The sequence below is a fragment of the Saccharothrix deserti genome (assembly GCF_009769385.1).
In the GTDB taxonomy this organism is placed as follows: Bacteria; Actinomycetota; Actinomycetes; order Mycobacteriales; family Pseudonocardiaceae; genus Actinosynnema; species Actinosynnema deserti.
Genome location: NZ_VKAB01000030.1, coordinates 1 through 115,343, shown reverse-complemented (window position 1 = coordinate 115,343; position 115,343 = coordinate 1). Strand labels below are relative to the sequence as shown.

The window sequence follows — 115,343 nt, the reverse complement described above, 5'->3', positions numbered from 1 at the left end:
CCGGATGTGCCCACCCGCGCCCTTCACCACCCGGGCGAGCGATTCCACCAGCCGCACCGGGTCGACGACGCCCTCACCGCGCACCAGGTACGCCGCCTGGACCGACGGGGACAGCGCCGGGTCGAGCTGGTGCGCGTCCGGTCCGACCGTCACCTGCGAAGGCAGGTCGTAGTGCCCGTCGGCCATCTCACGCTGGACGTCCAGGTGGTGGCGGGCCTCGGTGGCGGACAGGAACGCGTGCACCAGGCCTGGACGCCGCAACGTGGTGTCGACCCCCGCGTCGGTCAGCCCCTCGAACAGGTCGAACGTCGGCTCGTTCAGCGCGGTCACCGCCGCATAACCGCGCCGGAACGCCGACTCGCCGCTGCTGCGCCACAAGCGCCACAACCACACCAGGAACCGGGGGTCGAGGGACGGCCGGAGGTACAGCGGCGACTCCGGCCTGCCCAGTGACCGCAGCGCGTAGTGGGCGACCCCCGGCGCGGGCACGGGCGCGGAATGGCTCAGGCAGACCCAGCCCGCGTTGCCCCACGACGCGCCGGAACCCAACGACGCCCGCTCGATCACCTCCACCGCGACACCGGCGGAGGTGAGGTAGTGGGCGATGCACAGGCCGACCACGCCGCCGCCGACCACGACCACCGGGGCGTCTGCTGTTGACGGCATCGTCACTCTTTCGATTGGTGCGACTGGGAGAAGTGGGTGAGGAACTCACGGGTGCGCGGCTCTCGCGGGTTGCCGAGCACCTGGCCGGGCTCGCCCTCCTCGACGATCCGCCCGCCGTCGACGAACACCACCCGGTCGGCCACGTCCCTGGCGAAGGACAGCTCGTGGGTGACCAGGACCATCGTCATGCCGTCGCCGGCCAGCTCGCGCATCACCCGCAGCACCTCGCCGGTCGACTCCGGGTCCAAAGAGGATGTCGGCTCGTCGAACAGCAGCACGGACGGGCGCAGCGCCAGCGCCCGTGCGATGGCCACCCGCTGCTGCTCCCCGCCGGACATCTGCTCCGGGTACGCCGTGGCCCGGTGCGTCAGCCGCACCCGGCGCAGCAGCCCGACCGCCCGTTCGACGGCTTCCCGCTCCGGAACACCGGCGTCGAGCGGCGCGAGAATCACGTTCTCCACGGCCGTCAGGTGCGGGAAGAGGTTGAACCGCTGGAACACCATGCCCACCGAACGACGCAGCTCAGGCAGGTCGCGGCACACCACCCGCCGGTCGAAGATCGGCTCGCCGTCGACCGCGATGAGGCCGCGGTCGGGTCGTTCGAGCAGGTTCAGGCAGCGCAACAACGTGGTCTTGCCCCCGCCGCTCTGCCCGATGATCGCGGTGATCGTGCTGCGGTGGACCGACAGCGACACGTCGTCGAGCACGAGCCTGCCGCCGAACGACTTGCTCAGCCCGGCGATCGTGAGCACGTCGGTGGCCGTCCGGTTCTCCGTCACCTCGGTCATGCCCGCACCTCCGGCGTAGTGATCTCCTGTGCCGACATCTCCTGGGTAGACATCTCCTGGGCGGACATCTTCCGGTCGAGCAGCGCCTTCGCCGCACGAAGCCTCCGCCGCCGCCCGACCGACAGCGGCGTGCCCGCCTGGATCCGCCGCTCGAACCACAGCAACCCCTGCGACAGCGGGTAGCACAGGACGAAGTAGACGGCCGCGATCACGAGGTAGACCTCCAGGGCGCGGAACGTCGCCGAAGTGATCAACCTGCCCTGCGACATCAACTCGGCTGCCGAGATCGTCACCAGCAGCGACGTGGACTTCAGCAGGTCCACCAGCATGGTGTTCGTGCCCGGCAGGGCCAGCCGCAGCGCCTGCGGGAACACCACCTTGCCGAACGTGCTGATCCGCCGCATGCCCAGCGCCTCGGCCGCCTCCTGCTGACCGCCGTGCACGCCGTTGATGGCCGACCGGAAGATCTCCGACAGGTACGCGGCGTAGAAGATCACCAGGCTGAGCGTCCCGGCCTGGAACGCGTCGAGCTTCAGCCCGATCGAGCCGAGCCCGAAGTAGGTCAGGAAGATGACCGCGAGCAGCGGGACGTTCTTGAACACCTCGGTGTAGAGGACCGCTGGGATCCGCAACGGGCGTGCCGGGCTCAGCCGCATGAGCGCGACCGCGAGCCCCAGCAGTGCCGCACCGACGAAGCCGACCGCGGTGTAGGAGAGGGTCTTCAGCAGACCCTCCCACAGGTCGACGGAGTACTCCGACCACGGAACCTGGAACACGCCTCACTCCTCAGATCGACTCAGATCGACGGTGGGGTCCAGTCGGACGGCCGGTCCACGTCCCGGCGCAGCGGCGCGATGTGCGGCGCGGGCTTGAGGAACTGCTCCGGGTCGCCGCCGTACTTCTCGACCAGCTCCGTCAGCTCGCCGTTGCCGTACATCGCCCGGATCTCCCTGGAGATCGCCTGCTCCAGCGCGGTCGACTCCTTGGGCAGGTAGAAGCTGGTCATGTACGAGCGGAAGTACTCGTACGCCGGTTTCTGCTGCACGTCGGCGTCACTGGGTGGGGTCAGGTACTGGGTCTTGATGCCCAGCTCGGGCCGTGCCTTCTGCGCGGCGATGATGATCAGCGGGTCGAGGAAGCCGACGTCCGCCCGTTCGGCGCCGAGGTCGTCGATCACCCCGTTGCCGTCCGGGTACGCCAGCAGCTGGGCGCCGGGCACGGCCTGGATCGACTTGACCCAGACGTAGCCCTCCACCGTGGCCAGGCGCAGGTTCTCCAGGTCGGAGATCGTCTTGTACTCCTTGCCGGACTTCACCGCCATCGCGGGCGGCGAGTAGTACGGCGGGTCGGTGAACAGGCCCTGCTTCTGCCGGTCCGCCGACCAGGCGACGCCGCCGACGGTGATGTCGACGCGTCGGGACTGGACACCGGCGAGCATGCCCGCGAAGTCGGTGACCTCGGGTTCGACCTTCAGGTTCAGCTTCGCGGCGACCGCGTTGAGGATGTCGCTGTCCAGCCCGCTCAGCTGCCCGCCCTGGTAGTCGGTGTACGGCGCGTACGGTTGGATCGCGACCTTGAGCACGCCGGGCTCGATGGTGCCGAGGTCGCCGGCGCCCCGGTCGGCCGCGTCACCGGACGAACAGGCGGTCAACGCGGCGATCAGCAGGCCGCTCACGGCGAGCGATGCGGTTCTCGACATTGGCGCACGTCCTAACTGGCGATGAGGTTGGGCACACGCTAGGCGTCCGAATGCCGCAGGTCACTGGTTACTCTGACCAGAAGTGCTGGTCCGATCGGCGTGGCCCGCCATACGTTCCGTACAAGAGGTGAGAGTGGTGCTCGCGTCCTCGATCGCCAACGAGATCGCGGTCGACACCAGCGCGATCATCGGCTTCAACGTCCTGATCACCGACCGGGACGGCATCGTGATCGGCAGTGGCGACCCGGAGCGGGTCGGTAGCTTCCACGAGGCCTCGGTCGAGGTGGTGCGCCGACGGCGCGCGATGAGCCACGACCCGGAGGCGGCCCGTCGGCTCAGCGGCGTGGAACCGGGCATCACGCTGCCGCTCGTGCTCAACGGCGAGGCGGTCGGCACGGTGGGCATCACCGGCTCGCCGGGCCAGGTCGAGCGGTTCGGCCGGCTGGTGCGCAACCAGACGGAGCTGCTGCTCCGCGAGTCGGTGCTGCTGTCCTCGCGGCTGTTCCGGGAGAAGGCCGTCGAGGACCTGCTGCGCGACGTGGCGCACTACGACCGGCAGACGGCGGAGCCCGAGCCGCTGACCCTCCGCGCCCACGAACTCGGGTACGACCTGCGGCAACGCCGGGTGGCCGTCGTGGTGGACGTGGAGGCGCCCGCTGAGCCCACGAAGGTCAACCGCGCGCTGCGCCGGGTGTTCGACGATCCGCAGGACATCGTCGGCAGCACGAGTTCCGGCCGGTTCGTCGTGCTGCACCTGGAGAAGACCTCGCTGCCGGACCGGTGCCTCCGGCTGTCGGGCGAGATCGGAACGGACTGCACGGTCGGGATCGGCGGCCGGGCCACGTCGGTCCCCGAACTGCACGACTCGTACCAGGACGCGTCGACCGCGCTCTACCTGGCGGCACGGCTGGGCCGGTCGGCCGGGGTCGTCCACATCGACGACCTGCGCGTGCAGGAACTCGTCGCGTCCAGCGGCCGGCACCTGCGCACCAGGTTCGCGCGGGCACTCCTGGGCGAGCTGCGGGGCCAGACCGACTGGCCGATCCTGCGCCAGACGATCACGGCTTGGTGCGAGTGCGGCTTCAACCTCGTCCGCGCCGCCGCCGAGCTGCGGATCCACCGCAACACGCTGGTCTACCGGCTGAACAAGATCGAGGAGCTGACCGGCCGCAGCACCCGCGACGCCCGTTTCGTGCTCAAGCTCTACCTGGCCTGCGTCGCGGACCACCTGGACTCGCGCGAGCGGACGGTTCCCCGATGAGGGTTGTTTCCACCACGATCGAGTGAAGACATCACCCGCCGCAATTGTGCGGATGCGGGGGAGTCGGGGCGATTCGCATCAGTGGGGCCGGCGCTTGATATACCGTTGCTGATCACTGGCACTGCGACCTGAAGCGGAGATCACGGATGGGCGACCTGACACTCACGGTGGACGCGAGCGCCGCCGACGAGCGTGAACTGCATCGCCTGACCGCGTCCCTGCTCAACGACATCCGCGCGCTCGGCCTGGTCAACGTGGCGAGGTCGGAGGGCGAGGCGCCCGCCGGCAGCAAGTCGGGCTGGTCGCCCCAGCTCACGGAACTCGTCATCACCGGCGTGTTGTCCACCTCGACGATCGCCACCGTGGGCAAGGTCGTGGTCGCATTCGTGAATCGGGCGAAGGACCGCAGCGTCAAGGTCACCCTCGGCGACAAGACGTGGTCGTTCAACGGCATCTCGAAAGCGGACCAGCACGAGCTGGCCCAGATGCTGGCGGCCGGCGAGGACGACCAGGCAGGGCAGTAACGACATGGGTAAGCGCGTTGCGCTGCTGATCGCCACATCGCGTTACCTCGACCCGAAGCTGACGTCGCTGGAATCGGTCGTCGAAGAGGCGAAACACCTCTCGCAACTGCTGCTCGACCCCGATATCGGCGATTTCGACTCCGCTCCGGTCCTGCTCGACCCGTCGAAGAGCGCGGCCGAACGCGCGGTCGAGGAATTCCTGCGTGACCGTGACGTCGATGACGAAGTACTGCTCTACCTGACCGGGCACGGCATCAAGAACGACTACGACCAGCTGTTCTTCGCCGCCAGCGACACCGACCGGAACCGGCCTTACGCCACCGCGGTGCCCGGCGTCGTCCTGCAGCACCTGCTGGAGGAGTGTCGGGCGCGATCGAAGCTGGTCCTGCTCGACTGCTGCTACAGCGGCACGTTCACCCAGCGCCCGACCCAGCGGTCGGGTGACTGGAGCGACGTCAAGCAGCACTTCGGTCAGGGCACGTTCGTCCTCACCGCGTCGAACGAACTCGAATTCGCCTACGAACAGGACAAGCTGTTCTACGACGAACGCCGGCAGCGGGTCTCCGCGTTCACCGACGCGGTGATCAAGGGGATCGGCACCGGCGCCGCCGCCCGGGTGGGTGCGGACTCGATCAACGTCGAAGACCTCTACTCGTTCGTCCGCGACGAGGTGAAGCAGACCGGTCTGAAGCAGACGCCGACGATGAGCAACAAGTCGGAAGGCACCTTCCGCGTGGCCAAGGTGCGGTCACGGCGGATCGTCGTGGACGGCGACTCCGAATCGCCGAGGCTCACCGATCTGCTGCCCCCGGAGCGGCCGGAGGACTACCTCGACCTGATTTCGCCCATCGGTCAGGCCCAGCACAACGGCGGGCGCGTGGACAACGTGCTCCGGATCGATTTCGCCGGCCAGGAGGGGCACCTCGCCGTCGTCGGGCGCATCTACTCCGGCAAGTCCACGCTCGTGCACACCCTGATGAGCGGACTGGCACACGGTCGCACCCCGGAACAGATCAGCTTCTACTGCCTGGACGGCGGCAGCAGCTTCCGAACGCTGGGTACGTTTCCGCACCTCAAAGCGGTGATCGCGCCGTCGAAGCGGCACGAGGTCGAACGGTTGCTCGACTGGCTGATCCAGACCCTGGACGAGCGCGACCGGATGTTCCGAGCCCTGGGCGTCACCAGGACCAACACCTACCGGGAACTCCGCAAGCGCGGCGCGCTGCCGCCGGGTGTGCACGGTGACCTGTTCCTGGTCATCGACGGGTGGGAGCAGTTCCACGACGCCGTGCCGCTGCTCGACGACGCGGTGCACCAGATCGCCAGCTCCGGGCTGCACTTCGGCGTCCACGTGCTCGTCACCGCCCGGCACTGGGCGGAACTCCCGCCCAAGATCACACCGCTGCTGCTCGGACGCGTCGAACTCCAGCTCGACGACCCGCGCGAGTCGAAGATCAGCCCCGAACTCGCGGCGACGCTGCCGGAGCAGCCCGGCTGGGGTCTTTACGCGGGGCGTCGGTTCCTGACCGCGATCACCTTCCACGACGACGACGAGGATCACGTCTCGGACGTGATCCGCAGGCTGAGCGACCCCTCGTTCCCCGGCTGGGACCTGGAGGACAACGAGCCGGAGCCCGAGGAAACGCCGGTCGACGTCCCGGCGCCCACCTTCTTGGAGATGCTGGGCTTCGATGGAGGCACCGAGTCGTTCGACGTGGAGCGAGCGTGGAGTCTTCGGCCTCTTCAAGATCGTTACCGCGTGCCGTTGGGGGTGGACGACCTCGGCAGGCCCGTGATGCTGGACGTCAAGGAAACGGCCATGCAGGGCATGGGCCCACACGGACTCCTCGTCGGCGCGACCGGTTCCGGCAAGTCGGAACTGCTGCGCACGCTGGTGCTGGGCATGTTGGCGACCCACTCGTCGACCTCGCTGAACATGATCCTGGTCGACTTCAAGGGTGGTGCGACGTTCCTGGGCCTGGACAAGGCGCCGCACGTCGCCGCGACGATCACCAACCTGGCGGGTGACCTGACCCTGGTCGACCGCATGAAGGACGCGATCGCCGGTGAGGTCGTCCGCCGGCAGGAAGTGCTGGCCAAGGGCAACTACAAGAACGTGTGGGACTACGAGAAGGCGAGGGAGAACGGCGCCGACCTCGACCCGCTGCCGCTGCTGTTCATCTGCGTGGACGAGTTCTCCGAGATGCTGACGGCGAAGCCGGACTTCATCGAGATCTTCATCCAGATCGGCCGCATCGGGCGCAGCCTGGGCATCCACATGCTGCTGGCCTCGCAGAGCCTGGAGGAGGGCAGGCTGCGCGGTCTGGACGGGTTCCTGTCCTACCGGCTGGGGCTGAAGACGTTCTCCGCCGCGGAGTCGCGTGCCGCGATCGGTGTGCCGGACGCCTACGACCTGCCGCTCATCCCCGGTTCGGGGTACCTGTCCGTGCAGGGCTCGCCGCTGGTCCGCTTCGACGCCGCGTACGTGTCGGAACCGGATGGTCCGGACGGTCGCTCACTGTTGGATGTCATCGTCGACCGTCTGGTCGGGCAGGGGCCGCCGGCGCACGAGGTGTGGCTGCCGCCGCTCAACGAGCCGCCGTCGCTGGACATCCTGCTGCCGCCGTTGCAGGCGACGGAGAATCGCGGTCTGACCGCGCCGGGGTTCTTCGGCAACGGCAGGCTGCAGGTGCCGTTGGGCGTGGTGGACAAGCCGTTCGAGCAGCGGCGCGACCTGCTGTGGGCGGACTTCTCGGGTGCGGCCGGTCACGGTGCGATCGTGGGTGGTCCGCAGTCGGGTAAGTCGACGCTGCTGCGGACGTTGATCACGTCGATGGCGTTGACGCACACGCCCGAGGAAGTGCAGTTCTACTGCCTCGACCTCGGTGGTGGCACGCTGGCCGCGCTGGAGAACCTGCCGCACGTGGGTGGTTTCGCCAGCCGGTTGGACGTGGACAAGGCGCGCCGGATGGTGGCCGAGCTGTCGGGCCTGATCTCCGAGCGCGAGCAGCGGTTCCGGGCGCAGGGCATCGACTCGATGGTCGAGTTCCGCAACCGGAAGCGGCGCGGTGAGATCCGGGACGACAACTTCGGTGACGCGTTCCTGGTCGTGGACGGCTGGATGAACTTCCGGCAGGAGTTCGAGGCGCTGGAGCCGATGGTCCAGGCGCTGGCGGCGCAGGGTCTGTCCTACGGCGTGCACGTGGTCGTGGCGGCGAACCGGTGGGCGGAGATCCGGCCCGCGATGAAGGACCATCTGGGCACGCGGTTCGAGCTGCGTCTCGGTGACCCGAGCGAGTCCGAGGTGGACCGGAGGGTCGCGGTGAACATCCCCGCGGGTCGTCCCGGTCGTGGTCTGTCGCCGCAGAAGCTGCACTTCCTGACCGCGCTGCCGCGCATCGACGCGTCGTCGGACGCGGAGAACGTGGCGGCGGGGGTGCAGGACATGATCGCCAAGGTCAACGTGGCGTGGCGTGGCAGGCGCGCGCCGCAGGTCCGCCTGCTGCCCGACCTGTTGGCGTACGGCGACTTCATGGGTCAGGTGCAGCAGGCCCGGCCGAACCGGGGTCACCTGGTGCCGATCGGTGTCAACGAGGACGAGTTGGCGCCGGTGTACCTGGACTTCGACGCCGACCCGCACTTCATGTGCCTGGCGGACGGCGAGTCGGGCAAGACCAACCTGCTGCGTACCATCGTGCGCGGCATCATGACCGGCTACACCTCGAACGAGGCGCTGATCATGCTGGTCGACTACCGGCGCACGATGCTCGGCTACATCGAGACCGACCACCTGCTGTCCTACGCGGTGTCGTCGGCACAGCTGACGGACATGGTCAAGGACGTGCGGGCTTCGATGCACAAGCGGTTGCCGGGGGTGGACGTCACGCAGGAGCAGTTGAAGAACCGCTCCTGGTGGAAGGGACCGGAGCTGTTCGTGGTGGTGGACGACTACGACCTGGTCGCACCGCAGGGCGGGCAGAACCCGTTGCAGCCGTTGATGGAGTTCATCCCGCAGGCGAAGGACGTCGGTCTGCACATCGTCGCGGTGCGTCGGATGGGTGGTGCGTCGCGGGCGATGTACGACCCGATCCTCGGCAAGCTGAAGGAGATCTCGGCACCGACTCTCGTGGGGTCGGGATCGAGGGAGGAGGGTGTGATCGTGGGCAACCTCAGGCCGTCGCCGCAGCCTCCCGGCCGGGGCACGCTGGTGTCCCGCAAGCTGGGTCAGCAGCGCATCCAGGTGGCGTGGATCCAGCCGGAATAGGCACTCGCCGTTGGCGGAAGCCGACGTTCGCGGCCTCGACGATCGCGCCGACCCACCGGTCGGCGCGCCGTCGGCGACCTGTTCGGACAACAGGGAACCGGTGCTAGCTGGCCGCCCAGCCGTTGTCCACCGGAACGATGGTGCCGTTGACGTTGCTCGCGGCGTCCGAGGCGAGGAACACGATCACGGCGGCCTGTTCGTCCGCGGTCGAGATGCGGCCGATGTTGTGCATGTGCGCGCCGACGACGGCCGGGCCGTGCGCCCTCGGGTCCGGGGTGACCACGAGGTTGGTCTGGGTCCCGCCGGGCGCGATGGCGTTGGCGCGGATACCGGAGTTGCGGTACATGACCGCGACGGACTTGGTGAGCCCGACGACGCCGTGCTTGGAGGCGGTGTAGGCGGTGCCGGCCGCGCTGCCGCGCAGGGCCGCTTCCGAGGCGGTGTTGACGATCGCGCCCTTGCCCTTGGCCAGCATGTGCGGCAGCGCGGCGCGGGTGAGCATGAACGGGGCGGTCAGGTTGACCCTGATGACCGATTCCCACTCCGCGTCCGTCACGTCGGCGGTCGCGGACATCCGGTCCATGATGCCCGCGTTGTTGACCAGCACGTCCACGCCGCCGAAGGTCTCCACGGCCGTCGAGACCACCTCGTCGACCACGGCCTGCTCACTCAGGTCGCCGACCACCGCCACGGCCGTGCCGCCCGCCGCCTGGATCTCCTCGACGACGGCCTTGGCGCCGTCGACGTTGAGATCGGCGACCACGACCTTGGCGCCTTCCTCGGCGAACCGCAGGGCGGCGGCCCGTCCGATGCCCGAACCCGCGCCGGTGACGATGACGCTGCTGTTCTCCAGCCCTGTGCTGCTCATGGTGCCGCTCCCTTGTGCTCCTGCTGAAAGGTCGTCCCAACGCGGTGTGGACGGCATGTCCGCGACTGCGAGGGCAACGTCACCGTAGCAGTTTATGTCGCGATGTGACAGAAAGGCGCAAAGTGACACCATGCTATGTTTCCGGTGGTAGACCGGTAGACAGGTAGGCGCGGGGAGGCGGGATGTCAGGTGGCCACACGACCCCGGTCGGCGGGGCGAACCCGCCGGAGGGTCGGACGGGACGCCCGCCGCTGACCGAGCGGCGCAAGGCGGCGACCCGGCTGGAGATCGCCCGCGAGGCCGTCAGGCTGTTCACCGCCAAAGGTGTCGCCGAGACGTCCGCCGAGGAGATCGCCGCCGCGGCCGGGCTCTCCGTCCGCACGCTGTGGCGGTACTTCCCGACCAAGGAGAGCTGCGTCTGGCCGCTGCTGACCGCCGGGATCGACAACATGGCGCGCGCGTTGCGCACCTGGCGGCCCGGACAGGACATCAGCGAGGTCCTGGACGAGATGGCGCGGACCGGCGACGACATCGTGCAGGACATGCCCACGCTGCTGGTCCTGGTCCGGATGACCCGGACCGAGCCGGGGCTGCGCGCGGTGTGGCTGCAGGCGCACGACGACGCCGAACCGGTGTTCGCCGACGTCTTCGCCGAGCGGGCCGGTGTGCCCGGTGACGACCTGGACACGAGGGTGCGGGCCGCCATGATCAACGGCGCGCTGCGGGCGGCGTTCGAGCACTACGCCTGGCGCGTGGCCGACGCCGGATCTGTGGACGAAGACGGCCTGGCCGAGACGATGCGAGCGGCGTTGCGTGCCGCCACCCGAGGAGTGTCCCACTGACGTGCCGGCTGACAGCGTGGACGCCTCGCCGGGGGTGAGCCCCGGCGAGGCGCCCGGCTGTTTCAGACGCCGGCCGTGACCGTCACGCCGGCGCCGACACGGCGCGGTGTCGCCACGTCGGTCACCAGGTTGCCGGTCGACGTGACCACCAGCCCGGCGCCGGGGCCCCGCTGGTAGTCCAGGCCCACGCCGGTCCCGTTGCCGCGCACCGTGTTGCCGGTGACGGCGAGGTTGCCGGTCCCGTAGTTCACCCGCGTCTCCAGGAACGTCCCCGTCCCGCCGGAGAAGTCGAACACGCGGTTGCCGGACACCGTGGAGGCCGCCTCGCCCTGGAGCGACAGCCGGATGCCGGACTCGCCGAAGTCCTCCAGGTAGTTGTCGGAGATCGAGGAGCCGAACATCCGGTCGGCCCACAGGGCGACGCGGCCCACCCCGTACACGTGGTTGCCGCGCACGAGCCAGCCGGCGGCGTTGTCCAGGCCGATGCCGTCGGTGCCGGAGTCGGCGATCCAGTTGTCCAGCAGCTGCCAGTCGGTGACCGAGTTGCCGGTGTCCTCCGCGTGCACGCCCCGCGCACCCGAGTTCTCCACGTGGTTGCCCGCGATCCGCCCGTTGACCTGGGTGTTCTGCAACGTGGTTCCGTTGGCCGACAGGTTGGTCACCCGGATGCCGTGCCGGGCGGCGTCCCGGACCACCACGTCCTCGACCACCGACTGCCACGAGCGCAGCACGAGCGCGTCGTGGGCGCCGGGGTTGGTGTCGCGTTCGGCCATCAGGGTCAGCGACCGCACCGTCACCGGGTCGCCGGTCCACGTCACGTCGTCCAGGTAGCTGTCGCTGGCGAGCATCGCGTCCAGGTTCGCCCCGGGCGCCTGCCGGATGACGGCACCGCTGCGCGACGCGCCCCGGAGCGTCCGGTCGCCCACGAGCCGGATCGTGCCGTTGATCAGGCACGTCCCCGTCAGCACCACTTCGCCACCGGCGGCGCTACCGCTGATCGCGGCGTTGATCCTCTCGTCGTCACCGGTGTCGTTCGAGCACAGCAACTCGATCCGGTCGTCGCCCCACGCCTGCCCACTCGCCAACAGGACACCCACCAACGCCACCGCCAGCGCGGACCGCAACACCGCGACGCGGTGCGCCGACCGTGGAAACCCCAGTCTGCCGCTCACGAAACCTCCTTTGGTCGCCGTGATGCGCAGTGTGATCGACAGGTGTTGAGGAAAAGTAGAGGAGCGGCGGTCGGCAATGCGGTGTTCCCAACCATCCGGCCCGGAACAGCAAGGGGCCCGGCCGGTTTCTCCGGCCGGGCCCCGTGGTGGTGCGAGGGCTCAGACCGCGCGCCGGAACTGCTGGTTGGTGCCGGAGCCGCAGGTGAACTGGACGAGCTTGGCGTTGTCGGCGGTCGAGGCGTCCTTGACGTCCAGGCACTTGCCGCTGAGGCGGGAGACCAGGCGCACGTAGCCGCTGCCCGCGTCCTGCAGCTGCCACTGCTGGTTGTTCCCGGACCCGCACGGCCACTGGATGATCGCGTTGCCGTCGGCGGTCGAGTTGTTCGCGACGTCGATGCACTTGCCGCTGTGCTTGGCGACGAGCTGGTGGTAGCCGTTGCCCAGGTCCTTGAACCACCACGCCTGGTTCAGGCCGCCGTTGCAGGTGAACTGGGCGAGCTGCACGCCGTTGTCCACGGACTTGCCGGGCACGTCGACGCACTTGCCGCTGTGGCGGGCGGTGACCGCCTCCCACGGTCCGCCGACGCCGGCGACCGTGCCGGTGGCGGTGTCGATGGTGATCTGCGGGAACCAGTCCATGGTCATGGTGGTGTTCGTCGGGAACCGCAGCGGCAGCCAGACGTACCGCGAGGCGTTGACGTTCTGGCCGAAGGAGTTGCCCCAGCGGTCACCCATGTAGAGGTACGAGGTGCCGGAGGTGCCCTGGACCGGCAGTACGTAGGTGGTTTGCGAGCCGTACGCGGTGGCGTCGCCGACGTCCTGCAGCGCGCTCCACGTCCCGGTGACGCTGGAGGCGGTGGCGTACTTCTGCTGGTTGGGGTTCCAGCCGGTGGCGCCCGAGGTGAGCAGGAAGTAGACGCCGTTGCGCTTGAACAGCGCGGGAGCCTCGCGGAGCTGGCCCGCCCACAGCAGCTGGACCCGGCTCTCGACGGTCAGGTAGTCGGCGGTGAGCCGGTACACGTGCAGGTCGCGGTTCTCGCGGGCGGCCGAGATCATGTAGCCGGTGCCGTCGTCGTCCTTGAACAGCGTGATGTCACGGGACATGTGGCCCAGCGGCCGGAAGCTGCCCTGCCAGGAGTAGTCGCCGTCCACGGTGTCGGACACGGCCACGGCGGCGCGGGCCTCGCTGTAGTCGGCGCCGTTCTCCTTGTGCATCCACATGACGTACTTGCCGGTGGTGCTGTTGAAGACCACCTTGGGCCGCTCGATGTTGGCCACGGCCAACTCGGGGTCGGTGGCCTGCGTCAGCACGTGACGCCGGAACTCCCAGTTCTTCAGGTCCGTGGAGCGGTAGGCCGACACGTACCGGAACGTGTTGTCCTCGTTCCGGTTCTCGCCGAACCAGTAGTAGTAGGTGCCGACCTTGATCACGCCGCCGCCGTGCGCGTGCACCACGGCGCCGGTGGTGTCGGTGAACTGGGTTCCGTTGGAGATCGTGACGGTCGCGGCCTGTGCGGTGCCGGTCAGGACTGTCTGCGGGAGCAGACTCATCACCAACGCGACTATCGGCAGCCAAGCACGACGCATGGGCGTTCCCTTCACTCCGGGCTGCCGGCCGCCACAGGCAGCTCAAAGCAGACCGCAACCGAGCAAAACCTGACGGAAACAAACGCTGGCGCACATAAAACGACGCGTGACGTCCCTGTGTCAAGGGTGTAAACAGCCAGATCTCGCCGTCAGTGCCGTGTTTGATTTTGTTCGATTTGCTCCGTCGAATCGGAATCCCGACATTCCACCTGCCCGGCTGGCGCGTTCCTGTCCCGGCGCAGGGCGAGTTCGGCGAGGACGGCGGCACCGTCGGACAGCACTGCGTCGTCGAACTGGGCGAGGGGGGAGTGGTTGTCGGTGGTGCCGTTGCCGGCGCCGAGCAGCACGAAGGCGCCGGGGACCTGCTGGAGGACGCGGGAGAAGTCCTCGCTTCCCGGCAGCGGGTTGGCCAGGGGGCGGAAGCGGTGTTCGCCGAGGACGTCGGTGATCGTGTCGCCGACGAAGGCCGTCTCCCGCGGGTCGTTGACGGTCATCGGGTAGCCGTCGGTGTAGGTCACCTCGGCGCGCAGGCCGTGGGCCTGGGCGATCGACCGGGCCAGGGTGATCGCGGCGTCCTTGGTCCTGGACTTGGCCTGCGCGGAGAACGTGCGCAGGGTGGCTTCGAACCGCGCGGTGTCGGGGATGACGTTGCGGCGGGTCCCGGCGTGGAACGAGCCCACGGTCAGGACCACGGGGTCGAAGATGTCGGACTGGCGCGTGACCAGGGTCTGCAGTGCCGTGACGATCTCGCACGCCACCGGGATCGGGTCCTTCGCGCGGTGCGGCCTGGCGCCGTGTCCGCCGGAGCCGACGACCGTGACCTCCAGCCCGTCGGAGGCGGCCATCGTCGTGCCGGGGCGGGCGGTGAACACCCCGTGCGGCACGGCTGCGCTGAACACGTGCAGCGCGTAGGCGGCGGCCGGTTTCGGGCCCGCGGCGTCCAGCACGCCCTCGGCGATCATCGCGGCCGAGCCGTCCCAGCCCTCCTCGCCCGGCTGGAACATGAAGATCACGTCACCGGCCAGCTCGTCCCGCCGAGCGGCGAGCAGGTGCGCGGCGCCGACCAGCATCGCGGTGTGCATGTCGTGCCCGCACGCGTGCATCGCACCGTCCACGCGGGACGCGAAGTCGAGCCCGGTGCGCTCCTGCACGGGCAGCGCGTCCATGTCGCCGCGCAGCAGGAGCGTCGGCCCCGGTCGGGCGCCGCGCAGCACGCCGGTCACGGAGGTCAGCGCGTCGCCGAGCGACAACTCCAGCGGCAGCCCGTCGAGTGCGGCGAGCACTTTCTCCTGCGTGCGCGGTAGGTCCAGGCCGATCTCGGGCTCGGCGTGCAGGCGGCGGCGCAACCGGACCAGGTCGTCCCGCAGTGCGGCGGCGTCCTCGTGTACTGGCATGGGTGATCTCTCCTCGGGTTCGGGTCGGGTACTTGCCGAGGATCACGTCGGGTGCCACTCTCAAGGCTCAAACTGCCGTAATCGCTCACCAGGACGGCGTTCTGTGCAGGATTCGCTCACGCCCGACGAGACGGACCTCAGGCTCGTCCACGCACTGCAGGCCGCACCCCGCGCGACGTGGCACGAGGTCGGACGGCTGCTCGACATCGACCCGGCCACCGCCGCACGGCGTTGGCAAGGGCTCACCGAAGCGGGGTTCGCGCGGGTCACCGCCTACCCCGACGTGCGGCTGTGGGCGAAGGACCACTGCAACGCGTTCATCGAGCTGGACATCGAACCGGGCGCCCGCGAACACGCCGTCGACGTGCTGTCGCGGCTGCCGCAGATCGCCTCGATCTCGATCATCAGCAGCGGGCGGGACCTGTTCCTGACCCTCCTGACCCCCGATCTCGCGACGCTGTCCCGCGTCGTGCTGCACCAGCTCCAACGGCTGCCGGGCGTGCGCAGGACGCGGACGCACACCGTCACCACCGTCTACGGCGAGGGCAACCACTGGCGGCTCGGCGCGCTGGAGCCCCAGCGTCGTGCGCAACTCGGCCCGCAACCTCCACAGAACGGGAGCGGCGTCGTCTGGAAGCAGCACCACCAGGAGGTGCTGCGCGCGCTGGACGACGGACGCAGACCGGCGGCCGAGATCGCGGCCCGCACGGGCAAGAGCGGGTCCACCGTCCGCCGTTGGCTCAACGAGATGGTCGACAGCAGGCTGCTGTCGCTGCGGTGCGAGGTCGCGCAGCCGATCACGGGGTGGCCGATCGCCGCCACGTTCTGGGCGCGGGTGCCACCCGACGAACTGGACCGCACCGCGACCGCGTTGACCGAACTCCCGGAAGTCCGGCTGTGCGCGGCCGTCACGGGAGCGGACAACCTGGTGATGACGCTGTGGCTGCGATCGCTCGGCGACATCCAGCGCCTGGAGGCGGAACTCGCCAGACGACTGCCCGCACTCACCCTCACCGACCGTGCCGTGACGCTGCGCGCCGTGAAACGGATGGGATGCCTGCTCGACGAGACCGGCCTCATCACCGACGTGGTGCCGATCGACCCGTGGGCGTCCTCGGCCTGACCATCGGGTACTTGGACGAGTCGTCGTGAAGTACATGATCATGCCGACGTGGTGGGCGTAGGTTCGTCGGCATGCGCGTACTGTTCGCCAGCCTTGCGTCGGTGGGGCACACCTACCCCCTGATCCCGCTCGCGATCGCCGCACGGGATGCCGGGCACGAGGTGCATTTCGCGGCCGGCGAGGGAGTGCACGCACCGCTGGCCGCGAACGGACTGCGGCCGTTCCGCCCGGCGGATTCGTTCTACGAGCTGTACGCCGAGGACCTCGAACCGGAACTGGCACGGCTGCGCCCCGACCTCGTGGTGCACGAATGGGGCCTGCCGGGAGCGGCCGTCGCCGCGCACCGGGCCGGGATTCCGGGCCTCTGGCACGGTTTCGGCCGCATGATCCCCGAAGGGATCGGTCTCGAACTGCCCACGAAGAACACCGAGGCTCCCGGACGGCCGCACATCGACATCTGCCCGCCGTCCCTGCAGGACGAGGATTTCCTCGCCACCCAAGACCGGATCGAACTGCGCCCCGTCCCGTATTCCGAACCGGGAGCACTGCCCACTCGGGAGGCTCGGAGCGCCTCGCAGCCGCTGGTCTACCTGACGCTCGGCACCGCGTTCGGGACCCCGGAACTGCTGGCCACGGCGATCAAGGGACTGGCGACGCTGGACGCACGCGTACTGGTCGCCACCGGCCGCGTGCGCCTGGACGAACTCGGCGACGTGCCGGACAACGTCACCGTCCGGACCTGGGTGCCGCAGGCCGACCTGATGCCGCACGTCGACGTGGTCGTGCACCACGGCGGCAGCGGCACCACCCTCGGCGCGCTCACCGTCGGCGCCCCGCAGTTGATCCTGCCCCAGGGCGCCGACCAGTTCGCCAACGCCGATGCCGTCACCGCCGCGGGCGCGGGCCTGCGCCTCCTGCCCGCTGAACTGGGCGCCGACGCCATCGCCGAACACGTCCGCGCGCTGTTGCCGCGTCCCGGGCGCTCCGACCACCGCGACGCGGCCCGCGCGATCGCCGACGAGATCGCCCGCATGCCCTCCCCGGACGAGGTCGCCCGCCGGCTGCCGGAGTACGCCGAGCGCGGCTGACCCGCCAGACCCGCCAGACCGCCGAGACCTGCGGGTATCGGACGTCACCCGAAAGGACACACGCGACACCACCGGAGTTCACGTCGCTGAAACCTTGGAGCCGCCCGCGCTGTTCTACAGTCTCGCCATCCTGAACGAGATTGATCCATTCATCGGTACGGCCCCGACCTCACTGCCAGCGGCGCAGGGTCTGGCGGCCACTTGGTGGTGGCCGAAAGCGCAGATCGGGAACACCCACCCGGGGGCGACGTCCCCGCTCGGGATGGTGTCCGCCTGCGCCTACTCGGGCGCCTACCCGACGGGGTACGGCCTCTACACGAAGAACACCGAGGGCCTGCCGGAGCAGATGTTCGACCGGCCGCAGGCCTCCGGGTTCACGCACTTCCAGCAATCCGGCACCGGCGCGATCCGCAAGTACTACAACTACGTGCGGGTGACCCCGATGGTGCAGCCGCTGGACACCCTCGGGCAGGCGTGGCCGCTGCACGACGAGGTCGCCGAGGCCGGGTACTACGCGGCCACGCTCGACACCGGCGTCCGGTGCGAGATCACGGTCGGCGCGAAGGTCGCGATCCACCGGTACACGTTCCCCGAGCACCGCAGCGCCCGGGTCGTGGTCGACCTGTCCTGCGGCGGGCTGGCCATCGACCACGGCCGCACGGTGCCGCTGCGGGCGCACGTGGAGAGCATCGGCAACGGACGCGCACAGGGCACGGTCGTCGTGGAGGGTGTGCCGCTGTCGGTGCACATCGAGGTCGACACCCCGGGCTGGCGGCAGATGCTGTGGCACGACCGGCGGCTGATCGAGGGCGGCACCCGGCTGGACTTCGACCGCATCCGGCAGACCACGCTGCGCCCGTTCGGGCTGCTCTTCCTCGGGCCGACCAGGGCCGGGCAGAGCGTCGAGGTGCGGATCGGGTTCTCCCTGCGCGGTCCCGAGCAGGCCCGGGAGAACCTGTACCGCGAGTGCGGCGACGGGCCGCCCGGCTTCGACCCCGTCCGGGAGCACACCAAGACCCAGTGGCGCGACCACGTGGACCGGATCGAGGTCCAGGGTGGGTCGCCCGCACGGCGGCAGGTGTTCGGCACCGCCCTGTACCACTCGCTGATCAAGCCGTGCTTCGCCGACGACGAGAGCCCGTTCTGGCCGACGTCCGGGCCGTTCGCCTTCGACGTCTGCACGATGTGGGACATCTACAAGACCCAGCTGCCGCTGCTGGAGGCGATCGTCCCGGACCGGGCGGTCGACCTGCTGGAGTCGCTGATCAGGGTGTGCGAGGAGGAGGGCAACTTCCCGATCGGGTACCGGATGGCACGGGGCGCGGACCGGTTCTTCCGGCAGGCGAGCGCACTGGTGCACACCGCGCTGGCCGACGTGCACGCCCTGGGCCTGGGCGACCTGGACTGGAACTGGGCGCTGGTGCACATGGAGGCCGACCTGCGCCGGATGTACGGCGAGGACTTCTACGAGCAGGGCGTCGTCCACCCGATCTCGCACACCCTCGACCTCGCCTACGCCTACCACTGCACCGCCGGCGTCGCACGGGCCCTGAACGACGGCCAGCTCGCCGCCGACCTCGCCAAGCGGAGCCTGCTGTGGTCCAACGCGTTCGACCCGGCCACCGGCCTGCTGTGGGACTCGTCGTTCTACGAGGGCGGCAAGTGGAACTACTCGTTCCGCCTGCTGCACGACATGGCCGGCCGGATCGCGATGGCGGGTGGTGACGACGCGTTCGTCGCCATGCTGGACGCGTTCTTCGGCTACGGCGCGCCGCCGGTGGTGCAGCCCGGCAGGCAGCCCGACCCGGTGGAGATGGCGGTCGGCTACTCGCTGAACCGGTTCGAGGGCCTCAACAACGAGCCGGACATGGAAGCGCCGTGGTCCTACCACTACGCGGGCCGGCCGGACCGCACGGCCGAGATCGTGCACGCGGCGTTGACCTGGCAGTTCGGCACCGGTCCCGGCGGGCTGCCCGGCAACGACGACTCCGGTGGGCTGAGCTCCTGGTACGTGTGGGCCTCGCTCGGGCTGTTCCCGATCGCCGGGCAGAACCTGTTCCTGGTCAACGCGCCCGCGTTCGAGCACGCCAAGATCCACATCAGGGACCGGGAGTTCGTCATCGAGACCAGCGGGCACCGCGAGACGCCCATCAGCTCCGACGGGCTCGAACGGGTGCCGCCGCCGCAGTACGTGCAATCCGCGCGGCTGAACGGCAAGCCGCTGGACGTGGCGCACCTGCGCGCGTCCGACATCCACGCGGGCGGCACCTTGCACCTGAAACTCGGCCCCGAGCCCTCGGAGTGGGGTCGCAAGATCCGACCGCCGTCACTGTCCGACTCATCCGCGACGGGAACCCGCACATGAGCAGGCCGAACCGCCGCCTCGTCATCGTGGTCCGGGCAGATCCGGTGATCTGCGGGCACTCCGGCGAGGCCCGAAATCTCGCCGAGGTCGCCCTGACCCGCGGCTTCGACGACGTACGCCTCCTGACCTGGCCGATCCCCGCCCTCCAGGCGGCGGGGCTGCCGCTGAAGCCGCTCGACCGGATCACGCCCTACAGCGCGGGCATCACGGTGGAGCGGCCCGAACCGGTCGGCGACTACCGCGTGCCCGACGGCCGGTACATGGCCGGGCTCATCGGCCGCCTGGTCGAACTGCTCGCCGAGCCGGTCCCGACCACGTGCCTGTCGATGTACCTCGCGCCGCACACCGCGGTCGTGGGGGAGGCCGTCACCGCCGCACGCGCGGCCGGGTACCGGCCCGACGTCCGCACCATGGCGAAGGCGGTGGGCTCGGACGTCACCAACGTGATCCGCAACTGCCTGCGCGAGGGGCGGTTCGGGGCGGCGGTGGCCCTGTTCACCACGTTCCTGGCGAACGACCAGGTGCTCGCGGTGTCGGAGTACACCCGGCAGGAGATCGTCGCCTCCGCCGAGGAGGTCGACGCGCGCTGCGGCACCCGGCTGGCCGACGAGTGCCGGAGCCGGGTGTCGGTCAGCTACCCGCCGATCGACACCTCCGCATACCTCGACCTCGACCCGGTGCTGGTGGACGCCGCGCTCAAGCGCCGCGGCCTGGAACGCGACGGCTACGTGCTGTTCCTGTCCCGGGTGGCGCGGGCCAAGGGCGTCTACGACCTGGTGACCGCGTTCGCCCGGTCCGAGGCGCGGTCGCGGGTGAAGCTCGTGATCGCCGGGAACGGCCCCGCCCTGGAGGACATCCGGGCGCTCACGCGGGACGACGACCGGGTCGTCCTGTTGAGCGACGTGGACGACGAGGAGAAGCCGCTCCTGATGCGCGGCTGCGCCGCCTACGCGCTGCCGACCAAGCCCGAGCCGGACTTCGTGGAGACCTTCGGCATCGCGCTGACCGAGAAGATGCTCGCCGGCGGTGGTCCCGTGATCACGACTATGACGGGTGGGACCGGCGAGGCGGTCGGTGACACGGCGATCATCGTGGAGGCCGGTGACGTCGCCGGCATCGCCGGCGCGATCGACCGGGCGGTGCTGGAGATGTCGCCCGAGGAGCGGGAGTTCATGGAGGGCCGGGCCCGCGCCCACGCCATGTCGTTCGACCGGGCGCGGGTGTTCGACGACCTGTTCGAGACGTCCCCGCCGGCTGCCGCCGCCCTGGACCGCCACAGCGCTCCCGCCGGCTGATCACGAGTCCGTGGGGCACGCCGTCGGCTTCGACGGCGTGCCCCACGACATGCTGCAACGGTCACGTGGGGATCTCGGAGACGTGCGCGCTCACGATGCGCCACCCCTCCGGCAGGCGCACCCACGTCTGGCTCTGCCGCCCGACCAACGGCCGGCCGGGGTAGTGGAACAGGGTGGTGACCGACGCGGTGTCGGCGCCGAACGTGGTGACCGTGGTGCCGGTGCGCACGCGGCCGGGCAGAGGACCCTGGCTGGCCCGCCACGCCCGGATCGCCGCGCCGCCCCGTTGGAGGTCGGCGATGCCGTACCGCACGGCCTGCGCACCCGACCAGAACAACTCGTCCAGGACCGCGTGATCACCGGCGACCAACGCGGCCTCGTAGCGCTCGAACACCTGCCACACCTCAGCCACCACGGCCGGGTCGTCCACCACCACCGCCGTGTCCGGGGTGCTCACTCGGCCGCGACCGGTTCGACGGCCGGTTCACCGGGTGACGTCCTGGCCAGCAGCGCGAAGCCCAGGCACACCACGCCGAAGAACAGGTAACCCAACGCCACCTGGCCGGACGCGTTCCACTGCACCTTCTCGGCGTGGATCAGCCCGACGAACGCCAGCACGGCACCCGCCGCCGCGTACCCGGCCGCCCACAGGAACCTCCGGTCGATCAGGAACGCGGTGATCGCGCCGAGCACGAGCCCGGCGAGGATCGCGCCGTCGCCCAGCAGCTTCAACCCGTGGTAGATCACGCCCGCGCCACCCAGGGCTTCCTCGCCGACCTCGGCGGCCGTGGTGCCGGCGGCGGCCAGCGCGTTGTCGATCTGCCCGACCGCCCACGACGCGATGTTCGGTATCAGCGCGATCACCACCGCGACCGCGTGCGCCTTGGGCACCACCTGGAACGCCTGCGCGCCGATCAGCAGCCCGATGTAGAGCAGGATCGGCACGATCGCCGGCACCGGCAGCAGCGCGCTGAGCAGCCCGAACATCCCGGAGAAGCACAGCACCGACACGACCGCGCCGGTGAGCAGCGAGTACGCCGTCCGCCCACCGACCTCCTTCCACCCCGGGTGTCCGATGTAGACCGCCGGCGGGAACGGCGAGCCCAGGCCCGCGCCGACCACCGCGCCGATGCCGTCCGCGAGCAGCACGCTGCGCAGGTTGAAGTTGTCACCCGCGGCCGCCGCGCTCTCCACGTTGGTCATGCCCTCGGTGAAGTTGTAGATGCCCAACGGGATGGCGGTCGCCAGCAGCGGTCCGATGTCGGACAACCCCTGCCACAGCCGGTCGAACTGGAGGGTGGGCAGGCCGATGCCGATGTCCTTCACCGCCGCGGCCACGTCGGGCGCGTGCATGTAGCCGCCGATCCACGCGATCGCCGTGCCGACGGTCAGCGCGGCCAGCCCGATCGGGATGCCGCCCGGCAGCTTCACGCCGGTGAAGAACCCGATCATGATCAGGGCGAGCACCGGCAGCGCGATCCACGCGGCCGTCCACATCTGCGCGGCGGGGCGCATGGAGATGAACGCGATCGAGATGCCGGCGAGCGTGCCGAGCATGGCCGCCTGCGGGGTGAAGCGCCGGATGTACGGGCCGACGAACGCGCCCGCCAGCACGATGAGGCCGATGATGAACGACCACGCCAACCCGGCCTGCCACGCCTGCACCGGGTCGCCACTGGCCAGGTACACGGGAAGCATGATCACGAACGTCACGATGAACATGTGCGGCACGCTGGGCCCGTAGGGCATGGCGGTGACGTCCGCCCGGTTCTCCCTGTGGGCCAACCGTCTGCCCAGCCAGGCGTAGTACACGTTGCCGATCAGGAGTTGGACGCCGAGCGCGGGCAGGATCACGCCGAAGACGTCGACCGCCGGGATCTTGGTGACGCCGATGCACAACCCGGTCAGCACGAGCACGTTGACCAGGACGTTGAACCCGAGGCCGAAGAACGCGTTGGTGTCGCCGGCGACCCACAGCGGCAGCTTGCCGCGGTCGTGGCCGGTGGTCGCGCTGGTGGTGGCGGACATGTGTGGTCCCTTCCGTTCAGGTCTGGGGGAGTGCCGGGCGTCCGGCCAACGCGGCCAGGAAGGCCCGGGACGGCGCGACCCAGCCGAAGATGCCGCCCTGAGCGGCGATCATGGCCAGGCCGGCCTGGTGGAACTGCGGGAAGTACGACCCGACGCAATCGGCGAGCACCAGGCACTCGTAGCCGCGGTCGTTGGCCTCGCGGACCGTGGTGTGCACGCACACCTCGGTGGTGACGCCCGTGACGACCAGGCTGGTGACGCCGGTCGACCGCAGCACCTCGTCCAGGCCGGTCGCGTAGAAGGAACCCTTGCCGGGCTTGTCGACCACGAGTTCACCGGCGATCGGCGCCAGTTCGTCGACGATGTCGTGGCCGTACTCGCCGCGGATCAGGATGCGGCCCTTGGGACCGGGGTCACCGATGCGCAGCGACGGCGTGCCGCGGCGCAGCTTCGCGGGCGGCAGGTCGGACAGGTCGGGCAGGTGGCCCTCCCTGGTGTGGATCACCGTCATGCCGGCCGCCCTGGTCGCGTCCAGGACCGCCCGCAGCGGCGGGATCACGGCGCGCAGCAGCGTGACGTCGTTGCCGAGCGTTTCGCCGAAGCCGCCGGGTTCCACGAAATCGCGCTGCATGTCGATCACCAGCAGCGCGGTGGTGGCAGGGTCGAAGGTGAAGGGGGAGGGGTCCGCGTCGAGCTTCAAGAGTGCGGTCACGGTGCGGCCTTCCCGTTCAGGACGCGGAGGTTGCCGCGATCACGGCTTCGGAGGTGGACACCGCACCGAACACCCCGCCCTGCATGGTCACCATCTTCAGCGCGGCGAGGTGGTTGTCGTGATCGGTGGCGCCCGTGCAGTCGGACAGGACCAGGCACTCCAGCCCGCGGTCGTTCGCCTCGCGCATGGTGGTGTGCACGCAGACGTCCGTGGTGATGCCGGTGAGGATGAGGTGGCTGATCGACCGGGATCTCAGCACGAGGTCGAGGTTGGTCGCGTAGAACGCGCCCTTGCCCGGCTTGTCGACCACGACCTCACCGGGGATCGGCGCGACCTCCTCGACGATCTCCCAACCCGGTTCGCCCCGGACGAGGATCCGGCCGCCGGGTCCGTCGCTGCCGATCTCCGCGCCGATCCGGGCCGAGCGCCAGCGCTTGTTGGGCGGTAGGTCGGACAGGTCGGGCGGGTGGCCCTCCCTGGTGTGGATGACGAGCACGCCCAGCTGCCGCGCGTGGGCGAGCAGCTTCTGCGTGGCCGGCAGTCCGGCCCTGGTCAACGTGAGGTCGTAGCCCATCCGGTCGACGTAGCCGCCGGGGCCGCAGAAGTCGGTCTGCCAGTCGATGCACATCACGGCGACGTTGCCCACCGGCACCGCGCCGTCGTAGGGCCACGGGTAGGGGTCCGCGGCCACTGGTCCGATCGAGGTGGTCATGCCTGTCGATTGTCGACGGCTTCATTGCGGTCGGCTCGGCGGTGAGTTACATCACAGTTACTCGGGTCGGTCGATCAGGTCTCGAGGAACTGCCGCGCGCCGTGGTGTTCCAGCTGGTGCAGCGCGGTGTCCAGGTCGCCGCCGGCGATCGCGTCCCGCAGTGCCCGATCGGTCGAATTCACCCATCGTGACGACGGTGCCATGTGTGACCCGGCGTGGCCGCAGGTCGTCGATACTGGTGCGGGCAACCCGGACCGGCCGGCGCCACGTCTCCAGGTGGTGGCAAGCGCCATCCCCACTTCCGAAGGGCAGCGGACGATGAAGCTCCGGCGATCGACGGTCGTGCTCACCACGGTGGCGCTGTTAGCCCTGTCCGCGTGCGCGAGCGGGCAGGACCAGCCCGCGCCCCCGGCCGACGCCGTACTGCCCACCGGGTCGACGCACGCGAGCAGCAGTCCGACGAAGGCGCCCGAGGTGCTGGACAACCAGCCGCCGGCCGCGCCGCGCACCGGTCCCGCGCAAGCCGAGGTCGGCGTCGCCCACCCATTCGGCCTCCTCGCGCACTGCGGCGTGGTCTACGCGGTCTTCGCCGGTCGGACGTGGAAGGTCGAGCAGCCGGTGGTGGACCCGCCAGGGGAACCGCTCGCCCGCGGCAGCGTCAACTACCTGCCGGGCTCCATGCGGCTCACGGCCGCCGACCGACTTGAGTTCACCGTCGACGCCGGCAGCGCGGTGATCCCGAGTGCCGTGGTGACGTTCCTGCCGACCACCGAAGAACGGCCGCTGTGCAACTGAGGGCGTGGCCGGTCAGTCGGGTGGGAGTGGTTCGACCAGGCGGTGTTGGTAGGCGATGGCGACCAGTTGGGCGCGGTCGCGGGCGCCGAGTTTGGTCATGGCCCGGCTGACGTGGGTCTTGGTGGTGGCCTGGGTGATGTGCAGGGCGGCGGCGATCTCGTCGTTGCTCATGCCGTGGGCGACGTGGGCGGTGACCTCGCGTTCGCGGTCGGTGAGCCGGGCCAGTGCCTCGGCGTTGACGCGTGGTGTCCCGGTCCGGCTGGTGATCCGGGCGACGAGTCGGCGGGTCAGCCCGGGGGAGAGGAGTGCCTCACCGCCGGCGACGACGCGGATGCCGTCGAGGAGTTGCCTGGGGTTGGTGTTCTTGATCAGGAAGCCGCCGGCGCCCGCGTCGAGGGCTTCGATCACGTACTCGTCGTGGTCGAAGGTGGTGAGTACGAGCAGGTGCACGTCGGCCAGGTCGGGGTCGGCGACGATCTGGCGCAGGGCCTGCAGTCCGTCGACCCCCGGCATGCGGATGTCCATGAGCACCACGTCGGGGCGGGTGCGTCTGGTGAGTTCGACAGCCGCGGCGCCATCGGCCACCTCGCCGACCACGGTCATGCCGGGTTCGGTCTCGATGAGCACCCGGAAGCCGCCCCGGACCAGGGCTTCGTCGTCGGCGATGAGCACCCGGATGGGTTCGGTCGTCATGATTCGTCCTGGGTGGGCAGCACGCAGCGCACCTCGAAGCCGCCGTCGGGGTGGACGTCGGCGGTGAGCTGCCCGGACAGCGCGGTGGCCCGTTCCCGCATTCCGGCGATGCCGCGGCCGGTGGAGCCGGTGTCGGTCGGGCCTGTGCCGTCGTCGCGGATCCGGATCGCTAATCGGGTGGGTTCGTAGTCCAGGTCGAGCCGTGCGGTGCGTGCGCCGGCGTGGCGCAGCACGTTGGTCAGGCTCTCCTGGACGATCCGGTAGGCGGCCAGGTCGACCGCGGCGGGCAGTGGTCGCTCGTCGCCGTGCACGGTGAGGTCGACCCGGAGCCCGGCCGCCCTGGTCGCGTCGAGCAGCGGGTCGAGTTGGTCGAGGCGCGGCGGTGGGGTCCGGGGCAGGGCGGGGTCGTCCTCCGCGTGCAGGGTGGCGAGGATCGATTTGACGTCGGCGAGTCCTTCGTCGCTGATCTTCTTGATCGCGGTGAGCGCCCGGAGGGCCTGGTCGGGCCGTTGCTCGATCACGTGGATCGCGACCCCCGCCTGCACGCTGATGGTGGCCATGGCGTGGCCGACGATGTCGTGGACGTCGCGGGCGATGCGCAACCGCTGCTCGACCGCGTGCCGCCGGGCCCGCTCCTCGCGCGCCTGCGCCTCGCGGGCGTGCTGGCCGCTGAGCGCGGAGACGAGTTCCCGGCGGTAGTGCACCGCGATGCCGATCACGTAGGCGGTGAAGACGACTTCCGGGTTGGGCGGTGGTTCGCCGACCACGCTGACACCGTCGACGGTGAGAGCGATCAGCGTCATGCCCAAGCCCGTCACCGCGACGGCGGCGATCCCCTGGCGCCATCCCCGGTGCACCGTGGCGGTGTAGAGGGCGATCAGGGGTGCGAGCGTGATCAGGCGGCCGGGGTACTCGGCGAGGAGCCAGGCGAGGGGGAGCGCGTTGGCGGCGATCACGACCGCGGACGGGTAGCGGCGGCGCACCGCGAGCGCGCCCGCGAGCACGGCGGTCAGCCCGATCGCCGCCACGTCGACCTCGCGCGCGTTCGGCACGCCGGGGGGACCCCAGCCGGTCCAGGCGGCGGTGAGCACCAGCACCGCCAACGCCACGCCGACGCCGAGGTCCGTCACGACCGGTGGCACCTTTCGCACGGTGGCGATCACCTTCATCTCCGGATTCGGGTTCCCTTCGCAGATCCTGCACGTATCGGCCGCGTCCGCGCATCGGATCCAGGTCTTATCCGCGGCGTACCACGTGGGGCTGAGGCCGTACCGCCGGCGAATGGCCGTAGGTCCCCGGGATGAGCTTCGGAAACAGGCCCGCTGACCGACGTGGATCACCCGGTCCGGCGATGAGCATGGCCCACCATGGATGCGATCCTCGGAGTCCTCAACATCATGGCGATCACGCTGGTCCTGCTCTACGGCGTCGGTGCGTTCGTGCTCCCTGGCCGGGTTGAGTGTGTGATGCGGTGGTGCGGGGCGGCGCTTGCGCTCGGTCAGGTGGGTGCCGCCGGGTACCTGTGGTCGGTGGACTGGCGTTTCGCCGCCGACGTCGTGCTGGTGGCGTTACCCCCGTTGCTCGCGGCGGTGGCATTCGCCCCGCCGATGGGTGGTGGGGCCGCTTGGCGCAGGCCGGCTGCCGCGATGGCGGCGTTGCTGCACGGGTACGCGATCGTGAGTCCGCCGGCCCCGCCGTACGTCGTCGATGCGTTGCTCATGCCGGTGGCACTTGCGGTCGGGACTGGGCTGGCGTGGCTGTGGCAGCACCGGATCGGGGACCGATTGCGTCGTGGCGTGCGCGTCGCCGTGGCTGCCGGGGTGGTCATCGGACTGGTCTTGGCGGGGGTCGTCGCCGGGTCGGTGGCGAGCCGCCTGCCGGATGCGGCGAACATGGCCGAGCACGGTGCGGTCGACAACGGCGGCGGGGCGAACGCCGGGCACGGCGGTCATGGTGGGACCGACATCAGCACGTTGACCGGGCCGCGCGACCGTGAGCCCGACGTGCGCTACACGCTCACCGCCCGCGTCGGCCGGGTCCGGCTGGTCTCCGGGGAGACGATCGACGCCTGGACCTACGACGGCACCCTGCCCGGTCCGGAACTCCGCGTCCACCAGGGCGATCTGGTGGAGGTGACGCTGGTCAACGCCGACATCCCGGCGGGGGTGACCATCCACTGGCACGGGCTGGACGTGCCCAACGCCGAGGACGGCGTGGCGGGCCTGACCCAGGACGCGGTGCCGCCGGGCGGGCAGCACGTGTACCGCTTCGTCGCCGAGCAGGTCGGCACCTTCTGGTACCACTCGCACCAGCAGTCCGCCGAGCAGGTGCGGCGTGGGCTGTTCGGCGTGATCGTGGTCGAGCCGCCCACGCCGGCCGATGTGGACCTGGCCGTGCCGGCACACGCCTGGGACGGCGATCGCGGCCGGTCGACGGCGCTGTCGGTCACGGGCGGCACGCCGTCCACCGGGGTGACCCGCCACGCGGTGCCGCCCGGTTCCCGGGTCCGCTTGAGGCTGGTCAACGCCGACAACCAGCCACGCGCCTACGCCGTCACGGGTGTGCCGTTCCGGGTGGCCGCCATCGACGGCACCGAGTTGTCCGAGCCGACCGAACTCACCGAGCACCAACTGCTCGTCGGCGGTGGTGGCCGGTACGACATCGTGTTCACCATGCCGCCAAGTGCGGTGCGGATCGCTCTGACCCGTGACGACAACACCGACAGCGACACCACCCCGACCCTGCTGGTGTCGCCCGACGGCAGTGGCGAAGCGCGTCCGGTCGCGGAGGGGCCCGTTCTCGACCCGATCGGCTACGGCTCACCAGCTGACACCGGGTTCGGACCGGACAGCACGTTCGACCGCACGTTCACCGTGTTGCTCGGTGAAACGATCACGTTCTACAACGGACACTTCGGCCAACGCCCCACGATCAACGGAAGCGTGTACCCGAACACACCGGCTTTCGCGGTGCGGCAAGGTGAACTGGTGAAGGTGGACTTCCTCAACCGCAGCTTCGAAGACCACCCCATGCACCTGCACGGCCACCACATGCTGGTCCTCAGCCGCAACGGCGAATCCACCACCGGAAGTCCGTGGTGGACGGACACGCTCAACGTCGCACCAGGTGAACGCTACGAAGTCGCGTTCCGCGCGGACAACCCCGGCCTGTGGATGGACCACTGCCACAACCTGGAGCACGCCGCCGACGGCATGACCATGCACCTCACCTACGAGGGATACCACACGCCGTACGAAGTCGGCTCGGCCACCGGCAACCAACCGGAATAGCGTGCCGGGGCTCTCGTAACCGGGAGGCCGCCGTCGCGGACCACGCCCAGCGCGGTCTTCAGCGACTGCTCGGAGCCGACGCACTCCACGACCGCGTGGGTGCCGTCGCCGCGGGTCAGCTCGCGGACCTTCTCGACGCCTTCCTCGCCGCGCTCGGCGACCACGTCGGTGGCGCCGAACTCCCGGCCGAGGTCGGTGCGGTCGGCGTGGCGTCCCATGAGGATGATCCGGTCGGCGCCGAGCCGCCTGGCGGCCAGCACCGCCGAGAGCCCCACCGCGCCGTCACCGACCACGGTCACCGACTTGCCCGGCCCGACGCGGGACGTCACCACGCCGTGGTGGCCGGTGCAGAACACGTCGGACAGGGTCAGCAGCGACGACAGCAGCGCGGAGTCCTCGCCCACGGGCAGCTTGACCAGCGTGCCCTGGGCCTGCGGCACCCGCACCGCCTCGCCCTGACCGGCGTCCACGTCCGGCGCGCCCCACTGGCCGCCGTGCCGGCAGGACGTGTGCAGGCCCTCGCGGCAGAAGTCGCAGGTGTTGTCCGCCCACACGAACGGCGCGACGACGAGGTCGCCGGGCTTCAGCGCGGTCACCTCGGAACCGGTCTCCTCCACGACGCCGAGGAACTCGTGCCCCATGCGCCTGCCCTGCTCGGAGTCGGGCATGGAGCCGTAAGGCCACAGGTCGCTGCCGCAGACGCACGAGCGCACCACCCGCACCACCCGCACCACCCGCACCACGGCGTCGGTGGGTTCGTGCAGTTCCGCGTCGGGAACGTGCTCCACGCGCACGTCGCCGGCGCCGTACATCACAGTCGCTCGCATGTGGTTCCCTCCATCTTGCGGTTTCCTCGTCCGAGGCGCCCGGAGGCTCGACATTCGCAATCGGCATTCACGTCTCATTCCAGTCGATGCCGACGCCCTTTTGATGCAACACCTCTTGTCGCGGGCGCGGGAGGTTACGTTGTTCCGGGTAATGGCAGTACCCCTCAGAACAGGTTTGACCGCCATAGCGTTTCGGCGAGATCGCCGTCGATCGTTCGCGACTTATTTCCCGGCGATCACGCTTTTCGATCGTCGGAAAATCAGGCGCGAACGGTCTGCCCCCGCGGAGCGGCGGATCGACTACAGCCCAGGCGACCTCGCCCGCGACGCCGGAGGCGGCGCAGTCCAACACAGCGTTTGAACCCGCAGGTTGCGGTTACACCTTGGCCATGCCGTTCACCGACGTGTTCAGGCGGGTCGGCGCCGCCTACTCCGCCGGCGACCAGCGGCCACTGCGGGGGTACCTGGCGACTCTCGGCTCGTACGGCGCGCTGGTCGCCGGAGCCACCGCGGTCGGCCGGCGCGCCGGTGTGCGGTTGCCCGATCGGGTTGCCCTCGGCGACGTCGTGCTCATGTCGCTGGCGACCCACAAGGCCAGTCGGCTGTTGACGAAGGGCGCGGTGACCAGCGTGTTGCGTGCACCGTTCACCCGGTACGACGAACCGGCCGGTGCGGCGGAGGTCAACGAGTCGGTGCGCGGCGACGACACCCGGCACGCGGTGGGCGAGTTGGTGACCTGCCCGTTCTGCTCCGGGGTGTGGATCGCCAGCGCGCTCACGGCGGGGCTGGTGTTCGCGCCGCGAGCCACCCGGTTGGCCGCGACGACGCTGTCCGTTGTCGCGGTGTCGGATTGGCTGCACTTCGTGCACAGCGGGCTCAAGCACCGCGTCAGCGACCACTGAAGCCATCCGCCGGCAGTAAGGGATTCTTATGGCAGTGCTGGAGTTCATCACCGCTGGTGGCGCGGAGAACCTGTGGCCTGCGCGGATGCAGATGGCGTTGTCGTTGGGGTGGCACATCATCTTCGCGTGCTTCGGCATCGCGTTCCCGGCGATCGTCGTGTTCACCGAGTGGCGCGGGCACCGGCGGGGCGATCCCGAGCTGACCGGACTCGCGCACACGTGGGCGAAGGCGATGGGTGTGCTGTTCGCCGCCGGGGCGGTCTCGGGCACGTTGCTGTCGTTCGAGATGGGCATCCTGTGGCCGGGGCTGATGGACCGCTTCGGCGAGGTGTTCGGCTTCCCGTTCGTGCTGGAGGGTTTCGCGTTCTTCGTGGAGGCGATCTTCGTCGGCGTTTACCTGTTCGGCTGGAACCGCCTGTCGCCGCGCGCCCACATGCTCAGCGCGGTGCCGATGGTGTTGGCCGGGATCGCCGGGGCGTTCTTCGTGGTCTCGGCGAACGCGTGGATGAACAACCCGACCGGTTTCCGGCTCGACGCCGAGGGTGCCGTGGTGGACGCGCGGCCGTGGGCGGCGATGTTCGGTCCGTCCACGTGGCCGCAGTTCGTGCACATGTGGCTGGCGGCGTTCATGGTCACCGGGTTCCTGGTCGCCTCGGTCTACGCGGTCGGGATGCTGCGCGGACGTCGTGACCGCTACCACCGCATGGGGTTGCTCATCCCGCTCACCGTCGCCGCGATCGTGACACCGGTGCAGATCGGCGTTGGCGACTGGATCGCCAACGCGGTCGCGGACAACCAGCCCGCGAAGTTGGCGGCGATGGAGGCGCAGTACGAGACGACGTCCGGGGCTGGGTTGTCGTTGGGCGGCATCTACCGCGACGGCGAGCTGCGGTACGCCCTGGAGATCCCGTACGCGTTGTCCCTGCTGATCCACCACGACCCCGACGGGGTGGTGCCGGGTCTGGAGGAGGTGCCGGTCGACGAGCACCCGCCGGTCAACGTCGTGCATTTGGCATACAACGCGATGGTCGGCATCGGGACGGCGTTGTTGCTGCTCGCCGCGTGGTTCGGGTTGGTGTGGTGGCGGCGCAGGCGGTTGCCGGAGACGGCGTGGTTCCTGCGGGCCGTCGCGGTGTCGGGCGTGGGGGCCGTGGTGGCGATGGAGGCGGGCTGGATCACCACCGAGGTCGGCCGGCAACCGTGGATCGTCTACAAGATCCTGCGTACCGCCGATGCGGTGAGCCCGGCGCCGGGACTCGGGTACGGCCTGGTCGCAGTGGTTGTTGTCTACACGGTACTGACCCTGTTCACGGCCGTGGTCCTGCGCCGCCTCGCCCGAGGCCACGACACGCTGGCGCCGCAGGAAGCCGGCGAACGGCCGGGGTCGTCATGACGCTCGCGGAAGCGGTGCTGGGCGCGGCGTTCGTCGGCCTGCTGGCCTACGCGTTGTTCGGCGGCGCGGACTTCGGTGGTGGTGTCTGGGACCTGCTGGCCGGCGGCACCCGGCGCGGACGGCGGACGCGGGCGTTGATCGAACGCTCGATCGGACCGGTGTGGGAGGCCAACCACGTCTGGTTGATCTTCGTGCTGGTGGTGCTGTGGACCGGGTTCTCCGGCGCCTTCGCCGCCGCGGCCACCACCCTCTACATCCCGCTCACCCTGGCGGCGTTCGGCATTATCGCGAGGGGAGCGGCGTTCGCGTACCGCAAGAGCGTCAGCACACCGGCCATGCGCCGCTTCTTCGGTGCGGCGTTCGCGTTGTCGTCGCTGTTCACCCCGTTCTTCTTCGGCGCGGTCGTGGGCGGGGTCGCCTCCGGGCGGGTGCCTCCGGGCATCGCGGCCGGTGACGTGGTGCGCAGTTGGGTCAACCCGACGTCCTTCCTCGGCGGAACGTTGGCGGTGCTGGTGTGCGCCTACCTCGCGGCCGTCTTCCTGTGCGCGGACGCCCGCCGCGACGGTGAGCCCGATCTGGCCGAGGCGTTCCGGCTCCGGGCTCTCGTCACGGCCGCCGTCACCGGAGCGGTCGGTCTGGCGGGTGTCGCGGTGCTGCGCGCCGACGCACCGGTGCTCTTCGCGGGCCTCACCGGTCGCGGTCTGCCGGTCCTGGCGCTCTCCGTCGTGGCGGGCCTGGGCGCGATCGCGCTCCTGCTGACCCGCCGGTACGTCCTGGCCAGGCTGGTGTCCGCGCTGGCCGTGACGACGATCCTGGTGGGGTGGGCGGTCGCCCAGTACCCGTACGTCCTGCTACCCGGCCTCACCGTCGAACAGGCCGCGCAAGGTCGCTCGACGCTGACGGCGTTGGCGATCGCGCTCGCCGCCGGCGCGGTCGTGCTCATCCCGGCGCTGGTGTACCTCTACACCCTGTTCCAACGCCCACCGGCCGTCAACGACCGCGGCGCGTCCGCTCCGGCAGGCGCACCACCGGGACCTGACGCTCGGTCGTGACGATCCACCACTCGACGCCGTTCACCGCGGGATGGCGCTGATCTCCATCCGCTGAGCGGAGAATGCCGACGACCTCCACACCGGCCGGCAACATTGGGCCGGTGACCGAGACACCGCGGCGGCCTTTCGGCGTCGAAATCGTGGCAGCCCACCGACTCCGGCTGGTCGAAGCTCCGGCGCCGCACGTGTCGCCCGAAGACCGGCTGGCCGTGGACCGCATCTGGGACGACGCGGTGCGGGCCAACCCGAGCTTCTTCGACGGGCCGGTGGTGGCGTGCGCGGAGCTGGAGCCGGACGGGCCGCACGGCCTGGTCCTCACCTGGGTGAGGACGACGTACCGGTCCTACGCCATGCGCCTGGTCCCGGGTGCCACCCCGTTGCCGGCCTTGTTCGTCTGCGTCGTGCAGCCGACCGACGACGGGCGCCTGCTGGTCGGGCGGATGTCGTCGTGGACGGCCGCTCCCGGCCGCTGGCAGCTGCCGGGCGGGTCCGTCGAGCCGCCGGAAGACCACGAAGCCCTCGACGTGACCGCCCTCCGCCGCCACGCCGCTCGGGAGCTGATCGAGGAGACCGGCCTCGACGCGGTGCCCGACGACCTGACCCTGTGGCTCGTCACGCGCGGTAAGCACGGGAACGTCGGCGTCCTGTTCCTCGCTCCACCCCGGCCGGCATCACTGGTGCGCGAACGATTCGCGGCGCTGGTGGCCTCGGAGACGGCACTGGGCCGTGACCCGGAACTGGACCGGATGGCCCTCGTCCGCTCGCACGCCGAGTTGGCGGGCCTCGGTGGGCCACAGGCGGACTACCTGGAGCCGGTCGTCCGCCGGTTCACCGCCGGTTGAGCCATTCGCCGTACACGAGCCTTCGGCCACCCCTACGATCCCTCCCCGGGAGATCCATCGCACCAAGGGGGATTGCCGGACGTGGTCACGCGCCCGAAGAGCTTCGCCGTCCTGCTCGCCGCGTTCGCGTTGACCGGCTGCACGGCCACCACGAGCGGGGAGGCCCGACCCGAGTTGCCGCCGCGCAAGGAACGCCCGGCGACGCAGCCGAAGCCGGAGCTGTCCGAGCGGGCGACCGCGCCGGGCACCGTGCTCAAGCTGGGGGAGCAGGGCGTCATCCCGGTCGCCGGCACGTACGCGGCGGGCCTGATCGGCCTGACGGTGACCGTGGACAGCGCCCCGGCGACCCAGGCCGACATCGACGGCCTGCCGCTCAAGGACAAGGACAAGGCGGAGCTGCGCGGCAAGACGTTCTTCTTCATCCGGCAGCACGTGGTGAACCTCGACGGCACCGACCTGACCGACATGGTCGCGCCGTCGCTCGTCGCCTGGACCGCCGGCGGCGACATCCCGGGGATGCTGCTCGGCGGGACCGACGGGAAGGTGGGTGACTGCGAGGACGAGGTGGTGTCCCTGCCGGAGTTCAGCGAGAAGGGCGCGTCGTTCGACCAGTGCCGGCTCGTGTTCGGTGAGCCCGGTGACCCGGTCGCCAGCGTCCGGCTCACCTCGCCGCCCTACGACTCGGCGAAGCCGGTGACCTGGCAGCAGTAGCCGTCACACCCCCGGTTCCGGCGCCTCGGTCACCTCTGGTCCGACTGGTCGGTCGGCGCCAGGCGGGCGATGGATCCGATCTCGAGGGCGACCCACAGCGCGCCGTCCGGGCCGACGGTGATCCCGTGGGGTTCCGAAGCCGGTGTCGGCAACCGATAAGTCTCGACGGCGCCGTCCGGGCTGATGCGGCCGACGCGGTTGGCACCCCATTCGGTGAACCAGCAGTTCCCGTCCGGGGTGGCGGTGATGGCGTGCGTGCGGGCGGCCCGATCCGGGAGGGGGAACTCGGTGATCGTTCCGTCCACGGTGACACGACCGATCTTGTCGGCGTTCAGCTCGGTGAACCAGAGCGCCCCGTCCGGACCCGGTGCGATGCCGAAAGGTCCCGCTTCGGCGGACGGCGTGGTGAACGTGGTGATCGAGCCGTCGGTGGTGATCCGACCGATCCGGTGTCCCCGCGATTCGGTGAACCACAACGCCCCGTCCGGCCCGGTGGTGAGCAGCGACGGGCGACCCGACGGTGGATCGAGCGGGAACGAGGTGAGTTCTCCGCCGAGGCCGAGTCGCCCGACCCGACCGTGGTGCACCTCGGTGAACCACACGGCCTGATCGGGTCCCGCCGTGATGCCGTACGGCCCCGAACCCCGCCCGTGAACGGGGTACTCCACGATCGACACAGTCTGCTCTCCCACCGCGAACATGCTCCTCGACGACTCGCCGTTGATGATCTTGGCTCCAAGGGTAGGACCTGGACGTCCGCTAACGCGTCCGGCCGTTGCGCGATGTCCTGGCTATGGACGACGCTTGGGCTACGGCCATCCGTGTCGAGACCGTCGAGTTGGACGCCTCCGGCAGCAGGCAGATCGCGAGCAGGCGGCGGACGAGTTCGCCGCTGGTCGAGCGGCGGCAGGAGATCGAGCAGGGCATCCGGGCCGCGGTCGAGGTGGTGCGCTCGTCGTTGAGCGCCTCGGACGGGGAGGACTCGAAGGGCTGGCGGGTGTCGAGCGTCGAGGCGACGTTCGGGATCACGTTGGCCGCCGAGGCGGGTGTGGTGCTGAGCAAGGCCTCCGCGGAGGCGACTTTCGAGGTGACGCTGACCGTCGAACGCGTCTGAGTCGAGGTAGGGGTGACGGGCCACGGCTACTGGGTGGTGTTGCGCCGGGGTGACGTCGACCTCGGCGCGGGTTTCCTGCTGACCGGGCGGTTCGTCGTCACCGCGGAGCACTGCCTGCGGGACCTGCCGGCCGACGAGCGCGACGTGCACGTGGTGTTCGGTGACGGGGTCGTCCGGTCGGCACGGGTGCAGACGAGGTTGCCGGACGCGGACCTCACGCTGATCATGCTGGACGACCGCTCGCCCGTGCCCGCCCCGATCGCCGACGTGTCTTCGGTGGACGACCCGTGGCGCGCCCCGTGCAGACCTCGCCCGACGGATCCGCAATTGGGCGGACAGGTGGTCGAACCCGAGACGTCCTACACGTGCGAGGGCGGCGCGGAGTTGACCGCGTTGCAGCTGCGCACCGACACGGTGCTGGGCGACTACTCGGGCTACTCCGGCGGGCCGGTGGAGCGGATCGTGCACGACGGCGAGCGGCTGATCGGCGTGCTGCTGGAGCAGTACCCCGATCGCCAGGAACCCGATCGGGCCTCGAACGTGCTGTTCGCGGCGACCGTCGGCGAGGTGATCGACCGGTTCGACCAGTTGCAGAGCGCCAACCTGGTCAACGCCTTCCGCGAGAAGGACTCCGTCGACGAGCTGATCAGCTTCGGCAGGCAGCTGATGGAGGGCAGCGACGGCTGGCAGGGCGAGGCGATGCTCAACCTCGACCAGTTGGCGAGCATCAGACTGCACATCGCGCGCAGCGTGGTGGACGGCGCGATCAAGAGGAAGCTGGCATGAGCGATCTCCTGGCCGTGGTGCAGAACATCGCCGACTTCCTGCTCGGCCAGGACCGGAGGGCCCAGCAGAACCTGTCACCGACCATGGGGCCGTTGCTGGAGGAACTCGTCCGGGCACCCCGGCGGCTGTCGTACCCACGCGTGTCACGTTGCGCTATGGCGTTGAACCGCCTGGGACAGCACGCGTACGCCGACCGGCTGCTCGACACCGCCTCGGCGGAGGCCGATGCGGAGGACGGGCTCCGGCTGCGGAACCTGGGTGCGGTGCTGGCCGCCGAACGCGGTGACTACGCCGCCGCGAGATCGGCGCTGGAGGACGCGCACATCGACGCCGGGCGCATCGGCTCACCGCTGCGGGGCACGATCGTCGCGAACCTCGCCGCGCTGAACGCGGTGACCGGCGACCTCGACGGGGTGCGCCGCTGGACCAGGGGACCGGGGCGGGACGACGAGAGCGCGGCGGCGTTGATCGCGGCGGCGGGCGCGGTGCTGGCACGGGTCGGCTCCGACCGTGCCGCCTTCGAAGACGCCGCCGCCGCGCAACGGTCCGCCGTCGCCGCCCTGGTGGACCGGCTCGGCCAGAACCACCCGCTGGCGCTCGGGGCGTTCACCGCGGCCATGGCCACGGAGTTCGAACTGGCCCGCGCCGTGCGCTCGCGCAGTCGCGGTGAGCAGGCCGTCGACGCGCTGGAAGTCGGGCTGCTGCGCAGTTCCGCGAAGTTGGGCGCCACCCACCCGCGGACCTTGGTGGCGCTGGTCGACGTCGCCTCCGCGCGGTTCCAGATCGCCCGCGACAGCCGTGACCCGGACCAGGTGCGGGCCGCGGTCGCAGCCCTGGACGATGCCACCACCCGCACCACCTCCGCCCTGGGTCTGGAACACCCGCAATCCCTCACCGCGCTGTCGAACCTGGCCTCGGCCCACTTCGAGTTGGCCCGGTTGACCCGCGCGCCTGACGCCGCACACCGAGCCCTGTCGATGCTCGCGACCGCTTCGGAACGTTCGGCGCAGGTCCTGGGGGAGTTGCACTTGCAGTCGCTGACCGCGCTGTCGAACCTGGCGTCCGCCGAGTTCGAGCTGGCGAGGCTCGACGGTTCCCGTGACGACGCCGTCCAGGCACTGGAACGACTGGAACTGGCCATGAGCCGGTCGACGGCCGTGCTGGGCGCGGGGCACCCGGCCACGGTCGTGTTGGAGCAGGAACGACGTGTCTGCCAGGAGTGGTTGTTCGACGAGGAGGACGAGGACGGCGCCGGCGGGACCGTGCTGACCAAGCGCAAGACCCTCACCCGTTGGGACTACGACGACGACTACCTGCCGATCGACGAGGCCGCGGCAACGTTGGGCGAAGAGCCGAGGGACACCGTCGACGTACCGGGACACCGCGAACCGGTCGGCCCCCTGGGTGTCTCACACGACGTCAACGTGTCCGAACTCATCGAGCGGCACGCGGGGACAGCGGACACGCCCGAGATTCGTCACGGCACCGCGGATGAAGCGCGGGCGTTGAGCACGCGGAGCGAGCGGTTGTGGGAGTCCGGCTATCCGCGCTCCGCGCTTTCATTCGCCCTCCGAGCGCGTCACGCCTGGCAAGTGCTCGCCGACGCCGAACCGGACAAGTACCGCCCCCAACTCGCCTGGGCCCTGGACAACGTCGGCGTGACCATGTCGGCGGTGGGTGACGAGCGATCGGCGGTGTCGTACTTCCAGGAGGCCATCAGGATCTGGCGGACCCTGCTGCACCGCGACCCTCTCCGCTGCCTGCCGCACCTGGCGCGCACGCTCAACAACCTCGGTGTCTGCCTGCGCAACCTCGGCCGCACCGCCGACGCGGTCACCGTCACCATGGAAGCCGTCGCGCTGCGCCGCACCCTGGTCTCGCCCGACGACGTGGTGCAGCGCTCCGAACTGGCCCGGTCGCTGATGATCCTCTCGGCGGGTCTGGCCGACGACGGGCGCACCGGCGAGGCCGTGGACGCCTCCCAGGAGGCCGTCGCGCTGACCAGACCCCTGGTGTCACCCGACTCCGACCGGTACCGCAGCGAGCTGGCCGAAGCGCTCAACCACTTCTCCACCTGCCTGTCGGCCGCCGGTCGCCCCCGTGACGCCCTGAAAGCCGCCCAGGAAGCGGTCGCCCAGGAACGCCGCCTGGTCGAGAGCGACCGCGCACGTCACCTGCCCGACCTCGCGCTGTCCCTGGAGAACCTGGCGAGCACCCTCGCGGCCAACGACCGGCCCGACGACCAGTACGCCGTGCTCACCGAGGCCGTGGAGCTCTGGCAGGTCCTCGCCATCGCGAACCCGGGCGACTACCAGGCCGATCTCGACCACTGCCGGCGCCTGCTGGACGAACTCCGAGGTGGCGCGGGGGCCTCGTCGGCGGGGTAGCGCCCGCTGCGCGTCGTGGCACCGCTGTCGGTGCGGGAGGTGCGCTCGACGTTCGGGTATCGTCGCGGACGTAGCCACAATGATCCGTCGGCGAGGGTAGCGCGGATGGTGCGCATCGAATCCGCTGTCCACCGGACGATCCTGGTTGTCGACGTCGAGAAGTTCGGCGCGCCGGACCGGACGGACCGCCACCAGGTGGCCGTGCGCGCGGGTGTGTACCGGGCGTTGCGGCGGGCGTTCGCCAAGGCGGACATCCCCTGGCGCCGCTGCCACCGCGAGGACCGTGGTGACGGCGTGTTCGTCCTCGCGCCCCCGGACGTGCCGAAAGCGCGTTTCGTGGAGCAGTTGCCGGGGGAGCTGGTCCGCGCCCTGCGCGAGCACAACAGCACCCACGCGCCCGAGGAGCGGATTCGGCTGCGGATGTCGTTGCACGCGGGCGAGATCCGCTACGACGACCACGGGGTGACGGGGACGGCGATCAACCTCGCGTTCCGGCTGCTCGACTCCTCCCCGTCGAAGTCCGCGCTGGCCGCGTCCTCCGGGGTGCTCGCGGTGATCGTCTCGTCGTGGTTCTTCGAGGAGGTGGTCCGGCACGGCGCGATCGGTCCGGACACGTTCCACCCGGTCCGGGTCGAGCTGAAGGAGACCGTGGCGGTCGGCTGGATCGGCCTGCCCGACGACCCGCGTCCCATCGTGGAAACGGGCACCGCACCGCCGGAACCGGCCGCACCCCGGCCCGGAGTGCGGCGGACGCTGCCACGCGACACGAACGCGTTCACCGGCCGAACGGACGAGGTCGCGCGACTGCTGGCCGCCGCCGAAGCCCGTGACCAGTCGGCGGTGGTCGCGATCGACGGCATGGCCGGCGTTGGCAAGACAGCCCTCGCCGTCCACGCCGCCCACCGGATGGCCGACCGCTTCCCGGACGGCCAGCTGTTCCTGCGGCTGCACGCACACAGCGACGGCCGGAACCCGCTGGATCCGTCCGAAGCGCTCGCGTCCCTGCTGAGCGGGGTCGGTTTCGACGCCAAGCACATGCCGACCAGCCTGGACGACCGGGCGGCGCTGTGGCGCGACCACCTGTCCGGCCGGCGAGTGCTGCTCGTCCTGGACGACGCGGCGGGCCCTCAGCAGGTGGAGCACCTGCTCCCGCCCACCGCGGGATGCCTGACGCTGATCACCAGCCGCCGCCGGTTGACCTCGCTGGACAACGCCATGACGTTGACGTTGGGCACCCTCCCGCCGCACGACGGCGCCGCGCTGTTCGTCCGGCTGTCGGGTCGCGAGGCCGCCGGAGCGGGACCGGTCGGTGAACTGGTGCGACTGGGCGGTCACCTGCCGCTGGCGATCTCACTGCTCGCCGGACGGCTGCGGCACCACCCGTCGTGGACGGTCGAAGACCTCGTGGACGACGTCCGCACGGCACGCGACCGGCTCGGCGAGATCCGCGCCGAGAACGTCGCGGTGGCCACCGCGCTGGACCTGTCCTACCGGAACCTCTCGGCGGACGGACAGCTGCTCTTCCACCGCCTCGGCCTGCACCCCGGCGTCGACCTGGACGCACACAGCGCCGCCGCGCTGGCCGACATCCCGCTGTCCGACGCCCGTGCGCTGTTACGCGGCCTGTACGACGACCACCTGCTCGACGAGCCGTCCCGCGACCGCTACCGGATGCACGACCTGGTCCGCGAATACTCGCGTGCCGTCGGCGGCGGCGACGGAGCTGCCGAGCACCGTCAAGTCCTGGACCGGCTCTTCTCCTACTACCGGCGGACCGCCGCCGCGGCCGACGACCTGATCAGCGATGACGCCGTGTCCTACCTGCTGATCCCACCGCACCGACCACTCGGCACGGGCGAGTCGCACCTGACCACGGCGACCGAGGCGTGGGCGTGGATCCGGGCCGAACGCTCGAACCTGATCGCCTGCCTGCTGGACGCGGCGAACCGCGCCGAGCACCGCCACGTCGTGGACCTGGCGGAGGCCATGACCACCATCCTCGACACGAACGGCCCGTGGGACAAGGCCGCACTGGTCCAGGAGGTCGCCGTCGCCGCGGCACGCCACATCGGCGACACCGCCCGTGAGGCGACCAGTCTGGTCCACTTGGGACATTACCGGGCGCGGACCGGGAACTACCGCGGTGCGATCGACACGCTGACGCAAGGCCTGCACGCGCACCGTGAACTGGGCCGGCCGCAGGGGCAGATCCTCGCCCTGATCGGGGTGGGGGCCGCACGGCGGCAACTGGACGACTACACCGGAGCGGCCGAAGCGCACACGCAGGCACTGGAGCTGGCCCGTGCCGAAGGCAGCCGTGAGCACGAGGCCAACGCGTTGAACGAACTCGGCATCGTGCGGCAGGCACAGGGCGACCTCGCCGCCGCGGCCACGGCGCACACCCGGGCCCTGGACATCTACGAAACCCTCGGCCACCGCCGCGGACAGGCTGATGCGCGCGTCGAACTGGGGCTGGTGCGGCGGGCGACCGGGAACCACGCGGCGGCACTGGAACTGCTGTCCCGAGCCGCCGCCGACTTCCACGAGCTCAGCGACAGCTTCAACGAGGCGTTCGCCCTCAACCACCTGGGCACGGTGTTGAGGCTGACCGGCGACCCCGGCGAGGCGATCGGCACACACCTCACCGCACTGCGCGTCAGCGCCGCGTGGGGCGACCGACTCGGCCACGCCGTCGGCCTCAACGAGTTGGGCGCGGCGTATCGCGTCGCGGGCGACCACCCGGCCGCCGCCGAAGCCCACCGCCAGGCCCTGGACATCTACCAGACCATCGGCCACCGCACGGGGGTGGCCGAGACCCTGAACCAGCAGGGAAACCTCCTCCTCGCCACCGGCACGCCGCACGAAGCGTGGGACCGGTACAACCTCGCGCTGCGCATCGCCCGGGAGATCCACGTCCCGCTGGAGGAAGCCCGCGCACTCGACGGTCTCGGCAACTGCGCCACGGCCCTGTCCCAACCCGACACCGCGCTGTCCTGCTTCCGGCAGGCCCTGGAGATCTTCGAACGCATCGGCGCCGCCGAGGCGGCCGAGACGGCGGAACGGGTCAAGTCCGGTCGGCTCCGTGCACCCGCGACTCGGCTTCAGTGAACGGCGGGTCGGTCAGCGGCGGACGGCCCGGACCGCGCAGGACGCCGAGCACGACCCGGGGTGACAGCAGCCGTCGCATGGGCGCGGACAGGGTGTACGCGTCGATCTGCGCCCTGGTGACGGTGGCCCGGCCGGTCGCCGCCAGGATGAGCCGGTCGAGGTAGCGCTCCTGGAGGTGGGTGGCACGGCCCGGCTTCGGGCCGATCGTGGCGGGGTAGCGCAGGTCCTGTCCGACGGCCATGTCCCACGCGTCGTTCATGACGCCGGCGAACCTCCGTTGGAGGCGCTTGGCCGCGCGGCCGTGGAGTCCGTGTCGGGCCAGACCGTCGCGCAGCGCGATCGCCTGCCGGGCCACGACCGTCATGCCGTGCCCGTACACCGGGTTGAAGGCGCACGCGGCGTCGCCGAGCACGACGAACCCGCTCGGCCAGGGGGAGAGGCGTTCGTAGCGGCGACGGCGGTTGACCGTGCCGTGGAACGCGAACGGCCGGGTGAGCGGTTCCGCCGCGCTGATCAGGTCCGCGATGGCGGGGTGGCGCAGGCCGCGGGCGAAGGCGAGGAAGCCTTCCGGGCTGACGTCCGGTTCACCGCCGCGCGTGCCGGCGAGGCTGACGATCCACCGGCCGTCCTCGATCGGCACCAGCACACCGCCCTGGCCGGACCGCATCGACCGGGGATCAGCGCCGATGTTCAGGCCCGGGAAGCCCGCCTCCGCGCCGGCGGGAGCGCGGTACACGCACGTCGCGTAGACCATGCCGGAGTCGACGCGGTCCTCCCGCACGGCAGGTAGACCGAGCGCGGTGAGCCAGCGGTCCGCCTTGGATCCGCGGCCGGTCGCGTCCACCACGAAATCCGCGTCGATATCGCGCTCGGTCCCGGTGTCGCGGTCGCGCACGCGTGCTCCGGTGACCTTGGTGCGGTCGCCCAGCAGCCCGACGACGTCGGCGGCTTCCACCAGGTCGACCCGGTCCATCGCGAGAACCCGTCGTTCCACCGCGCGGTCGAGCAGGGCGCGACTGCACCCGATCACGAACTGCATCTCGTCCAGCCGGGGCAGCCAGCCGGACTGGGTGAACACCAGCAGCCGGTTCGGCAGCCCGATGTGGTGCGCACCCGCCTCGACCAGGCCCGCGGTGAAGCCGGGCAGCAACTCGTCCAGGGCACGGCTCCCACCGGCCATCAACACGTGGGTGTGACGGGTCTGCGGCGCCCCTCCGCGGTGGCCGTCGTCGGTGAAGCGGTCCCGGTCGATGATCGTGACGCGGTCGACGTGTTCCGCGAGGACGGATGCCGCGAGCATCCCCGCCAGGCCGCCGCCCAGGACCAGTGCGCGTGTGCTCGGCACGTGGGTGCTCTCCCTTACCTGATTACCGACGAGTCGCCGTGGTGGCCGGCCGGCCACCGGACAGGGCCTCGGCGACCACCGGGCCGACGAACGCCCTGGCCACCAACACGAGTCGGGTGCGCTCACTGGCGAACGCGTGCTTGGCCGGAAGGGGACCGTCCTGGTCGGCCGGCGTGGTGTCGGCCGTCGTGGCGCCCCGCGCACGGGCCAGCAGGGCGGCCTTGATCTGCGCGGCCTCCTTGACCGCCCACATCTCCGCCTCGGCCAGGCCCGGTTCCGCGGCACGTCGCTCGACCGCGCGCTCGACCGCCGGGTCGTGGCCCGGCCGCAGTCGGTGCAACCAGTCGTTGATCTCGATGACCCGCCAGAACAGCCGGTACTCGGGGTCGAAGCGCTCCCGCAGCGTTCCGGGGGCGTGCCGCATGGCCGGGTCGACCGCGCGCAGCGCCCGCCACAGCGGACGCAGCCGCACGTGGTCCCGGATGGCGTCCCGAACCCGTGCCACCCGTTCACGCAGGTGGGACAGGCGCGGACCCCACGCCGCGATGCTCGCGCCGACGACGACCACCGGCACCGCGAGGTTCAGCGTCTTCGGCGCGGCCACGCTCCACGAGCCCAGCTCCGCGCCGAACCAACTGCCCACGACGGCGATGAGCACGATGGCGGCGTAGGCGGACCCCACCAGGACACCGACCGCGTTGAGCCGCAGCCCGCGCCGCAACCACGGCTGGTCCTCCGGCGTCTCGTCGGCCCACGACCAGCACAGGCGGACGACGTTGAGCAGCCCGACGAGGAACGTGAAGTGGTAGAGCACCAACAGTTCCGCGAGGTACGGCGTGTCCGCGTACGCCGCCGGGAAGTCGCCGTGGTGCTCCTCGGCGGGCGCGCCCAGCACGAACAGCACGATCATCGTCGCCAGGACGAACGCGCAGACGATCAGCACCCGCCGCGTCGTCCGCCACGCCCGCGCGGGCGGGTGACGCCAGTACAACAGCATGGCCTGGTTCGCCGCGACGAAGGCGACACCGAAGCTGTAGACCAGCATCACGGACAGGTTCGGTATCCCGGTGAGCCGGTCGGAGTTGACCCCGATGACCGGCGCGAGGAACAGGAACGCCGGTGCCGCCGTCACGCAGTTGAGACAGATCGGCAGCACCGCGGCCCGCCGTTCGGGCGGTGCCTGCCGGAACGCCCGGTACTTGTGCGCGAGCAGCACCAGCACGCCGCCGGCGCTGAGCAGGTAGAGCACGTCATCCACGGGGGCCTCGCTCGGGCGAGTACCCGAACGAATACCACGCCCGCGTCACCAGGTCGTCCCCGTCCGGCAGGGACGGCGCGTGCTGCCGCCGGCCCGCCCACTCGATCAACGCCCGCGTCAGCACGCCCGCGACGCGATCGGCCTCGCGTTCCTCCTTGCGGGACAGGTCGGTCCGGCTCGCCAGGATCTGCAGCATCGACGGCGACAGGTCCGGGTAGAGCAGGCGGCGGCCTTCCTCGGCGTCGAGCCGCGGCGGCTGGTGGCCGCAGAGCATGTGCGCGATCTCGTGCAGCAGGATGAGCAGCCGGTGCACCCAGCTGCGGGCCGTGGTGACGATGATGACGTGCACGTCGTCATCGGTCACCGCCCACAACCCGCTCGTGCCGCCCGCGCCGAGGTCGTCGAACCGCAGGATGATCTCCCGCCGAAGGCGCAGGGCCATGACCTCGCACAGGCGGACGCACACCGCCTCGGTGGTCGCGGACTTGTCGAGGTCGAGTTCGCGGATCAGCCCGTCGCGCAGTTCGCGCAGGTCCTTCGCCTTCATCCGGTCACCACCCGGGCCTGTGTCCGCCGCCCGGCACGGCTGAGTCAGCGGGACTCGTCATCGGCAACCACCCCGTCGGCAACCACTCCGGACGCTTCGGGTTCCAGGGCTCGTCTGATGGCGTCCTCGGCCGCGACGCCGGGGTGCAGCGCCCGCACCAGGGCGAGCAGGATCTTGTTCCGGACGCCCGGCGGCGGGGGTTGTTCCGCGGTGCGCAGGATGACGGTGTTGACGCCGAGCTTGTCCATCGCCAGCCGGGTCTCCAGCTGTTCGTCGACCCGAGCGGCCAGCTCGTCGTCGAAGAAGTACGCGGGCGCCGCGCCGAACGCCTCCGCCAGCCCGAGGATGTGCTTCAACCTCGGGTTGTCACTCGTGCCGGCCAGGAGTTCGCGGATGTAGTTGGCCGAGATGGAGCCGTACGGGCCGCCGCTGATCCGGGCGGCGACCTCCTCCGGCGAGAACGGGCCCCGGTTGGCCGGGTACACGGTGTTGAACAGGTGCTTCAGCGCGTCCCGCCGCCACGCCGGTCTCTCGTCCCCGTGCAGCCGCGTGCGTCCGCCGACGAAGCACGCCGGGTGCACGCGCAGGGCGTTGGCGAGGCCCTCGATCGTGCGGCACGTGGGGTTGTCCTTGTCGCCCCGGCGCAACTGCGAGATGTAGGTGTGCGTGATCTCGCCGCCGTCGAGGCGGATCTGCTCGGCCAGTTCCACATTCGTGTACCGAGGCCGGTCGCCGGGGTGCAGGCACAGGTCGTCGAGAATATCGGCGAATAGTCGCTGATGGGCCGCGGTCATGGTCATCCCCCGTACGCACGACTGCCGCCACTCGCCCGCATTTCCACTGGGAGTGGCACGCCAAAGCTACTCCGCAACAGCAGTTGATTCCAGGGTGGGGGCCACAGTAGCCTTGCCGAGGCGGTTCCACTGAAATTGGGGGTCGGGGGCCTCGGGCTTCCTGGCAGTGGAACGTGAGGGGCTGGCTGCGCGGTACAGCGAGATCCCGGGTGACCACGCCGGCCGTCACCAGGCCCTGCGGTTGTGCCGCCGCTTCCGCCACGGCGGCACGCGTTGAGGGGTGCGCAGGGCCGGGGATCTCGCGGGCCGGGATCTTCAGGCGGGACCCCCGGTTGACCCAGTGGTGCGGTCGACTCAGTGGTGCACCGGCCCGGACTCAGTGGTGCACCGGCCCGGTCGACAGCAGATCGGCGTAGTCGGCGGGCAGTTGGGCCGCGAAGTCGTCCACCTCACCCTGCGGCAACGTGTTCCGCAGGGCCGTGACCACGGCTCGCGCGTGCTGTCGGGCCTGCCGCGGTGTGCAGTCCCGGCCTTCCTCGGCGGCGACCCGCTGGTAGAACTCCTCGACACCGAACCGCTCGCCCGCACCCTCCTCGGGCAACGCGCTGGACAACGCCGGCGGCAGTTGCGAGGCGAGGTGGCGTGTCTCGCCGCCGGTCAGGCGTCGTCCCAGGACCTGGAGCGTGGCACGCACGGCGCGCTCGGCGTCGTCGGTGCTGCCGATACCCGTGCTCTCGCGCACGGCCGAAACCAATTCGTGCTCCTTCATCAGCGTCCTCCTTTCGGTCCGCCGGCCATTGGGTTGCCACTTGTCCCGGTGCCGCAACCCTCCACCTCACGTGTCGGTCTTGGCCGACCTGGATACCCAGGTGACGTCGGTTCTCGCCGAGCACGGGAGGTGGACGATGTCCAGCCCGGACAGTGCGGTCGGGCTTGGTGCGGTGGTCGTCGGGTTCGACGGCTCGCAGCGGGCGCGGCAGGCGGCCCACTGGGCGGCGCGCGAGGCGGTGAGCCGAGGCAGGCGCCTGGTCATCGTGAACGCCATCCGCGGGCCGTTCCCCGAGGTGGTGGTGACGCCCGTGTCCATGCCGCTGCCCCAGTTGGTCGACGAGAAGGCCGTGCGCGCGTACACGAACGACCACCTCGCGGAACTCGCCGACGAGTGTGAAGAGGTGGCACCCGGGGTCGTGGTGGACACCCGTGTGTTCGACGGACATCCCGCCGCGGTGCTGAGCGAGGTCGCCCGGGAGGCGGTGCTGCTCGTCGTCGGCTCGTCCGGCGCCACCGGCCTGGCCAGGGTGTTCACCGGCTCGATCACGGCGGACCTGGCGCACCACTTCCCGGGTCCGGTCGTGGTGGTCCGTGACGCCGGGGGCGACGACGGGCGCGTGGTGGTCGGGGTGGACGGGTCGGTGCCGAGCGACCGCGCGGTCGATTTCGCGGTGGACTTCGCCTCCCGGCACGGCCGCGTCCTGGTCGCCGTGCACGCCACCACCGGACTGCCGGCGGACGCGCTCGCGCCCGGCGGGGTCTGGGGCCAGGGGCTCGGGCTGGGCATCGACGCCGAGCAGCTCCGGAGTTCGGCCGAGGCCCTGATCGCCAAGTCCCTCGAGGGTCCGCTGGAGCGACACCCCGAGGTGCGGGCGGAACAGGTGGTGTCGTTGTTGCGACCCGCCCAGGCCCTGATCGAACAGGCCGAGGGCGCCGCGCTGCTGGTCGTCGGCCGCCACGGGCACGGAGCGGTGCGCCGCGCGCTGCTCGGCTCGGTCAGCCACGCCATGCTCCACCACGCGCCCTGCTCGCTCGCGGTCGTGCGGGGTGACTCACCGAAGGCCTGACCACTTCGCCCGGCCCCGTCGTCGCCGGCGTCCTTCGCGGATCACCAGCGCTACCGCCCGGACGCCCGGTGACTGATGGTAGGAAGGCCGGGTGAGTATCTTGGATGACGGGGCCGGGCTGCGGCTCGCGCAGGACGAGGTCGTGTCGCTCGCCAGCGAGTTGATCAGAATCGACACGACCAACACGGGGGATCCGGCCACGGTCGTCGGGGAGCGCGCTGCGGCCGAGTGGGTCGCGGAGAAACTGGGCGAGGTCGGCTACGAGACCACCTACGTCGAGTCCGGGGCCAAGGGACGCGGGAACGTGATCGCCCGCCTGGCCGGCGCCGACCCGTCACGGGGCGCGCTGCTGGTCCACGGCCACCTCGACGTGGTGCCCGCCGACGCCTCCGAGTGGTCCGTGCACCCGTTCTCCGGCGCGGTCCAGGACGGGTACGTGTGGGGCCGCGGCGCGGTCGACATGAAGGACATGGTCGCGATGACCCTGGCCATCGCGCGGCGGTTCAAGCGGGACGGGATCGTGCCGCCCCGGGACATCGTCTTCGCGTTCCTGGCGGACGAGGAGGCGGGCGGCATGTTCGGGGCCAAGTGGCTCGTGGACAACCGGCCCGAGCTGTTCGAGGGCGTCACCGAGGCCATCAGCGAGGTCGGCGGGTTCTCCATCACGCTGAAGGACGACGTCCGGGCCTACCTGGTGGAGACCGCCGAGAAGGGCATCCGGTGGCTCAAGCTGCGGGTCCGCGGCACCGCCGGGCACGGTTCGATGATCCACAACGACAACGCGGTGGCCAAGCTCGCGGCCGCGGTCACCAAGCTGGGCCAGCACCGGTTCCCGGTGGTGCTGTCGCCGTCCGTGCGCGAGTTCCTGGCCGGGGTGTCGGAGATCACCGGGCTGGAGTTCCCCGAGGACGACATCGAGGGCGCGGTCGGCAAGCTCGGCGCGCTGTCCCGGATGATCGGGGCGACCCTGCGCGACACGGCCAACCCGACCATGTTGTCCGCCGGGTACAAGGCGAACGTCATCCCGTCGTTCGCCGAGGCCACCGTGGACTGCCGGATCCTCCCCGGCCGCGAGGAGGCGTTCGACCGCGAGCTGGCCGAACTCCTCGGCCCGGACGTGGAGCGCGAGTGGCTGGGGCTGCCGCCGGTCGAGACGACGTTCGACGGCGCGCTGGTCGACGCGATGACGGCGTCGATCACGGCCGAGGACCCCGGCGCGAAGGTGCTGCCGTACATGCTGTCCGGCGGTACGGACGCCAAGTCGTTCCAGCAGCTGGGCATCCGCAACTTCGGCTTCGCGCCGTTGAAGCTGCCCGCCGACCTGGACTTCTCCGGCCTGTTCCACGGCGTGGACGAGCGGGTGCCCGTGGACGCGTTGCAGTTCGGCGTCCGGGTGCTGGACCGGTTCCTGCGCAACTCCTGAGCCGCGGCGGGTGCCGTTCGCGCGATGCGGACGGCACCCCCGCCCGGTATTGCCCGACCGCATTTATCGTGGTTTGAATGACACTCGCATTCACTCGATCGAATGCACGGGTGACGGATTGGACAATCGGTCCGCGTGGCCGCCTCGATACTGCTCGGAACTCGAATCCGACGGAAGAGGCGGATGTGAACAACCCTTTGTTCCGCGGTGTCCACGCGCTGCTGTCGGTCGCCCGGAGCCTGGTCGACCGGCCCCGCTGGCGGCTCCGCCCGGGACGGAGCGATCTTCGCGGCGACCGCCCGCTGCCGCTGCTGTGCCTGATCCGCGATTCCGGTCGCAACCCGGTGCTGGAGGCGTTGTACCGCCACCTCGACCGGGCCGTCGCGCCGCGAAAGCGGAAGGTGCCGTTCGCCTACGTGGACGCGGCGCGGGCCGCCGAGGACGCCAGGGAGCGGTGGTCGGGAGTCGAGCGCGAGGTGCCACTCCTGCCGCTGCTCGACGTGCTGCACCGCAGGCTGCTGTCCGACCGGTTCGGCGAGGACCGGTTGAGCTGCTTCCGCCACTACCGGCTCGTCGACTGGCTCACCGGCCAGCGCCTGCCGCCCGGCGACAGGCGCGACGACCGCACGGTCGTGGACCTGCTCCGCGACTGGCACGCGGTGACGGACAGCTCCGCCGCGGCGGAGCAGCACGCGGCGGTGGCGCAGACGGTCGCGCAGTCCGCCTTGGAGCGATTCCTGGTTGCGGTCTTCCTGGCCTGGCACCGCCCACTGCGCTTCTGGTTGTGGGTGCACGGCGCGCCGTTGGTCGGCAGGGAACCGCGCTGGTTGATGCGCCAGCCGTTCATGGTCCCGGGACACTCCACCAGCTTCACCGGGTTCGCCGAACGCCTCACGGTGGGCAGGCGCGACGAGGAGAACCTGGAGCAGCTGAAGAAGCTGCTGGTGCACGCGTTCCTCCAAGACCTGCGCCTGGCCTACCGGCCTCGCGGACTGCGACTGCGCCGCTGGCGCCGCACGGCGTACACGGTCGTTCTCCTGGAAGGCATCACCGAGGAGAACGGCGGCTGGGAACTGCTGCGGATCATCAACGACGTCCGCAACGAGTCGACCCAGCACGACCCGGTGCTGGTGATCGCCACGGCGGAACGCAAGCCCGACGACCTCCAGCCGGGACGACCGGTGGCGCCGGTCAGCCGGATCAAGGCCGAACTGGACGCCTGGGTGGACGGGTTGCCCGCCCACCGGCAGTCGCTGCGCCCCGACGCGCGGTTCGTCTTCGCCTGGCTGCCACCGCAGGTGGACGACGACGTCACGGACAGCACCCTCAGCCAGGACGACGAATCGGCGTGGCACGACCTGGGTCGCTTCCAGCCGCGCAGACCTCCGTTGGCCGCACGGAAACCGGTCGTCGTCGCGGTGGTGGGCGTCGTGCTGGTCGCCGGGTTGCTGACCGGTGGCCGCTGGGGGCTGGCGCGCGCGAAACACGACTGCCTGCCCGATCCGAGGGCGGGCGTCGCCGTCCGGTGGATCGAGGGCACCAAGTCCTGCGTCGGCTACAGCGACAGCGCGGCGCACGTGTTCAGCTCCGACAAGCGGCTGCGCGCGGTCCAGCTCGCGGTGTTCGAGCTCAACGCCGTGGCCGAACGGCTGCACGAGGAGAACCCGGTCCGGGCCATGGTGAGCGTGGTCTACTTCGCCGATCTGACCCACTCGATGGGCGATCCCGGCGCCGATGCCTCCGTCGCCGAGGAGCTGGAAGGCGTGCTGATCCGTCAGAAAGCCCAGAACAAGCAAAGCGCCTCCGAGCCGTTGCTCCGGGTGGTCGTGGCCAACGGGGGTGATCAGATGAAGGCCGCCCGCACCGTCGTGGACGACCTGCTCGCGCCCCTGCTCGCCGACGACCCCTCGATCGTGGGCGTCATCGGCATGGGGTTGACCGTGCTGGCCACCGAGAGCGCCATCGGGGCGCTCGGCGACCTCGGCACGCCGGTGCTGGCCACGTCGTTGACGGGTGAGGCGCTGGGCGAGCGGTCTCCGCTGTACTTCCAACTCGTGCCGGGAAACCGGGTGCAGGCCGCACTGATCGCCGGATACGCCCGCAGCGTCGGCAAACCCGTCACCGTGTACCACCCGCGGCGGCTGTCGGACAACTACCTCGAGAGCCTGGTCGGAGAACTGGGCGCGGCGATCGACGGCGAACCCGCCGTCCGGCTCTGGAACCAGCGGGTCGGCGAGGTCGAAATCGTCTGCGGGCAGCAGAACATCGCCTTCTACGCCGGCCGGGAAGGGGAGTTCGCCGGATTCCTCAAGGAGGTCGTCGGCCAGTGCGGGAACGACCGGCCCGTGGTCATCGGCGACGACGCCGTCTCGCGGTTCGTCGCGCAGGGCAGCCTGCGGTCGGAGAACGAGTTCAAGGGCATCCCCGTCTCGTACGTGTCGATGGGCGCTCGCGTCGTCCTGGCCGGGCCGGACTGCCTGAGCAAGGGCGAGCCGGCCGTGCAGACCGTCTCCTCCGGCTCCGAGCCGGGCGCGCGCCCGCTCGTCGCGTTCTGCGCCGGTCACCACGAACTCCGCGACCCGACCACCGGGAGCGGTCGGGTCGCGGAGTTCGCACGGCTGCTCGCCGAGCCCGGCGACCGCATGTCGTGGCCGGGGGAGCGGATCGGGGTGGCCTACGACGCGGCCAGTCTCTTCGTGGAGGCGGTGCGGAACAACCAGAACCGGGAAAGGGTGCCCAACCCGGACCAGGCGTCGCCCAGGACCGGTCCGGCACACACCGTGCACCGGGCGGCTGTCGCGCAGGAACTGCGTGAGCCGAACAAGTTCGAAGGCGCCACCGGCCGGATCGACTTCGCCGCGTCCCGGACAGGGCTGACCCGACCTCTGGCGATCCTGACCATCGACGACATCCACGACCTCGGCCAGGTGCCGAAGTGCGTGCACGAGATCAGCCTGCCGGTGAACGGGTCGACGCACGGTCCGCTGGTGACCGCGGACTGCTGACGGGGGCGGTCGCCGGGGGATTGACGGCGCGCTGTGGGTGCTGCATGGTCTAAACCAGTACCAGATGTGAGAGCGCTCTCAAGGATCGACTTGCCTTGGCGCGTGGCCGACCCTGCACCGGCCACGCGCCTCCCTGCGGACAAGGAGGACCACGTGCGCATGACAACGTTGACAAAGGTCGGTGTGGCGACCGCTCTGGTGGTGAGCGGACTGGTGGTCGCGCCGACCGCCCAGGCCGTGCCGGTTCCGGTCGGGCAGCCGTCGTCGGAACAACCGTCGTCGGAACAGCTGTCACCGGGACTGGTGTCCTCGATGCGGGCCGCGTTCGGCCTCACCGTGCAGCAGGCCCTGACCAGGATCGACCAGGAGGCGAAGGCCACCGAGCGGGCGCCGTCCGCGCGTGCCGCGGCCGGGTCGTCGTTTGGCGGCAGCTGGTTCGACCAGGACAAGGGTGTGCTCGTGGTCGGCGTGACCGACGCCGAGGCCGCCGAACGGGTCCTGGCCACGGGCGCCGAGGCACGGCTGGTCGACCGGACCGCCGTGGAACTGGACCGGGTCAAGGACCGCGTGGACGCGCTGTCGGCGGCCGGCAAGGTGCCGTCCGCGGTCACCAGCTGGCACCCGGACCCGCGCAGCGGCGCGGTGGTGGTCGACGTCCAACCCGGCGTGCAGACCGCTGAGGTCGCGGAGTTCCTGGCCGAGGCCAGGGCACTCGGCCCGGTCGAGGTGAACACCGAGGGCGTCACCGCGCCCGTGCCGTTCGCGGCCGGGACCGTCGGCGGCGACCCGTACTACACCGGCAACGTCCGCTGCTCCATCGGCTTCTCGGTGCACGGCGGCTACGTCACCGCCGGGCACTGCGGCCGGAGCGGCGCGCAGGTGTACGGCTGGGACCGGTCCTGGCAGGGCCAGTTCGCCGGTTCCTCGTTCCCCGGCAACGACTACGCGTGGGTCCGCACCGGCGGCGGCTGGTGGAACGTGCCGGTCGTGCTCGGCTGGGGCACGGTGAGCGACGCGCTGGTGCGCGGCTCGTGGGAGGCGCCGGTCGGCACGTCGGTCTGCCGCTCCGGCTCCACGACCCGCTGGCACTGCGGCGTCATCCAGACCCGCAACGAGACCATCCACTACGCGCAGGGTGACGTGCACCAGATGGCGGGCACCAGCGTGTGCGCAGAGGGCGGCGACTCGGGCGGCTCGTTCATCACCGGCGACCAGGCGCAGGGCGTCACGTCCGGCGGCTACGGCAACTGCTCGTCCGGCGGCCGGACCTGGTTCCAGCCGATCAACGAGATCCTGTCCACCTACGGCCTGACCCTGCTCACCGCCTGACAACTCACTGCCTGACAACTCGCTGCCTGACGACGAACGTGGACCCGCCCGTGCGGTCACGGGCGGGTCCACGTCCGGTTGTCGCTTCAGGACGTCACTCCAGGATGAAAGTGGCGTCGGCGCGGGCGACGGTGTCCGTCGCGGTGGTCAGGTTGACGGTCGTGCCGTTGTGGCGGAGGTAGTTGCCGGGGAAGTTCTGCGACTCGAACGACACCGCCGAACTGGACGCCAGGCCCGCCCGGCGGAAGAAGCTCGCGTCGGCGCGGAAGAGGGCGGTGCCGTCGTTGCGCTCGACCCAGAACTCGTTGTTGCGGTGCCGCAGGTAGTAGCCGGGGAAGTTGGTCGACTCCAACGACACCGTGCCGGAACCGTTGAGGCCCGTCACGATGCGGAACTGCGAGTCCGCCAACGGGTTCACGTTGGCCTCGACCCTCGCCCGGTACTCCCAGTGCCGGACGAACCGGTCCGGGTAGTTGTAGGACTTGAGCCGGACCGGGGTGACGCCGTCGGCGACCGGGATGCCGAAGTTCGGCGTGCCGTCGGCGTTCCAGTACAGCTTCTGCACCCGCGTGCGGCGGTTGGGGTCGTTGAGCGGGTCGCCGGAGATGTCGCGGTAGTTGCGGTCGTGGTAGACCAGGATGTCGCTCTGGCCGTCCTCGGAGACGGTGAACGAGTTGTGGCCGGGACCGTACTGCCCGGTCGAGGTGTTGCTCGCGAACACCGGGGTGGCGGTCTTGGTCCACGACGAGGCGCTGAGCAGGTTCGCCGTCGAGGACGCGGTCAGCAGGCCGAGGCAGTAGTTCGCGTCGGTGGCGCTGGCCGAGTAGGTCATGAACAGCCGGCCGTTGCGCTCGATCACCGACGGCCCTTCGTTGACCCGGTGGCCGACGGTCTCCCAGCTGTAGGTGGGCACCGAGATCCGGGCCACCGTGCCGGTGATCGTCCACGGCGTGGAGCCCATGCGGGCGAGGTACAGGTTGGTGCCCGTGCCGACCGCAGGGTCGTTCTGGGCCCACGACAGGTACCGCACACCGTTGGCGACAAACGTCGTGGCGTCCAACGAGAACGTGTCCAACGGGGTCGAGATCCGGCCGCGTTCGACCCACCCGCCGCTGAGCGGGTTGGCGTTGGAGGTCTCCAGCACGTACATCCGGATCTTCCAGATGTCGTCGGTCCGACCGGCGGCGAAGTAGATGTACCACTTGCCGTTGATGAAGTGGATCTCCGGCGCCCAGATGTGCGCGCCCATGTCACCGCTGGTGTGCTTGCGCCAGATCACCGTCTCCGGCGCACTGGCCAACCCCTGGATCGTGGTGGCCCGCCGCAGGATGATCCGGTCGTACTCCGGCGCGGTCGCGGTGAAGTAGTAGTAGCCGTCGGTGTGCTTGAAGATGTGGGGATCGGCCCGCTGGTTGGCCAACGGGTTCGTGTACTGCACCGCGGGTGACGCCGTCGCCGCGGGCGTCACCACCACCAGGCCCGCCAGAGCGGTCATGGCCGCCAGCGCGACCACGGCCAGCCTGCGAACGATCGACCGGGGAACAACCCTGTTCATCGGTTCTACTCCAAGTAAGGTCAGGCCAGCGGTGCGGTCACCGTGAACGAGGCGTCCCCGTTGAACACGGAGTCGGACGCACGCAGGTCGAGCCGCATCTCGTAGTTGTAGTGGCGCAGGTAGCGGCCGGGGAAGTTGAACGACTCGAACGACGTCGTGCCGGCGCCCGCCAGACCGGCCCGCCCGCAGAACGTCGCGTCCGCGCGGAACACCGCCGACCCGTCGTTGTTGTTCAACGCCAACCGCATGTTGTTGTGCCGCAGGTAGTAGCCGGGGAAGTTGACCGACTGGAACGAGTAGCAGTTGCTGTTCGCCAGGCCCGCGACGATGTTGAACGTGGCGTCACGCCGGTCGTTCAGCGCGCTGGACGAGCTGAGCGGGTCCACGTAGGCCAGGTTGTCGCGGTGCCGCAGGTAGCGGTCCGTCACGTTGGCCGATCGCAGCGAGCGGTTGCCCGTCGCCACCGCCGTGCTGTCGCCGACGTTCTCCCGCAGCACGGTGAAGTGCCGCGCGGTGCCGGACAGACCGGGCAGCTCCACCTTCGCGCCGAACGTGCTCAGGTTCGAGCTGTCGGCGTAGTAGTAGCGCCTGGCGCCGTACTGGTCGAAGTAGATCCGCCACGAGCCGTTGGGCAGCTGCACCAGGGCCGGGCCTTCGAGACCGGAACCCCAGCCCGCCCAGTTGCCGGTGCCGACGAACGACCACGGACCGTTCAACGACGTCGCGGTGGCGTGCTCGATGTACTTCGTGGTCTCGTTCTTGAGGAAGTTGTGGTACGTGCTGCCGACCTTGACGATGTAGCTGTCGATGTAGTTCGCCGGGATGCCCAGGGCCGTGGGCGAGGTCCACGAGGACAGCGCGCTGTTGGTCGCGGTGATCCGGTACGGCCGGAACTGGCCCGCGGTGCCCGCCGTGGACGCGGAGAAGACGACGTGCACGCTGCCGTCGGAGTCCTTGAACCACTCCGGTGCCCACGTGCTGCCGGTGGAGCCGTTGAGGCCGACGGTGACGTTGCGCAGGAACGTCCACGTCGTGTAGTCGGCGCTGCGCGCGAAGCCGATGGTGTCGCCGGTCCAGTTCGTGGTGTAGACGATGTAGTAGTAACCATCGGTGTGCCGCATGACGCTGGGGTCGCGGATCAGGCCTGACGGCGGCGTGTAGGCGTTGGACCGGACCAGGTCGAAGTTCGTCGCGTTCGTCGAGTCGTACACGTACATGTTCGACTCGCTGCTGTTGGTGAACGCCGTCATCAGGTAGTGCGGCACCGGTCCGGCCGCGAGGGCGGCCGGTACTGGTCCGGCGAGACCGAACGCGGCGACGACCAGGCTGGTCACGACGGCGAGCAGGGTGCGCTTGCGCATGGGCGGCTCTCGGGTCGGTAGGGGTCGGCGGCGATTGTTAGCGTTAACATTTCGAGCAGTTGCGAAACAGCGGGTTAACGGTGGCGGGGGCATATTGGTAACCCGGTGCGCGCGCCGTTGTCAATATGTGGTGTCAAGTTAATTAGCGTTAACAATCTTCACTCAACCGGCCGTTGCGCCGGTCGCGGCCGGCCTCTACCGTGCAATGTCGAAGCGCTTCGATGACGAGGGAGCTCCACGCTGCCCTGATGCGAAGGGGGACGTCCGTGTCGAGAGCACGCCGCCCGGTGCTGTTGACACTGGTCGCCTCGCTGGTACTGGCCCCGTTGCCGGCACACGCCCAAGAGCTCCCGTTCCGCGACCCGGACCTGCCGCGCGCCACCCGGGTCGACGACCTGCTGGGCAGGCTGACGGTCGACGAGAAGGTGTCGCTGCTGCACCAGTACCAACCCGCGATCCCGAGACTCGGGATAGGCGCGTTCAAGACCGGCACCGAGGCGCTGCACGGCGTCGCGTGGCTCGGTGAGTCGACGGTCTTCCCGCAGGCGCTGGGGCTGGCGAACACGTGGAATCCCGAACTGGTCGAACGGATCGGCGCCGTGACCGGCCGCGAGGCCCGGGGCTTCCACGCGCGGAACCCGGCGTTCAACGGCCTGAACCTGTGGGCCCCGGTGGTGAACCTGTTGCGCGACCCCCGGTGGGGGCGCAACGAGGAGGGTTACTCGGAGGACCCGTACCTGACCGGGCGGATCTCCACCGCGTTCGGCCAGGGCGTGCAGGGCGACCACCCCGACTACCTCCAGGCCGCGCCGACGTTGAAGCACTACGTGGCCTACAACGTGGAGAACCACCGCACCACCGTCGATTCGATCGTCCCGCCGCGCATCCTCAAGGACTACGACGAGGCCGCGTTCAAGCCGGCCATCTCGGCGAACGCCGCGACCGGCGTGATGGCCTCGTACAACCTGGTCAACGGCCGCCCGACGCACGTGGGCCCCGAACTGGACGACGTGGTGCGCTCGTGGACCGACGAGGACCTGCTGATCGTCGGTGACGCCGGCGGCGCGTCGAACCTCACCGGTTCGCAGCGGTACTACGCCACCAGGGCGGAGGGGAACGCGGCGGCCGTCCGGGCGGGGCTGGACAGCTTCACCGAGAACGACCAGAACTCCGCCCCGACCACGACGGCGATCAAGACCGCGATCAGCCAGGGTTTGCTGTCCGTGGCGGAGGTCGAGGAGGCCGCGCGGCACGTGCTGTCGATCCGGTTCCGGCTCGGCGAGTTCGACCCGCCCGGTCGCAACCCGTACGCGAGCATCACGCCGGACGTGATCGACTCGCCGGAGCACCGGCAGCTCGCCCGACGGGCCGCCGCCGAGCAGGTCGTGCTGCTGCGCAATGACAACAACACCCTGCCGCTGTCCACTGCGGACACGAAGAAGGTCGCGGTCGTCGGCCAGCTCGCCGACACGCTGTACGAGGACTGGTACTCCGGCACCATGCCCTACCGGATCACCCCGGTGAAGGGTCTCGCGGAACGCGCCGAGGTCACCTCCAGCGAAGGCGTGGACCGGATCAGGCTGAAGAACCTGGCCACCGGCAACTACGTCACGGCGTCCGCTGCGGACTCCGGCGCGGCGCTGACCGCCACCGAGGCGACGCCGACCGGCGCGAGCGGGCTGGACGTGTTCGACTGGGGCGAGGGCACCATCACGCTCCGTGCGGCGGCCAACGGCAAGACCGTGTCCCTGGGTGACGGGCGCAGCCTGGTCAACAACGCGGTGCAGCCCAACGGCTGGTTCGTCCAGCAGCAGTTCAAGCTCGTGGCCCAGGCCGACGGCTCGTACGTGCTGGAGTACGCCGGCAACGACATCACGCAGTCGTGGTTCGGCCGGAACAGGTACGTGGTCGTGGGCGCGGACGGTCGGCTCACCGTGGGCGCCGAGACGCCGGAGGCCGCGACGAAGTTCGGGCGCGAGGTCGTGCGCAGCGGTGTCGACAGCGCCGTGGCGGCGGCCAAGGGCGCCGACGCCGCGGTCGTGGTGGTCGGCAGCATGCCGTTCATCAACGGCCGTGAGGACGACGACCGCAACACCACCGTGCTCCCCGCAGGCCAGCGGGCCGTGATCGACGCGGTGCGCAAGGCCAACCCGCGCACGATCGTCGTGCTGGAGAGCAGCTACCCGTACTCGGGCGACTGGGACACCGCGGACCTGCCCGCGATCCTCTGGACCACGCACGCGGGCCAGGAGACCGGGCACGCGATCGCCGACGTGCTGTTCGGCGACCACAACCCCAGCGGCAAGCTGACCCAGACGTGGTACCGGTCGGACGCGGACCTGCCGGACATGCTCCAGTACGACATCTCCAAGTCGGGGCACACCTACCAGTACTTCCGCGGCAAGCCGCTGTACCCGTTCGGGTACGGGCTGAGCTACACGTCGTTCCGCTACTCGAAGTTGCGACTGGACCGGGCACTGGTCGACGCCTCCGGTCAGGTGAAGGTCCGGGTGGACGTGACGAACACCGGCGGTCGGGCCGGTGCCGAGGTGGTCCAGCTGTTCTCGCGGCAGAAGCAGTCACGGGTGCCGCAGCCGGTCAGGCAGCTGCGCGCCTTCGAACGCGTGCAGCTGCGGCCCGGTGAGACCAGGACGGTCGAGTTCACCGTCCGCGCGGCCGATCTGTCCTTCTGGGACGTGACGCGCGAGAAGCGGGTGGTGGAGACCGCGCCGCACGACCTGGTCGTCGGCGGGCTGACCCGCCCGATCACCGTGCGCGGCGAGACGATCCCGCCGCGCGACCTGCGCAAGACCACTCAGGCGCAGAACTTCGACGACTACTCCGGCGTGACCCTGGTGGACACCACCAAGGAACGCGGCACCGCCGTCGGCGCGACGGCAGCCGGCCAGTGGATCGCCTTCAAGGACGTGAACCTCGGCCGGTCCGCCCGGTCGCTGTCGGCGCGCGTGGCGAACGCGGACGCGCCGACGACCGTCGAGGTGCGCCTCGGCGGTCCCACCGGCCGACTGGTGGGCACGCTCGCCGTGCCGACCACGGCCGACAAGTACTCCTGGACGTCGGTCTCGACGCCGTTGCGCGACGCGACCGGACGGCAGGACGTGTACCTGGTCTTCGCGGGGAAGACCCGGATCGACGAGTTCACCGTGGGGGATTCCTGATGCCCAAGCGACTCCTGGTGGCCGCCGTCGCGGCCCTGATGGCTGTGGCCGGCTGCGGAGGTTCGGACAGCGCCTCCGACAGCAACACCCTCAAGCTGTGGCACTACGAGGGGCCGGACAGCGCCATGGGCGTGGCGTGGGCGGAGGCGATCAAGCAGTTCGAGGCCTCCCACCCGGGCGTGAAGGTCGAGTTCGAGGAGAAGGGCTTCGAACAGATCCAGAAGACCGCGCCGATGGTGCTCAACTCCAAGGACGCGCCGGACATCCTGGAGTACAACAAGGGCAACGCGACCGCGGGCCTGCTGTCCAGGCAGGGGCTGCTGACCGACATCAGCGAAGAGGTCGCCAAGCGCGGCTGGGACAAGAAGCTCGGCCCCGGCATCGACACCACGGCCAAGTACGACGAGCGCGGCGTGATGGGATCCGGCAAGTGGTACGGCATCCCCAACTACGCCGAGTACGTGATGGTCTACTACAACAAGGACATGTTCGACCAGCAGGGCCTCGCGGCGCCGAAGACGCTCGACGAGCTGACCGCCGCGATGAAGAAGTTCGTGGCCGCCGGCATCACGCCGCTCGCGGTGGGCGGCGCGGAGTACCCGGCGCACCAGATCCTGTACCAGCTGGCGCTCACCAAGGCCGACCGCGACTGGGTCGACCGGTTCCAGCGCTACACCGGTGACGTGGACTTCCACGACAAGGCGTGGGTGTACGGCGCGGAGACGTTCGCCGAGTGGCTGCGCGAGGGCTACATCAGCAAGGACTCGGCCGGGGTGAAGGCCGAGGACATGGGCCTGGCGTTCATGCAGGGCAAGAACCCGATCATGATCAGCGGCAGCTGGTGGTACGGCCGGGTGCAGGCCCAGGTGAAGGACTTCCAGTGGGCCTCGGTGCCGTGGCCGGGCATGACCTCCGGGTCCAGCGGCAACCTGTGGGTGGTGCCGAAGGGTGCGAAGAACAAGCAGCTGGCCTACGACTTCATCGAGATCACCATGTCCCCGGCGATCCAGGACAAGCTGCGCGACGCGGGCGGTGTGGCGGTCGCGCCGAGCGACACGCCCGCGGCCGACCCGAAGGCCAAGCAGCTCAACGACGACTTCAGCGAGCTGAGCGAGGGCGACCGGCTGGCGTTCTACCCGGACTGGCCCGCGCCCGGCTTCTACGACGTGCAGGTCTCGTCGGTGCAGAAGCTGATCACCGGTCAGGCGGGTCCGCACGAGGTGTTGACGGAGCTGTCCGACTACTACAAGGAGAACCTGGCGAGCGTAGGCAAATGAGTCTGGTCCCCACCTCGATCCGCGACCGCGGGTCGTACCTGCTGTTCCTCATCCCCGGCGGACTGCTGCTGCTCGCGGTGATCCTGGTGCCGTTCGGGATGAACATCGGCATCAGCTTCACCGAGTGGTCCGGCGCGGGCGAGCCGGAGTGGATCGGCCTGGACAACTACGTGCGGCTGATGTCGGACGGGACGTTCTGGGCGTCCTTCCGGCACAACGTCGGCCTGGTGGTCGCGATGGCGATCCTGCCGACCCTGGCCGGGCTGGTGATCGCGGCTGCCCTGTTCGACTTCATCGGCAAGCAGTTCGGCTCGCGGCACGCGGCCATCCTGCGGGCGTGCATCTACCTGCCGCAGGTGCTGCCCATCGCGGTGGCCGGGATCGTGTGGAGCTGGATCCTGGCCCCGCAGGACGGCGCGCTGAACGAGGTGCTGCGCGCCGTCGGGCTGGACTCGTTGGCGCAGAACTGGCTCGGCGACCCGGACCTGGCGCTGTGGACCGTGATGGGCGTGATGCTGTGGATCCAGGTCGGCTACCCGGTGGTGATCTTCATGGCCGGGATGCAGCGGGTCGACCCGTCGCTGCACGAGGCCGCGGAGCTGGACGGCGCGTCGTGGTGGGGCCGGTTCTGGCACGTCACCGTGCCGCAGATCCGGCCCGAGATCTTCGTCGTGCTGCTGACCTGCACGATCGCGGCGTTGAAGGTGTTCGCCCCGATCTACGTGCTGACCAGGGGCGGTCCGGGTGGTTCGACGAACGTCCCGTCGTACTACTCGTTCCAGAACTTCTTCGAGAAGACCCAGGTCGGCTACGGCGCCGCGATCGCGACCGTGCTGACGGTGCTGATCCTGGTGCTGACCTCGGTGTTCCTGCGGGTGCAGAACCGGGGTGAGCGCTGATGAGGCGGCACGCCGTGCTGTGGTCGATGATCGTGCTCGCCGTGGTGATGCTGGTGCCGTTCTTCATCGTGGTGCTCAACGCGGTGAAGACGCCGGAGGAGTACTCCACCGGCGGGCCGCTCAGCCTGCCGAGCGGGGTGTCGCTGGACGGCGTCATCGCGTTCTGGGAACGTGTCGACTTCGGCGAGAAGTTGCTCAACAGCGTGGTGATCAGCGGTTCGGTGGCCGTGCTCGCGGTCGTGGTGTCGGTGTTCAACGCCTACGCGCTGGGCATCGGCCGGGTGCGCGGCCGGCTGTGGATCCTGGTGCTGTTCCTGATCGCGAACACCCTGCCGCAGGAGGCGCTGGTCTACCCGCTCTACTTCCTGGCCAACGAGGTCGGGTTGTACGACACGAAGACGGCGGTCATCATCATCTTCACGGTGATCCAGGCCGCCTTCGGCACCTACTTGCTCACCTCGACGCTCGGCGGCTTCCCGCGTGAACTGCTGGAGGCCGCGCGCATCGACGGGGCGAACAAGTGGCAGACGTTGGTGCGGATCGTGGTGCCGATCAGCAGGCCCACCCTGGGTGTGCTGTTCGTGTTCTTCTTCATCTGGACCTGGAACGAGTTCTTCCTCCCGCTGGTGCTGCTGATCTCGAACGAGAACCAGACGGTGCCGGTGGCGCTGGGCGTGCTCCAGGGCCAGCGGATGATGGACGCCACCATGACCAGCGCCTCGGCGTTGCTCGGGGTCATCCCGGCCATCGTCTTCTTCCTCATCTTTCAACGCGCGTTGACCCGCGGCATCACGGCAGGAGCGGTCAAGTGAAGTTCAGCGACGGTTATTGGCTGCTGCGGCCCGGGGTCGAGGCGGCGCATCCGATCGAGGTGCACGACGTCACCACGGGGCCCGGGGAGGTCGTCGTGCACGCGTCGACCCGCCCGATCCGGCACCGCGGCGACACGCTCAAGGGGCCCGTGGTCACCTTGGGCCTCACCTCGCCGATGGCCGACGTGATCGGTGTGAAGATCACGCACTTCTCCGGGGAGACGCCCAAGGAACCGGCGTTCGCCCTCGCCACCGACGCCGCGCACGAGGCCAAGGTGGTCGACGACGTGGCCGGGGTGGTGATGACGGCGGGTGCGCTGTCGGTGCGCGTGCACCGGGGCGACGAGTGGCGGGTGGACTTCACCGCCGACGGTCGTCACCTGACCAGCAGCGGTACCAAGGGCATCGGCTTCATGACCCTGGACGGCAAGCACCACGTCCGCGAGCAGTTGGTCCTGGGTGTCGGTGACGCGGTCTACGGGCTGGGCGAGCGGTTCGGGCCGCTGGTCAAGAACGGCCAGACCGTGGACATCTGGAACGCCGACGGCGGCACGAGCAGCGAGCAGGCGTACAAGAACGTCCCGTTCTACCTGACCAACGCCGGGTACGGGATCTTCGTCAACCACCCCGGGCACGTCTCGTTCGAGGTGGGCTCGGAGGCGGTGTCGAAGGTCCAGTTCAGCGTCGAGGGCCAGTCGCTGGAGTACTTCCTGGTCTACGGCCCCACGCCGAGGGAGATCCTGCGCAAGTACACCGCGCTCACCGGGCGGCCCGCGTTGCCGCCCGCGTGGTCGTTCGGCCTGTGGCTGTCCACGTCGTTCACCACGAACTACGACGAGCAGACGGTGTCCGGGTTCATCGACGGGATGCTGGAACGCGACCTGCCGTTGAGCGTGTTCCACTTCGACTGCTTCTGGATGCGCGAGCAGCACTGGTGCGACTTCGAGTGGGATCCGCGCACGTTCCCGGACCCGGCCGGCATGCTGGAGCGGCTGCGCGCCCGAGGGCTGCGTGTCTCGTTGTGGATCAACCCGTACATCGCGCAGCGGTCGCCGATGTTCGCCGAGGGCAAGGCGAACGGGTACCTGCTGCGCAGGCCGAACGGCGACGTGTGGCAGTGGGACCTGTGGCAGCCGGGCATGGCGCTGGTGGACTTCACCAACCCGGCCGCCCGCGCGTGGTACGCGTCCAAACTGGACGGTCTGCTGGCGCAGGGCGTGGACTGCTTCAAGACCGACTTCGGCGAGCGCGTCCCGACCGATGTCGTCTACCACGACGGCTCCGACCCGGAGCGGATGCACAACTACTACACGCACCTGTACAACCAGACCGTGTTCGACGTGCTGCGCAAGCGGCGGGGCGAGGGTGAGGCGGTGGTGTTCGCCCGGTCGGCCACGGCGGGAGGGCAGCAGTTCCCGGTGCACTGGGGCGGCGACTGCGAGGCCACCTACGAGTCGATGGCGGAGAGCCTGCGCGGCGGGCTGTCGCTCGGCCTGTCCGGGTTCGGCTACTGGAGCCACGACATCGGCGGCTTCGAGGGCACGCCCACGGCGGCGGTGTTCAAGCGGTGGATCGCGTTCGGGCTGTTGTCCTCGCACAGCAGGCTGCACGGCAGCGGGTCGTACCGGGTGCCGTGGCTGTTCGACGAGGAGTCGGTGGACGTGCTGCGGCGGTTCACCAAGCTGAAGCTCCGGCTGATGCCGTACCTGGACCAGGCGGCGCGGCAGGCCGCCGGCGAGGGCGTGCCGATGATGCGGGCGATGGTGGTGGAGTTCCCGGACGACCCCGGCTGCGCCCACCTCGAACGCCAGTACATGCTCGGCGACGACCTGCTGGTCGCGCCGGTGTTCACCGACGACGGCGATGTCTCGTACTACGTCCCCGAGGGCACTTGGACGCACCTCCTCACCGGTGAGACCGTGCAGGGCCCGCGCTGGGTCCGCGACCGTTGCGACTTCCTCACCGCGCCGGTGCTCGTGCGGCCGAACACGATCCTGCCCGTCGGCGCGGTGGACGACCGGCCGGACTACGACTACGCCGAGGGCGTCACGCTGCAGGCGTACGAGTTGTCCGACGGCGACCACGTGACGGTGGTCGGCGACACGACGTTCCGCACGCACCGCGAGGGTGACGAGATCCGGGTCGAGGCCGAGGGCGCGCCGTCGCAGTGGCGGCTGCTCCTGGTCGGCACGCGGGCGGTGGACGTCGTGGAGGGCGGCGCGGTCGGCTCGCACCCCGACGGCGTGCTCATCAGCGCCGAGAGCGGCGCCCTGACCCTGCGTGGGATCCGGTGAGACTGTTAGCGGTCGCGCTCGTGCTGCTCGGCTCCCTCGCCGCGACCACCCCGGTGGTCGCGGCACCGGTGGCCGATTCTGCGGTGGCCGATTCGGTGGTGCCTGATTCTGCGATGTCTGATTTGGGCAGGCACGAGGTCTCCTACGACAAGTACTCGCTGACCGTGGACGGCGAGCGGGTCATGCTGTGGTCGGGGGAGTTCCACTACTTCCGGCTGCCCAGCCCCGAGCTGTGGCGCGACGTGCTGGAGAAGATCCGGGCCGCCGGGTTCAGCGGCGTGTCGCTGTACTTCCACTGGGGCTACCACTCGCCCGCGCCGGGCTCCTACGACTTCACCGGCGTGCGGGACGTCGACCGGCTGCTGCGGATGGCCGACGAACTCGGCCTGTACGTGGTGGCCCGGCCTGGGCCCTACATCAACGCCGAGACCAGCGGCGGCGGCTTCCCGGCGTGGCTGAAGGCGGTGGACGGCCGGGCCCGGTCCAGCGACCCCGGCTACACCGCGGCCTACCGGGAGTGGCTGGGCCACATCAACCCGATCATCGCCCGGCACCAGGTGTCGCGCGGCGGTTCGGTGATCGCCTACAACGTGGAGAACGAGTACGGGGTCAACGTCGACGCGGCCTACATGGAACAGCTCCAGCAGAAGGCCAGGGCCGACGGCATCGACGTGCCGATCGTGCACAACAACTGCTGCGGCGGGTACCTGGCCAACTGGTCGTCCGGCCAGGGCGCGGTGCAGATCCCCGGCGTCGACGACTACCCGCAGTCCTTCAACTGCCCCGATCCGAAGACATGGGCGTCGTGGGGCGAGGGTGTGACGCGCAGGCTGAACGACGACGCGCCCGTGTACGCCGCCGAGTACCAGGCGGGCGCGATCGACCTCAACAACGCGGGGTACGAGAAGTGCCGCGAGTTGACCGGCCCGGACTACATGAAGGTGTTCTACAAGTCGAACGTCATCAGCAGCGGCGCCACCATGTTCGGCTTCTACATGGCCTACGGCGGCACGTCCTGGGGTTGGCTGCCGCAGCCCAACGACGTCTACACCTCCTACGACTACGGCGCGGCGATCACCGAATCACGCGGCCTGACCACGAAGTACGACGAGTTCAAGCGCCAGGGGTACTTCATGACCTCGGTGGCGCCGATCCTCAAGACCGACCCGGCCACCGCGCCCACGTCCGCCGACCCGGCGGTGCACACCGAGGCGCGGTCCAACCCGGACACCCGTACCCAGTTCGTCCTGGTGCGGCACGCCGACCGCCGCACCGACACCGACCTGCCCACCACCCTGGACTGGTCCACCCCGGACGGTCGCTACCAGGTGCCGGTGCGGGTGGCCGGTCGGGACGCCAAGATCCTCGTCGCCGGCTACGACCTGGGCGGCCAGCGCCTGGCGTGGTCGAACTCCGAGATCCTGACCCACGTCACCGTGTCCGGCCGCGACGTGGCCGTGTTCTACGGCCGTGACGGCGAACAGGGCTCCACGGTGCTGCGCTACTCCACTGCACCGACCGTGAAGGTGCTCGACGGCGAGGTGCGCAGCTCGTACGAAAATGGCGACCTGCGGCTGGACTACACGCACTCGGGCCTGTCCCGCGTGCTGATCACCGGCGGTGGGCGGCAGCCGATGCTGCTCCTGCTCGGTACCGACGAGACCGCCGCGCAGTTCTGGCGGCTCGACACCGCCTCCGGGCCGGTCCTGGTCCGCGGCACGGCGTTGGCCCGGTCCGCCCAATTGGTCGGCGACCGGCTGGCGCTGCGCGCGGACACCGACCGTGCGACCGAGGTCGAGGTGTTCGCCCCGGCCCGCCACCTGACCGTCGGCGGACGGCCGGTGCCCGTGCGCCGGACGTCGAGCGGTTCCCTGCTCGGCTCGCTGCCCGGCCCGGAGCAGGTGCGCCTGCCCGAGCTGACGAACTGGCAGTACCGCGCCGAACCGCCCGGCTTCTCCGAATCCGGCTGGACCACGGCGGACAAGACCACCACGGCCAGCCCGATCAAGCCCAAGACGCTGCCGGTGCTCTACGCCGACGAGTACGGCCACCACAACGGCAACGTCTGGTACCGCGGCCGGTTCACCCCCACCGGGGCGGAGAAGACCGTCTCGGTCAACGCCATCACCGGCAAGCGCGGCATCTACCTGGTGTGGCTCAACGGCCGGTACCTCGGTTCGGCCGCGGGCGGCGTCCAGGCCGACTCCGAGCCGGTGAACCCCGACCCCGGCCGGGGCGACTTCGCGGTGCCCGAAGGCCTGCTGGCCGACGGGCAGCAGGCGGAGTTGACCGTGCTGGTCGAGAACATGGGCCACAACGACGACTGGACCGCCGACGACGTCCGGTTCAAGCAGCCGCGCGGCCTGTTCGGGGTGGTGGTCGAGGGGGCCACCGCGCCGATCTCGTGGCAGATCCGCGGTTCACGGCCCAGCGACGGCGAACGCGGCCCGATGAACACCGGCGGCCTGTACGGCGAACGCGCCGGCTGGCACCTGCCCGGCTCCGGAGGCTGGCAGCAGACGCCGGGCACGCTGTCACCGGGCGTGTCCTGGTACCGCACGAACTTCAGGCTGGACCTGCCGCGCGGGCACGACGTGTCGCTCGGCCTGCGGTTCGACGACGCCACCGCCCGCGGCTACCGGGTGCTGATCTTCGTCAACGGCTGGAACATGGGCCAGTACCTCAACGGTGTCGGGCCGCAGCGGGAGTTCGTGCTCCCGAACGGTGTGCTGCGCGACCACAACACGCTCACCTTCGCCGTGATCGCGACGGAGGCCGCGCAGGGTGATCCCGGACCGGTGAGCCTGGTGACCCTAGGCAACCACCGGACCGGTGCTCCCGCGGGCGGTTAGCCGCGGCGGCAGCAACTTGACGTCGAGCTCGGCCAGGCCGCCGAGCTGGTGCATCGCCAGCTCGACGGCCAGTCGGCCGAGTTCGGTTGCCGGGATGTCGACCGACGACAGCGGCACGGACTGCGCCTCGGCCAAGTCCGGCGGGCAGACCGCCAGCACGGAGATGTCCTGCGGCACCCGCTTGCCGCGCTTGGCCAGCTCGGACAGCAGCGGACCGAGGATGGCCTCGTTGTGCACCACCAGACCGGTGACCGGGCGGCGGCGGGAGAGCAGGTGGTCCAGGACGTCCCGGAGTCCGTCGTAGGTCGGGACGCAGGCCATCGTTTCCGCCTCGACACCGCGGTCCGCGGCGGTCTGCTCGAACCCGCGCAGGAACCGGCCCGCGTAGCTCGTGCCGCGCTCGTAGACGGCGGGGGAGGGGCCGATGAGCGCGATGTCGCGGTGGCCGAGGTCGGCCAGGTGGCTGACGCAGTCCGACCCGGCCGCGGTGAAGTCGAGGTCCACGCAGGCGAGGTCCCGGGTGTCGTCCGGCACGCCGATCAGCACCACGGGGCGGCCCAGCGACCGCAGCACCGGCACGCGGGGTTCGGCGGCCTCGACGTCCATCACGATGATCGCGTCGGCGAGGGCGGAGGCCGCGACCCGGTGCAGCCCTTCCGGGCCCTCGTCGGCGGTCAGCAGCAGCACGTCGTGGTCGTAGGAGCGGGCCTCGGCGACCGTGGCCGTGACGAACTGCATGACCACGGGGACGTTCAGGTCGGTGCGCATCGGCACGACGAGGGCGAGCACGTTCGTGCGGCTGCTCGCCAGCGCCCGCGCGCCCGCGTTCGGGCGGTAACCGAGCTTGCGGATGCTGTGGTGCACCCGTCGCCTGGTCGTCTCCGAGATCGAGCGCTTCCCGGACAGCACGTACGACACGGTGCTGGGCGAGACCCCGGCCGCCCGTGCGACGTCGGCGATGGTGACCATTCGCGGATCATAATACGTCCGGGCCGGGAGAATCGCCGTGGCGGTCCACAATGGACTAGACAACACGGGGTCGTCCGGCGGATCGATCCGCCGGTCGGGTGAGAGCGTTAACAACGACGGCGGCAGACGTCAATCTTCCCCGAAGTCTTGTTTGCCCGGTTAACAAACTTGAGTGCGTCGCGCGAATGTGCGGCAGGCGCTCGAACGCGGCCTGGAAGTTATCGCTAACACGCGGCGTGAGCTGCTCGAAGGCGTCGGCGGGTGTGGTGTGGGCCGCCGTCGTCACGGACCGTCCACACAGGATGCGACGTTGCTCCGGTCGGTCGGAACCCGTTCATGTCCGCGAACATTCCCGTTTTTCCTTGACTGCGACCGTGCCGTGACGCTGTCATGGGGTGGGAGCGCTGCTCCGGTCCGATCTGACGCGAGTTGACCGAACCCTGTGCGAGTTCAAGCGAGGGCTCCGGTCTCCACCCGTCTGGGAGCGTTCCCAACTGGAAGAACTCGATGGAGCGTTCTCTCCGGCAGACGTGGGAGGTACTCGCCGCGGGGTGGTTGACCGCCGCGGCCGTCCTCGTGCCGGCGGCACCCGCGTATGCCGCCAACACCTGCGAAGCGTGGAACGCGTTCTCGGGTCGACACCCGCAGACCCTGCTGCCCACACCCTGCCCAGGAGCACGAATGCGCCTGCACCGCCTGGTTCCCGCACTCGCCTTGCTGCTGTTCGCCGTCACACCCGCCGCCGGAGCGGAGGCCGACCCGACCCTCGTGGTGGCCCTCGACGGCAGCGACTCGAACCCCGGCACCGTCGACCGGCCGTTGCGGAACATCCAGAAGGCCGTCGACCTCGCCACACCCGGCACCACGATCCTCGTCCGGGGCGGCACGTACGCCGTGACGACGAACATCCAGATCCGCAAGAGCGGCGAGTCGGGCCGGCCGATCACCATGGCGAACTACCCCGGTGAGCGGGTCGTGGTCGACGGTGAGGCGCTGCCCGCGAGCCACACGCCGGTCGGCGGCAGCATCCCCCGCGAGCAGCGCGGCGTGTTCCACCAAGAGGCGTCGTGGTGGCGCGTGGTCGGGCTGGAGATCATCCGAGGTCCGTACGCGTACTACTGCGCCGGCTGCAACAACAACGTGTTCGAGCGGCTGGTGACGCGGGACAACTACGAGAGCGGCTTCCAGCTCCAGGGCGCGTCGAGCAACAACCAGATCCTGAACCTGGACAGCTACGGCAACCGCGACCCGCGCAAGAACGGGGAGAGCGCCGACGGCCTCGCCATCAAGGAGGGGTCGGGCACGGGCAACGTCGTGCGCGGCGCGCGGCTGTGGAACAACGTGGACGACGGGTTCGACGCGTGGCTGTTCACCTCGCCCATCCGGATCGAGAACACCGTGGCCTACGGCAACGGCTTCAACCGCTGGAACCTCCCGGACTTCTCCGGTGACGGCAACGGGTTCAAGCTCGGCGGCGGCAGCCCCGCGCCTGCGGTCGCGCACGTGGTGACGAACACCGTCGCGTACGGCAACGCGGCCCACGGGTACACCGACAACGGCAATCCCGGCTCGATGACGATCACCCGCAGCACGGCGTACCGCAACACCGCCAAGACCGGCTTCGACTTCGACGTGTCCCGCTCGGTGCTCACCTACAACCTGTCGGTCGGCAACAAGACCGCCGTCGCGCTCGGGTCCACGTCCACCGGGACGAACAACTCGTGGAACATCTCCGGCACGTGGACCGACTCGATGCTGCTGAGCACCAACGCGTCGGTCCTCATCGGGGCCCGTGACAGCGCCGGGAACATCCGCTACTCGACCTACCTCGAACCGCGCGACCACCCGCAGCTGGGTGCGCGGATCGGCAAGTAGCGAGGGCGCCCGCCGTCTGCGGAGCAGCGGTAATTCAACACCGTCCGGCACCACGACAGTTCTCCGGCTCGCCCGAACGCCTCCAGGGCGAGCCGGGGAACTCCTGCCCCGCGAGGTCGCCGTCGATCGTTCGCGACGCCGGAGGCGGCGCAATCCAACACTGTCAGCGAACTTGACCCGCGTCGAAGCGTCGGCGGTTGTCCTTGATGTCGGTGTGGTGGGCGCCTGCCCAGTCGATCAGCGACACGACGATGTCGAGCAGCGTGACGCCCAGGTTGGTGAGGGCGTACTCCACGCGCGGCGGGACTTCGGCGTAGGCGGTTCTGGTGACCAGGCCGTCACGGTGCAGTTGACGCAGGGTGAGCGTCAGCATGCGCTGGGAGATGCCGGGGATGGCGCGCTGGAGGTCGGTGTAGCGGAGCGGACCGTTCTGGAGCGCCGCGATGACCAGCGTGGTCCACTTGTCGCCGGCGCGGTCCAGGACGTCCCGGATGATCTCCACGCTCTCGTCGGGCCAGCGGGAACACGGCCCCGGGCGTGCGGCGGCGGTGTCCGCCTGCTTCGTGGCGGGTTCCATCACGCACGTCCTCCTCCGGTAACGCACACGGGTGTGCCTTTTGTACGCCGTTCCATGCTGACGCATGATGGCGTTGCGAACAAACAGTATGAATTGGAGGTCCACCGTGCGGGTGGAGATCTGGTCCGACATCATCTGCCCCTGGTGCGGCCTGGGCAACCACCGCCTCGACCGGGCGGTCGAGCGGTTCGAGCACGGCGCGGACGTCGAGGTGGTCCACCGGTCGTTCCCGCTGGACCCGAGCATGCCCAGCGGGCCGGTGATGACCGCGCGGGAGATGTTGAAGACCAAGCACGGCATGGACGACGACCAGGTCGAGGCGGCGACCGGCCACGTGCGGGAGCTGGCCGAGCGGGACGGCCTCACGCCGTACATCGTGGCGGACAACACGGTCGGCAACACCGCGTTGGTGCACGAGTTCCTCGCCTACGCCACCGACCGGGGCAAGCACACCGAGGCGTGGCACCGGACGTTCCGCGCGTACTTCGGCTCGGCACACCCGGTCTTCGAGATCGACGGGCTGCTCGACCTGGCCGCCGAACTGGGCCTGGACCGCGACGAGACCCGCCAGGTGCTGGAGGACCGCCGGTACCGGGACCAGGTCGAGGACGAGACGCGCCAGGCGCAGCGCCTCGGTGCCCGTGGGGTGCCGTTCATCGTCGTCGACGGCCAGTACGCCGTCTCGGGAGCCCAGGACACCGAGACCCTGCTGGACGTGCTGCGGCAGGTGTGGGCCAAGAGCCACCCGGCCCTGCCGTCCAACGCCTGACCTAGCGGCTGATCAGCGCAGGTAGCCGAGCATCGGCAGGCTCCGCTCACGCATCCCCTGGAGCACCAGCGCGGACATCTCGAACGCTCCGGTCATGGAGAAGTGCGTGTTGTCGGTGACGCCGTCGTTCGCCGCGGTCAGGAAGAGGCGTTGTGACGCGGTCGGGCCGAGGTCCTCGACCAGTGCCTTGCTCTTGGCCGTGAGGTCGATCAGCGGCACGCCGCGGCTCGTCGCCAGGCTCCTCATCCGTGCGGGCAGGTCGACGCCGACCCCGTTGACGTGCAGCGCGGTGGGCGTCAGCCGGCCGTTGGCGTCGAACAGCCTGCGGACCGGCGGGGTGACCAGGACCGGTGCGCCGCCGCGTGCCCGCACACCGTCCACCAGGGTGGTGAGGTTGCTGGTGAACACGTCCGCGGTGGTGGTCTTGTCGTTGTGGCCGAACTGGATCATCACCACGTCACCGGGCTTGACCAGCGGGCGCATCGTCGGGAACAGCGCGCTGTTGGACAGGAAGCTGCCCGAGCTCTCGCCGGAGTCGCCGTAGTTGGCGACCGAGAGCCCGTCCCGGAAGTACCGGGGCAGCGCCTGTCCCCAGCCCGCGTACGGCGCGGTGGGCTGGTCGCACACGGTGGAGTCACCCGCCAGGTACAGCACGGCGGGTGCGGCGGCGCGGGCGATGCCGATCCCGTTGAGCCGCGGCGCGGAACCGGTGAACACCAGGTCGAGGCCGGGGGTGCCGGTGCCGCCCTGGCCGGTCGGCTGGCCCTCCGGCTCGCGGACGTTCACGGTGAAGCGGTACCGCGCGAGCTGACCGGCTGCCGTGGTCACCGGGGCCAGCAGCACGCGCCGGGCCTCACCCTGCACCTCGGTGACACCGGCCCTGGTGGTGTCACCGAGCACGACGGTGACGTCGTAGTGGCCGGGCGCGAGGTCGTAGTGGCACTTGATGGGCGCGGTGCCCGTGCACTTGGCGCGCAACGCGGGATCGGGTGACGGCGCCGCCGCCGTGCCCGCTCCTGCTCCCGCCCAAGCCGGGGGAGCCATCACCCCCGCCGCCACAGCGATGACCGCGATCGTTCGCACTAGCCGACTCATGTTCTCTCCTGTCAAGGCGCTGACGAACTTCACTCGCTGAACCGGAAGTGCACAGTGCGGCGGTACTCGCCGGTGGCGACGTTCTTCCGGCTCTCCGGTCCCAACGTCTCGGCGGCGTGGAACTTGTTGCCCATGGCGGGAATCCCGTCCAGCAGGGAGATACCGCCCGCGGGGAACGGCGCGGTCGCGAACCGCGGGTCCTCGCCCACGTCGGGCGTGAACAGGCGCAGGAAGAGGTTCTCGTCCTCGGCGACGATGGTGATCGTGCCCTCGGTCGTGCGCAGCGCCGCCCAGTAGGTGTTGGCGTGGTAGCCCTTGAACTCCGGGTACTCCCAGCCGGACGCACCGGTGGCGGTGGTGTTGTGCTCCTTCGACCACACGCCGTGCCGCACGCCCCGCAGCCGGTTCTTCCACACCCGGTACGGCCCGTCGCCCAACCACGTCAGGCCGAGCGCCTTCTCCTCCGGGTAGTCCAGGCTGACGCCGAGGAGATCGTGTTCGCCCGTGCGGTGGTAGCGGTAGTCGAGGCGCAGCCACCCGTTCGGGTCGAGACGCCACCGCACCGAGTCGAGATCGCCGCTGTACGTGGCTTCCACGACGTGCGAACGGCCGTCGCGGGTGTGCGTGAGGCCGGTCAACCGCGCTTCACCGGCTGCCGGGACCGGGCCGTTGGCGAGCGACACGGCGGACCCGTTCCGGGTGACGCGGGCCAGCCTGCCGGTGGTCTTGTCGATCGTGATCGCGGTGCCGCGCGCGGACATGGTCACGCCGCCCGCGTCCTCCGCGACCTGGACGGCGCCGGGCGCGGGCGTCACCACGCGTTTGGCGAAGTCGGCCGCCTTCTTGATCCGCCACACCCACGTCCAGAGCGCCTTGCCGTCGGGGCCGTTGGCGGTGACGCGCAGCGCGTCGGCGCTCTGCCAACCGTTCGGCAGGCCGAGCGCGACCTTGCCCGTGGCGCCGGGAGCGATGTCCGGACCGGCCACGTCACCGTGCTTGGTCACCGTCGACTCGGTGCTCGCGGCGCCGGGGGAGGGGTGTTTGACCAGCTGCCACGTGAAGCGGCAGGCGCGGAGGTTGGTGAAGTCGTACCGGTTGACCACGCGGACCGTGCCGTCGAAGTTCGCCGGGAACGTGGAGGCGTAGTAGTCGGGATTGGCCAGTTGGACCGGTGACCAGATGTCCCGGATCGTGTGGAAGCTGGCTTCCTTCTCCCGGAACGGGCCGAGGACGCCGTCCGGCGCGTTGTTCCCGGTGGTGTCGATGGCCCCGTCCCGGTCGTCGCGGACCAGGCCCTCGTCCACGAACGCCCAGATGAACCCGCCCGCCCGGCGTGGCCCGGAGCCCATCAGGTTCCAGTAGTCGTTCAGGCCCGCGCCCCCGCCGCCGTCGTAGAGGGCGTGCAGGAACTCGGTGGACATGAAGATGTCCGAGGCTTCGAGGATGGCGCGGGTGCTGTCGTAGGTCTCGTAGTGGTCGGTGTTGATGCCGCTGAACGTCGCCCACGGGTGGATCACGGGACGTCGTTGGATGTCGTAGCGGGCGTAGTCGTCGTCCAGGGCGGTGTTCCAGCCGCCTTCGTTGCCGTTGGCCCACATCAGGATCGACGGGTGGTTGACGTCCCGGGTGACCATGGACGCGACCAGCGGTGCGCCGACGCCTTCGTCGTACTTCTTCTGCCAGCCGCCGAGCTCGTCGATCACGTAGAGGCCGAGTTCGTCGCACAGGTCGAGGAAGAAGGTGTCCGGCGGGTAGTGCGACATCCGGACGGCGTTGTTGTTCATCTCCTTCATCAGGAGGATGTCCATCCGCGCCAGACGCGGGCTCGACGCACGCCCGAGGGTCGGCCAGAACGTGTGCCGGTTGGTGCCCTTGAGGATGACTTTCACCCCGTTGACGTAGACACCGTCACCGGTACGGACCTCGATCGTGCGGAACCCGAAGCGCTCGGTGACGGCGTGCAGCGGTGTGCCGGAGGCGTCGGTGAGCTGGACGTCCACCCGGTACAGGTTCGGCGTCTCCGCTGTCCACGTGCGAGGCGAGGTCACGGACGTGGACAGCGTCGCCACCGCCGCGCCCGGCGTGACCGCCGACGAGAACGGGTTGCCGACGTTCGTGCCGTCGAGCCGCTTGAGCTGCCCGACCACCCGACCCGCCGCCGTGACGCCGTCGAGGTGCACGTCCATCCGGAACGTGCCGTCGGCCTTGGCGTCGACCGCGATCCGGTCGACCCGGGCGGCGGGGAAGGCCTGGATCGACACGGGCCGGTAGATGCCGCTGAAGTTCCAGTAGTCGCCGCGGCGCTCGGCGTTGTTGACCGAGTCGTCGGTGGAGTCCCGGCTGACGGTGACCTCCAGCAGGTTCTCCTGCCCCAGCCGCAGCAACGACGTGATGTCGTACCGGAAGCGGTAGAACCCGCCCTGGTGGACCGGGCCCGCCAGGGTGCCGTTGACCCGGACCTCGGTGTCGGTCATCGAACCTTCGAACACCACGAAGACGCGCTTGTCGGCCCACGACACCGACGGGGTGAAGCCGCGCCGGTACAGGCCCTTCTCCTCGGGCCTGAGGTTCCAACCCCACTGGTAGGTGCCGAAACCGTGGCACTCCCAGTTCGACGGCGTGGGGATCCTGCTCCACACGCCGCTGTTGCGCCCTTCGGTGACCTGGAAGTCCCAGTCCACCGTGTGGTCCGCGTCGGTGCCGGTCAACACCACCACTTCGGTGCCGGGACCCGTCGGTGCCGCGTTCGCCGCCGTGACGCCGATCGTCGACAACCCGGCCACCCCCAATCCTGCCGCGCCCAACTCCAGGAAGTTGCGCCGGTTGAGCTCCACGTGGACCTCCCCTAGCCGGTGGGCGGCTCGGTGGTGAGGCCTCCGCACGCCCGGGTCGTCCGATGTCTGGGCTGCGCCCTCAACTGGAACGTAACGCAGTGGTCAAGAGAACAGGTTGGTGTGACACGACTTCACGTCTCAGATGGGTGGCGGTGTGAACGGTGGAACGCCTGTCATCCGATGTCCGGGTTCGATCCTCGGTCGAGCATCCTCCGAGAAGACTTCCCCCCGGCCCGCGGGAACGATGGTCGGTGTCGGTCACGCCGTGACCCGCACGAGGCGATGGGCATCGTCGAAAGCGAGAAGCAATGACCACCACATCACCAGTCGCCAACGAGGCCGCCGCGGCCGAGCAGGCGCTGATCGCGGGCGTTTCCACGCGCATGGTCGCGGCTTGGGCCGCACACGACGCGGACGCGTTCGCCGACCTGTTCACCGAGGACGGAACCCTGATCCTGCCCGGGGTGTACAAGAAGGGCCGCGACGAGATCCGTGAGTTCATGGCGACCGCGTACGCGAGCTACTACAAGGGCACGACCGTCACCGGCCGGCCGCTCGACATGAAGCCGCTGGCCCCTGGTGCCGTCGCACTGCTGACCGTCGGGGGCGTGGTGCCGGCGGGCGAGTCCGAGCTGCCCGCGGAGAACGCCATCCGTGCTTCGTGGATCCTCGTCAAGCGGGACGCCGAGTGGAAGCTCGCCGTCTACCAGAACTGCCCGCGGGACACCGCGACCTCCTGACGGGGTGTGCGATGCGGCGGGGGACGGGCGACGTGCCGCCCACCCCGCCGCTTTTTCACGGGACCGGGCGCGGGATCGGGTACGCCGGACGCGGAGTTCACGAACCCGCCGGGGTGACGAGCGTCAGCGCCGGGAAAGCCAGGCCGTCAGACCGGCGGCGGACGGGGCCTCGCCCCGGAACGCCTCGCTCAGCACGTGTTGGTACCGCCGAGCTTCCGGTGAGCTCAGGTCCGGTGCGCGCAACCACGGCGCGAGGCGCGTCCGCTCGTCGTCCGCCGCGTGGCCGCCGAGCACCAGGCGGTCCGGGGCGGACGGGTCGATCTCCACTCCCACGCGTTCGGCTTCCGCGCGCACGACCCGTTCCGCCTCGGCCGAGCGAGCGGAGGAGTCGGTGACCAACGCGAGCGGCCCGGACGACGAGGCCACGAGTTCCCGGAGATCCGCCGCGTCGGCGTCGGTCAGCGCGGGCCACGGCTGCTCGGTGCGCCGACCGGCGAGCACCGACGCCAGCACGGCGCCGGCGTACTCCGGCCCCTCCGCGCCGCGCACATCGGGCCCGGTCCACGCGTCACCTCCCGGATCGACCGGGATGGTGGCGCGCTCGCCCGCGCACTCCAGCCACAACGTGCCACGCCCTTCGGCCAACCACACCAATGCCCACCGTCCGCTCGCGCCCGCCCGCGGCTCCGCGGCCACCAACGCCTCCTGGGCGTTGCCGATCCGCACCGGCTCGTCCGGCACGTGCACGAGGTTCCACCCGGGCCGGTGAGGCACGACGAGGACGTCGAGCGGGTGTTGGTCCACGCGGACTCTGGTGAGCAGCGGTTCGCCGGGCGTGGGCGTGGCGAGGTGCCCGGCCAGCACCACCTGGGCGAGGCTTGCCAGCAGCGCCAGTCCCGTGCCCGCTCCCACCACGCGCACCACCACCGTCGGCGGGCACAGCGCGGCCCACGCGATGCCGACGAACCCGGTCATCAGCACGACGTGCGAGACGGCCGACGGGGGCCCGGTGAACCACACGACGACCGCGGCGGTGGACATCGAGGCCACCGCCACCGCGCACCGGGCGAGCGCCGGCACCGGTTTGCGCAGCAACGACGGCGCGACCAGGCCCGCGATCACCGCCACCGCGGCGGGACCGGGCAGCCAGGTCGCGTCGGCGACGAGCAGCGCGACGATCCCGCCGAGCGCGGACACCGCGGTGACCACCCGCCGGGTGAGCACCCCGGACGACGCGGGTGTGAACGGTCGGGCCAGCGCCCAGCCGGCGGCGACGGTCACGGCGATCAGCAGCAGGAACCGCAGCAGGGCGAAGCCCAGGGGGAGCCCTGCGCTCGCCCCGTGATCGTGCATCGGATCAGGCGCGGACGGGCACGGCGCAGCTGCACGCCATGTGTTCGCGTTCCTGTTCGGTCGGCCGCCGGTGCAGGAGCATCGCCACCACCATCGGCGCGAACACCACCGCGTTGTAGAACAGGTGCAACTCCACCCGCGGGATCAGTAATTGGATGACGCTGGTGGGCACCGGACGGCCCAACAGGAATACGCCGGTCGACGATTGGATGATGAGCAACAGGTGCTCGATGTGGTGCCAGAACTGTAAGCCCAACGCGATGCTCCACCAGGTGCGGGACCGCCCGGTGAAACCCTTTCGCAACGCGAACAGAGCCACGAGCATCACCAGCGCGAACCCGTAGTGCAGGACCTCCGAACTCACCAGCCACGGGAACCACAAGCCCAGCGCGCCCTTGGATCGCGGCACCGGCCAACCCAAGCCGTAGATCTGCACCGCCTGGGTGATGTGCTCCACCCAGTGTGCGATGACGATCACGAGGAACGCGTAGAGCGCGGTGCGGTGCCAACGTGTGTTCAGGGCGTTACCCGCCCCGTGCGAATGGAGTGTCGAGCTCGCCACTTGTTCCTCCTGCTGTGGTCGCCCCCGCATTTGTCCGGTGACCTGCGACGTTACCGGTCGGTGCCGTGCGGGAAAACGCATCGGGGCGGAGAGCGCACTTTCAGAGAAGGGCGGGTGCGCCACAAGTGGCTACCGTTGCCCCGTACGTGACGGCGTAGTCGAGTCTCACGTGTTTCTTTCCTCCCGGACATTCGTCGCTCTCACGATAGGAACAGGCTCGTGACGATCTCTTCCGCGTTGCCGACGCTGTCTGCGTCCGCTACCGAATTGGCAGACCTCGACCGACGGTTCCTGGTGCACCCACACCAGCGTGGTGACCGCAACGACCGCGTGGTGATCGTTCGCGGCCAGGGCTCCACGGTCTGGGACGCGCACGGCAACGAGCTGATCGACGCCACTGGTGGCGGCAACTGGTTGTCGCAAGTCGGGCACGGGCGCCGTGAGCTCGCCGACGCCGCGGCCGAGCAGATCTCGACGCTGGAGTACTACACCGGGTTCTTCGACTACTCCAACGACAAGGCCGTCCAACTCGCCGCCCGCCTCAACGCGCTGTCCCCCGAGGGGATCGACCGGGTGTTCTTCACCTCCGGCGGCTCGGACAGCGTGGAGTCGGCGATCAAGTCCGCCCGCCTCTACCACAACCGGCGCGGGGAGCCGGACCGCACGTGGATCCTCGCCCGCCGCTTCGGCTACCACGGCGCCTCCTACGGCAGCGGCACGGCGACCGGCTTCGACATGATGCAGACCTACGTCGGGCCGAACCTGCCCAACGTGGAGAAGCTGTCCCCGGTCTGGCCGTACCGGACCGAGATGTACGGCGGCCTCGACGTCACCGACGCCCTGATCAAGGAGCTGGAGGAGACCATCGAGCGGGTCGGCGCGGGCAACATCGCCGCCATGATCGGCGAGCCGGTGATGGCGGGCGGCGGCGTCCACACCCCGCCCGAGGACTACTGGCCCCGCGTCCGCGAGGTGCTGACCAGGAACGGCATCCTGCTCATCGCCGACGAGGTCGTCACCGGCTTCGGCCGCACCGGTGCGTGGTTCGACTCGGTGCGGCGCGGCATGCGGCCCGACATGATCACCGTCGCGAAGGGCATCACCAGCGGCTACGTCCCGTTGGGCGGCCTGCTGATGAGCGACGCGATCGCCGAGGTCGTCACCAGCAACGAGGGCTTCTTCCACGGCTACACCTACGCGGGCCACCCGGTGGCGTGCGCGGTGGCGCTCGCCAACCTCGACATCATCGAGAAGGAGGGGCTGGTCGACCGTTCGCTGGTCGTGGGCGACTGGTTCCGTGACGCCCTGGCGCCCGCGAAGGATCTCCCGCAGGTCGGCGACGTCCGCGTCGAGGGCGCGACGGTCGGCATCGAACTGGTGGTCAGCAAGCAGACCAAGGAGCCCATGGGCATCCCGTTCGTGGCCGAAGGCGTGGCCGACGAGGTGCGCCGCAACCACAACGTCATCATCCGCCCGTACGGCAACGTGATGGTGATGTCCCCGCCGCTGGTCATCGACGAGCACGAGGTGCGCCGCGTGGCCGAGGCGACGATCGAGGTGCTGTCCCGTCTGGGCGCCGACGGCAAAGTCGCCCCGAAGTAAGCACACACACGCACACGACAAGGCCTCGCCCGGCAGTTCGGGCGGGGCCTTGTCGTGTGCGGGCCTTGTCGTGTGTGGCCTGAGCGGTCGACCGGGTGCGGCAGCCCACACGGCTGTGCCCCGCACGACCGGGTCGTCATGCGGGGCACAGCCGCGGAGATCGATCAACCGACAGCGTTCCCGGAGGGTGGGGCGCCGTGGCGACGGGTCATGGCTTCAGCGAGCGGACGAACGTGCGGATGTCGGACACGAACAGGTCGGGCTCCTCGAACGCGGCGAAGTGGCCACCGCGCTCGAACTCCGTCCAGTGGGTGATCGTCGGCAACACCCGCTCGGCGAACCGCCGGATGGGCGGCGCCGCGTCGTGCGGGAACACCGCGACACCCGCGGGCATCGTCAACGGCCACGGCCCGGCCCACCGAGCGGCCACGTTGGGGTCGGTCCGGTCGGTCGACTCGTAGTACAGCTGCGCCGAGGAGCCGGCGGTGGCGGTGAGCCAGAAGATCGTCACGATCGCCAGCATCCGGTCGCGGTCCACCGCGTCCTCGGGCACCAGGTGCGAGTCGGTCCACTCCTTGTACTTCTCCACCACCCACGCGAGCTGGCCCACCGGTGAATCGGTCAGCCCGTAGGCCAACGTCTGCGGCCGGGTCGCCTGGATCTTCATGTACCCCGACTGCTCCAGGTCGAAGTTCATGAGCTGTCCCAACCGCTGCTGGTCACGAGGCGTCAGACCGGCCATCTCGGCCGGGTCCGGCGGCGGGAAGGTCACCAGCATGTTCAAGTGCACACCTTTGACGTGCTCGGGGTCGATCAGGCCCAGCTCCAAGGAGATCAGCAGACCCCAGTCACCGCCTTGCGCGACGTAGGACGAGTAGCCCAGCCGGGCCATCAGCTCCTTCCAGGCTCTGGCGACCCGGTCCACGTCCCACCCGGCGGCCCCGGTGGGGCCGGAGAAGCCGAAGCCGGGGATGGACGGGATGACCACGTGGAAGGCGTCGGCCGGGTCGCCGCCGTGGGCGCGCGGGTCGGTCAACGGGCCGATCACGTCGAGGAACTCCACGAACGAGCCGGGCCAACCGTGGGTGAGGATCAGCGGCGTCGCGTCCGGCTCGGGCGAGGTCACGTGCACGTAGTGGATCGTCGTGCCGTCGATCTCGGTGGTGAACTGGGGGAGTTCGTTGAGCCGTCGCTCCATGGCCCGCCAGTCGAACTCGGTCCGCCAGTACTCCGCCAACTCCTGGAGGTAGCCGACGGGCACGCCCCTGGCCCAGCCCACGTCGGGCACCTCCTCGGGCCACCGCGTGTTCTCGAGCCTGCGGTCGAGGTCGTCGAGGGCGGCCTGCGGGATCTCGATGCGGAACGGTTGCATGCGCGCTGCCTTTCGTCCGGGGCACCCACGCTACATCCGCGTGCGTGGCACAAAAAGACATTCCCGGTGGTTCTCCGAAATTGAGCACTCTCGGATAAACGGCCTCCTCGGTGCGCATTCTCGAAGATGTTCCGGTAGGTGTCTTCGCCCATTCTTTGGGTAGTCCCCCGAGGAGGAGAACCGGATGTACGACTACGTGATCGTTGGCGCAGGGTCGGCAGGCAGTGTGCTCGCGGCGCGGTTGACAGAGGATCCCGACGTCAAGGTCTGCCTCATCGAGGCAGGTCCGGCCGACAGCTCGGAGAACGTCCACGTGCCGGCGGCGTTCGGCAAGCTCTTCCGCACCCGGCTCGACTGGGACTTCGACACCCACGACGAGCCGCACCTCGACGGCCGCCGGGTGTACCTGCCGCGCGGTCGGGTCCTGGGCGGTTCGAGCTCGATCAACGCGATGATCTACATCCGCGGCAACCGGGCCGACTACGACAGCTGGGGCCAGCCGGGCTGGTCCTACGACGAGCTGCTGCCGTACTTCATCCGCGCGGAGGACAACGAGCGCGGCGCGTCGGAGTACCACGGCGTCGGCGGGCCGCTGAGCGTGTCGGACAGCCGGTCGCGCAACCCGATGTCCACCGCGTTCGTGGAGGCCGCCCTGCAGGCGGGGTTCTCGGCGAACGACGACTTCAACGGGGCCGACCAGGACGGCTTCGGCATGTACCAGGTGACCCAGCGGGACGGGAAGCGGTGCAGCGCCGCGGTCGCGTACCTGCACCCGGCGATGTCCCGGCCGAACCTGACCGTCGAGACGAACGTGCGGGTCCACCGGGTCACCTTCGAGGGCGACCGGGCCACCGGCGTCATCGGCTCGCGGCTGGACGACGAACTGGTCATCCGCGCCGAGCGCGAGGTGATCCTCGCCGCGGGCGCCTACAACTCCCCGCAGTTGCTCCAGCTCTCCGGCATCGGGCCCGCCGAGATGCTGCGCGCGCTGGACGTCCCGGTCGTGCTGGACCAGCCGCTGGTCGGGCAGAACCTCCAGGACCACCCGCACGTGATGCTGGTGTTCGCGCACTCCCAGCCGATCAGCCTGCTGGCGGCGGGCGACCCGAAGTACGTGCAGGAGTACGTCGAGCACGGCACCGGCCCGCTGAGCTCCAACATCGGCGAGGCGGGCGGGTTCTTCCGCAGCGGCGCCGCTCCGGCCGCACCCGACCTGCAATTCCTCGCAGGTCCGGTGATGTTCGCCGATGGTGGCCTGGGCACGCCGACCGACCACGCCATCTCCTACGGCGCGTGCCTGCTCACCCCGCGCAGCCGGGGCAGCGTCACGATCGCGTCGAACGACCCCACCGGCAAGGTGAAGATCGTCCACAACTACTACCAGGACGACGCCGACCTGCGGGCGATGGTCGACGGCGTGCGCGCGGGCATGGAGATCGCCCGCCAGAGGGCGCTCGGGCCCTACACCGAGCGTCAGATCTCGCCGCCCGACTCGGACTCCGACGCCGACCTGCGAGCCCACGTGCGGCGGGCCACCCAGACGATGTACCACCCCACGGGAACCTGCGCCATGGGTGCCGTGGTCGACGCGGAACTGCGCGTGCGGGGCGTTCGGGGTCTGCGCGTGGTGGATGCCTCGGTCATGCCGACGGTCATCCGCGGAAATACCAACGCGCCGACGATCGCCATCGCGGAGAAAGCCTCCGATCTCATTCGCGGACTCACGGCACCGACCCGGTCGGCGGTCGCCGTCGGCAGCGCCTGAAATTCCCTGGAACTCTATTCCCGGTATTTGTCGGGCGCCGACTTTTGTTTTTCCGATGTTAGGAGAGGGCGTCGTGGCCAACCACGTGGGAGACCGCGCCGTCGTGCTCGGGGCGAGCATGGCGGGGCTGATGGCGGCGAGAGTGCTCGCCGAGTCGTACGCGGAAGTCGTCGTGGTGGACCGCGACGACCTGTCCGAGGTGAGCGGGACGCCGCGCAAGAGCGTGCGGCAGGGTGGGCACGCGCACGCGCTGCTCGCCAGGGGCCTCCAGGTCCTCGAGGACCTGTACCCGGGCTTGACGCTGGAGCTGGAGGCCCTCGGGATGCCGATCGGGGACCTCGGGAACAACATACGCTGGTACTTCAACGGCAGGCAGATCCGCCAGGTCGACACCGGACTGGTCATCGTGTCGCTGGTCCGCCCCCTGCTGGAGGGCCAGGTGCGGGTGCGGACCGCGGCGCTGTCGGGCGTCACCATGATGGACCGCACCGACATCCTCGGACTCGCGACCACGCCCGACCGCGGCCGGGTCACCGGTGTGACGGTGCGGCGCCAGTCGGATGGAGTGGACGAGTTGCTGCCGGCCGACCTGGTCGTGGACACCACCGGGCGTGGCTCGCGCACCGCGGCGTGGCTGGAGGAGCTGGGCTACCAACGGGCGCCGGAGGAGAAGGTCAAGATCGGTCTGACCTACACCACCCAGCACTACCGGCTGTCCGAGAACGTGCTCGGCGACGACCTGGCCAGTATTCCGGTCGCCACACCCGGCCACCCGCGCGGCGCGGTGTTCTCCCGGGCTTGCGGGCGGTATCAGCTCTCGCTGACCGGCATCCTCGGCGACCAGCCGCCGACCGACCCGGAAGGCTTCCTCCGCTACGCCCGGTCGTTGCCCGTCCCGGACATCTACGAGTGGGTGCGCGACGCCGAGCCGATCGACGAGCCCGCGGCCATCCGCTACCCGGCCAGTGTGCGGCGGCACTACGAGAAGCTGACCGCGTTCCCGGACGGCCTGCTGGTCATGGGCGACGGCGCGACCAGTTTCAACCCGGTCTACGCCCAGGGGATGACGGTGGCGGCGCTGGAGGCGCTGGAGCTGCGCGACCACCTGCGCCGCGGGTCCGCGCCGCCGTTCCGCCGGTTCTTCGCCGACATCGCGCGGGTGATCGACGGACCGTGGGAGATCGCCGCCACCAGCGACCTCAGCCACCCCGGCGTGGCGGGCAAGCGCACCCCGAAGATCAAGTTCATCAACGGCTACCTGGCCCGACTGCACGCCGCCGCGTCGAACGACCCGCACCTGTCCAACGCGTTCCTGCGCGTCGCGGGGCTGATCGACGCCCCGCCCACGTTGATGAAGCCCGCCACGCTCCTGCGCGTGCTGCGCGCGGGGAAACCGCCCGCGCAGCCCGTCCCGCCGCGCACCATCGACTCCGCGAGCAGTTCCACGGCCTGACCCACGCCGAAGACCGGAGTCCGCGGCGGCCCGCGAGGCGCTGTGCGTCGGACGTGCGTTCCCCGAAAGCGCCCTGCGGGCGCCTGCCGAGCGATCGGCGGGCGCCCGCAGGCGTTCTGATCAGCCGATGACCGCGGGTCAGCCGACGACTGCGGTCAGCCGACGACCGCGGGTCAGCCGATGACCGCGGGTCAGCCGACGACCGCGGGCTCCGGCAGCGGGAACAGCCCGAGGAAGCGCTCGACCCGAGCCCGATCGCCCGTGACGGTGAGCTCGCCCGCCTCCAGCGCGTCGGCGAGGCGCCGGCCGCTCCAGATCAGGTCGTTGAGCGTCGAGGGGTCGGTCTCGATGACCGCGTGCGGGTGGTCCAACTCGCCGCGCAGGATCCAGATCCGGCCCGCCGACAGCTGGAGCCGGAAGCTGTCCTCGCCCAGTCGCAGCACCAGGTCCGCGATGAAGCCCTCGGCCCGGACCGGGTCGAACAACGTCTTCAGCGCCAGCATCAGCGAGTCCACGCTGATGGCCGCGTCGTGCCGCATGGACGGCGAACGGCCGCCCCACCGGCCGAGCGCCGTGATCACCGGCTCCAGCTCCTTGCCCCAGGACGTCAGCTCGTACACCCACGCGGCGGCGGGCGGGGCGAGCTTCCGTCTCTGCACGATGCCCACGTCCTCCAGCTCGCGCAGTCGCTGGGACAGCACGTTGGGGCTCGCGCCGGGCATCCCGACCCGCAGGTCGGTGAAGCGCTTCGGGCCGAACAGCAGTTCGCGGACGATCAGCAACGCCCAGCGCTCGCCCACGAGATCGAGGGCGTGAGCTGCCGCGCACCCGTCGTCGTACTTGCGCTTGGTCGCCATGCTGCCACTCTACCAGCCGAAGTCCTGTGCTCGACCTTTCTAGTTGCTTTTTAGGACTAGTCACTAGTACTGTGCAACCTCAAGACATCGTAAAAGGACCGGCAAGTCCTAGGAGTGCAGTATGGATCACGAACGGATCGACCGGACCACCTCGCAGCCGCCGGTGCGGGCCGAGCCGCCCGATCCACGGCGCTGGAAGGCGTTGGCGCTGCTCGGCACGGCTTTCTTCATGGTGATCCTGGACGCGACGATCGTGCTCACCGCGATCCCGTCGATGCAGGAGGACCTGAACTTCGACGTGGCCGGCGTGCAGTGGGTGCTGACCGCGTACGCCGTGACCTTCGGCGGCCTCATGCTGTTCTTCGGTCGGGTAGCCGACCTGATGGGCCGCCGGGGGGTCTTCCTCGTCGGGATCGTGCTGTTCGTGCTGTCGTCGCTGTTGGCGGGCGTGGCCTGGACGGGCGGCGTGCTGATCGTCGGCCGCACGCTCCAGGGCGTCTCCGCGGCCATCATGGCGCCGACCGCGCTGTCCATGGTGGTGTCGATCTTCCAGGACCCCGCGGAGCGCAACAAGGCGCTCGGTGTCTGGGGCGGCCTGGGCGGCATCGGCGCGACCGCGGGTCTGCTGCTCGGCGGCCTGATCACCTCGGGACTGGGCTGGGAGTGGATCTTCTTCATCAACATCCCGGTCGGCGTCGTGATCTTCCTGCTGGTGCCGGTGCTCATCAGCGAGAGCCGCGAACGGGTCGCCGTGCGCCGGTTCGACGTCGCGGGCGCCGTCACCATCACCGGCTCGCTCGTCGCGCTGATCTACGCGGTGATCAACGCGCCGGAGGTCGGCTGGGGCAGCCTCAGCACGATCACGCTGTTCGCCGTGGCGGCGGTGCTCCTCGTGCTGTTCCTGATCATCGAAGCGCGCTCGGCCGCCCCACTGGTGCCGTTGCGGATCTTCAAGTTGCGTACCCTGGTCACCGGCAACGTGGTGATCCTCGCGGTCGGTCTCACCGTCGACGGCATGCTCTTCCCGCTGACGCTCTACGCGCAGCAGGTCCTGGGGTACTCGGCCCTGGAGTTCGGCCTCACCAGCGCGGTCATGACGGTCATGTCGATCGTCGGCGCCTTCGCGGGACAGGCGGCGGTCACCAAGCTGGGCCTGCGCCCGGTCGCCGTGCCCGCGCTGCTGCTGATCGCGGTCGGCACGCTGCTGCTGATCTCGGTGTCCCGTGACGGCACGTTCTTCGGCGACCTGTTCTGGGGTCTGCTGATCTTCGGCCCCGGTATGGGCGCCGCGTTCGTCACTTCCCAGATCGCCGCCCTCGACGGCGTCGCGGAGGAGGAAGCGGGTCTGGCCGCCGGCCTGGTCGACACCTCGTTCAACATCGGCAGCGCGCTCGGCATCGCCATCGTGACCTCGGTCGCGGTGTCGGTCGCCGGTGGCGTGTCCGCGAGCGACCCCTTGGTCGCACTGACCGAAGGCCTCCAGTCCGCGTTCCTCGTCGCGACGGTGTTCGCCGGACTGGGCCTGCTCGCCGCGCTCTTCCTCCCCGGAAAGACCCCCAGTCCCGAGGAGACGAGCGCGGAGGCGGAGTACGTGTCCACTCAGGACTGACCCGCCACGGGAGTCGCGCGGATGACATCCCCCCTCATCCGCGCGACTCCCGGTCTGTTTGTTCCACAGAGAGAGGGAATTCCATGAGCACCCACGTGATCCAGTACACGACGAAGGACGCGGAAGCCGCGGACGAGAACCAGCAGCTGGTCGAGAAGATCTTCGCCCAGCTCAACGCGGACGACCCCGGTGGGATGAGGTACGCGACCTTCCGGCTCGCGGACGGGGTGACGTTCGTCCACGTCGTCGTGCACGAGACCGACGACAACCCGCTCGACGGGATCGCCGCGTTCGCCGAGTTCCAGAAGGGTTTCGGCGACCGGGTGGGCGGGCCGCCGTCGTTCAGCGACGCGACCTTGCTCGGCTCCTACCGGTTCGCCGGGTAGCGCGTGAACGCCGGAGCGCCGACATCCCCATGTGGTGGTGGATGTCGGCGCTCCGGGCTGATGTCGTTCCAGTGATGCCACCGGGCCGGCGCGATCAGACGTCCGTGAGGTCCGCCGGCTCGACGGGCTTGGCGGGCTTGGCGGGCTTGGCCGAGGGACGGTGGCGGACCATGAAGACCGCCAGCAGGCTGCCGAGCAGGACCGCACCCGCGGCCACGGCGAGAGTGGGCCTGGTCGCCGCGATGAAACCCTCGCCGAACGCCTCGTGCACCAGTCGTGAGAAGTCGGCCGCCACGTCCGGCGGCAGACCGTCCGGCACCACGACGCCACCGCGCTGACCGGTGCCCAGTTGCAGCCCTCGTCCGGCGGCCTCGTCGAACCCGGTGACGAACCGCTCCCGCGCGCCCTCCGGCAACTCGCCCGCCCGTGCGGCCGCCTGTTCCCGCAGCGAGGACACCAGCCGGTTCTGCAGCGCGGCGCCGATCACGGCCGCGCCGAGCGCCGAGCCGACCTGTCGCGCGGTGTTCAGCACGCCCGAGGCCGCGCCCGCCCGTTCCGGCGCGATACCGCGCATCGCCTCCGTGGTGGCCGGCGCCAGCGCCAGGCCCATGCCGACGCCGACCAGCACCATCGGCCCGAAGAACGTGCCGAACGTCGCGTCGGTGTCGGGCACGAAGCCGACGCCCAGGACGCCCAACCCGAACACCGCGAAGCCGATGACCAGCAGCGCCCGCCCGCCGACCCGGTCGGCCAGCCTGCCGCCGACCGGGGCGAGGGCGCTCAGCGCGATCGTCCACGGCAGCGCCGTCAGGCCCGACTCCAGCGGGCTCATGCCCAGCAGGGTCTGGCTCTCGATGACGTAGACCAGCAACAGCCCGTAGACCGCGAAGGACGACAGCAGCGTGACGGCGGTGGCGATGGTGTAGTTCCGGTCGCGGAACAGCTCCATCGGCAGCAGCGGCGCGGACTGCCGCCGTTCCCACAGCACGAACGCCACCGCCAGCACGGCGCTCACCACGAACACCGCCGGGATGCTGATCGGGCCGGCGATCGTGCCCCACCCGTGCCGCTCACCCTCGACGAGCGCGTAGATCAGGCCGAGCAACGCGCCCGTCGCGAGCACCACGCCGACGATGTCGAAGCTGCGCGGCCTGGCGGTGCGCAGGTCCGGCACGAGCCGGAAGGCCAGCACGACGCCCGCCACGCCGAACGGCACGTTCAGGTAGAAGACCGACTGCCAGCCCAGTTCCGTGATCAGCAGACCGCCCACCGTCGGGCCGCTCACCGCGGCGACGCCCGCCACCGCGGTGAAGATCCCGAACGCCGCGCCGCGCCGCTCCGCCGGGAAGATCGCGGTGATCAGCACCAGTGCCTGCGGCACCAGCGCGGCCGCGCCGATACCCTGCAGGACCCGTGACGCGATCAGCACCCCCGGCGTCCAGGACAGTCCGCAGAGGACTGATGCGGTGGTGAACACGACCAGGCCCGCGATGAACACCGTGCGCGGGCCCAGCAGGTCGCCGACCCGGCCGAAGATGACGAGCAGCGACGCCAGCGCCAGCAGGTAGCCGTTGAGCACCCACAGCACCTCGTCGATGCCCGCGTCGATGCCGGCCATGATGTCCGGCGCGGCCGTGTTGACGATCGTGGTGTCCAACAGGATCAGGAAGTTCGCCAGGCACAGCACCACCAGCGCCCGCCACGGATTCCTGGTGCCGGTGACGTTCTCGGCGCGGGTCACGCTCACGCCTCCGAGGCGCGGTCGATCCGGTGGGTCAGGCTCGCCATCCGCCGGGCCGCCGTGAAGCTCGCCCACGACGTCAGCTCGACCAGCGACCGGTCGTCCCGGTGGAACCCGGCGATCACCGCGTCGTCCACCTGGTAGGAGGCGAGCGCGGTCAGCAGCGCGAGTCGCGCCGCGGGTCGGTCACCCGGCCGCAGCGCGGCGATCGCCTCCTCGGCCCAGCCGCGCGAGATGCCCTTCGGTTCGCCGTCCCACGCGGCCACGTACGCCGCGACGTGGTCGCGCACGTCCGCGGGCAGCACGCGCGCGCCGGCCCGGTCGAACGCGGCCGCGACCCGGCCCAGCGAGTCGGCGATGACCGGGCCGGTCGCCGTCCACTCCAGGTCGGCGGGCAACTCGGCCGCCGGCAGCAGGCGCAGCGACGTCCCGGGGGTGTGGTTGCTCCGCGCGGTCGCGCCCATGAACCGGCCGAGGAACCGGCTCGCCACCGCGGGCGCGTTGGCGGGCAGCGGCGAGTCGTCGAGGTAGAGGTTCACCATGCGGTTGAGGTAGTGGAACGCGGTCGCGGTGCCGAGCAGTTCGGGCAGGTGTTCGGCGGGGAACGGCAGGGTGTCGCCCGACCGGTCCGCCCACGCCCCGATCGCGGTGTGCCGGGCCTCGGCGCCCAGTCCGGTCAGCGTGGCGGTGTGCACCTCGACGCAGTACGGGCAGGTGTTGGATCGCGACACCGCCGCGGCGACCGCCTCCTTGGCGGCCCGGTCGACCAGGCCGTCGGCGATCAGCGTCTCACGCAGCAGCGACCAGGCCGCCGCCAGCGGCTCGGGCGCGGGGGAGTGCAGGGCGATCGGAGGCGCCAGCATGCCGAAGTCGGCCTCGACGTCGGCGTAGACGTCGGCCACCCGACCGGTCGCCTGGCTGGGGTGGACGGGTGAGACGTGCCGGATCCGGGCCAGCGACCGGCGCAGCGCCGATCGGACGAGTCTTCCCATGAGGACTCCTCGGGTAGCGTTGCGCGGTCGGTTTTGACGCAACTGTCCAGTTGGGCGAATGCATCGACGCACGTACGACGGCCGGAACTGTTCGACAGTTGACGTCCAACGGCGGGGAGGCGCCCCCCGGTGATCCTGGCGCTGCCGGACTGGGCGACCGCACACCCGAGGGGAACCCGTCGCGACGGGACGAGACGCGCCCACCTGGCGAACGCGTCTCGTCGTGTCCTCCCGCTGTCCGTGAAGCCGATGGCGCGTACCGGGGTCAGTCCCGGGCCAGGCTGCGGACCTGGGCGGCGACGCCCTTGCGGCCGTTGGTCTCACCGTCGGGCGACGGCGCGCCGTAGGTGACGTCGACGCCGCGCTCCCGCAGCGCCTGGACGATGCCCGGCATCGCGCGCTCGGCGAGCGCGGCGATGGTGAGCGCCGGGTTGACCGTCAGCGCGCCCGGCACCGCCGAGCCGTCGGTGACGAAGATGCCGGGGTGGCCGCGCAGCTCGTGCCGGTCGTCCAGCGCCGACGTGGCCGGGTCGTCGCCGATCCGGCACGACGCCAACGGGTGGACCGTGTACGCGCCGACCACGTCGTTGGTCCACGGCATGACCTTCGACAGGCCGTCCTTCTCCATGATCCGCTTGACCTCGGCGTCGGACTGCTCCCAGCCGAACAGGGTGTTCGCCGTCGGGCGGTAGGTGATCGGGCCGCGGCCGAGCATCTGCTGGGAGATGCGGTAGGCGTTGCCGGTCGGCGGGGGAGTGCCGAACACGCCCTCGTTGTCGTCCTCGGTCATCGAGAAGATGGTCAGCCACGACTGCCACTGCTCGACGAGCTCCTTCTTCTCCGTGCCGAACCACGTCGGGCCGGTGGCGTCGGGCACCTGGGCCAGGATGGTGCCGAAGCCCGGCGGGAAGTACAGCTGCTCCAGGGAGAACCGCGAGTGCTCGGGCAGCGAGCCGTCGAGGTCGTCCCAGCTGGCCACGACCGGGCCCTTGCCGATCTGGTTGGCGGCGTAGGACAGGCCGTCCTCGCGGCTCAGGCCGAGCAGGTCGCGGGCCTTGTCCTCGTCGATGACCGCGGTGTTGAGCCGTTCGCCGTTGCCGGAGAAGTACTTGCCGACCGCGTCCGGCATCTCGCCGAGGGTGTCCGCGGACCGCTGCAGGATCACCGGCGTGGCGCCCGCGCCCGCCGCCAGGATGACGATCTTGGCATCGATCTGGCCGCTGTCGACGGCGACCCGGTAGTCCACGTCGTGGATCACGTTGTAGCTGACCCGGTAGCCGCCGTCCTCCGTGCGGACCAGCTTCTGCACCTCGTGCATCGGCCGGATCTGGGCACCGTTGGCGACGGCCGCGGGCAGGTAGTTCAGCAGCAGCGACCGCTTGGCGTCGAACCGGCACCCGGCCATCATCCAGTTGCAGTTGGTGCACAGGGCCTTGTCGATGGCGACCGGCACGGGGTTGGCCGTGCGGCCCGCGTGGTTGCACGCCGCGGCGAACAGCCCGCCCGCGTAGCTGACGTCGTTCCAGTCCTGTTTGGTCACCGGCAGCGCTTCGCTGACCTTGTCGTACCACGGGTCGAGGGTGTCGCGGCTGATCGCGCCGGGCCACATCCGCCTGCCGATGCCGCCCTTGCGCTCGAACACGAACCGCGGCGCGCGCGGCATCGCGGCGAAGTACACGACGCTGCCGCCGCCCACGCAGTTGCCGCCCAGCAGGCTCATCCCGTCACCGACGACGAAGTCGAAGATGCGGGTGTAGGACGAGCCGAGCAGGAAGTCGTGCTCGAAGTCCTTGCCCTCCAACCACGGACCTCGTTCCAGCACGACGACCTTCGCGCCGCCGGCGGCGAGGTGGTAGGCGGCGATGGCACCGCCGAACCCGCTGCCGACGATGAGGACGTCGGTGCTCTCGGTACTTGTCATTCGGGACTCCCTGAAGGCGTCGTGTGCGGGTGCAGAGCAGACAGTTGTCTGCGGTAGGAGTAGGCGGGGAACCGCCAGAGGCCGTCGGCGTCCGGGTTGGCGAACTTCATGGCGGTCAAGCCGGGGTGGCCCGCGGCGATCGCCTCGTGCGTCGGCATGTGGGCGCCCGTGTCGAAGGCCATGTTGCTGAACAGCGCGAGCGCCACCCAGCCGTCCTTCTCCGGGTGTCCCGGCGCGACCAGCCTGGCGACCAGGTTCGTGCGGTCCTCGAAGGGCAACGAGACGAACGGCGGCACGGAGCCGTCGAGCTCGACACCACGTTCGCGCGCGTACTCGCGCGCGTGGTTGTCGAGCATGTTCATCAGGCTCTCCAAACCCTCGGCCACCCCGGCCGCGGGTGTCAGCAGCAATGCCACGGCGCCGGCGACCACCGCACCGTCACCGGCCGCGGCTCCCGCTATCGCGCGGTCGTCCGGTGAGCGCTTCTCACCCGGCACGATCGTGTCCGCGAACGCCTCCAGCGTCATTGTGTGATTGTCCGGTAGCACGGCGTGCTCCTCCTGTCGTCGGCGTGAAAAAGGGAGCCGAACGAGGCCCGGTGCACCGGGTGTCGATCCGGGGAAAAAACCAGAAGTCCTGTTCGGTTCCGGTTGATCTCATGGTCCGGTCATGGACGTTGATCGTGCATCTTCCTGATTGCCGTCCTACCCGGCGAACTGGGGCGTACGTTCGCGTCCGGTGGGCCGGTCGCGCTATCGCCGCCACGGCTGAATGACGCAACTCCGGCCCGGTCCGCCGGTGACGACTAACGCGCGGGTCGATTAACCGGATCGCACTGGGGTGCGGTCATCAATGGTGGTCGAGCCTGGCGGCAGGTGGCGCGCAGGACGACCCGATGGGCCGCCGTCCACAATATGAGGGGGTCTCGACCTGCGTATGGTAACCAAACCGGGACAGTCGGTAATGTAACTAGGGGGGTACGTTCGCAAGATCGCGAATCGGTCTTCTTATTGATCATCCGGGCGCGTCGGATGTTTCATCGTCGCACCTTGCGCGGGCTGTTCGGTCCCTGGTACTTTGCAAAAATTCGGGGGAATGCGGAGCGGATTGGGGAGACGTCGGCGGCAGGGCCGAGTTGGGCACAACGCAGGGTCGACCTTGGTGCGCGTTCTGTGTGCATTCCGTTAGTGATCGGGTGTGATTCAGTGACACATGGTTCTCTGCTATATGGGGGTTGTAGTGGAAGATGTCATAGAACGGGCGGTCACCAGAGTCATCGATTATATGCATGAAAACATCGGTGAACAATTCACCATTGATGACATGGCGCGTACCGCGATGTACAGCAAGTTCCACTTCTCACGAGCGTTCCAGCGGGTCACCGGGATCTCGCCCGGCCGGTTCCTGTCCGCCATCCGACTGCAAGAGGCCAAGAGGTTGCTGGTGTGCACCTCCTTGACCGTCACCGACATCAGCCACCGCGTGGGCTACACCAGCGTCGGCACCTTCAGTTCGAGGTTCCGCAGCAGTGTCGGTGTCTCGCCGACGACCTACCGCCAGCTCGGCGGGTTCGCCCCGCAGATCCCGATGGCGGCCAAGTACTCCGTGGAGACGCGCACGTCGTCGCTGCAAGGAGAGATTCTGGCGCCCCACGGCGGTGCGCCGGGTCTGATCTTCATAGGTCTGTTCCCCGACCGGATTCCTCAGGGCGCGCCCATCCGCTGCACGGTCATGCAGCGGCCGGGGCCCTATGTGCTGACATCGGTTCCGCCGGGTACCTGGCACGTCCTGGCCCACTCCGTCGCACTCGGCCGAGAGGCGGTGCTGAGTGGCGGGCCATTCGCCTCGGACCAGGCGCTCGCGGTCGCGTCCCACGGACCGGTGACGGTCCGGGCCGGTGTTCCGGTAAAGCACGTCGACTTGCGGCTCCGCTCGTTGCGCGTGTTGGACCCGCCGGTTCTGCTGGCGCTGCTCGACGTTCGCATGGTCGCGGTGAGCGCGAACGCCGCGAGCTGATCCGACGCGCGTTGCCGAAGGGGCCTGTCATCCGTTACCGGGTGGCGGGCCTTTCGCCTGTCACGAAAGGAAGAGCGATCCGGCGGACGCGGACGGCTGGTCCGCCGTGATCCCCGGTCCGGCCGCCGAAGTCGCCGAACCGTCGAACCGTCGAACCGGGACGAAAGCCCACGTCCTCGCCGGCATCGGATTGCCGAAGTCGTCCGGCCGGACGGTGAGAACCACTCGGCCCGGTGGCCGAAGCCACCGGGCCGGAGGAAGCCGTCGATCAGGCGGCGGTGTGCACTGTCATCGGCAGGCCACCCCGCACCCGCAGGGACAGCATCGGCTCGGGCACGACCTCGTAACCCGGGACCGTCCGCAGGTCCAGCTCGCGGGCGATCATGGCGATGGTGAACGTCGCCTCCAGCATCCCGAGGTTGTTGCCGACGCAGAACCGGGGTCCGGCGCCGAACGGGATGTAGGCGTACCGGGGCCTGCCGTGGTTGGCGCCCGGGTCGAAGCGCTCCGGGTCGAACCGGTCCGGCCGGTCCCAGAACGCCGGGTGCCGGTGCAGGGTGTACGGGCAGATCAGCACGTCCGCGCCCTTGGGCACGTGATACCCGCCGACCTCGTCGTCCTCCTGCGCCGCCCGCGGCAGGATCCACACGGGCGGGAACAGCCGCATGACCTCCTCGACGACCATCGAGGTGTAGCGCAGCCGGTGCAGGTCCTCGTACACCGGCGCCCGGTCGCCGAGCACGGCCCGCACCTCGCTGCGGACCCGCTCGGCCACCTCCGGGTGCCCGTTGAGCAGGTGGAACGTCCACCCCAGCGTGCTGGCGGTCGTCTCGTGCCCGGCGAGCATCAACGTGATCAGCTCGTCGTGCAGCCGCCGGTCGCCGACCGCCGGGTCCTCCTCCTCGCGGATGGAGACGAGCATCCTCGACAGCACGTCGTCGCCGTCGGTGGCGCCGCCCGCGTCACGCCGCGCCGCCAACTCCTCGACGATCCGGCGGAGGTCCTTGCGGGCCCGCCGGAACCGCAGCTGGTGCGGCAGCGGCACCCACATCGGCACCGCGCTCATCGTGACCATCTCGAACATGGCCTGGTCCTGCACGGCTTCGAACGAGTGACCGATGGACTCGAACTCCGACAGGTCCTCCGACAGCAGGGTCCGGCCGAGCACGTCGAGGGTGAGGCCGGTCATCTCGTCCATGAGGTTGATCGGCTCACCGCCCGCGTGGGAGCGGAGCCGGTCGACGAGCCCGGCCGCCGCGTGGACGACCGAGTCCGCCTGCCGGGCGATCCGCCTGTGCTGGAACGCGGGCTGCGTCGCCTTGCGCTGCTTGCGCCACAGCTCGCCCTCGCTGGTGAGCAGCCCGTCGCCGATGGCGCGACGGGCGTGCACCAGGCCGATCCCCTTGTGGTAGTTGGCCGCGTTGTCGGCCAACACGTGCTTCGCGTGGTCCGGGTGGTTGAAGAAGTACAGCGTCTTCGGGCCGATCGCCATCCGGACCGCGTCGCCGTACCGGTCCGCGGCCGACGTCATCAGCCCGAGCCGGTCCCCGGCCAGCTTCCTGAGCAGGCTCAGCGTCGCGGTGCGCGGGGGCCCGGGTGGCGTCCGCCGGACGCCGGACGCGATCCCGGTCATGTCCGCACGACCTCGCTCGCCTTCGGCGCGCCGTTGCGCACCGCGTCCACGGTGGACGTCTCCTCCGGCGTGGGCGCCAAGGCCGCCTGCGCCTTCTGCTGCGCCTCGTACTCCCGGCGGGACCGGTCGACGATGTGCAGCGCCCACAGGAACCCGCCGCGGATCAGGCAGACGATCGCCGTGGCGAAGAAGATGCCGTACGGGATGCTCATGCCCATCAGCACGCCGTACACCGCCGCCACGCCACCGCCGAACGCGATCTGCGACACCGGTCGCGACGGGCTCGTGCCGGGGTCGGTGACCATGTAGTTGGTGAACAGCACGAACGCGACGCCGGTCATCATGCCCAGACCCGCCAGGATGGACGTGTCCAGCAGGATGCCGCGGACGACCGCCTGGAGGACGAACCCGACCAGCCAGGCCATGATCAGCCACAGCCTGCCGGTCAGCATGCCGTTGAGCATGGTGCCCGCCGTGACGATGATGACCGGGATCAGCCAGTCGACGAACGTGCCGACGTGCTCGGTGAAGTGGTAGGGCGGCGCGATGGACGCCCACGGGAACACCAGCAGGATCATCGCGATGCCGAAGTTCGACGGGTTCATGAAGTGCCGCAGCCGGCCGCGCACCGGCGCCCGCAGCACCCACTTCGCCCCGACGGCCAGGGTGACGCCGAAGACCAGCGCCCACACGTTGTCGTTGACGTAGATCAGCATGTTCATCGCGAGGCTGGTGATGTGCGCGGGGAGGAGGAACTCCATCAGCCCCCGGGGACCGTTGCCGGCGAACCGCGGCGGCCGGCCCTCCTGCCGCGCCGAGACCATCTCCAGGAAGATCTCGACCGCGTAGCCGGTGGCCAGCGCGATGAACGGCCAGACCCACGGCTGCTCGAAACCGAGGACCGTGTAGCCGATGATGTTGAACACCGAGATCGAGATCGCGAACCGGCGCAGCGCCGTGATGACTTTCGGGTCGTGACGCGGCGGGCTTGGTTTCGTGTCGGCCATGTCCGTCACCTCTCCTTGGCCTGGGTGCCGAGCCGCAGGTCGTGCCAGCCCGAGCTGAGTTTGAGGTCCTGCTCGCGGACCGCGCCGGTCCGGTCACGCCACTCGATGTGCACCGACAGCGGTCCGGACGCCTTCTCGCCCAGGCCGACGTGCACCTCGTGGCTGCGCTTGCCGGAGTGCCCGCTGCCGCCGTCGACCCGGCTGATGACCTCGCGGCCCGACGGGGTCGTGACGGTCACCTGCGCGCCGATCACCGGCGAGCCGGCGCCTTCGGTCTGCTCGGCGTCGTCGTGGGTCAGCCGCAGGCCGAGGAAGCCGTTGCCCGACTTGCCCTCGTTGCGGTAGAACACCGGGTCCTCCCACTGGCGCGAGATCGCCATGTCGAGCAGGCCGTCGCCGTCGGCGTCACCGGTGGCGATGCCGCGGGTGGGCACCGGGATGTCCAACCCCAGGACGTGCGACAGGTTGTCGTAGAAGCCCTCGGAGTTCTTGGCGTAGAAGGCGAACCGCTGGCTGCCACCGACGTCGTCGCCGGAGGTCACCACCGGCCACCACACCGGGTTGGACAGCAGGGCGTCGTTGGCGGTGGCCAATTCCTGCAACTGGGGCCACCGGTTCACGTCGCCCTTGACGAAGCCGGTCGCCTGCGCGATCTCCGGCTCACCGCTGTTGTCGAAGTCCGCGATCTTGACGTCCCAGCCCCAGCCCGACCAGGCCAGCTGCAGCGGCGCGCTCTCGTCCCGCCAGGGCGCGACGCCCTCGCCGAGCTTGGCCTTGAGGTCGGCCTGGTCCGCCGCGGTGCTCATGAAGGCGAAGTGGCTTTCCTCGATGCCGAACGACGTGGTGATGTTGCTGACGTACATGTCGTAGAGGCCGTCGCCGTTGAGGTCGCCGAAGTCGACGCCCATGCCCTTGAACGAGTCGACGCCGACGTTCTTCGACTTCGGGATCAACCCCGACCGGACCCCCTCGACGAACGCGAACTCGAGCTTGCCCGGCGTGGAACGGTTGTGCAGCAAGCGGTCCGGGCCGAAGTCGTGCGCCAGGTACAGCTCGGGCAGCAGGTCGCCGTCGATGTCGTTGGAGCTCGACGCGAGCACCCAGCCCTTGGAGGCGTCGCTCGGAATGGCGTCGTCGTGCCGCTGGTAGTCGGCCGTCGGCCGATCGCCGCTCGTGGCGCCGGTGAAGGTGAAGATGTAGTCCTCACCGCCGTTGAGCGCGAACGACATCGAGGCGTTCATCTCCACGCCGGTGTCCTTGCTCGGGTCGAGCACCGGGCCGTGCGGGAAGTAGTTGCCGATGTAGATGTCGTCGTGCCCGTCGCCGTCGAAGTCGGCGACGGTGGCGGAGTTGGAGTTCCACTGCGGACCGGAGTACGTGCCGCCGCTCGCACCGGGCACCAGCTCGGTGGCCTGGTACGTGTCGTCGGTCAGGCCCTTCGCGCTCTCCTTGGCCAGGTGCAGGATCGGCGTGCGGCCCCACAGGTAGACCAGCAGGTCGGTTCGGCCGTCCTCGTTGAAGTCGCCGGGCACGCAGCCCATCGGCGCCATCACGTCGTTCATCGGCAGCGAGCCGGAGGTCAGCGCGAACGGCTCGTAGCGCGGCGTGCCGTCGTCCGGCGTGGGGGTGATGACGACCTGGTCGGTGCGGACGTCGACGAAGCACAGGTCGTTGGCCAGCCCGTCGCCGTCGAGGTCGTTCATCGCGATCGCCGAGCCGACCGAGGAGATCCACGCGTCGATGTGGCTGTAGTCCTGGTTGACCTTTCGGATCGCCTGCTGGGTGTAGCCGCCGGGGAGCGCGATGGTCTGGGGTGCGAAGGAGAAGCCGGAGGCGAGCCGCTGCTTCTCGGCGGCCGACGACTCGGGCAGGCGGGCGACCAGGAAGGTCGCCGCGACCAGCACGAGCGCGATGATCCCCGGTAGCTGCCTGCGCAGCCACCCAGTTGTGGCGGTCACGAGCTGACTCCTTCCTGGTGGACGAATCGCGCGGTGATGCTCTGCCGCCACGTCTCGAACGCGGGCACGTCGCCGTCGACGATCGGCGGCGCCGGGCGCAGGTCCTGGGTGAGCTGGGCGGCGGGTTCGGGTTCGAGGTCGCAGAAGACGCGGGTGGCGAGCGCGGTGTGCGGCACGTGCAAGCCGGCCTTGACACGCGCCTCGGCGGCGAACGCGCCGGCCTGGGCGACCAGGCCGGCGTGCTGCCCCGCTCGGTCGCGGAACAGCCGCAACTCGTCCTCGGTCACGCCGCCGGCGTAGGTCGCGGCCAGCCCCGCACCGCTGTAGAGGTCACCGCGCCGGTGCCGGGGAAACTTGTCGATCATGTCCGCGACGACCTGCGGATCCGTGCCGCCGACGAACCACATGGCGCGGCCGATGCCCTGGTCCAGCGCGTTGGCGGTGTAGCCGCGCGGCCCTTCGGCGGGCCACGGGAAGTTCTCGTCGACGCCCTGGCCGTGCACGTACTTGTCGGTCTTGAAGTACGCCTGGTGGAAGCCGTAGCCGTCGAGCACGAGCCACCGCAGCAGCGGATCGGTCCGCGCGCTCGACGGCCAGCGGAACCGGGGCAGCCGGGCCATCGCCCAGCCGATGCCGACGTAGACCATGTAGACGTGGTCCGCGGCCCGGCCCCGGAGGAAGTCGGCGACGTGGTGGCGGTGCCCGAACGGCATGCCGTCGAGCACCGCGAACCCCATGCCCGCGCCTTCGTAGGCGAATCCCTTGAAACGCGTCGGCAGTTCTTCGAGACGTTCTTCGGCATCTTGCGGGTGGCGTGCCTCGACGGCGTACGCGTACCCGGTCAGGAACATCCGCCCGACGGTCTCCAACAATTCTTTCGCCGCTTGGTCCTTTACGTGGAAGCCGCGGGTCTCGAGTAATGTCTCGGACATGTCCGGGGTTAGTATTCGCCGCCGCAAGGCGCGTATTGCATTCACTCGTCCCCCGCCGTCGTGGTAGTCGCCGAATATGCGGTCGGCCAAATGGTGGCAGGGAGTGGGAGGTGGCGGCTACTTCAGTTGTGCGCACCGGATCGTGCGGTCGAACGAATTGGGGTGATCAAGCGGGCAGATTGTTCCGGACTGTGGTGAAATGCGCACGAATCCGTTGGCGCCACCGCTCGTAGTCCGGTACCGGGCCGTCGTCGTCGGACCTGACCGCGGTGCGGTCGGCGAGATCCGAGGCGGCGTCGTGGGTCATACCGGTAAGCGCCTCCAGAGCGGAGGCGCTGTGCTCGGGAACGAACCCCGCATTGATGCGCGCCTTCATCGCGAAAACCGAACCCAACGCGAGCTCGGCGTGGTGCGCGTCGGCGGCGCCTGGGAGCGTTGCCAATTCGGCGGCCGTGCCGCCGCCCGCGAACGTGGCGGCCAGGCCGACGCCGCTCCACAGGTCGCCCTGCCGCGCCGGGTCGAACCGGCGCACCGCCGCGACCACTTCGGCCACCTGGGCGCCGTGGATGAACCACAGCGCCCGGCCGATGCCCTGGTCGACGGCGCGGGGGAAGTAGTCCGGGCGGCCCTGCCACGGGTAGGGCGCGGGCACCCGCTGCTCGTCCACCCACTTGCGGGTGTGGAAGTAGGCCAGGTCGAACCCGTAGCCGTCGACCGCGAGCCACGTCATCGTGGGGTGGTACGGCGAGTGGGACAGGTCGGGCACCACCTTGCGCCAGAGCCCGCGGGGCAGGTGGTTCATGGCGAACCCGATGCCGATGTAGGCCGGCAGCAGGTGGTCCGCGCCCGGCCCGTTCAGCAGGTCGCGGGTGCGCGTGCCGCGGCCCATCGCGTCGCGGATGGTGTAGGCCATCGCCGCGCCCTCGTAGGCGAAACCGCGCAACTCGGGCTCGACGAGCCCGAGCCTGCGCTCCACCTCCCACTGGTCGCGGGAGTCGATGCCCCACTCGAACCCGCAGATCACGGACTGCGGGATGGCCTCCAGTCGTGGGGCGTACTCGGACGACGCGCCGGGAAAGCCGCGCGCGCCGAACGTCACCTCCTTCAGCGAAGGAGCCATCGCAAGCCTGCGCAGCGATCCCAGCGTCGTGGACATGTCGTGCGAACCCCCAGAACTCCAACAGGTCAGGCCCAGGGCGCGATCGGGTACCACGGGATGATCTCCCGCCGCGCCAGCAGCCGGACGTCCCAGTACAGGAAGGTGAAGACGCCGGCGACGATCAGCGCGACGGCGGTGATGGTGGCGATGCGCGTCGGTGTGGCGGTCAGCCACCGCTGCAACCGGCTGCCGCCGAGGTAGGCCAGCGCCAGGAACAGCACGGCCATGATCACGATGTTGCCCACCGACTGGAGCACGAACGCGGCGGCCCCGTACAGCGGGTTGCCGCTCTCCGCGGCGTCCCGGAACATCTGCCGGAACAGGCCGAACGGGCGGCCGATGAGGAACCCGCCGATGAGCACGCCCATGAACACCATGGGCGCGTTGGGCCGGCGCCGGGAGATCCGGGCGAACGGGTCGCGCACCACGCCCAGGGCGGCCAGGCCCATGTAGATCATGATCAGGCCGATGATCCCGAACGTGACCATGGACTGGATGCTGCGGCCGCTGAGCGTGCCCGGCTGCGACGCGGCGGTGGCGAACTGCGGCATCCGGGTGCCGACGAACCCGACCAGCACGCCGTAGAGCGCGGACACCGCGATCATCCCGACCGACAGCCAGCCCAGCGGCTTGAGCGTGTTGCCCAGCCTCGCCCAGCGGGAGCCGGAGCTGCCGAGCATCGGGGCGACCGCGCCGAACGCGGCGATGTTGCAGGCCGTGAAGGTGCCGGCGATGCCGCTGACGAAGGCGAACGCGATGCCCGCCGCGATGCCGGCGATCGGCGTCTCCTTGACGTTGTGGCCGAGCAGGGTGTTGGCCACGTTGTCGCCGATCACGGAGTCCACGAAGTGCGCGGACCAGATCGACGTGAGCACGAAGCCGCCCAGCGCGCTGAGCAGGATGATGAGCCCGCGCCTGCGCGGGAAGCTGTCGGTGACGAAGGTCGACGTCGCGACCGAGGTGAATCCTGCCGACGTCTGCGTGGGTGACTGGTTCGCGCCGGTGCGCGTCATGGGTTCTCCTCGGCCGGGGCAATCGGGGCTATTCAGCGTCCTCTTTGACGCGCGGGCCAACCAAGCATCCAGTGCCGAACTGGGGTTTCCTTCTTCTGGGCTGCGCAGTTCCCCTGTTGGACGCGCGGGGCTCTCCGGTGCCCGCGTTGGTCCGACCGGGCGACGCCGGGCCGCCGATTCCAGGAAAGGCGATCACGGTGTTATGGAATGCTTCGATATCGGATGACGCCGTTATGGAATAACTGGAGTCGAGGGCGCACAATCGGAGAAGCAATGCCGGACGCGCTCCGGCAGTCTCGGTTTGCGGGCAATTCTTCGAGGGCTGTCGCGTCCCGGGCTATTCCCGGCAACGCGCCGTTGTTTCTCCCCGGGCACACACACGGACGTACGTGGAGACGGTGAAAGCATGAGCAGTGAGCGGATCGCAATCGTCGGCATCGGCCTGCGCTACCCCGATGCCGGCTCCACCGGAGAACTGTGGGAGAACGTGTTGGCCGGTCGCCGGGCTTTCCGCCGGCTGCCCGACGAGCGGATGAACCACGCCGACTACTACTCACCCGATCCGGAAGCGCCGGACCGCTTCTACGCGACGAAAGCGGCCGTGCTGCGCGACTTCGAGTTCGACCGGGTGAAGTACCGCGTCGCGGGCAGCACCTACCGGTCCACCGACCTCACGCACTGGCTGGCGTTGGACGTCGTCGCGCACGCCCTGGCCGACGCGGGCTTCCCCCGGGGTGACGGCCTGCCCAGGCGGTCCACCGGCGTGGTGCTGGGCAACAGCCTCACCGGCGAGTTCTCCCGCGCGAACATCATGCGGCTGCGCTGGCCCTACGTGCGGCGCACGGTCGCCGCCGCGCTGAGCGCCAAGGGCTGGCCCGACGACGAGATGGCGGGCTTCCTGGGCGAGCTCGAAGTGCAGTACAAGGCGCCGTTCCCGGCGATCGACGAGGACTCGCTCGCGGGCGGCCTGGCCAACACCATCGCGGGCCGCATCTGCAACTACTTCGACCTCGGCGGCGGCGGTTACACGGTGGACGGCGCCTGCTCGTCGTCGCTGCTCTCCGTCGCCACGGCGGCGAAGTCCTTGGTCGAAGGCGACATGGACGTCGCGGTCGCGGGCGGCGTGGACCTGTCCATCGACCCGTTCGAGGTCATCGGCTTCGCCAAGACCGGGGCGCTGGCCACCGGCGAGATGAAGGTCTACGACCGCGACTCCAACGGCTTCTGGCCCGGCGAGGGCGCGGGCGCGCTGGTGCTGATGCGCGAGCAGGACGCGCTGGAGCGCGGCGCCCGCGTCTACGCCACGATCACCGGCTGGGGCGTCTCCTCCGACGGCAAGGGCGGTATCACGCGGCCGGAGGCGGACGGCCACAAGCTCGCGCTCACCCGCGCCTACCAGCGGGCGGGCTACGGCCTGGAATCCGTGTCCTACTTCGAGGGCCACGGCACCGGCACCGCGCTGGGCGACGCGACCGAGATCGAGGCGCTGTCCTCGGCCCGCCGCACCGCCGACCCGAACGCCCGGCCTGCCGCGCTGGGCACGGTCAAGGGCAACATCGGGCACACCAAGGCAGCGGCGGGCGTCGCCGGGTTGATCAAGGCGGCGCTCGCCGTGCACCACCAGGTGATCCCACCGGGCACCGGGCACCACGACCCGCACCCGAAGCTGACCGCCGACGACGCGGTGATGTACGTGCCGAGCGAGGCGGAGCTGTGGCCGGCCGACCAGCCGGTGCGCGCCGGGGTCTCGGCGATGGGCTTCGGCGGCATCAACACGCACATCGCGATCGAGCAGGCGCCGGACGCGAGCCGCCGCGACGAGTTGGACGACCGGACCCGCACGCTGGTCGCGGGCCGCCAGGACGTCGAGCTGCTGGTGTTCGACGCGCCCGACCTCCGGCAGCTGCGCGAGCGGCTGGACGAGACCGTCGCGCTGCTGCCCAAGCTGGCCTTCGCGGAGCTGGCCGATCTGGCGGGCGTGCTCGCCGGCGGGCTGTCCGGCGGCCTGGTGCGCGCGGCCGTGGTGGCCCGCAACCCCGAGGACGCCGTGCGCAAGCTGACCCGGCTGCTGGGTTTGCTCGACGCCGGTGGGATGAGCGTCTTCGACTCCGCCGACGGCATCTTCCTGGACCACCGCCCGGACCGGCCCCGGGTGGCGTTCCTGTTCCCCGGCCAGGGTTCCGGGCGTGGCGCGGTCGGCGCGGTCCGCCGCCGGTTCCCGGTCGCCGAGGAGGTGTTCCGCCGCGCGGGCCTGCCGATCGGCGGCGACCAGGTGGCCACCGAGGTCGCCCAGCCGCGCATCGTGGCCGGTTCGCTGGCCGCGCTGGCCGTGCTGCGGGAGCTGGGCATCGAGGCCGACACCGCGACCGGGCACAGCCTCGGCGAGCTGACCGCCGTGCACTGGGGCGGCGCGTTGAACGCCGACCTGGTGCTGTCGCTGGCCGCCGAACGCGGCCGGGTGATGGCATCGGCGAGCCGGGGCGGCGGCGCGATGGCCGGACTGGCCACCGGTCCGGAGCGCGCGCTGGAGCTGGCCGCGGGCGAGGACGTGGTGATCGCCGGCTACAACGGCCCGACGCAGACCGTGCTGTCCGGTCCCGCGGAGGCGATCGACCGGGTGTGCGCGGCGGCCCGTGCCCAGGACGTGCACGCCACCCGCATCAACGTCTCGCACGCGTTCCACTCGCCGCTGGTCGAGCCCGCCGCCGTGGCGATGGAGGAGCGGCTGGTCGACTTCGACTTCGGCCGGCTGATCCGCCCGGTCGTGTCGACCGTGACGGGCGAGGTGCTGGCCGCGGGCGTGGACCTGCGCGCGTTGCTGCGCGACCAGGTGCTGGAGCCGGTGCGCTTCCACGAGGCGGCGGCCAAGGCCGCGGCGGTCACCGACCTGGTGGTCGAGGTCGGCCCCGGCCGGGTGCTGGCCGGGCTGCTGGCCGAGATCGCGCCCGACAAGCCCGCGCTGTCCCTGGACACCGACAACGCCTCGCTCGGCCCGCTGCTCACCGTCGTCGCCGCGGCCTACGCGCTGGGCGCGCCGGTGCGGGTGGACGCCCTGTTCACCGACCGGGTGCTGCGGGAGCTGCCGCTCGACGGCGCCATGACGTTCCTCTCGAGCCCTTGTGAGACGGCACCCGCCATCGACGCCGACCTCACGGCGTCCGACGGCGCGAGCCGCCCGTCGTGGCCCCCCCGGGCACCCCCCGCCCCCCCGGGGGCCCCCCGGGGGGGCCGCCCGGGGGCGCCCGCCGGGGAACCCCAGGCCCCGGCGGGCGACGACGGGGAGTCCACCCTGGAGCTGCTGCGCCGGTTGGCCGCCCAGCGCGTGGAGCTGCCGCTCGACGCGATCAGCGCGTCCACCCACCCGTTGGACGACCTGCACCTGAGCTCCATCACGGTGGGGCAGCTCGTCAACGAGGTCACCCGCACGCTCGGCCGGCCCGCGCTGGAGTCCACGCCGAACTTCGCCACCGTCCGGCTGGGTGAGCTGGCCGAGCTGATCGACGAGCTGGCCGGGACCGCGCACGACCAGGAGCGTCCCGGCGGCGAGGCGCCCGGTGTCGCGCCGTGGGTGCGGCCGTTCCAGGTCGAGCACGTGGCCCGCCCGCTCGCCGACCGGCCGGTCCCGACCGGGCAGGGCACGTGGACCGTGTTCGCCCCGGACGGGCACCCGCTGGCGTCGCCGCTGCGCACCGCGCTGGCCGCGGTCGGCGACGGTGTGCTGCTGCTCCTGCCGCCGGAGGGCGGTGACGCGCACGTGGGCCGGTTCCTGGAGGCCGCACGGGCCGTGCTCACCGCACCGCCGGGCACCCGGTTCGCCGTGGTGCAGCACCGGTACGGCGCCGCGGGCCTGGCCCGCACCCTGCACCTGGAGGCACCGCACGTGCCGGTGACCGTGGTCGACCTCGCCCCCGGACAGACCGGCTCCGACGACGACGCGGTGGCGCGGGTCGTCGCCGAGGTCGCCGCCACCAACGGGTTCAGCCAGGTGCGCTACGACGAGGCGGGCGTGCGCACCGTGCCGGTGCTGAGCGTGGCCCCCGGCCGGGCGCGGGACGCGGGGTCGACCCTCGACACACCGTTGACCTCGTCGGACGTGCTGCTGGTCACCGGTGGCGGCAAGGGCATCACCGCCGAGTGCGCGATCGCGATGGCCGCGGACTCCGGCGCGGCCTTGGCGCTGGTCGGCCGGGCCGACCCCGCGCGGGACGACGAGCTGGCCGCGAACCTGGCTCGGATGACGGCCGCCGGTGTCCGGTACCGCTACCAGCGGGCCGACGTCACGTCCGGCGAGCAGATCGCGGCGGCCGTGGCGGCGTTCCGGGAAGAGCTGGGTGAGATCACCGCGGTCCTGCACGGTGCGGGTCGCAACGAGCCGAAGGCGTTGACCGGACTGTCCGAAGAGGACTTCAAGCTCACGCTCGCGCCCAAGGTGGACGGCCTGCGGGCGGTGCTGGACGCGATCGACCTCGAGCGGGTCGAGCTGCTGGTCACGTTCGGCAGCATCATCGGCCGGGCCGGTCTGCGCGGTGAGGCGCACTACGCCACCGCGAACGACTGGCTGACCGAGCTGACCCTGGACTTCGGCCGCCGACACCCGCGGACGCGGGTGCTGGCGCTGGAGTGGTCGGTGTGGTCCGGCGCGGGCATGGGGGAGCGGCTGGGTGTGGTCGAGGCGCTGATGCGCGACGGCATCACCCCGATCTCCACCGAGCAGGGCATCGCCGTGCTGCGCGAGGTGCTGGCCGACCCGTCGGCCGGGCCGGTGCTGGTGGTGTCCGGCCGGGCGGCCGGTCTGCCGACGCTGGAAATGGCCCGCGACGAACTGCCGCTCGCCCGGTTCCTGGACCGCGTCCTGGTGCACTACCCCGGGGTGGAGCTGGTCACCGAGGCGGACCTGTCCGCGGGCAACGACCCGTACCTGGGCGACCACCTGCTCGAAGGCGACCTGCTGTTCCCCGCCGTGATCGGCATGGAGGCGATGACCCAGGTGGCGTCCGCGCTCACCAGGCGCTCCGCGCCGCCGCTGCTGGAGGACGTGGAGTTCCTGCGGCCCGTGGTGGTGCGCCCCGACGGCGCGCTGGTCGTGCGGATCGCCGCGCTCGCCACCGACGAGGACACGGTCGACGTCGTGATCCGGGCCGAGGACACCGGGTTCAGCGCCGACCACTTCCGGGCGAGGCTGCGGTTCCCGCGTCCGGCGATCGCGGGCGCCGACGTGCCGGGCGGAGCCGTGCTGCCGCTGGTCCCGGTCGACCCGGTGACCGAGCTGTACGGCGGGGTGTTGTTCCAGGGCAAGAGGTTCCAGCGGTTGCAGGGCTACCGGCGGGCCAGTGCCCGCCACGCGGTCGCCGAGGTCGCCACGACCTCCGTGGCGACCTGGTTCGCCCCGTTCCTGCCGCAGGAGCGGCTGCTGGCCGACCCCGGCACGCGGGACGTGATGATGCACGCGATCCAGTGCTGCGTCCCGGACGCGACCCTGCTGCCGCAGCGCGTGGACAGGCTCCACCTGGCCGACCCGGTCGACCAGGCCACCGAGTACGTGGTGCTCGACGCGCGGGAGCGGTCGCAGGACGGCGACAGCTACACCTACGACCTCGACGTGCGCGACCCGGCGGGCAGGCTGGTCGAGCGCTGGGAGGGCCTGGTGCTGCGCGCGGTCCGCAAGCGCGACGGCGCGGGGCCGTGGACGCCGACCGTGCTCGGCTCCTACCTGGAGCGCTCGCTGGAGCGGGTGCTCGGCGGCGGGCGCGCGGTCGTGGTCGAACCCGACCCGACCGACCGGATCTCCGACCGGCGCACGCAGACCGCGCTGGCGTTGAGCCGGGCCCTGTACCGGCCGGCCGAGGTGCGTTACCGGCCGGACGGCAAGCCCGAGGTCGACGGCGCGCTGATGTCCGCCTCGCACGGCGCGGAGCTGACGCTGGTCGTCGCGGACGAGAGCGGGCCCGGCGGGAAGCTCGGCTGCGACGTCGAGTACGCCGTGCCGCGCGCCGAGGAGGACTGGGCCGGGCTGCTCGGCGCGGACCTGCTGGCCGTGCGGGACCTGCTGTCGAGCGAGGCGGGGGAGACCGCCGCCGTCGCCGGTACCAGGGTGTGGGGCGCGCTGGAGTGCCTGCGCAAGACCGGCTCCACCAGCCAGGCGCTGACCGTCGACCGGGTCCACCCGGACGGCTGGGCGGTGTTGTCGACCGGCGACGCCAAGGTCGCCACCTGGGTCACCACCGTCAACGACCGGACGGCGCCCGTGGTGTTCGCGGTGCTCGTGGGAGAGGAAAGCTGACATGCAGGGGTACTACGAGATCCGCCACGTCGTCGGGTTCGAGGAGACCAACCTCGTCGGGAACGTGTACTACGTGAACTACCTGCGCTGGCAGGGCAGGTGCCGGGAGATGTTCCTCAAGGAGAAGGCGCCCGCCGTGCTCGCGGAGGTGCGCGGGGACCTGAAGCTGTTCACCCTCAAGGTCGAGTGCGAGTTCTTCGCCGAGATCACCGCCTTCGACGAGCTGTCGGTCCGGATGCGCCTGGAAGAGCTGACCCAGACGCAGATCCAGTTCACCTTCGACTACGTGAAGGTGACCGACGGCCAGCAGCTGCTGATCGCCCGCGGCAGGCAGCGGATCGCGTGCATGCGCGGCCCGAACACCGAGACGGTCCCCGCGCGGGTGCCGGAGGAGCTGAGGCGGGCACTGGAGCCCTATGCCGCGACGGCGGTGCTCGCTCGCGCCGGACTGGGGGCATGACGTGTACGAGCCCGTGACAGACCCGGTGCTGCCCATGGCGGAGACCTCGTTGCGCGACGCGATGTCCCGGTTCGCCACCGGGATCACCGTGCTCACGGTCGGCGGTGAGCAGACGCACGGCATGACGGCCAACGCGTTCAGCTCGGTGTCCCTGGACCCGCCGCTGGTGCTGTGCTGCGTCTCCCGCACGGCGGTCATGCACGACGCGATCACCAACACCAAGCGGTTCGCGGTGTCCATCATGGGCGCCGAGCAGGAGCCGACGGCGCGCTACTTCGCCGACCGCCGCCGTCCGCGCGGTGCGGCGCAGTTCGAGGCGGTCGACTGGCTGCCGGGACCGCGCACCGGCGCGCCGCTGCTGTCGGGCGCGCTGGCCTGGGTGGAGTGCGAGCTGACCCAGTGGTACGAAGGCGGTGACCACTCGATCTTCCTCGGCCAGGTGCTGAGTTGCAGCCGGAGCGAGGGCACGCGGGCGCTGCTGTTCTACGGCAGCCAGTTCCACCAGGTCGACACGCGCTGAGGAAGGAGTGAGGATGCTGGTCACCGTCACCGGCGGCACCGGGTTCGTCGGCGCGCACACCATCGCGGAGTTGGTGCGCGCCGGTCACCGGGCTCGGCTGCTGGTCCGCGATCCGGCCGGGGTGGACACGGCGCTGCGCCCGTTGGAGGTGTCCGCGGACGCGATCGACGTCGTGGTCGGGGACGTCACCGACGAGCGGGCGGTGGCGGCGGCCGTGCGCGGTGCGGACGCCGTGCTGCACGCCGCCTCGGTGTACTCGTTCGACCGCAGGCAGCGCACGGACATGCGGAGCACCAACGAACGCGGCACCGAAGTCGTGCTGGCCGCCGCACGACGCGCCGGCGCGGGCCCGGTGGTGCACGTGTCCAGCATCGCCGCGCTGTTCTCGCCGGGCGTGCGGGTGATCCGCGAGCAGTCACCGGTGGGGACCACTCGCGAACCGTACGCGGCGACGAAGGCCGCCTCCGAGGCGATCGCCCGGCGGCACCAGCACGAGGGCGCGCCGGTGGTGATCAGCTACCCACCGGCGCTGCTCGGGCCGCACGACCCGAAGATGGGCGACCAGACCGGCCGGCTGCGGGACACGCTGCGCGGGTTGATGCCGATGTGGCCCAGCGGCGGGGTGCAGATCGGGGACGTGCGCGACACCGCGGCCCTGCACGCTGCGCTGATCACCTCGGGGGCCACCGGGTCCCATCCCATTGGGCGCCACTTCGGGCCCGGGCGGTACCTGACCACACCGGAGTACGTGCGGGCGGTGCGGGAGGTGACCGGGCGGGCGCTGCCCGCCGTGTTCCTGCCCGCCGCGGCCATGTCGCCGGTCGGCAGGTTCGTCGACCTGGTGCAGCCGCTGTGGCCGTGGCACATCCCCGCGGCGTACGGCGCGATCGCCACAGTCGGAGCGGCCACCAGGGTGGATCCGGCGGCCAGTACGCACGACCTCAAGCCGCGGCCGTTCGCGGACACCGTCGCGGACACCGTCCGCTGGCTCGGGGAGACCGGCTCGTTGAGCTCCCGGCAGGTGGGGCACCGGTGACCACCTCCGACATCGGGCACGTCAACGGGCACCAGGCGCTGCGGCCGGAGCTGCCGGTCCGGACGATGGACCTGTTGCGCGACCGCAACACCGACCTGCGTGACCGCGCGGTGTCCGACGGCGAAGCCGTGCGACGGCAGCGCGCGTTGGGCAAGCGGACCGCGCGGGAACGGCTGGACCTGCTGCTCGACCCGGGTTCGTTCATCGAGGTCGACCTCTACCGGAGGCACCAGGCGCACGGCCTGAAGGTGTCCGACCACCGGCCGCACACCGATGGTGTGGTGGCCGGATCGGGCACCATCGAGGGCCGCCGGGTCTTCGTCTACGCGCAGGACTTCACCATCTTCGGCGGCTCGTTGGGCCAGGCGCACGCGGCCAAGATCCACAAGGTGATGGACATGGCCCTCGCGACCGGGGCGCCGATCATCGGGCTCAACGACAGCGGCGGCGCACGCATCCAGGAAGGGGTGATGGCGCTCGACGGGTACGGCGGCATCTTCCGCCGCCAGGTCGAGGCGTCCGGGGTCGTGCCGCAGATCAGCGTGGTGCTCGGTCCGTGCGCCGGGGGAGCCGCGTACTCCCCGGCGTTGGCGGACTTCACCTTCATGGTCCGCGGCACGGCGAAGATGTACCTGACCGGTCCGGACGTCGTGGCCGCGGTCAGCGGTGAGCGGGTCAGCCACGAGGACCTCGGCGGCGCTTCCGTCCACGGCGGACTGTCGGGGGTGGCCTCGTTCGTGCACGACGACGAGGAGAGCTGTCTGGAGGACGTCCGCTACCTGGTGTCCTTGTTGCCCGGCAACAACCTCGAGTCACCTCCGGCGCTGGAGCCGTGCGGCGCGACCGAGGACGAGCGGGCCGCGTTCGCGAGCATCGTCCCGGTCGAGCCCAACCAGCCCTACGACATGCGGGTGGTGGTGTCGGAACTCGTGGACGACGGCGAGTTCCTGGAGGTGCACGAGGGTTGGGCGGCCAACGTGGTGTGCGTGCTGGGACGCGTCGACGGCGAAGTGGTGGGCCTCGTCGGCAACCAGCCGATGGTGCTCGCGGGCGTGCTCGACAGCGCCGCGGCCCAGAAGGCCGCCCGGTTCGTGCGGTTCTGCGACGCGTTCGGCATCCCGCTGGTGTCCCTCGTGGACGTGCCGGGCTTCCTGCCCGGCACCGAGCAGGAGCACGGCGGGGTCATCCGGCACGGCGCGAAGCTGCTGTACGCCTATTGCGAGGCGACCGTGCCCCGCATCCAGGTGATCGTGCGCAAGGCGTACGGCGGCGCGTACATCGTCATGGATTCCCGCTCGATCGGCACCGACCTGTCGTTGGCGTGGCCCACCAACGAGATCGCCGTCATGGGTGCCGAGGGCGCGGTGAACGTCATCTTCCGCAAGGAGTTGGCCGCCGCCGCCGATCCGGAGAACCTGCGGGCCGAGCTGCTGGCGGAGTACTCCGAGCAGCTGGTCCACCCGTACTACGCCGCGGAGCGCGGCCTGGTGGACGACGTCATCGACCCGGCGCACACCCGTGCCGCGGTCGCCCGCGGGCTGGCGATGCTGAAGGACAAGCGCAAGGTGACACCGGCGCGGAAGCACGGCAACGTGCCGCTGTGAGACGTGCCGCTGTGAGGCGGTGCGGGCTCCGCCCTGCCGAGTACGACCTCGTGGGCTGTCCGGCCGTGCCGGACAGCCCACGACGTTCATCCGCGCCCGGCGCCGGGCCGAGCGGACTCAGTGCTGCGGCAGTCTGGTCGCCACTTCGTCGTCCAGTCTTCTCCGGGACTCCGCCACGGACCGCTCCGCCGCGTCCGGGATGTCGCCCGCGCTGACCATGAGAGCCACCAACTGCGCCTCGAACAGCCGGTCGGCGTCGTAGGGCTCCAGCAGGTAGTGGCCCAGCTCCAGGGTCACCAGCCCGTGCGTCGCGACCCACATCCGGTGCGCCACCAACTCCGGGTCGCCGGGGTCGAACCGGTCCACCGCGATGCACCGGGCCGCGCACTGGGCGACGTTGACCAGGGTGTACCGCCCGTGCTGGCGATCGGTGTCGGACAGGGTGAACCCGGCCGGCGAGAAGCCGCCGAACATCACCGCGTACAGGTGGGGGTTGGCCAGCGCGTTGCGCCGGTACGCCCGACCGAGCAGGGCCATGTCCGAGACCGGGTCATCGGTCCACACGACCTTGGTCAGGTGGTCCTGCAGACGGGCGAAGCCCTCGTGCACCATCTCCCGCACCAGGCCGATCATCCCGCCGAAGTGGGTGTACACGGCCATCGTCGACGAGCCCGCCTCCGCGGCGATGCGGCGGGTCGACAGCGCCTGAGGTCCTTCCGCGGCCAGCAGACCGGCCGCGATGTCCACCAGCGCGGCGCGTGTCTTGGGATCCGATCGACGTGGGCTCACCTTGACATTGTTCCATAACGGCGATATAAAACGGGTACCAGAACGGTGTTATGAAACCCTTGGGGGTGCTGGACATGGCCGCACCGGCACAGGAGGTCGTGGAGCCGTTGACCGTCCGCGGTGAACTGCCCGCCGCGCTCGCCGGGGCGTTCGTCCAAGCCCTCCCGCACGGCGTGTCCGGGATCCGGCTCGCTGCCGGCACGGCTCGCTGGTACCGCGGCGAACGGCCGCCCGCACTGGCGCGGGAGAACTGGTCGGACGACGCGACGATGGCCCGCCCGGTGTGCGACGGCGTCTTCTGGCACACCGCCGTGTCGTACCCCGGTCTCGGATGTGCAGAACATCTGACCCTCACTTCGGACGGGGAAGTCGTACGCGTGGAGCCGTTCGTGCTCCACGGGACGCCCATGATGCGGGCGGTCGCACTGACCGACCGGTTCTTCGTCGTCTTCGACTCACCGCCGTACTACAGCCACGCCGCGGCCCTGGTCGGGCTGCGCTCGCCGTACGTGGCCCGTACCGGTCAACCGACCCGTATCGGGCTGCTGCCCCGCGATGGCGTGGGGCAGCCGTGCTGGTTCGAGGTGGGTGGAGGCGAGGTGCTCCAGGCGGTCAACGCCCACGACGGGCTCGGGCGCGTCGTGGTCGACGCGGTGTGGGCGCCCGGCGTGCTGCGCCGCAGCACGATCGACCTGACCACGGGGGAGGTGCGCACGACGAGCCTGTCCGGGATGGACGTCGCCACGGTGGACGACCGGGTGGCGGGACGCCGGCACCGGCACGTGTTCGGCCTGGCAGGCCGAACGGTGGTGCGGCACGACGTGGTGCTGGACCGCGGCTGGACCCACGAACTCCGGCGACCCGCCGGGCAGCCGGTGTTCGCACCGCGTGGTCGACGGGAAGGCGACGGCTGGCTCGTCGTGCTCGCCGGGGACGAGCTGGTGGTGCTCGACGCGGAGGATGTCGCCGGTCCGCCGGTCGCCGTCGTGGTCCTGCCGTTCGAGCCGCCCGTGTCGCGGCGTGCCACCTGGCTCCCCGAACGCCCCTGGACCTGACTCCGCGGACGTCGAGAACGCCGACGCGGCGGGTGGCCCGGCATGGTCATGCCGGGCTCACCAGCACCGAAGGGAACCGATCCCGTCGAGGTGGCGGGCGTGGCCGCCGTCGTCGTGCCGCGGGCGCCGACCGCCCGCGTCGGCGGGCTAGTGCGCGAACTGGTCGGGCCTGCGGCCCTCACCCGCCGGACCCCGGTACGCCTGCGCGATCTCCAGCCAGCGCTCGGCCGACTCGCCGGACGCCGTCACGGCGAGGTCCGCGTGGTGCCGCCGGCGCGTCACCAGCAGGCAGAAGTCCACCGCCGGCCCGCTGATCCGCTGCGTCGCGTCCCCGGGGCCGAAGTCCCACCGCTTGCCGGAGGGCGCGGTGATCTCGAAGCGGAACGGCTCGGCCGGCGGCTCCTCACCGCGAGCCAGGTAACCGAAGTCCTTCGTGCGCACGGCGAACTCCACCAGGAAGCCGAGCCGGTCGTCCCACTCGCGGGTCACCCCGAGCGCGTCGGCGATGTCCTGCCCGTGGCCGAACAGCTCCATCATCCCGGCACTGGCCAGCACCGCGGGCGGCAGCGGGTTGACCAGCCACGGCACGACCTGGTCGGCCGGCACCGCGGCCAGCGCGGTGATCGCCCGGCTCTTCGTCGCCCGCCAGCGCGCGAGCAGCTCGTCCGGTTCGAGCGCGAGGTGTGGGGCCATCGCGGCGTCCACGTTGGCGTTGAAGTCGTCGGACAGGGTGGACAGCATCGCCCGGAACCGGTCACCGTCGGCCGCGGACAGGCCCGCCATGGCGAAAATGGCGGTCAGGTGGGCGATCTGGTGTTTGATCGTCCACCCTTCCGCCGGGGTGGGCAGCGACCACTTGCCCCGGTCGAGGTCGACCACCATCCCGTCCACTTCGTCACCTGTCGCAGTCAGCGCCGAGATCACGTCCATGCGCACCTCCTCCACTCGAAAACGAATAGTCCGGAGCATCGGGCACGGCCGTGACCTCCGGCCGTGACTTTCCGCAACAGTGCCGAATCGAGGATGGCGAAGTGCGGTGCGAAAGTCTTCTCGCCCCGTGCTCTCGCCCGCGCCGCAGCGCCGCCGTGTCGCCGTGTCGCCGCGTCGCCGTGTCGCCGTGTCGCCGCGTCGCCGTGTCGCCGAAGTCCGCACGCGGTGAGAAGCCCGAGGCGGTCGCCAGTGCTTACCGATCTTTTCGTTTCGGGGTGACGGTTGCTCTTGCCGGTGGGTGTATGCCGGTGGGTGTATGCCGGTGGGATGCGGTATTCCGATGGTGGTGGTCTGACCGCGGAGCAACGGGCCCGGCGGGAACGGGTGCGGTTCGAGGCCGCCGAATTGTTCGCCCAGGGGATG

At 70.3% G+C, this 115,343-nt stretch carries 87 protein-coding genes (1 of these 87 running past the window's edge); 44 read left to right on the top strand and 43 right to left on the bottom strand.

Annotation, left to right across the window (positions count from 1 at the left end; genetic code table 11):
* The 4 genes in view from FM051_RS36480 to FM051_RS36465 are tightly spaced (at most 20 nt apart) and all read right to left on the bottom strand, a layout consistent with a single transcriptional unit that may run on beyond the window.
* Positions 1-666 carry the 5' portion of an NAD(P)/FAD-dependent oxidoreductase gene (locus FM051_RS36480; RefSeq protein ID WP_158851385.1) on the bottom strand. 600 nt of this gene lie to the left of the window's left edge, so 666 of the gene's 1,266 nt are visible here — the first part of the coding sequence; it begins with the start codon at positions 664-666; its stop codon lies off the left edge, out of view.
* Between the two features lie 2 nt (positions 667-668).
* Entirely contained in the window at positions 669-1,454 is a 786-nt protein-coding gene (locus FM051_RS36475; protein ID WP_158851383.1) for an amino acid ABC transporter ATP-binding protein, read from the bottom strand.
* The gene (locus FM051_RS36470; protein WP_158851381.1) at positions 1,451-2,230 is read right to left on the bottom strand and encodes an amino acid ABC transporter permease; all 780 of its coding nucleotides are present in this window, start codon (positions 2,228-2,230) and stop codon (positions 1,451-1,453) included. The genes FM051_RS36475 and FM051_RS36470 overlap by 4 nt, the downstream gene beginning before the upstream one ends.
* Before the next feature lie 20 nt (positions 2,231-2,250).
* Positions 2,251-3,153: a substrate-binding periplasmic protein gene (locus tag FM051_RS36465; protein ID WP_158851379.1), complete on the bottom strand. Its 903-nt coding sequence runs from the start codon at positions 3,151-3,153 to the stop codon at positions 2,251-2,253.
* A 136-nt stretch (positions 3,154-3,289) separates the two neighbouring features.
* Here FM051_RS36465 and FM051_RS36460 point away from each other — a divergent pair, with 136 nt between their 5' ends.
* From FM051_RS36460 to eccCb, 3 genes are all read left to right on the top strand, one after another.
* Positions 3,290-4,414: a CdaR family transcriptional regulator gene (locus FM051_RS36460; RefSeq protein WP_158851377.1), complete on the top strand. Its 1,125-nt coding sequence runs from the start codon at positions 3,290-3,292 to the stop codon at positions 4,412-4,414.
* A gap of 146 nt (positions 4,415-4,560) precedes the next feature.
* Entirely contained in the window at positions 4,561-4,938 is a 378-nt protein-coding gene (locus FM051_RS36455) for a hypothetical protein (protein ID WP_158851375.1), read from the top strand.
* A gap of 4 nt (positions 4,939-4,942) precedes the next feature.
* The gene (gene eccCb / locus FM051_RS36450) at positions 4,943-9,202 is read left to right on the top strand and encodes a type VII secretion protein EccCb (RefSeq protein ID WP_158851373.1); all 4,260 of its coding nucleotides are present in this window, start codon (positions 4,943-4,945) and stop codon (positions 9,200-9,202) included.
* A gap of 103 nt (positions 9,203-9,305) precedes the next feature.
* Here eccCb and FM051_RS36445 read toward each other — a convergent pair whose 3' ends face one another.
* Positions 9,306-10,070, bottom strand: coding sequence for an SDR family NAD(P)-dependent oxidoreductase (locus tag FM051_RS36445; RefSeq protein ID WP_158851371.1), 765 nt, complete (start codon positions 10,068-10,070; stop codon positions 9,306-9,308).
* A gap of 182 nt (positions 10,071-10,252) precedes the next feature.
* Between FM051_RS36445 and FM051_RS36440 the strand changes: the two genes are divergently transcribed.
* Entirely contained in the window at positions 10,253-10,912 is a 660-nt protein-coding gene (locus FM051_RS36440) for a TetR/AcrR family transcriptional regulator (protein ID WP_158851369.1), read from the top strand.
* 62 nt (positions 10,913-10,974) lie between these two features.
* On the opposite strand, the gene FM051_RS36435 is transcribed toward FM051_RS36440, so the two are convergent.
* From FM051_RS36435 to FM051_RS36425, 3 genes are all read right to left on the bottom strand, one after another.
* The gene (locus tag FM051_RS36435) at positions 10,975-12,084 is read right to left on the bottom strand and encodes a right-handed parallel beta-helix repeat-containing protein (protein WP_238412907.1); all 1,110 of its coding nucleotides are present in this window, start codon (positions 12,082-12,084) and stop codon (positions 10,975-10,977) included.
* Positions 12,085-12,243: 159 nt separating this feature from the next.
* Entirely contained in the window at positions 12,244-13,635 is a 1,392-nt protein-coding gene (locus tag FM051_RS36430) for an RICIN domain-containing protein (RefSeq protein WP_202919199.1), read from the bottom strand.
* 185 nt (positions 13,636-13,820) lie between these two features.
* Positions 13,821-15,065, bottom strand: a complete 1,245-nt coding sequence (locus FM051_RS36425) for a M20 metallopeptidase family protein (protein ID WP_158851365.1) — start codon at positions 15,063-15,065, stop codon at positions 13,821-13,823.
* A gap of 103 nt (positions 15,066-15,168) precedes the next feature.
* Between FM051_RS36425 and FM051_RS36420 the strand changes: the two genes are divergently transcribed.
* From FM051_RS36420 to FM051_RS36405, 4 genes are all read left to right on the top strand, one after another.
* Positions 15,169-16,188, top strand: coding sequence for an Lrp/AsnC family transcriptional regulator (locus tag FM051_RS36420; RefSeq protein ID WP_158851363.1), 1,020 nt, complete (start codon positions 15,169-15,171; stop codon positions 16,186-16,188).
* 71 nt (positions 16,189-16,259) lie between these two features.
* Entirely contained in the window at positions 16,260-17,276 is a 1,017-nt protein-coding gene (locus tag FM051_RS36415) for a glycosyltransferase (protein ID WP_158851361.1), read from the top strand.
* A 94-nt stretch (positions 17,277-17,370) separates the two neighbouring features.
* Positions 17,371-19,641 (top strand): glycoside hydrolase domain-containing protein, encoded by a 2,271-nt coding sequence (locus FM051_RS36410; protein ID WP_202919194.1) that lies wholly within the window; start codon positions 17,371-17,373, stop codon positions 19,639-19,641.
* The gene (locus FM051_RS36405; protein ID WP_158851359.1) at positions 19,638-20,936 is read left to right on the top strand and encodes a glycosyltransferase; all 1,299 of its coding nucleotides are present in this window, start codon (positions 19,638-19,640) and stop codon (positions 20,934-20,936) included. The genes FM051_RS36410 and FM051_RS36405 overlap by 4 nt, the downstream gene beginning before the upstream one ends.
* A gap of 61 nt (positions 20,937-20,997) precedes the next feature.
* Here the strand turns inward: FM051_RS36405 and hpxZ are convergent, their stop codons facing one another.
* The 4 genes from hpxZ to biuH are packed head-to-tail and all read right to left on the bottom strand — an operon-like array spanning position 20,998 to position 24,388.
* The gene (gene hpxZ / locus FM051_RS36400; RefSeq protein WP_202919193.1) at positions 20,998-21,393 is read right to left on the bottom strand and encodes an oxalurate catabolism protein HpxZ; all 396 of its coding nucleotides are present in this window, start codon (positions 21,391-21,393) and stop codon (positions 20,998-21,000) included.
* Complete coding sequence (locus FM051_RS36395) at positions 21,390-22,964, bottom strand: regulator (RefSeq protein WP_158851357.1); 1,575 nt, start codon at positions 22,962-22,964, stop codon at positions 21,390-21,392. The genes hpxZ and FM051_RS36395 overlap by 4 nt, the downstream gene beginning before the upstream one ends.
* Before the next feature lie 16 nt (positions 22,965-22,980).
* The gene (locus FM051_RS36390; protein WP_158851355.1) at positions 22,981-23,676 is read right to left on the bottom strand and encodes a cysteine hydrolase family protein; all 696 of its coding nucleotides are present in this window, start codon (positions 23,674-23,676) and stop codon (positions 22,981-22,983) included.
* Between the two features lie 16 nt (positions 23,677-23,692).
* Positions 23,693-24,388 (bottom strand): biuret amidohydrolase, encoded by a 696-nt coding sequence (biuH, locus tag FM051_RS36385; RefSeq protein ID WP_158851353.1) that lies wholly within the window; start codon positions 24,386-24,388, stop codon positions 23,693-23,695.
* Between the two features lie 318 nt (positions 24,389-24,706).
* Here biuH and FM051_RS36380 point away from each other — a divergent pair, with 318 nt between their 5' ends.
* The gene (locus FM051_RS36380; protein ID WP_158851351.1) at positions 24,707-25,183 is read left to right on the top strand and encodes a hypothetical protein; all 477 of its coding nucleotides are present in this window, start codon (positions 24,707-24,709) and stop codon (positions 25,181-25,183) included.
* Between the two features lie 12 nt (positions 25,184-25,195).
* Here FM051_RS36380 and FM051_RS36375 read toward each other — a convergent pair whose 3' ends face one another.
* Both FM051_RS36375 and FM051_RS36370 read right to left on the bottom strand, forming a co-directional pair.
* Positions 25,196-25,876: a response regulator gene (locus tag FM051_RS36375; protein ID WP_158851349.1), complete on the bottom strand. Its 681-nt coding sequence runs from the start codon at positions 25,874-25,876 to the stop codon at positions 25,196-25,198.
* The gene (locus FM051_RS36370) at positions 25,873-27,027 is read right to left on the bottom strand and encodes a sensor histidine kinase (protein ID WP_158851347.1); all 1,155 of its coding nucleotides are present in this window, start codon (positions 27,025-27,027) and stop codon (positions 25,873-25,875) included. Before FM051_RS36370 ends, FM051_RS36375 begins: the two co-directional genes overlap by 4 nt.
* Positions 27,028-27,243: 216 nt before the next feature.
* On the opposite strand from FM051_RS36370, the gene FM051_RS36365 reads away from it, so the two are divergent.
* Entirely contained in the window at positions 27,244-29,166 is a 1,923-nt protein-coding gene (locus FM051_RS36365; RefSeq protein WP_158851345.1) for a multicopper oxidase family protein, read from the top strand.
* Here the strand turns inward: FM051_RS36365 and FM051_RS36360 are convergent.
* The gene (locus FM051_RS36360; RefSeq protein ID WP_158851343.1) at positions 29,106-29,993 is read right to left on the bottom strand and encodes a zinc-binding dehydrogenase; all 888 of its coding nucleotides are present in this window, start codon (positions 29,991-29,993) and stop codon (positions 29,106-29,108) included. The two genes, FM051_RS36365 and FM051_RS36360, sit on opposite strands and share 61 nt — an antisense overlap.
* A gap of 389 nt (positions 29,994-30,382) precedes the next feature.
* Here FM051_RS36360 and FM051_RS36355 point away from each other — a divergent pair, with 389 nt between their 5' ends.
* The 5 genes from FM051_RS36355 to FM051_RS36335 all read left to right on the top strand — a co-directional run bounded on the left by FM051_RS36355 (position 30,383) and on the right by FM051_RS36335 (position 34,893).
* Entirely contained in the window at positions 30,383-30,895 is a 513-nt protein-coding gene (locus tag FM051_RS36355) for a DUF1360 domain-containing protein (protein WP_158851341.1), read from the top strand.
* Between the two features lie 28 nt (positions 30,896-30,923).
* Entirely contained in the window at positions 30,924-32,288 is a 1,365-nt protein-coding gene (locus tag FM051_RS36350; protein WP_158851339.1) for a cytochrome ubiquinol oxidase subunit I, read from the top strand.
* Complete coding sequence (locus FM051_RS36345; protein WP_158851337.1) at positions 32,285-33,340, top strand: cytochrome d ubiquinol oxidase subunit II; 1,056 nt, start codon at positions 32,285-32,287, stop codon at positions 33,338-33,340. Before FM051_RS36350 ends, FM051_RS36345 begins: the two co-directional genes overlap by 4 nt.
* A gap of 101 nt (positions 33,341-33,441) precedes the next feature.
* A complete protein-coding gene (locus FM051_RS36340; protein ID WP_202919192.1) occupies positions 33,442-34,182 on the top strand; it encodes an NUDIX hydrolase in 741 nt (246 codons plus the stop codon).
* An 81-nt stretch (positions 34,183-34,263) separates the two neighbouring features.
* Positions 34,264-34,893: a hypothetical protein gene (locus tag FM051_RS36335; RefSeq protein ID WP_158851333.1), complete on the top strand. Its 630-nt coding sequence runs from the start codon at positions 34,264-34,266 to the stop codon at positions 34,891-34,893.
* Positions 34,894-34,922: 29 nt separating this feature from the next.
* Here the strand turns inward: FM051_RS36335 and FM051_RS36330 are convergent, their stop codons facing one another.
* Positions 34,923-35,585 (bottom strand): Vgb family protein, encoded by a 663-nt coding sequence (locus FM051_RS36330; protein WP_238412906.1) that lies wholly within the window; start codon positions 35,583-35,585, stop codon positions 34,923-34,925.
* 101 nt (positions 35,586-35,686) lie between these two features.
* Here FM051_RS36330 and FM051_RS36325 point away from each other — a divergent pair, with 101 nt between their 5' ends.
* From FM051_RS36325 to FM051_RS36310, 4 genes are all read left to right on the top strand, one after another.
* On the top strand, positions 35,687-36,007 hold the full coding sequence (locus FM051_RS36325; protein WP_158851330.1) for a CU044_2847 family protein: 321 nt from the start codon (positions 35,687-35,689) through the stop codon (positions 36,005-36,007).
* 12 nt (positions 36,008-36,019) lie between these two features.
* Positions 36,020-36,793, top strand: a complete 774-nt coding sequence (locus FM051_RS36320) for a trypsin-like peptidase domain-containing protein (RefSeq protein WP_158851328.1) — start codon at positions 36,020-36,022, stop codon at positions 36,791-36,793.
* Positions 36,790-39,180 carry a tetratricopeptide repeat protein gene (locus FM051_RS36315; RefSeq protein ID WP_158851326.1) on the top strand — a complete coding sequence of 797 codons (2,391 nt, stop codon included), beginning with the start codon at positions 36,790-36,792 and terminating at the stop codon, positions 39,178-39,180. The genes FM051_RS36320 and FM051_RS36315 overlap by 4 nt, the downstream gene beginning before the upstream one ends.
* A gap of 105 nt (positions 39,181-39,285) precedes the next feature.
* A complete protein-coding gene (locus FM051_RS36310; RefSeq protein ID WP_158851324.1) occupies positions 39,286-42,288 on the top strand; it encodes an ATP-binding protein in 3,003 nt (1,000 codons plus the stop codon).
* Here FM051_RS36310 and FM051_RS36305 read toward each other — a convergent pair.
* From FM051_RS36305 to FM051_RS36285, 5 genes are all read right to left on the bottom strand, one after another.
* Positions 42,245-43,633 (bottom strand): FAD-dependent oxidoreductase, encoded by a 1,389-nt coding sequence (locus FM051_RS36305; protein ID WP_158851322.1) that lies wholly within the window; start codon positions 43,631-43,633, stop codon positions 42,245-42,247. The genes FM051_RS36310 and FM051_RS36305 overlap by 44 nt on opposite strands.
* Before the next feature lie 22 nt (positions 43,634-43,655).
* A complete protein-coding gene (locus tag FM051_RS36300) occupies positions 43,656-44,891 on the bottom strand; it encodes an MAB_1171c family putative transporter (RefSeq protein WP_158851320.1) in 1,236 nt (411 codons plus the stop codon).
* Positions 44,884-45,438, bottom strand: a complete 555-nt coding sequence (locus FM051_RS36295; RefSeq protein WP_158851317.1) for a hypothetical protein — start codon at positions 45,436-45,438, stop codon at positions 44,884-44,886. The genes FM051_RS36300 and FM051_RS36295 overlap by 8 nt, the downstream gene beginning before the upstream one ends.
* 44 nt (positions 45,439-45,482) lie before the next feature.
* A complete protein-coding gene (locus FM051_RS36290; RefSeq protein WP_158851315.1) occupies positions 45,483-46,232 on the bottom strand; it encodes a hypothetical protein in 750 nt (249 codons plus the stop codon).
* A gap of 376 nt (positions 46,233-46,608) precedes the next feature.
* Positions 46,609-47,001 carry a DUF2267 domain-containing protein gene (locus FM051_RS36285; protein WP_158851313.1) on the bottom strand — a complete coding sequence of 131 codons (393 nt, stop codon included), beginning with the start codon at positions 46,999-47,001 and terminating at the stop codon, positions 46,609-46,611.
* A 79-nt stretch (positions 47,002-47,080) separates the two neighbouring features.
* On the opposite strand from FM051_RS36285, the gene FM051_RS36280 reads away from it, so the two are divergent.
* The 4 genes from FM051_RS36280 (at position 47,081) to FM051_RS36265 (ending at position 53,827) form a co-directional block, all read left to right on the top strand.
* Positions 47,081-48,070 carry a universal stress protein gene (locus tag FM051_RS36280; RefSeq protein WP_158851311.1) on the top strand — a complete coding sequence of 330 codons (990 nt, stop codon included), beginning with the start codon at positions 47,081-47,083 and terminating at the stop codon, positions 48,068-48,070.
* A 100-nt stretch (positions 48,071-48,170) separates the two neighbouring features.
* Positions 48,171-49,493 carry a M20/M25/M40 family metallo-hydrolase gene (locus tag FM051_RS36275; RefSeq protein ID WP_158851462.1) on the top strand — a complete coding sequence of 441 codons (1,323 nt, stop codon included), beginning with the start codon at positions 48,171-48,173 and terminating at the stop codon, positions 49,491-49,493.
* A gap of 185 nt (positions 49,494-49,678) precedes the next feature.
* Positions 49,679-52,498, top strand: coding sequence for an ABC transporter substrate-binding protein (locus FM051_RS36270; RefSeq protein ID WP_158851309.1), 2,820 nt, complete (start codon positions 49,679-49,681; stop codon positions 52,496-52,498).
* Positions 52,499-52,657: 159 nt separating this feature from the next.
* Positions 52,658-53,827, top strand: a complete 1,170-nt coding sequence (locus tag FM051_RS36265) for a S1 family peptidase (RefSeq protein WP_158851307.1) — start codon at positions 52,658-52,660, stop codon at positions 53,825-53,827.
* A 94-nt stretch (positions 53,828-53,921) separates the two neighbouring features.
* Here the strand turns inward: FM051_RS36265 and FM051_RS36260 are convergent, their stop codons facing one another.
* Positions 53,922-55,382 (bottom strand): family 43 glycosylhydrolase, encoded by a 1,461-nt coding sequence (locus tag FM051_RS36260; RefSeq protein ID WP_202919191.1) that lies wholly within the window; start codon positions 55,380-55,382, stop codon positions 53,922-53,924.
* Positions 55,383-55,402: 20 nt separating this feature from the next.
* Positions 55,403-56,743 carry a glycoside hydrolase family 43 protein gene (locus FM051_RS36255; protein WP_158851305.1) on the bottom strand — a complete coding sequence of 447 codons (1,341 nt, stop codon included), beginning with the start codon at positions 56,741-56,743 and terminating at the stop codon, positions 55,403-55,405.
* Between the two features lie 266 nt (positions 56,744-57,009).
* Here FM051_RS36255 and FM051_RS36250 point away from each other — a divergent pair, with 266 nt between their 5' ends.
* The 6 genes from FM051_RS36250 to FM051_RS36225 are packed head-to-tail and all read left to right on the top strand — an operon-like array spanning position 57,010 to position 68,056.
* Positions 57,010-59,922 carry a glycoside hydrolase family 3 protein gene (locus tag FM051_RS36250; RefSeq protein ID WP_238412905.1) on the top strand — a complete coding sequence of 971 codons (2,913 nt, stop codon included), beginning with the start codon at positions 57,010-57,012 and terminating at the stop codon, positions 59,920-59,922.
* A complete protein-coding gene (locus FM051_RS36245) occupies positions 59,922-61,199 on the top strand; it encodes an ABC transporter substrate-binding protein (protein ID WP_158851301.1) in 1,278 nt (425 codons plus the stop codon). The genes FM051_RS36250 and FM051_RS36245 overlap by 1 nt, the downstream gene beginning before the upstream one ends.
* Positions 61,196-62,098, top strand: coding sequence for a carbohydrate ABC transporter permease (locus FM051_RS36240; protein WP_158851299.1), 903 nt, complete (start codon positions 61,196-61,198; stop codon positions 62,096-62,098). Before FM051_RS36245 ends, FM051_RS36240 begins: the two co-directional genes overlap by 4 nt.
* Positions 62,098-62,910, top strand: coding sequence for a carbohydrate ABC transporter permease (locus FM051_RS36235; protein WP_158851297.1), 813 nt, complete (start codon positions 62,098-62,100; stop codon positions 62,908-62,910). The genes FM051_RS36240 and FM051_RS36235 overlap by 1 nt, the downstream gene beginning before the upstream one ends.
* On the top strand, positions 62,907-65,204 hold the full coding sequence (gene yicI / locus FM051_RS36230; RefSeq protein WP_158851295.1) for an alpha-xylosidase: 2,298 nt from the start codon (positions 62,907-62,909) through the stop codon (positions 65,202-65,204). Before FM051_RS36235 ends, yicI begins: the two co-directional genes overlap by 4 nt.
* Positions 65,201-68,056, top strand: coding sequence for a beta-galactosidase (locus FM051_RS36225; RefSeq protein ID WP_202919190.1), 2,856 nt, complete (start codon positions 65,201-65,203; stop codon positions 68,054-68,056). The genes yicI and FM051_RS36225 overlap by 4 nt, the downstream gene beginning before the upstream one ends.
* Here the strand turns inward: FM051_RS36225 and FM051_RS36220 are convergent.
* The gene (locus FM051_RS36220) at positions 68,018-69,025 is read right to left on the bottom strand and encodes a LacI family DNA-binding transcriptional regulator (protein ID WP_158851293.1); all 1,008 of its coding nucleotides are present in this window, start codon (positions 69,023-69,025) and stop codon (positions 68,018-68,020) included. The two genes, FM051_RS36225 and FM051_RS36220, sit on opposite strands and share 39 nt — an antisense overlap.
* 507 nt (positions 69,026-69,532) lie before the next feature.
* Here FM051_RS36220 and FM051_RS36215 point away from each other — a divergent pair.
* On the top strand, positions 69,533-70,900 hold the full coding sequence (locus FM051_RS36215) for a right-handed parallel beta-helix repeat-containing protein (RefSeq protein ID WP_238412904.1): 1,368 nt from the start codon (positions 69,533-69,535) through the stop codon (positions 70,898-70,900).
* A gap of 163 nt (positions 70,901-71,063) precedes the next feature.
* Here FM051_RS36215 and FM051_RS36210 read toward each other — a convergent pair whose 3' ends face one another.
* On the bottom strand, positions 71,064-71,477 hold the full coding sequence (locus FM051_RS36210) for a winged helix-turn-helix transcriptional regulator (protein WP_158851291.1): 414 nt from the start codon (positions 71,475-71,477) through the stop codon (positions 71,064-71,066).
* 106 nt (positions 71,478-71,583) lie between these two features.
* On the opposite strand from FM051_RS36210, the gene FM051_RS36205 reads away from it, so the two are divergent.
* Positions 71,584-72,246 carry a DsbA family oxidoreductase gene (locus FM051_RS36205; protein WP_158851289.1) on the top strand — a complete coding sequence of 221 codons (663 nt, stop codon included), beginning with the start codon at positions 71,584-71,586 and terminating at the stop codon, positions 72,244-72,246.
* A 12-nt stretch (positions 72,247-72,258) separates the two neighbouring features.
* Here FM051_RS36205 and FM051_RS36200 read toward each other — a convergent pair whose 3' ends face one another.
* On the bottom strand, positions 72,259-73,341 hold the full coding sequence (locus tag FM051_RS36200) for a rhamnogalacturonan acetylesterase (RefSeq protein ID WP_158851287.1): 1,083 nt from the start codon (positions 73,339-73,341) through the stop codon (positions 72,259-72,261).
* Positions 73,342-73,370: 29 nt separating this feature from the next.
* Positions 73,371-76,175, bottom strand: coding sequence for a glycoside hydrolase family 2 TIM barrel-domain containing protein (locus FM051_RS36195; RefSeq protein ID WP_238412903.1), 2,805 nt, complete (start codon positions 76,173-76,175; stop codon positions 73,371-73,373).
* A gap of 308 nt (positions 76,176-76,483) precedes the next feature.
* Between FM051_RS36195 and FM051_RS36190 the strand changes: the two genes are divergently transcribed.
* Positions 76,484-76,915, top strand: a complete 432-nt coding sequence (locus tag FM051_RS36190) for an SgcJ/EcaC family oxidoreductase (protein ID WP_158851285.1) — start codon at positions 76,484-76,486, stop codon at positions 76,913-76,915.
* Between the two features lie 123 nt (positions 76,916-77,038).
* Here FM051_RS36190 and FM051_RS36185 read toward each other — a convergent pair whose 3' ends face one another.
* Entirely contained in the window at positions 77,039-78,268 is a 1,230-nt protein-coding gene (locus FM051_RS36185) for a DUF6239 family natural product biosynthesis protein (protein ID WP_158851283.1), read from the bottom strand.
* 4 nt (positions 78,269-78,272) lie between these two features.
* A complete protein-coding gene (locus tag FM051_RS36180) occupies positions 78,273-78,746 on the bottom strand; it encodes a hypothetical protein (RefSeq protein ID WP_238412902.1) in 474 nt (157 codons plus the stop codon).
* A 351-nt stretch (positions 78,747-79,097) separates the two neighbouring features.
* Between FM051_RS36180 and FM051_RS36175 the strand changes: the two genes are divergently transcribed.
* Positions 79,098-80,432, top strand: a complete 1,335-nt coding sequence (locus FM051_RS36175; protein ID WP_238412901.1) for an aminotransferase family protein — start codon at positions 79,098-79,100, stop codon at positions 80,430-80,432.
* A 208-nt stretch (positions 80,433-80,640) separates the two neighbouring features.
* Here FM051_RS36175 and FM051_RS36170 read toward each other — a convergent pair whose 3' ends face one another.
* Positions 80,641-81,804: an epoxide hydrolase family protein gene (locus FM051_RS36170; RefSeq protein ID WP_158851277.1), complete on the bottom strand. Its 1,164-nt coding sequence runs from the start codon at positions 81,802-81,804 to the stop codon at positions 80,641-80,643.
* 184 nt (positions 81,805-81,988) lie between these two features.
* Between FM051_RS36170 and FM051_RS36165 the strand changes: the two genes are divergently transcribed.
* Together FM051_RS36165 and FM051_RS36160 are read left to right on the top strand one after the other, a co-directional pair.
* Entirely contained in the window at positions 81,989-83,569 is a 1,581-nt protein-coding gene (locus tag FM051_RS36165; protein ID WP_158851275.1) for a GMC family oxidoreductase, read from the top strand.
* A gap of 73 nt (positions 83,570-83,642) precedes the next feature.
* Positions 83,643-85,022 (top strand): FAD-dependent oxidoreductase, encoded by a 1,380-nt coding sequence (locus FM051_RS36160; protein WP_202919189.1) that lies wholly within the window; start codon positions 83,643-83,645, stop codon positions 85,020-85,022.
* A gap of 191 nt (positions 85,023-85,213) precedes the next feature.
* On the opposite strand, the gene FM051_RS36155 is transcribed toward FM051_RS36160, so the two are convergent.
* Positions 85,214-85,879 (bottom strand): winged helix-turn-helix transcriptional regulator, encoded by a 666-nt coding sequence (locus tag FM051_RS36155; RefSeq protein WP_158851271.1) that lies wholly within the window; start codon positions 85,877-85,879, stop codon positions 85,214-85,216.
* Between the two features lie 121 nt (positions 85,880-86,000).
* On the opposite strand from FM051_RS36155, the gene FM051_RS36150 reads away from it, so the two are divergent.
* Both FM051_RS36150 and FM051_RS36145 read left to right on the top strand, forming a co-directional pair.
* A complete protein-coding gene (locus FM051_RS36150) occupies positions 86,001-87,488 on the top strand; it encodes an MFS transporter (protein ID WP_158851269.1) in 1,488 nt (495 codons plus the stop codon).
* An 83-nt stretch (positions 87,489-87,571) separates the two neighbouring features.
* Entirely contained in the window at positions 87,572-87,874 is a 303-nt protein-coding gene (locus FM051_RS36145; RefSeq protein ID WP_202919188.1) for a hypothetical protein, read from the top strand.
* A gap of 94 nt (positions 87,875-87,968) precedes the next feature.
* Here FM051_RS36145 and FM051_RS36140 read toward each other — a convergent pair whose 3' ends face one another.
* The 4 genes from FM051_RS36140 to FM051_RS36125 form a co-directional block, all read right to left on the bottom strand.
* On the bottom strand, positions 87,969-89,615 hold the full coding sequence (locus tag FM051_RS36140) for a DHA2 family efflux MFS transporter permease subunit (protein ID WP_158851267.1): 1,647 nt from the start codon (positions 89,613-89,615) through the stop codon (positions 87,969-87,971).
* A 2-nt stretch (positions 89,616-89,617) separates the two neighbouring features.
* Positions 89,618-90,607, bottom strand: coding sequence for a carboxymuconolactone decarboxylase family protein (locus FM051_RS36135; protein WP_158851265.1), 990 nt, complete (start codon positions 90,605-90,607; stop codon positions 89,618-89,620).
* A 265-nt stretch (positions 90,608-90,872) separates the two neighbouring features.
* Positions 90,873-92,528: a GMC family oxidoreductase N-terminal domain-containing protein gene (locus FM051_RS36130; protein WP_158851263.1), complete on the bottom strand. Its 1,656-nt coding sequence runs from the start codon at positions 92,526-92,528 to the stop codon at positions 90,873-90,875.
* Positions 92,525-93,055 carry a DUF5987 family protein gene (locus tag FM051_RS36125; protein WP_158851261.1) on the bottom strand — a complete coding sequence of 177 codons (531 nt, stop codon included), beginning with the start codon at positions 93,053-93,055 and terminating at the stop codon, positions 92,525-92,527. Before FM051_RS36125 ends, FM051_RS36130 begins: the two co-directional genes overlap by 4 nt.
* A 757-nt stretch (positions 93,056-93,812) precedes the next feature.
* Between FM051_RS36125 and FM051_RS36120 the strand changes: the two genes are divergently transcribed.
* A complete protein-coding gene (locus FM051_RS36120; RefSeq protein ID WP_202919196.1) occupies positions 93,813-94,544 on the top strand; it encodes a helix-turn-helix transcriptional regulator in 732 nt (243 codons plus the stop codon).
* Positions 94,545-94,812: 268 nt separating this feature from the next.
* On the opposite strand, the gene FM051_RS36115 is transcribed toward FM051_RS36120, so the two are convergent.
* The 6 genes from FM051_RS36115 to FM051_RS36090 form a co-directional block, all read right to left on the bottom strand.
* Positions 94,813-96,177, bottom strand: coding sequence for a cytochrome P450 (locus FM051_RS36115; protein WP_158851257.1), 1,365 nt, complete (start codon positions 96,175-96,177; stop codon positions 94,813-94,815).
* Positions 96,174-97,184: an enediyne biosynthesis protein gene (locus FM051_RS36110; RefSeq protein ID WP_158851255.1), complete on the bottom strand. Its 1,011-nt coding sequence runs from the start codon at positions 97,182-97,184 to the stop codon at positions 96,174-96,176. Before FM051_RS36110 ends, FM051_RS36115 begins: the two co-directional genes overlap by 4 nt.
* A 5-nt stretch (positions 97,185-97,189) precedes the next feature.
* Positions 97,190-99,142: a CRTAC1 family protein gene (locus tag FM051_RS36105; protein ID WP_158851253.1), complete on the bottom strand. Its 1,953-nt coding sequence runs from the start codon at positions 99,140-99,142 to the stop codon at positions 97,190-97,192.
* Positions 99,139-100,074 (bottom strand): DUF1702 family protein, encoded by a 936-nt coding sequence (locus FM051_RS36100; RefSeq protein WP_238412899.1) that lies wholly within the window; start codon positions 100,072-100,074, stop codon positions 99,139-99,141. Before FM051_RS36100 ends, FM051_RS36105 begins: the two co-directional genes overlap by 4 nt.
* Positions 100,075-100,240: 166 nt before the next feature.
* Positions 100,241-101,230, bottom strand: coding sequence for a DUF1702 family protein (locus FM051_RS36095; protein ID WP_158851251.1), 990 nt, complete (start codon positions 101,228-101,230; stop codon positions 100,241-100,243).
* A 29-nt stretch (positions 101,231-101,259) separates the two neighbouring features.
* Positions 101,260-102,246: a hypothetical protein gene (locus FM051_RS36090; protein ID WP_158851249.1), complete on the bottom strand. Its 987-nt coding sequence runs from the start codon at positions 102,244-102,246 to the stop codon at positions 101,260-101,262.
* Positions 102,247-102,652: 406 nt separating this feature from the next.
* Here FM051_RS36090 and FM051_RS36085 point away from each other — a divergent pair, with 406 nt between their 5' ends.
* The 5 genes from FM051_RS36085 (at position 102,653) to FM051_RS36065 (ending at position 112,146) form a co-directional block, all read left to right on the top strand.
* Complete coding sequence (locus FM051_RS36085; protein WP_158851247.1) at positions 102,653-108,526, top strand: type I polyketide synthase; 5,874 nt, start codon at positions 102,653-102,655, stop codon at positions 108,524-108,526.
* Position 108,527: 1 nt separating this feature from the next.
* Positions 108,528-108,986 carry an acyl-CoA thioesterase gene (locus FM051_RS36080; RefSeq protein WP_158851245.1) on the top strand — a complete coding sequence of 153 codons (459 nt, stop codon included), beginning with the start codon at positions 108,528-108,530 and terminating at the stop codon, positions 108,984-108,986.
* A gap of 34 nt (positions 108,987-109,020) precedes the next feature.
* Positions 109,021-109,506 (top strand): flavin reductase family protein, encoded by a 486-nt coding sequence (locus FM051_RS36075; protein WP_158851446.1) that lies wholly within the window; start codon positions 109,021-109,023, stop codon positions 109,504-109,506.
* A 13-nt stretch (positions 109,507-109,519) separates the two neighbouring features.
* Complete coding sequence (locus FM051_RS36070) at positions 109,520-110,542, top strand: NAD-dependent epimerase/dehydratase family protein (RefSeq protein ID WP_158851243.1); 1,023 nt, start codon at positions 109,520-109,522, stop codon at positions 110,540-110,542.
* 65 nt (positions 110,543-110,607) lie between these two features.
* On the top strand, positions 110,608-112,146 hold the full coding sequence (locus FM051_RS36065) for an acyl-CoA carboxylase subunit beta (RefSeq protein ID WP_158851444.1): 1,539 nt from the start codon (positions 110,608-110,610) through the stop codon (positions 112,144-112,146).
* Between the two features lie 117 nt (positions 112,147-112,263).
* Here FM051_RS36065 and FM051_RS36060 read toward each other — a convergent pair whose 3' ends face one another.
* The gene (locus FM051_RS36060) at positions 112,264-112,935 is read right to left on the bottom strand and encodes a TetR/AcrR family transcriptional regulator (protein ID WP_158851240.1); all 672 of its coding nucleotides are present in this window, start codon (positions 112,933-112,935) and stop codon (positions 112,264-112,266) included.
* Between the two features lie 50 nt (positions 112,936-112,985).
* On the opposite strand from FM051_RS36060, the gene FM051_RS36055 reads away from it, so the two are divergent.
* Positions 112,986-113,990 (top strand): carotenoid oxygenase family protein, encoded by a 1,005-nt coding sequence (locus tag FM051_RS36055; protein WP_158851238.1) that lies wholly within the window; start codon positions 112,986-112,988, stop codon positions 113,988-113,990.
* 147 nt (positions 113,991-114,137) lie between these two features.
* Here the strand turns inward: FM051_RS36055 and FM051_RS36050 are convergent, their stop codons facing one another.
* Positions 114,138-114,920, bottom strand: coding sequence for a TIGR03084 family metal-binding protein (locus FM051_RS36050; protein ID WP_158851236.1), 783 nt, complete (start codon positions 114,918-114,920; stop codon positions 114,138-114,140).
* Positions 114,921-115,343: the final 423 nt, after the last annotated feature.

Excerpts from the sequence above, each read along its gene's own strand:
- FM051_RS36235 (WP_158851297.1), top strand. The coding sequence starts at position 62,098 with ATGAGGCGGCACGCCGTGCTGTGGTCGATGATCGTGCTCGCCGTGGTG.
- FM051_RS36395 (WP_158851357.1), bottom strand. The coding sequence starts at position 22,964 with ATGTCCGCCACCACCAGCGCGACCACCGGCCACGACCGCGGCAAGCTG.
- FM051_RS36185 (WP_158851283.1), bottom strand. The coding sequence starts at position 78,268 with ATGCACGATCACGGGGCGAGCGCAGGGCTCCCCCTGGGCTTCGCCCTG.
- FM051_RS36170 (WP_158851277.1), bottom strand. The coding sequence starts at position 81,804 with ATGCAACCGTTCCGCATCGAGATCCCGCAGGCCGCCCTCGACGACCTC.
- FM051_RS36215 (WP_238412904.1), top strand. The coding sequence starts at position 69,533 with ATGGAGCGTTCTCTCCGGCAGACGTGGGAGGTACTCGCCGCGGGGTGG.
- FM051_RS36055 (WP_158851238.1), top strand. The coding sequence starts at position 112,986 with ATGAAACCCTTGGGGGTGCTGGACATGGCCGCACCGGCACAGGAGGTC.
- FM051_RS36365 (WP_158851345.1), top strand. The coding sequence starts at position 27,244 with ATGGATGCGATCCTCGGAGTCCTCAACATCATGGCGATCACGCTGGTC.
- FM051_RS36425 (WP_158851365.1), bottom strand. The coding sequence starts at position 15,065 with ATGCCAGTACACGAGGACGCCGCCGCACTGCGGGACGACCTGGTCCGG.
- FM051_RS36120 (WP_202919196.1), top strand. The coding sequence starts at position 93,813 with ATGCATGAAAACATCGGTGAACAATTCACCATTGATGACATGGCGCGT.
- FM051_RS36075 (WP_158851446.1), top strand. The coding sequence starts at position 109,021 with ATGGCGGAGACCTCGTTGCGCGACGCGATGTCCCGGTTCGCCACCGGG.
- FM051_RS36070 (WP_158851243.1), top strand. The coding sequence starts at position 109,520 with ATGCTGGTCACCGTCACCGGCGGCACCGGGTTCGTCGGCGCGCACACC.
- FM051_RS36095 (WP_158851251.1), bottom strand. The coding sequence starts at position 101,230 with ATGTCCACGACGCTGGGATCGCTGCGCAGGCTTGCGATGGCTCCTTCG.
- FM051_RS36285 (WP_158851313.1), bottom strand. The coding sequence starts at position 47,001 with ATGAAGGAGCACGAATTGGTTTCGGCCGTGCGCGAGAGCACGGGTATC.
- FM051_RS36440 (WP_158851369.1), top strand. The coding sequence starts at position 10,253 with ATGTCAGGTGGCCACACGACCCCGGTCGGCGGGGCGAACCCGCCGGAG.
- FM051_RS36375 (WP_158851349.1), bottom strand. The coding sequence starts at position 25,876 with ATGACGACCGAACCCATCCGGGTGCTCATCGCCGACGACGAAGCCCTG.
- FM051_RS36310 (WP_158851324.1), top strand. The coding sequence starts at position 39,286 with ATGGTGCGCATCGAATCCGCTGTCCACCGGACGATCCTGGTTGTCGAC.
- FM051_RS36135 (WP_158851265.1), bottom strand. The coding sequence starts at position 90,607 with ATGGGAAGACTCGTCCGATCGGCGCTGCGCCGGTCGCTGGCCCGGATC.
- FM051_RS36430 (WP_202919199.1), bottom strand. The coding sequence starts at position 13,635 with ATGAGTCTGCTCCCGCAGACAGTCCTGACCGGCACCGCACAGGCCGCG.
- FM051_RS36130 (WP_158851263.1), bottom strand. The coding sequence starts at position 92,528 with ATGACAAGTACCGAGAGCACCGACGTCCTCATCGTCGGCAGCGGGTTC.
- FM051_RS36465 (WP_158851379.1), bottom strand. The coding sequence starts at position 3,153 with ATGTCGAGAACCGCATCGCTCGCCGTGAGCGGCCTGCTGATCGCCGCG.
- FM051_RS36290 (WP_158851315.1), bottom strand. The coding sequence starts at position 46,232 with ATGACCGCGGCCCATCAGCGACTATTCGCCGATATTCTCGACGACCTG.
- FM051_RS36155 (WP_158851271.1), bottom strand. The coding sequence starts at position 85,879 with ATGGCGACCAAGCGCAAGTACGACGACGGGTGCGCGGCAGCTCACGCC.
- FM051_RS36080 (WP_158851245.1), top strand. The coding sequence starts at position 108,528 with ATGCAGGGGTACTACGAGATCCGCCACGTCGTCGGGTTCGAGGAGACC.
- FM051_RS36260 (WP_202919191.1), bottom strand. The coding sequence starts at position 55,382 with ATGAACAGGGTTGTTCCCCGGTCGATCGTTCGCAGGCTGGCCGTGGTC.
- FM051_RS36455 (WP_158851375.1), top strand. The coding sequence starts at position 4,561 with ATGGGCGACCTGACACTCACGGTGGACGCGAGCGCCGCCGACGAGCGT.
- FM051_RS36445 (WP_158851371.1), bottom strand. The coding sequence starts at position 10,070 with ATGAGCAGCACAGGGCTGGAGAACAGCAGCGTCATCGTCACCGGCGCG.
- FM051_RS36085 (WP_158851247.1), top strand. The coding sequence starts at position 102,653 with ATGAGCAGTGAGCGGATCGCAATCGTCGGCATCGGCCTGCGCTACCCC.
- FM051_RS36115 (WP_158851257.1), bottom strand. The coding sequence starts at position 96,177 with ATGACCGGGATCGCGTCCGGCGTCCGGCGGACGCCACCCGGGCCCCCG.
- FM051_RS36265 (WP_158851307.1), top strand. The coding sequence starts at position 52,658 with ATGACAACGTTGACAAAGGTCGGTGTGGCGACCGCTCTGGTGGTGAGC.
- FM051_RS36100 (WP_238412899.1), bottom strand. The coding sequence starts at position 100,074 with ATGTCCGAGACATTACTCGAGACCCGCGGCTTCCACGTAAAGGACCAA.
- FM051_RS36325 (WP_158851330.1), top strand. The coding sequence starts at position 35,687 with ATGGACGACGCTTGGGCTACGGCCATCCGTGTCGAGACCGTCGAGTTG.
- FM051_RS36210 (WP_158851291.1), bottom strand. The coding sequence starts at position 71,477 with ATGGAACCCGCCACGAAGCAGGCGGACACCGCCGCCGCACGCCCGGGG.
- FM051_RS36315 (WP_158851326.1), top strand. The coding sequence starts at position 36,790 with ATGAGCGATCTCCTGGCCGTGGTGCAGAACATCGCCGACTTCCTGCTC.
- FM051_RS36200 (WP_158851287.1), bottom strand. The coding sequence starts at position 73,341 with ATGAGTCGGCTAGTGCGAACGATCGCGGTCATCGCTGTGGCGGCGGGG.
- FM051_RS36255 (WP_158851305.1), bottom strand. The coding sequence starts at position 56,743 with ATGCGCAAGCGCACCCTGCTCGCCGTCGTGACCAGCCTGGTCGTCGCC.
- FM051_RS36165 (WP_158851275.1), top strand. The coding sequence starts at position 81,989 with ATGTACGACTACGTGATCGTTGGCGCAGGGTCGGCAGGCAGTGTGCTC.
- FM051_RS36355 (WP_158851341.1), top strand. The coding sequence starts at position 30,383 with ATGCCGTTCACCGACGTGTTCAGGCGGGTCGGCGCCGCCTACTCCGCC.
- FM051_RS36245 (WP_158851301.1), top strand. The coding sequence starts at position 59,922 with ATGCCCAAGCGACTCCTGGTGGCCGCCGTCGCGGCCCTGATGGCTGTG.
- FM051_RS36065 (WP_158851444.1), top strand. The coding sequence starts at position 110,608 with ATGGACCTGTTGCGCGACCGCAACACCGACCTGCGTGACCGCGCGGTG.
- FM051_RS36405 (WP_158851359.1), top strand. The coding sequence starts at position 19,638 with ATGAGCAGGCCGAACCGCCGCCTCGTCATCGTGGTCCGGGCAGATCCG.
- FM051_RS36190 (WP_158851285.1), top strand. The coding sequence starts at position 76,484 with ATGACCACCACATCACCAGTCGCCAACGAGGCCGCCGCGGCCGAGCAG.
- FM051_RS36220 (WP_158851293.1), bottom strand. The coding sequence starts at position 69,025 with ATGGTCACCATCGCCGACGTCGCACGGGCGGCCGGGGTCTCGCCCAGC.
- FM051_RS36380 (WP_158851351.1), top strand. The coding sequence starts at position 24,707 with ATGAAGCTCCGGCGATCGACGGTCGTGCTCACCACGGTGGCGCTGTTA.
- FM051_RS36090 (WP_158851249.1), bottom strand. The coding sequence starts at position 102,246 with ATGACGCGCACCGGCGCGAACCAGTCACCCACGCAGACGTCGGCAGGA.
- FM051_RS36475 (WP_158851383.1), bottom strand. The coding sequence starts at position 1,454 with ATGACCGAGGTGACGGAGAACCGGACGGCCACCGACGTGCTCACGATC.
- FM051_RS36345 (WP_158851337.1), top strand. The coding sequence starts at position 32,285 with ATGACGCTCGCGGAAGCGGTGCTGGGCGCGGCGTTCGTCGGCCTGCTG.
- FM051_RS36125 (WP_158851261.1), bottom strand. The coding sequence starts at position 93,055 with ATGACGCTGGAGGCGTTCGCGGACACGATCGTGCCGGGTGAGAAGCGC.
- eccCb (WP_158851373.1), top strand. The coding sequence starts at position 4,943 with ATGGGTAAGCGCGTTGCGCTGCTGATCGCCACATCGCGTTACCTCGAC.
- biuH (WP_158851353.1), bottom strand. The coding sequence starts at position 24,388 with ATGACCACCTCGATCGGACCAGTGGCCGCGGACCCCTACCCGTGGCCC.
- FM051_RS36145 (WP_202919188.1), top strand. The coding sequence starts at position 87,572 with ATGAGCACCCACGTGATCCAGTACACGACGAAGGACGCGGAAGCCGCG.
- FM051_RS36240 (WP_158851299.1), top strand. The coding sequence starts at position 61,196 with ATGAGTCTGGTCCCCACCTCGATCCGCGACCGCGGGTCGTACCTGCTG.
- FM051_RS36295 (WP_158851317.1), bottom strand. The coding sequence starts at position 45,438 with ATGAAGGCGAAGGACCTGCGCGAACTGCGCGACGGGCTGATCCGCGAA.
- FM051_RS36050 (WP_158851236.1), bottom strand. The coding sequence starts at position 114,920 with ATGGACGTGATCTCGGCGCTGACTGCGACAGGTGACGAAGTGGACGGG.
- FM051_RS36110 (WP_158851255.1), bottom strand. The coding sequence starts at position 97,184 with ATGGCCGACACGAAACCAAGCCCGCCGCGTCACGACCCGAAAGTCATC.
- FM051_RS36360 (WP_158851343.1), bottom strand. The coding sequence starts at position 29,993 with ATGCGAGCGACTGTGATGTACGGCGCCGGCGACGTGCGCGTGGAGCAC.
- FM051_RS36150 (WP_158851269.1), top strand. The coding sequence starts at position 86,001 with ATGGATCACGAACGGATCGACCGGACCACCTCGCAGCCGCCGGTGCGG.
- FM051_RS36415 (WP_158851361.1), top strand. The coding sequence starts at position 16,260 with ATGCGCGTACTGTTCGCCAGCCTTGCGTCGGTGGGGCACACCTACCCC.
- FM051_RS36350 (WP_158851339.1), top strand. The coding sequence starts at position 30,924 with ATGGCAGTGCTGGAGTTCATCACCGCTGGTGGCGCGGAGAACCTGTGG.